General features: G+C 71.4%; 78 protein-coding genes, 1 tRNA gene and 4 pseudogenes (1 of these 83 cut by a window edge). 40 read left to right on the top strand and 43 right to left on the bottom strand.

The annotated features are described in order from the left end of the window. The first annotated feature begins 141 nt into the window (after nucleotides 1-141). From dxs to ACWGKJ_RS17350, 4 genes are all read left to right on the top strand, one after another. The gene (gene dxs / locus ACWGKJ_RS17365) at nucleotides 142-2,022 is read left to right on the top strand and encodes a 1-deoxy-D-xylulose-5-phosphate synthase (protein WP_385018332.1); all 1,881 of its coding nucleotides are present in this window, start codon (nucleotides 142-144) and stop codon (nucleotides 2,020-2,022) included. Next, nucleotides 2,019-3,431, top strand: coding sequence for an aspartate aminotransferase family protein (locus ACWGKJ_RS17360; RefSeq protein WP_385018330.1), 1,413 nt, complete (start codon nucleotides 2,019-2,021; stop codon nucleotides 3,429-3,431). Before dxs ends, ACWGKJ_RS17360 begins: the two co-directional genes overlap by 4 nt. A gap of 75 nt (nucleotides 3,432-3,506) precedes the next feature. Beyond that, nucleotides 3,507-4,073: a helix-turn-helix domain-containing protein gene (locus ACWGKJ_RS17355; RefSeq protein ID WP_385018328.1), complete on the top strand. Its 567-nt coding sequence runs from the start codon at nucleotides 3,507-3,509 to the stop codon at nucleotides 4,071-4,073. Between the two features lie 76 nt (nucleotides 4,074-4,149). Next, nucleotides 4,150-4,305: a DUF6126 family protein gene (locus ACWGKJ_RS17350; RefSeq protein ID WP_385018326.1), complete on the top strand. Its 156-nt coding sequence runs from the start codon at nucleotides 4,150-4,152 to the stop codon at nucleotides 4,303-4,305. Nucleotides 4,306-4,324: 19 nt separating this feature from the next. Here ACWGKJ_RS17350 and ACWGKJ_RS17345 read toward each other — a convergent pair whose 3' ends face one another. Beyond that, nucleotides 4,325-5,140 (bottom strand): tyrosine-protein phosphatase, encoded by an 816-nt coding sequence (locus tag ACWGKJ_RS17345; protein ID WP_385018324.1) that lies wholly within the window; start codon nucleotides 5,138-5,140, stop codon nucleotides 4,325-4,327. Between the two features lie 272 nt (nucleotides 5,141-5,412). On the opposite strand from ACWGKJ_RS17345, the gene ACWGKJ_RS17340 reads away from it, so the two are divergent. Both ACWGKJ_RS17340 and ACWGKJ_RS17335 read left to right on the top strand, forming a co-directional pair. Continuing rightward, nucleotides 5,413-6,204, top strand: a complete 792-nt coding sequence (locus ACWGKJ_RS17340) for an SGNH/GDSL hydrolase family protein (RefSeq protein WP_385018322.1) — start codon at nucleotides 5,413-5,415, stop codon at nucleotides 6,202-6,204. A gap of 139 nt (nucleotides 6,205-6,343) precedes the next feature. Next, the gene (locus tag ACWGKJ_RS17335; protein WP_385018320.1) at nucleotides 6,344-7,540 is read left to right on the top strand and encodes an MBL fold metallo-hydrolase; all 1,197 of its coding nucleotides are present in this window, start codon (nucleotides 6,344-6,346) and stop codon (nucleotides 7,538-7,540) included. Nucleotides 7,541-7,667: 127 nt separating this feature from the next. On the opposite strand, the gene ACWGKJ_RS17330 is transcribed toward ACWGKJ_RS17335, so the two are convergent. The 9 genes from ACWGKJ_RS17330 to ACWGKJ_RS17290 form a co-directional block, all read right to left on the bottom strand. Beyond that, the gene (locus tag ACWGKJ_RS17330) at nucleotides 7,668-8,186 is read right to left on the bottom strand and encodes a DUF1203 domain-containing protein (protein ID WP_385018318.1); all 519 of its coding nucleotides are present in this window, start codon (nucleotides 8,184-8,186) and stop codon (nucleotides 7,668-7,670) included. 95 nt (nucleotides 8,187-8,281) lie between these two features. Next, nucleotides 8,282-8,656 (bottom strand): winged helix-turn-helix domain-containing protein, encoded by a 375-nt coding sequence (locus ACWGKJ_RS17325; RefSeq protein WP_385018316.1) that lies wholly within the window; start codon nucleotides 8,654-8,656, stop codon nucleotides 8,282-8,284. Further along, nucleotides 8,653-9,189, bottom strand: a complete 537-nt coding sequence (locus ACWGKJ_RS17320) for a hypothetical protein (protein WP_385018349.1) — start codon at nucleotides 9,187-9,189, stop codon at nucleotides 8,653-8,655. Before ACWGKJ_RS17320 ends, ACWGKJ_RS17325 begins: the two co-directional genes overlap by 4 nt. Before the next feature lie 107 nt (nucleotides 9,190-9,296). Then, nucleotides 9,297-10,295: a nuclear transport factor 2 family protein gene (locus ACWGKJ_RS17315; RefSeq protein ID WP_385018314.1), complete on the bottom strand. Its 999-nt coding sequence runs from the start codon at nucleotides 10,293-10,295 to the stop codon at nucleotides 9,297-9,299. Between the two features lie 79 nt (nucleotides 10,296-10,374). Next, the gene (locus ACWGKJ_RS17310) at nucleotides 10,375-11,721 is read right to left on the bottom strand and encodes an MFS transporter (RefSeq protein WP_385018312.1); all 1,347 of its coding nucleotides are present in this window, start codon (nucleotides 11,719-11,721) and stop codon (nucleotides 10,375-10,377) included. A 373-nt stretch (nucleotides 11,722-12,094) separates the two neighbouring features. Further along, nucleotides 12,095-12,880: an HpcH/HpaI aldolase family protein gene (locus tag ACWGKJ_RS17305; protein ID WP_385018310.1), complete on the bottom strand. Its 786-nt coding sequence runs from the start codon at nucleotides 12,878-12,880 to the stop codon at nucleotides 12,095-12,097. Beyond that, a complete protein-coding gene (locus ACWGKJ_RS17300) occupies nucleotides 12,877-13,653 on the bottom strand; it encodes an SDR family NAD(P)-dependent oxidoreductase (protein ID WP_385018307.1) in 777 nt (258 codons plus the stop codon). The genes ACWGKJ_RS17305 and ACWGKJ_RS17300 overlap by 4 nt, the downstream gene beginning before the upstream one ends. After that, nucleotides 13,650-15,812: a histidinol dehydrogenase gene (hisD, locus tag ACWGKJ_RS17295; protein ID WP_385018305.1), complete on the bottom strand. Its 2,163-nt coding sequence runs from the start codon at nucleotides 15,810-15,812 to the stop codon at nucleotides 13,650-13,652. The genes ACWGKJ_RS17300 and hisD overlap by 4 nt, the downstream gene beginning before the upstream one ends. Before the next feature lie 8 nt (nucleotides 15,813-15,820). Beyond that, entirely contained in the window at nucleotides 15,821-16,960 is a 1,140-nt protein-coding gene (locus ACWGKJ_RS17290; protein WP_385018303.1) for a cupin domain-containing protein, read from the bottom strand. 321 nt (nucleotides 16,961-17,281) lie between these two features. Between ACWGKJ_RS17290 and ACWGKJ_RS17285 the strand changes: the two genes are divergently transcribed. Further along, nucleotides 17,282-17,584: a hypothetical protein gene (locus ACWGKJ_RS17285; RefSeq protein WP_385018301.1), complete on the top strand. Its 303-nt coding sequence runs from the start codon at nucleotides 17,282-17,284 to the stop codon at nucleotides 17,582-17,584. Between the two features lie 208 nt (nucleotides 17,585-17,792). Continuing rightward, on the top strand, nucleotides 17,793-18,791 hold the full coding sequence (locus ACWGKJ_RS17280) for a LacI family DNA-binding transcriptional regulator (protein WP_385018299.1): 999 nt from the start codon (nucleotides 17,793-17,795) through the stop codon (nucleotides 18,789-18,791). Nucleotides 18,792-18,803: 12 nt separating this feature from the next. On the opposite strand, the gene ACWGKJ_RS17275 is transcribed toward ACWGKJ_RS17280, so the two are convergent. From ACWGKJ_RS17275 to ACWGKJ_RS17255, 5 genes are all read right to left on the bottom strand, one after another. Further along, complete coding sequence (locus tag ACWGKJ_RS17275; RefSeq protein ID WP_385018297.1) at nucleotides 18,804-19,346, bottom strand: 2,4'-dihydroxyacetophenone dioxygenase family protein; 543 nt, start codon at nucleotides 19,344-19,346, stop codon at nucleotides 18,804-18,806. A gap of 83 nt (nucleotides 19,347-19,429) precedes the next feature. Then, nucleotides 19,430-20,698 carry an aspartate aminotransferase family protein gene (locus ACWGKJ_RS17270; RefSeq protein WP_385018295.1) on the bottom strand — a complete coding sequence of 423 codons (1,269 nt, stop codon included), beginning with the start codon at nucleotides 20,696-20,698 and terminating at the stop codon, nucleotides 19,430-19,432. A gap of 195 nt (nucleotides 20,699-20,893) precedes the next feature. Next, nucleotides 20,894-21,814: a LysR family transcriptional regulator gene (locus ACWGKJ_RS17265; protein ID WP_385018293.1), complete on the bottom strand. Its 921-nt coding sequence runs from the start codon at nucleotides 21,812-21,814 to the stop codon at nucleotides 20,894-20,896. Between the two features lie 59 nt (nucleotides 21,815-21,873). Continuing rightward, entirely contained in the window at nucleotides 21,874-22,170 is a 297-nt protein-coding gene (locus ACWGKJ_RS17260) for a hypothetical protein (RefSeq protein ID WP_385018291.1), read from the bottom strand. Then, nucleotides 22,167-22,451, bottom strand: coding sequence for a hypothetical protein (locus ACWGKJ_RS17255; protein WP_385018289.1), 285 nt, complete (start codon nucleotides 22,449-22,451; stop codon nucleotides 22,167-22,169). Before ACWGKJ_RS17255 ends, ACWGKJ_RS17260 begins: the two co-directional genes overlap by 4 nt. Nucleotides 22,452-22,703: 252 nt before the next feature. Here ACWGKJ_RS17255 and ACWGKJ_RS17250 point away from each other — a divergent pair, with 252 nt between their 5' ends. Genes ACWGKJ_RS17250 through ACWGKJ_RS17240 form a run of 3 tightly spaced genes read left to right on the top strand, consistent with a single transcriptional unit; the run spans nucleotide 22,704 to nucleotide 23,954 of the window. Next, nucleotides 22,704-23,546 carry a helix-turn-helix domain-containing protein gene (locus ACWGKJ_RS17250; protein WP_385018287.1) on the top strand — a complete coding sequence of 281 codons (843 nt, stop codon included), beginning with the start codon at nucleotides 22,704-22,706 and terminating at the stop codon, nucleotides 23,544-23,546. Beyond that, a complete protein-coding gene (locus tag ACWGKJ_RS17245) occupies nucleotides 23,528-23,737 on the top strand; it encodes a DUF397 domain-containing protein (protein ID WP_385018285.1) in 210 nt (69 codons plus the stop codon). The genes ACWGKJ_RS17250 and ACWGKJ_RS17245 overlap by 19 nt, the downstream gene beginning before the upstream one ends. A gap of 7 nt (nucleotides 23,738-23,744) precedes the next feature. Then, nucleotides 23,745-23,954 carry a DUF397 domain-containing protein gene (locus tag ACWGKJ_RS17240; RefSeq protein ID WP_385018283.1) on the top strand — a complete coding sequence of 70 codons (210 nt, stop codon included), beginning with the start codon at nucleotides 23,745-23,747 and terminating at the stop codon, nucleotides 23,952-23,954. Between the two features lie 28 nt (nucleotides 23,955-23,982). Here ACWGKJ_RS17240 and ACWGKJ_RS17235 read toward each other — a convergent pair whose 3' ends face one another. Beyond that, complete coding sequence (locus ACWGKJ_RS17235) at nucleotides 23,983-25,815, bottom strand: flavin-containing monooxygenase (protein WP_385018281.1); 1,833 nt, start codon at nucleotides 25,813-25,815, stop codon at nucleotides 23,983-23,985. Nucleotides 25,816-25,946: 131 nt separating this feature from the next. Next, on the bottom strand, nucleotides 25,947-26,591 hold the full coding sequence (locus ACWGKJ_RS17230) for a TetR/AcrR family transcriptional regulator (protein WP_385018279.1): 645 nt from the start codon (nucleotides 26,589-26,591) through the stop codon (nucleotides 25,947-25,949). Between the two features lie 178 nt (nucleotides 26,592-26,769). Here ACWGKJ_RS17230 and ACWGKJ_RS17225 point away from each other — a divergent pair. The 3 genes and pseudogenes from ACWGKJ_RS17225 to ACWGKJ_RS17215 form a co-directional block, all read left to right on the top strand. Then, nucleotides 26,770-27,039 (top strand): annotated as a pseudogene (locus tag ACWGKJ_RS17225) (DUF4158 domain-containing protein); the annotation flags it as partial. Between the two features lie 80 nt (nucleotides 27,040-27,119). Then, a complete protein-coding gene (locus ACWGKJ_RS17220; protein ID WP_385018277.1) occupies nucleotides 27,120-27,320 on the top strand; it encodes a hypothetical protein in 201 nt (66 codons plus the stop codon). A gap of 72 nt (nucleotides 27,321-27,392) precedes the next feature. Beyond that, nucleotides 27,393-27,731, top strand: a pseudogene (locus ACWGKJ_RS17215) (Tn3 family transposase); the annotation flags it as partial. 18 nt (nucleotides 27,732-27,749) lie between these two features. Here ACWGKJ_RS17215 and ACWGKJ_RS17210 read toward each other — a convergent pair. The 4 genes from ACWGKJ_RS17210 to ACWGKJ_RS17195 form a co-directional block, all read right to left on the bottom strand. Further along, nucleotides 27,750-28,277, bottom strand: coding sequence for a flavodoxin (locus tag ACWGKJ_RS17210; protein WP_385018275.1), 528 nt, complete (start codon nucleotides 28,275-28,277; stop codon nucleotides 27,750-27,752). A 277-nt stretch (nucleotides 28,278-28,554) separates the two neighbouring features. Then, on the bottom strand, nucleotides 28,555-29,406 hold the full coding sequence (locus ACWGKJ_RS17205; RefSeq protein WP_385018273.1) for an aldo/keto reductase: 852 nt from the start codon (nucleotides 29,404-29,406) through the stop codon (nucleotides 28,555-28,557). A gap of 35 nt (nucleotides 29,407-29,441) precedes the next feature. Further along, the gene (locus ACWGKJ_RS17200; RefSeq protein WP_385018271.1) at nucleotides 29,442-30,470 is read right to left on the bottom strand and encodes a zinc-binding dehydrogenase; all 1,029 of its coding nucleotides are present in this window, start codon (nucleotides 30,468-30,470) and stop codon (nucleotides 29,442-29,444) included. A gap of 41 nt (nucleotides 30,471-30,511) precedes the next feature. Continuing rightward, nucleotides 30,512-31,489 carry an aldo/keto reductase gene (locus tag ACWGKJ_RS17195; protein ID WP_385018268.1) on the bottom strand — a complete coding sequence of 326 codons (978 nt, stop codon included), beginning with the start codon at nucleotides 31,487-31,489 and terminating at the stop codon, nucleotides 30,512-30,514. A 220-nt stretch (nucleotides 31,490-31,709) separates the two neighbouring features. Between ACWGKJ_RS17195 and ACWGKJ_RS17190 the strand changes: the two are divergent. The 4 genes and pseudogenes from ACWGKJ_RS17190 to ACWGKJ_RS17175 all read left to right on the top strand — a co-directional run. After that, a pseudogene (locus ACWGKJ_RS17190) lies at nucleotides 31,710-32,560 on the top strand (helix-turn-helix transcriptional regulator); the annotation flags it as partial. Beyond that, entirely contained in the window at nucleotides 32,552-34,750 is a 2,199-nt protein-coding gene (locus ACWGKJ_RS17185) for a helix-turn-helix domain-containing protein (protein ID WP_385018347.1), read from the top strand. The pseudogene ACWGKJ_RS17190 and the gene ACWGKJ_RS17185, both read left to right, overlap by 9 nt. Before the next feature lie 224 nt (nucleotides 34,751-34,974). Next, the gene (locus ACWGKJ_RS17180) at nucleotides 34,975-36,384 is read left to right on the top strand and encodes a type III PLP-dependent enzyme domain-containing protein (protein ID WP_385018266.1); all 1,410 of its coding nucleotides are present in this window, start codon (nucleotides 34,975-34,977) and stop codon (nucleotides 36,382-36,384) included. Next, nucleotides 36,381-37,214, top strand: a complete 834-nt coding sequence (locus ACWGKJ_RS17175) for a M55 family metallopeptidase (protein ID WP_385018264.1) — start codon at nucleotides 36,381-36,383, stop codon at nucleotides 37,212-37,214. Before ACWGKJ_RS17180 ends, ACWGKJ_RS17175 begins: the two co-directional genes overlap by 4 nt. Here ACWGKJ_RS17175 and ACWGKJ_RS17170 read toward each other — a convergent pair. Further along, entirely contained in the window at nucleotides 37,171-37,365 is a 195-nt protein-coding gene (locus ACWGKJ_RS17170) for a hypothetical protein (RefSeq protein ID WP_385018262.1), read from the bottom strand. The two genes, ACWGKJ_RS17175 and ACWGKJ_RS17170, sit on opposite strands and share 44 nt — an antisense overlap. Before the next feature lie 130 nt (nucleotides 37,366-37,495). Between ACWGKJ_RS17170 and ACWGKJ_RS17165 the strand changes: the two genes are divergently transcribed. Beyond that, entirely contained in the window at nucleotides 37,496-38,869 is a 1,374-nt protein-coding gene (locus ACWGKJ_RS17165; RefSeq protein ID WP_385018260.1) for an amino acid permease, read from the top strand. Here the strand turns inward: ACWGKJ_RS17165 and ACWGKJ_RS17160 are convergent. Next, nucleotides 38,825-40,081: a cytochrome P450 gene (locus ACWGKJ_RS17160; protein WP_385018258.1), complete on the bottom strand. Its 1,257-nt coding sequence runs from the start codon at nucleotides 40,079-40,081 to the stop codon at nucleotides 38,825-38,827. The two genes, ACWGKJ_RS17165 and ACWGKJ_RS17160, sit on opposite strands and share 45 nt — an antisense overlap. 315 nt (nucleotides 40,082-40,396) lie before the next feature. Between ACWGKJ_RS17160 and ACWGKJ_RS17155 the strand changes: the two genes are divergently transcribed. The 5 genes from ACWGKJ_RS17155 to ACWGKJ_RS17135 are packed head-to-tail and all read left to right on the top strand — an operon-like array spanning nucleotide 40,397 to nucleotide 44,278. Continuing rightward, nucleotides 40,397-42,307, top strand: coding sequence for a sensor histidine kinase (locus ACWGKJ_RS17155; RefSeq protein ID WP_385018256.1), 1,911 nt, complete (start codon nucleotides 40,397-40,399; stop codon nucleotides 42,305-42,307). After that, entirely contained in the window at nucleotides 42,297-42,731 is a 435-nt protein-coding gene (locus tag ACWGKJ_RS17150; protein ID WP_385018254.1) for a roadblock/LC7 domain-containing protein, read from the top strand. Before ACWGKJ_RS17155 ends, ACWGKJ_RS17150 begins: the two co-directional genes overlap by 11 nt. Nucleotides 42,732-42,733: 2 nt before the next feature. Beyond that, nucleotides 42,734-43,105 (top strand): DUF742 domain-containing protein, encoded by a 372-nt coding sequence (locus ACWGKJ_RS17145; protein WP_385018252.1) that lies wholly within the window; start codon nucleotides 42,734-42,736, stop codon nucleotides 43,103-43,105. Continuing rightward, on the top strand, nucleotides 43,083-43,712 hold the full coding sequence (locus ACWGKJ_RS17140) for a GTP-binding protein (protein ID WP_385018250.1): 630 nt from the start codon (nucleotides 43,083-43,085) through the stop codon (nucleotides 43,710-43,712). Before ACWGKJ_RS17145 ends, ACWGKJ_RS17140 begins: the two co-directional genes overlap by 23 nt. Beyond that, nucleotides 43,709-44,278, top strand: coding sequence for a GAF domain-containing protein (locus ACWGKJ_RS17135; protein WP_385018248.1), 570 nt, complete (start codon nucleotides 43,709-43,711; stop codon nucleotides 44,276-44,278). The genes ACWGKJ_RS17140 and ACWGKJ_RS17135 overlap by 4 nt, the downstream gene beginning before the upstream one ends. A gap of 108 nt (nucleotides 44,279-44,386) precedes the next feature. Here ACWGKJ_RS17135 and ACWGKJ_RS17130 read toward each other — a convergent pair whose 3' ends face one another. The 5 genes from ACWGKJ_RS17130 to ACWGKJ_RS17110 all read right to left on the bottom strand — a co-directional run bounded on the left by ACWGKJ_RS17130 (nucleotide 44,387) and on the right by ACWGKJ_RS17110 (nucleotide 52,546). Further along, entirely contained in the window at nucleotides 44,387-46,255 is a 1,869-nt protein-coding gene (locus ACWGKJ_RS17130; RefSeq protein ID WP_385018246.1) for a DUF2264 domain-containing protein, read from the bottom strand. Nucleotides 46,256-46,333: 78 nt separating this feature from the next. Next, a complete protein-coding gene (locus tag ACWGKJ_RS17125; RefSeq protein WP_385018244.1) occupies nucleotides 46,334-48,823 on the bottom strand; it encodes a polysaccharide lyase 8 family protein in 2,490 nt (829 codons plus the stop codon). Between the two features lie 40 nt (nucleotides 48,824-48,863). Further along, nucleotides 48,864-50,261 (bottom strand): M60 family metallopeptidase, encoded by a 1,398-nt coding sequence (locus ACWGKJ_RS17120; RefSeq protein ID WP_385018242.1) that lies wholly within the window; start codon nucleotides 50,259-50,261, stop codon nucleotides 48,864-48,866. A 141-nt stretch (nucleotides 50,262-50,402) separates the two neighbouring features. After that, nucleotides 50,403-51,497, bottom strand: coding sequence for a LacI family DNA-binding transcriptional regulator (locus ACWGKJ_RS17115; protein ID WP_385018345.1), 1,095 nt, complete (start codon nucleotides 51,495-51,497; stop codon nucleotides 50,403-50,405). A gap of 62 nt (nucleotides 51,498-51,559) precedes the next feature. Further along, entirely contained in the window at nucleotides 51,560-52,546 is a 987-nt protein-coding gene (locus ACWGKJ_RS17110) for a hydroxyacid dehydrogenase (RefSeq protein WP_385018343.1), read from the bottom strand. Between the two features lie 340 nt (nucleotides 52,547-52,886). Between ACWGKJ_RS17110 and ACWGKJ_RS17105 the strand changes: the two genes are divergently transcribed. From ACWGKJ_RS17105 to ACWGKJ_RS17080, 6 genes are all read left to right on the top strand, one after another. Beyond that, a complete protein-coding gene (locus ACWGKJ_RS17105) occupies nucleotides 52,887-53,888 on the top strand; it encodes an ABC transporter permease (protein ID WP_385018239.1) in 1,002 nt (333 codons plus the stop codon). An 85-nt stretch (nucleotides 53,889-53,973) separates the two neighbouring features. Then, a complete protein-coding gene (locus ACWGKJ_RS17100; RefSeq protein WP_385018341.1) occupies nucleotides 53,974-54,834 on the top strand; it encodes a carbohydrate ABC transporter permease in 861 nt (286 codons plus the stop codon). A gap of 104 nt (nucleotides 54,835-54,938) precedes the next feature. Further along, nucleotides 54,939-56,612, top strand: coding sequence for an extracellular solute-binding protein (locus ACWGKJ_RS17095; RefSeq protein ID WP_453315760.1), 1,674 nt, complete (start codon nucleotides 54,939-54,941; stop codon nucleotides 56,610-56,612). Next, a complete protein-coding gene (locus tag ACWGKJ_RS17090; RefSeq protein ID WP_385018237.1) occupies nucleotides 56,609-58,069 on the top strand; it encodes a M1 family metallopeptidase in 1,461 nt (486 codons plus the stop codon). The genes ACWGKJ_RS17095 and ACWGKJ_RS17090 overlap by 4 nt, the downstream gene beginning before the upstream one ends. Next, nucleotides 58,066-60,273, top strand: a complete 2,208-nt coding sequence (locus ACWGKJ_RS17085) for a right-handed parallel beta-helix repeat-containing protein (protein ID WP_385018235.1) — start codon at nucleotides 58,066-58,068, stop codon at nucleotides 60,271-60,273. Before ACWGKJ_RS17090 ends, ACWGKJ_RS17085 begins: the two co-directional genes overlap by 4 nt. 175 nt (nucleotides 60,274-60,448) lie before the next feature. After that, nucleotides 60,449-61,639: a Gfo/Idh/MocA family protein gene (locus ACWGKJ_RS17080; RefSeq protein ID WP_385018233.1), complete on the top strand. Its 1,191-nt coding sequence runs from the start codon at nucleotides 60,449-60,451 to the stop codon at nucleotides 61,637-61,639. Nucleotides 61,640-61,788: 149 nt separating this feature from the next. On the opposite strand, the gene ACWGKJ_RS17075 is transcribed toward ACWGKJ_RS17080, so the two are convergent. Together ACWGKJ_RS17075 and ACWGKJ_RS17070 are read right to left on the bottom strand one after the other, a co-directional pair. After that, entirely contained in the window at nucleotides 61,789-62,685 is an 897-nt protein-coding gene (locus ACWGKJ_RS17075) for a transketolase family protein (RefSeq protein ID WP_385018231.1), read from the bottom strand. A gap of 53 nt (nucleotides 62,686-62,738) precedes the next feature. Then, complete coding sequence (locus ACWGKJ_RS17070; protein ID WP_385018229.1) at nucleotides 62,739-63,413, bottom strand: transketolase; 675 nt, start codon at nucleotides 63,411-63,413, stop codon at nucleotides 62,739-62,741. Nucleotides 63,414-63,549: 136 nt separating this feature from the next. Between ACWGKJ_RS17070 and ACWGKJ_RS17065 the strand changes: the two genes are divergently transcribed. Further along, nucleotides 63,550-63,623: transfer RNA gene (locus ACWGKJ_RS17065), tRNA-Pro, on the top strand. Nucleotides 63,624-63,941: 318 nt separating this feature from the next. Here ACWGKJ_RS17065 and ACWGKJ_RS17060 read toward each other — a convergent pair. Next, nucleotides 63,942-64,867, bottom strand: a pseudogene (locus tag ACWGKJ_RS17060) (NADP-dependent oxidoreductase). An 82-nt stretch (nucleotides 64,868-64,949) separates the two neighbouring features. Here ACWGKJ_RS17060 and ACWGKJ_RS17055 point away from each other — a divergent pair. Further along, complete coding sequence (locus tag ACWGKJ_RS17055; protein ID WP_385018227.1) at nucleotides 64,950-65,522, top strand: TetR/AcrR family transcriptional regulator; 573 nt, start codon at nucleotides 64,950-64,952, stop codon at nucleotides 65,520-65,522. Between the two features lie 136 nt (nucleotides 65,523-65,658). Here the strand turns inward: ACWGKJ_RS17055 and ACWGKJ_RS17050 are convergent, their stop codons facing one another. Further along, a complete protein-coding gene (locus tag ACWGKJ_RS17050) occupies nucleotides 65,659-67,113 on the bottom strand; it encodes an MFS transporter (RefSeq protein WP_385018225.1) in 1,455 nt (484 codons plus the stop codon). Between the two features lie 133 nt (nucleotides 67,114-67,246). Here ACWGKJ_RS17050 and ACWGKJ_RS17045 point away from each other — a divergent pair, with 133 nt between their 5' ends. Beyond that, nucleotides 67,247-67,810, top strand: coding sequence for a TetR/AcrR family transcriptional regulator (locus tag ACWGKJ_RS17045; RefSeq protein ID WP_385018222.1), 564 nt, complete (start codon nucleotides 67,247-67,249; stop codon nucleotides 67,808-67,810). Between the two features lie 126 nt (nucleotides 67,811-67,936). Here the strand turns inward: ACWGKJ_RS17045 and ACWGKJ_RS17040 are convergent, their stop codons facing one another. Continuing rightward, complete coding sequence (locus ACWGKJ_RS17040; RefSeq protein WP_385018220.1) at nucleotides 67,937-71,269, bottom strand: AfsR/SARP family transcriptional regulator; 3,333 nt, start codon at nucleotides 71,267-71,269, stop codon at nucleotides 67,937-67,939. Nucleotides 71,270-72,350: 1,081 nt separating this feature from the next. On the opposite strand from ACWGKJ_RS17040, the gene ACWGKJ_RS17035 reads away from it, so the two are divergent. Both ACWGKJ_RS17035 and ACWGKJ_RS17030 read left to right on the top strand, forming a co-directional pair. Next, nucleotides 72,351-73,634 (top strand): ricin-type beta-trefoil lectin domain protein, encoded by a 1,284-nt coding sequence (locus ACWGKJ_RS17035; RefSeq protein ID WP_453315759.1) that lies wholly within the window; start codon nucleotides 72,351-72,353, stop codon nucleotides 73,632-73,634. Nucleotides 73,635-73,901: 267 nt separating this feature from the next. Beyond that, a complete protein-coding gene (locus ACWGKJ_RS17030; RefSeq protein ID WP_385018216.1) occupies nucleotides 73,902-74,540 on the top strand; it encodes a fasciclin domain-containing protein in 639 nt (212 codons plus the stop codon). Between the two features lie 110 nt (nucleotides 74,541-74,650). Here ACWGKJ_RS17030 and ACWGKJ_RS17025 read toward each other — a convergent pair whose 3' ends face one another. The 3 genes from ACWGKJ_RS17025 to ACWGKJ_RS17015 form a co-directional block, all read right to left on the bottom strand. Then, nucleotides 74,651-74,968 carry a hypothetical protein gene (locus tag ACWGKJ_RS17025; RefSeq protein WP_385018214.1) on the bottom strand — a complete coding sequence of 106 codons (318 nt, stop codon included), beginning with the start codon at nucleotides 74,966-74,968 and terminating at the stop codon, nucleotides 74,651-74,653. Between the two features lie 106 nt (nucleotides 74,969-75,074). Beyond that, nucleotides 75,075-75,650: a flavin reductase family protein gene (locus ACWGKJ_RS17020; protein WP_385018212.1), complete on the bottom strand. Its 576-nt coding sequence runs from the start codon at nucleotides 75,648-75,650 to the stop codon at nucleotides 75,075-75,077. A gap of 86 nt (nucleotides 75,651-75,736) precedes the next feature. Then, nucleotides 75,737-76,939 (bottom strand): acyl-CoA dehydrogenase family protein, encoded by a 1,203-nt coding sequence (locus ACWGKJ_RS17015; protein ID WP_385018210.1) that lies wholly within the window; start codon nucleotides 76,937-76,939, stop codon nucleotides 75,737-75,739. A 141-nt stretch (nucleotides 76,940-77,080) separates the two neighbouring features. Here ACWGKJ_RS17015 and ACWGKJ_RS17010 point away from each other — a divergent pair, with 141 nt between their 5' ends. Continuing rightward, complete coding sequence (locus ACWGKJ_RS17010; RefSeq protein WP_385018208.1) at nucleotides 77,081-77,788, top strand: TetR/AcrR family transcriptional regulator; 708 nt, start codon at nucleotides 77,081-77,083, stop codon at nucleotides 77,786-77,788. Here ACWGKJ_RS17010 and ACWGKJ_RS17005 read toward each other — a convergent pair. Beyond that, complete coding sequence (locus ACWGKJ_RS17005; RefSeq protein ID WP_385018206.1) at nucleotides 77,770-78,714, bottom strand: alpha/beta fold hydrolase; 945 nt, start codon at nucleotides 78,712-78,714, stop codon at nucleotides 77,770-77,772. The genes ACWGKJ_RS17010 and ACWGKJ_RS17005 overlap by 19 nt on opposite strands. A gap of 89 nt (nucleotides 78,715-78,803) precedes the next feature. Between ACWGKJ_RS17005 and ACWGKJ_RS17000 the strand changes: the two genes are divergently transcribed. Together ACWGKJ_RS17000 and ACWGKJ_RS16995 are read left to right on the top strand one after the other, a co-directional pair. Next, complete coding sequence (locus ACWGKJ_RS17000; RefSeq protein ID WP_385018204.1) at nucleotides 78,804-79,421, top strand: TetR/AcrR family transcriptional regulator; 618 nt, start codon at nucleotides 78,804-78,806, stop codon at nucleotides 79,419-79,421. 278 nt (nucleotides 79,422-79,699) lie between these two features. Further along, nucleotides 79,700-81,325 carry a class I adenylate-forming enzyme family protein gene (locus ACWGKJ_RS16995; RefSeq protein ID WP_385018202.1) on the top strand — a complete coding sequence of 542 codons (1,626 nt, stop codon included), beginning with the start codon at nucleotides 79,700-79,702 and terminating at the stop codon, nucleotides 81,323-81,325. A 251-nt stretch (nucleotides 81,326-81,576) separates the two neighbouring features. Here the strand turns inward: ACWGKJ_RS16995 and ACWGKJ_RS16990 are convergent, their stop codons facing one another. Then, a complete protein-coding gene (locus ACWGKJ_RS16990) occupies nucleotides 81,577-84,873 on the bottom strand; it encodes an AfsR/SARP family transcriptional regulator (RefSeq protein ID WP_453315758.1) in 3,297 nt (1,098 codons plus the stop codon). 513 nt (nucleotides 84,874-85,386) lie between these two features. Between ACWGKJ_RS16990 and ACWGKJ_RS16985 the strand changes: the two genes are divergently transcribed. Both ACWGKJ_RS16985 and ACWGKJ_RS16980 read left to right on the top strand, forming a co-directional pair. Beyond that, the gene (locus ACWGKJ_RS16985) at nucleotides 85,387-86,598 is read left to right on the top strand and encodes an SGNH/GDSL hydrolase family protein (protein ID WP_385018198.1); all 1,212 of its coding nucleotides are present in this window, start codon (nucleotides 85,387-85,389) and stop codon (nucleotides 86,596-86,598) included. Between the two features lie 52 nt (nucleotides 86,599-86,650). Continuing rightward, the gene (locus ACWGKJ_RS16980) at nucleotides 86,651-88,171 is read left to right on the top strand and encodes an FAD-dependent oxidoreductase (protein WP_385018196.1); all 1,521 of its coding nucleotides are present in this window, start codon (nucleotides 86,651-86,653) and stop codon (nucleotides 88,169-88,171) included. A gap of 57 nt (nucleotides 88,172-88,228) precedes the next feature. Here ACWGKJ_RS16980 and ACWGKJ_RS16975 read toward each other — a convergent pair whose 3' ends face one another. The 5 genes from ACWGKJ_RS16975 to ACWGKJ_RS16955 all read right to left on the bottom strand — a co-directional run. Continuing rightward, a complete protein-coding gene (locus ACWGKJ_RS16975) occupies nucleotides 88,229-89,602 on the bottom strand; it encodes a hypothetical protein (RefSeq protein ID WP_385018194.1) in 1,374 nt (457 codons plus the stop codon). A 226-nt stretch (nucleotides 89,603-89,828) separates the two neighbouring features. Further along, nucleotides 89,829-90,386 carry an MOSC domain-containing protein gene (locus ACWGKJ_RS16970; protein WP_385018192.1) on the bottom strand — a complete coding sequence of 186 codons (558 nt, stop codon included), beginning with the start codon at nucleotides 90,384-90,386 and terminating at the stop codon, nucleotides 89,829-89,831. 7 nt (nucleotides 90,387-90,393) lie between these two features. Then, complete coding sequence (locus ACWGKJ_RS16965; protein WP_385018190.1) at nucleotides 90,394-90,627, bottom strand: acyl carrier protein; 234 nt, start codon at nucleotides 90,625-90,627, stop codon at nucleotides 90,394-90,396. 8 nt (nucleotides 90,628-90,635) lie between these two features. Then, a complete protein-coding gene (locus tag ACWGKJ_RS16960; protein ID WP_385018188.1) occupies nucleotides 90,636-91,688 on the bottom strand; it encodes an NAD(P)H-dependent flavin oxidoreductase in 1,053 nt (350 codons plus the stop codon). Next, nucleotides 91,685-92,055, bottom strand: the final stretch of a protein-coding gene (locus tag ACWGKJ_RS16955; RefSeq protein ID WP_385018186.1) for a class-II aminoacyl-tRNA synthetase family protein. The gene runs 568 nt beyond the window's last position; the window shows 371 of its 939 coding nt (coding positions 569-939); the start codon falls outside the window, past its right edge; its stop codon occupies nucleotides 91,685-91,687. Before ACWGKJ_RS16955 ends, ACWGKJ_RS16960 begins: the two co-directional genes overlap by 4 nt.

Below are 92,055 nucleotides of genomic sequence, written 5' to 3'. Positions count from 1 at the left end.
GGCCCGACCTCCTCAGGTCGGGCCGGCGGCCTTCGGCGCTCACGCGCCGGTCCTGGTGCCCGCGGTGGTCCGGGCGGCGGCCTCTGCCACCGGCCGGTACCGCGTGTGTGACCTGAACGAAATCCGAGAGGGGGCCCGAGCGTGTCGATCTTGGAGAATATCCGGGGACCGCACGACCTGAAGGCGCTCGCCGAGGCGGAACTCGGTGAACTGGCCGTAGAAATAAGGGAGTTCCTGATCCAGGCAGTGGCCAGGACCGGGGGACACCTGGGGCCGAACCTGGGGGTGGTAGAACTCGCCATCGCACTGCACCGCGTCTTCGACTCGCCCGCCGACCGCATCCTCTGGGACACCGGCCACCAGAGCTATGTGCACAAACTGCTGACGGGCCGGCAGGACTTCTCCAAACTGCGCAGCAAGGGCGGCCTCTCCGGCTACCCCGCCCGCGAGGAGTCCGAGCACGACGTCATCGAGAACTCGCACGCCTCGACGGTCCTCGGCTGGGCCGACGGCCTCGCCAAGGCCAACGAGGTGCTCGGCAGGCCCGGCCATGTCGTCGCGGTGACCGGCGACGGAGCGCTCACCGGCGGGATGGCCTGGGAGGCGCTGAACAACATCGCGGCCGCCGCGGACCGCCCCCTGATCATCGTCGTGAACGACAACGGGCGCTCGTACGGCCCGACGACCGGCGGCCTGGCCAACCACTTCGCCACCCTCCGCACGACCGACGGCTATGAGCGCGCGCTCGCCTGGGGCAAGGAGGTACTCCGGTCGACGCCCGTGGTGGGAGAGCCGCTGTACGGATCGCTGCACGGCGCGAAGAAGGGGTTCAAGGACGCCTTCGCACCGCAGGGCATGTTCGAGGACCTGGGGCTCAAGTACATCGGCCCCGTCGACGGCCACGACATCGCCGCCGTGCAGTCGGCGCTGAACCGGGCCAAACGCTTCCACGGTCCGGTGCTCGTGCACTGCCTCACCGAGAAGGGACGCGGCTACCGGCCCGCCCTGGAGGACGAGGCGGACCGCTTCCACACGGTCAGCGTGATGGACCCGCTGACCTGCGCGCCGCTCGCCCCGCCCGGCGGCCCCTCCTGGACCTCGGTGTTCGGCGCCGAGATCGCCGCCATCGGCGCCGAGCGGCCCGATGTCGTCGCGATCACGGCGGCGATGCTGCACCCGGTCGGCCTCACCGAGTTCGCCGAGCGGTTCCCCGACCGGGTCTGGGACGTCGGGATCGCCGAACAGCACGCGACGGTCTCCGCGGCGGGACTCGCCACCGGAGGTCTGCACCCGGTGGTCGCCGTGTACGCGACCTTCCTCAACCGGGCCGTCGACCAGCTGCTGATGGATGTGGCCCTGCACCGCTGCGGGGTGACGTTCGTCCTCGACAGGGCCGGGGTCACCGGCGTCGACGGTCCCTCGCACAACGGCATGTGGGACATGTCCGTCCTCCAGGCCGTACCGGGGCTGCGGATAGCCGCGCCCCGCGACGCCGACCAGCTCCGCGCCCAGCTCCGGGAGGCGGTCGACGTGGACGACGCGCCGACCGTACTGCGCTTCCCCAAGGAGTCGGTGGGCGAGCCGCTCCCGGCGGTCGGCCGGGTCGGCGGTATGGACGTACTGCACCGGGCCGCCCGGCCCGAAGTGCTGCTCGTCGCCGTCGGGGTGCTCGCCCCGGTCTGTCTCCGCGCCGCCGAACTCCTCGAAGGCCGCGGCATCGGCTGCACGGTCGTCGACCCGCGCTGGGTCAAACCGGTGGACCGGGCACTCCCCGGACTCGCCGCCGGGCACCGGCTGGTCGCGGTCGCCGAGGACAACAGCCGCAGCGGCGGGGTGGGTTCGGCGGTCGGCCAGGCGCTGCGCGACGGCGGGGTCGACGTACCGCTGCGGACCTTCGGGATCCCCGAGCAGTTCCTCCCGCACGCCAAACGCGCCGAGGTGCTGGCCGACATCGGGCTCACGCCCATCGAGATCGCAGGACGGATCAGCGCCGCCCTGAAAGCCAAGGAGAAGACGGAATGACGGAAGGCGCACCCAAGGGCCTCGAACCGAAGGCGTTCGATCTGACGGCCCTGCTCGCCGAGCGTGGTGCCGAGCGCTACGAGCTGCACACCCGCCACCTCAACCACCAGCTGCCGAGGATGCTGCACACCATCGGCTTCGACAACGTCTACGAGCGGGCCGATGGCGCCCACTTCTGGGACGCGGACGGCAACGACTACCTCGACATGCTCGCGGGCTTCGGCGTCATGGGACTCGGCCGGCACCACCCGGTCGTCCGTAAGGCGCTGCACGATGTCCTGGACGCCTCACTCGCCGACCTGACCCGCTTCGACTGTCAGCCGCTGCCCGGCCTGCTCGCCGAGAAGCTGCTGGCCCACTCGCCCCATCTGGACCGGGTGTTCTTCGGCAACAGCGGTACGGAGGCGGTCGAGACGGCGCTGAAGTTCGCCAGGTACGCCACCGGGAAGCCCAGGATCCTGTACTGCTCGCACGCCTTCCACGGGCTGACGACCGGTTCGCTCTCGGTCAACGGCGAGGACGGCTTCCGGGACGGATTCGCACCGCTGCTGCCCGACACGGCAATCACTATGGGCGATCTGGCCGCGCTGGAACGCGAGTTGAAGCGTGGCGACGTGGCGGGCTTCGTCGTCGAGCCGATCCAGGGCAAGGGGGTCCTGGAGACTCCGCCCGGCTTCCTGCGCGCCGCCCAGGAGCTGCTGCACCGGCACAAGGCGCTGCTGATCGCCGACGAGGTGCAGACGGGGCTCGGGCGGACCGGCGACTTCTACGCCTACCAGCACGAGGAGGGCGTAGAACCCGATCTGGTCTGTGTGGCCAAGTCGCTCTCGGGCGGGTACGTCCCGGTCAGCGCGACGCTGGGCAAGGACTGGATCTTCAAGAAGGTCTACTCCTCCATGGACCGGGTGCTGGTCCACTCGGCCAGCTTCGGCGCCAACGCCCAGGCGATGGCCGCCGGGCTCGCCGTGCTCTCGGTGATGGAGGACGAGGAGACCGTCGCCCACGCCCGCGCCACCGGTGAACTGCTCAAGTCCCGGCTGGCCGCGCTCATCCCGCGGTACGAGCTGCTGCACGAGGTACGCGGGCGTGGGCTGATGATCGGCATCGAGTTCGGGCGTCCCTCGTCGTTGAAGCTCCGCAGCCGGTGGACCATGCTCCAGGCGGCCCGCAAGGGGCTCTTCGCGCAGATGGTCGTCGTACCGCTGCTCCAGAAGCACCGCATCCTCACACAGGTCTCCGGGGACCATCTGGAAGTGATCAAACTGATCCCGCCACTGGTCATCGGGGAGGCCGATGTGGACCGGTTCGTCGAGGCGTTCACCGCGGTGATGGACGACGCGCACGGCGGCGGCGGGCTCATGTGGGACTTCGGGCGGACCCTGGTGAAACAGGCGGTCGCCAACCGCTGAGAGCCTGACCCGACCGCTTTTTGCCTCAGAGGCAAGAAAATTGCCTCTGAGGCATTTCGCTGTCCCAATGGACGTATGAGCACCCCCGAGGAGGATCTGCCCGACGTCGCTCCGCGTCTGCGCGAACTGCGCCGGCGCGGGCGGCTCACCCTGGAGGCCGCGGCCCGCCGGGCGGGTCTCTCCCCGGCGCACCTCTCCCGCCTGGAGACCGGTGCCCGGCAGCCTTCGCTGCCCATGCTGCTCTCGCTGGCCCGTATCTACGGTACGTCGGTCTCCGAGCTGCTGGGTGAGGTGCCGCCGGAGCGGGACCCCGTCATCAGGGGCGGCCGCCGCGGCTCCGTCGAGGCCGACGGCTGGACGTACCACCCGGCCGGTTCACCGGGCCGGGCGATGCAGGCCCTGCGAGTGCAGGTGCCGTACGGGGCCCAGGGCGATCTCGTACGGGTCCATCCCGGCGAGGAGTGGCTGTACGTCCTCAGCGGGAGGCTGCGGCTGACCCTGGGCGAGGCGGCGCACGACCTCGACCCCGGGGACAGCGCCCACTTCGACTCGCTCACCCCGCACCGGATCGCGGCCGCGACCCGGGGCGGGACCGAGCTGCTCTTCATGCACACCCTGCTGCAGAGCCCTGACCTGCACTGAAGCTTGATCTGCACTGAAGCCTGATCTGCACTGAGCCCGGTCCGACAGGGCGACGAGACGACGAGAGAGGTCCGCCATGCGCGATGACACCCCCGCAGGCACCCCCGCAGACGCCCACGAGGAGAAGCGGTTCCCCAGAGGACTCGTCATCCGGCTGATCGCCTATCTGGTGGCAGGCCACCTCTTCGCCGGTTTCGTCTATCTGCTGTTCACGCTCGGCGGTCAGCAGTAGCAGAGCCCGCGCCGGTGGCTCAGGAGGCTTCTTCGAGCAGTCGGGCGCACAGCTTCTCGCGGGTCTCCTGGCTGACTCCCAGTCCCTCGGCGAGATAGCGGTCGGTGCTGCCCCAGGTCTCGTCGATGGCCCTGAAGGCCGTCTCCAGATAGGCTGCGCGGGCCTCGAAGAGCGGGCTCAGCAGCTGCATCACCTCGTCGTGGTGCGGGTTGGCCGACTCGTCGCTGCGCTTGACCAGATAGCGCCGCCGGGGATCGTTCGACTTCAGGTAGTCCGCCTCGACGGCGTCGCGCTCCACGCCCGCCGCGAGCAGCGTCACCGCTATCGAGAGACCCGCCCGGTCCTTGCCCGCGGCGCAGTGCATCAGGGCCGGCACGCTGTCATCGGCGAGCGCGTGGAGCACCCGGCTGTGCTCGGCCGTCCTGGTCGTGATGATCGTCCGGTACGACTCGGCCATCCGGCCCGCGGCCCGGTCGTCGGAGAGGATCTTCCGCAGCTGGGCCAGGTCGCCGTCGCGGACCATCCGCCAGAACTCGGAGCCGTCCGCCGGGTCCGTCAGCGGGATGTTGACATGGCGGACGCCCGCCAGCTCCACGTCCCGGCCGTCCAGGGCCACATCGGCCGCGTTGCGGAAGTCGAAGATCGTGTGCAGCCCGAGCGAGGACAGAAAGGCGGCGTCGTCGGCGGTGGCGTGCGCGAGGTGGCCGCTGCGGAACAGCCTGCCCCGGCGCACCCGCCGGCCGTCAGCGGTCGGCAGCCCGCCCACGTCACGGAAGTTGCGGACCCCGGCCAGCTCCGGTTCTGCCGACGGGACCTGCGGAAGTTGCTGCGTCACGGGGCTCCTCGGTGTCCTGCCGGTGCGCGGCTGGCCGCCGCCGGCGCGGTGGTGGACCTGACGGTCCGGCCGGGTCGTCACGGCCCGGACTTCTGACGATGGAATTCCGACGATACGACATCGGTGCGTGATGCAGGCATCGTGTCCGGGAGAGGCGGGACGGCGCCCCTTATTCCGTCTTTAGGCAAACTGGCCAGGTGGCTTTTCTCACGGCCCGTCACCCCCTTAATACGGTCGCGTAGGTCACATCGTGAGGTGCAGGATGGGCCGTTGTGGCAGACGATTCGGCAATCAAGAACAGAGACATCATCGGGTCGTACGCGGCGATCGGCGACAGCTTCACCGAGGGAGTCGGGGACCCCGGACCCGACGGGAACTTCGTGGGCTGGGCCGACCGGCTCGCCGTACTCCTGGACGACCGCGTCCCCGAACACACCTTCCGTTACGCGAACCTGGCGGTACGCGGACGCCTCCTCGACCAGATCGTCGACGAGCAGGTCCCGCGGGCCAAGGAACTCGCCCCCGACCTGGTCAGCTTCTCGGCCGGCGGCAACGACATCATCCGGCCGGGCTCCGACCCGGACGACGCGGCCGAGCGCTTCGAGCGGGCACTCGCCGATCTGACCTCCTCGGTCGGCACCGTCATGGTGACCACCGGGTTCGACACCCGGGGTGTTCCGGTCCTGCGCCATCTGCGCGGCAAGATCGCTACGTACAACGAGCATGTACGGGTCATCGCCGCACGGCACGGCGCCCCGGTGCTCGACCTCTGGTCCCTCAAGACCATCCAGGACCGGCGCGCCTGGGACGCCGACCGGCTGCACCTCTCGCCCGAGGGCCATACCCGTGTCGCGCTGCGCGCCGCGCAGGTGCTGGGCCTCGACGTCCCCGCGGACCCGGACCAGCCGTGGCCCCCGGAGCCGCCACGCGGATCGGCCGAGGTGCGGCGCGACAACATCCAGTGGGCCCGGGAGCATCTGGTGCCGTGGATAGGCCGCAGGCTCCGCGGTGAGTCATCGGGCGACCATGTCGCCGCCAAGCGCCCCGACCTGCTGCCGCTCTGACGACAGCGCGTACGCCCCGGCACGGATCCGGCGGGACAGATCCGTGACCCGGTGGCGGCGCGGACCGTTCACGGGGCCGTTCCTCCACCGTCGTGCCCGCCGCACATAATGGATCGACACCGCACACCTGGAGGTCCCCGTGCCCGCTTCCCGTTCTCTGCCGCCCCGGCTCCGCGCGCTGCGGCCCGAGGGCTTCGGCGCGGACCCGGCCGGAGAGCGGATGGCACGTATCCGCCGCTCGCCGAACTTCGCCGACGGCGTCTTCCAGAACCCGGTGGGGGCCAGGACCCGGCCGACCGGCTCCATGGCCGAGTTCGCGAAGGTCTACTTCCGCAAGGAGGAGCGGGCCCGCAGATATCCCGAGGGCACCGTTCCCGTCCATGCCACCACCGTCGCCGACCTCGCGAAGCCGCCGGCCTCGGGGCTGCGGCTCACCTGGATGGGGCACTCCAGCGTGCTGGCCGAGATCGACGGCGCGCGGGTGCTGTTCGACCCCGTCTGGGGGCAGCGCTGCTCACCGTTCTCGTTCGCAGGGCCGAAGCGGCTGCACCCCGCGCCGCTGCCGCTCGCCGCTCTCGGGTCCGTCGATGTCGTGGTGATCTCCCACGACCACTACGACCATCTGGACCTCCCCACCATCAAGGCCCTGGTGGGGACGGGTACGGTCTTCGCGGTGCCGCTCGGCGTGGGTGCCCATCTGGAGCGCTGGGGTGTGCCCGCATCCCGGCTGCGCGAGCTGGACTGGAACGAGACCGCCGAGGTGGCCGGCATCCGGCTCACCGCCACCCCGGCCAGGCACTTCTGCGGGCGCGGGCTGCGCAATCAGCAGCACACCCTCTGGGCGTCCTGGGCCGTCGCCGGGCCCGAGCACCGGATCTACCACAGCGGCGACACCGGATACTTCCCCGGCTTCGCCGAGATCGGCTCCGAGCACGGCCCCTTCGACGCCACGATGATCCAGATCGGGGCGTACTCGGAGTACTGGCCCGACATCCACATGACACCGGCCGAGGGCGTACAGGCGCATCTGGACCTCCAGGGCGGGAAGCCCGGCGGTGCGCTGCTGCCCATCCACTGGGGCACCTTCAACCTCGCCCCCCACCCGTGGGCCGAGCCCGGCGAGTGGACCAGGGACGCCGCGGGGGAGGCCGGGCAGGCGGTGGCGCTGCCCCGGGCCGGTGAGCCCTTCGAGCCGTCGGGCAAGCTCCCGTCCGACCCGTGGTGGCGGGCGGTGTCCCCGCCGGTCGCCCGTCCGTGGCGGGTCTCCACGGCTCCGGCCGCCACCCCGGCGGGCGGCCGGAGCGGTGTCGGTCTCGCGGAGGAGCAGCACTCCTGAGGTGAGGGGCGCCCGGGGGATCGGGCGCCCGGTTCAGGCCGCCGGTACGGGGTCTTACGGCCATCGGTACCGCGTACGGTCGCCGTACGGGCCTACGGTCATCGGACCCCGTCTTACGGACACCCGCCTACGGCCGTGGCACCGCGAACTGGAAGCAGCCGTACTCCAGGGCGCGTACGTGCACCAACGCCACTTCCGGGGCGGCGAACGCCTCATCGAGGGCCGAGTCGAACCCGGCGTCCGCCTCCTCCGGGATCTCGAAGAGACGGCCGCCCACGATGTGCCCGTCGGCGTCATAGCGCCGCAGGGTGCGCAGTGCGCCCGGCCGCGCGAAGGGGTAACCGCCGGTGGTGCGCGGGCCCTCGCACTCCCCGGCGTGGATGAAGACCGGTCCCGCCTCGTCGTACGCGCCGGGGTCCGCGCCGTTCGCGGCCGCCCAGCGGCGCAGCGGTGCGTACGAGACGAGAGCGACCCGCTCACCGGGCTCGATCGCCCGCAGACAGCAGCGCAGCGGGCTGCCCACACAGTCGATGGGGTCACCGTCCTCGCGGGCGATGTACGGGTGCGGGGGCCGCCCGGAGTCGTCGGAGACGCGGAGCTCCCGGAGCGCGTCGGCGGGAATGGGAAGAGGCATGTACGTGGTCATGGCTCCAATCTCGCCGGAGCGCCCCGAAGGTGCTGGCGGGATTCTGACGCCGAGTCCGGTCGCGCCTCAGCCCCCTCCCGGGAGGGGGCCTGGCCTCAGCTGCTGTGAACGGTGTTCTGGCCGGTGCTGTGTCCGGTCTGCTCCCGGGCGCCGGTCTGCCGGGCCGCTGCCACGATGTTCTGGAGTGCGGTCAGATGGTCGTCCAGCGCCTGCCGGCCCTCGGGGGAGAGGGAGAGCCAGGTTCTGGGGCGCTTGCCCACGTGGCCCTTGCGGATGTCCAGGTAACCGGCCGTCTCCAGAGCGGACGCGGTCTTGCTGAGGACCGAGTCGGAGACCCGGCAGCCGTCGCGTACGGCGGCGAACTCGGCCTCGTCACACGCGGAGAGGAAGGCGGCGACGGCCAGCCGGGTCGGATGCTGGATCGTCTCGTCCAGCGTCGGCCCACCCTGTCCCGGTGGCGCCCCGGTCACCCCAGCTCCGCCAGGGTCCGCCTGATCACCGCGTTGCGGGCCAGGCAGGTCAGCCAGACGCCGAGTCCGCCCACGACGAACGCCGTGAGCTGCGCGGTGCCCAGGTCCGTGCCGAAGATCCGGCACAGCCATCCGGCCAGAATGCCCGCCAGGAAGACGGCCGGCAGCGCGACCCGGCTCCGCCACAGCCGGGCCGGCCAGGACCGGTCGATCAGCACCCCGGCCCCCCTGCGCGCCGCCCGCGCGAGTGCGACGACGACGCCCAGCGCCACGAGCGACACCGCGAGCGCCAGCAGCGTGGCCGCACCGCCCTTGTCGTCGCTCCAGGCCCGCACCGCACCCGCCACGATCACGGCCGCGGCCGCGGCCGGTCCGTACCACGCGGGGGAGAGCCCGGCCCGCAGCCGGGCCCGCTCCTGCGCCGTCGCCACGTCCCGCAGGGCGCCCGCGGCGTGCTCCGCCGGTTCTGCGGCTGAGGGGCGTATGCCCTCGTCGGCCGTGGGGCGTACGTACTCGTTCTCCTGCGGCGGCATGGTCACACCGGACCTCCCTGGGGCACACGATCGGGCTGAGGCTTGCCATCGTGTCACGTACTTTCCAGATTGGAAAGTACGTGCTGCCCCGTCACGCTCCCGCCCGCTCAGTAGATGTTGGCCTCCATCTGCGGGCCGTCCCCGCGGGTGCTGTTGATCTGGGCCCGCAGCGCGATCTCGTCGTACACCCGCATCTCGCGTACGATCCGACCCCCCTGGATCAGGAACTGGGAGGCTCCGAGCAGCGTGACGGGCTGGTCGGTCGGCCGGCCGAAGACCGGTGTGCCGCGGTAGCTCCCGTGCATGGTCCACAGGACCGCGACGCGCAGACCCGCGTACCGCTCGGCGTAGTTGGTCTGTACGTCCCGCACCGAGAAGCGGGCGTCGGGGAAGGCGCCGACCATGGCCAGCAGGTCGCTCTGGTACCGCTCGGGGCGGATGACCGTGCGGTCGCCGACCGTGTGCAGGAAGAGGTCCCGCACCATGAAGTCGTCGACCTTCTGGAGCCGCCGCTGCGTCCAGACCTCGTCGATGAACTCCAGGACCATCTCGCACTCGGGCCGGAAGTCGTCCGGGCGCGGGCCACTGACGCCCGCGAGGAGTACATCCTTCGGCGGCTCGTCCGTCATGGAGCCGCTGTAGCCCTGGAACCGGAGTGCGCGTGCGGCCTCGTCCGGGTCGATGCCGCGCTGGAGGCAGGTCGCGAGTTCGTCGCGTACCACCCACTCCTCGACCATGCGGCCCCGGCGATAGAGGCAGTTGGCGACCGTCCGCTTGCGGATGCGGATGTTCCGGCCGTCCACGAGGTGCTCGTCGGCCGAGAAGACCAGATGCGAGCTGAGGAAGGCGTCGTTGCCGCGTGCCTCCCACACCACGTCCTCTGCCTGGCCGATGTGCTGCGGTGTGCTGCCCATCCTCATCGTGCTGCCCTCGATGACTCCGTCGCGGCCGACGACGGTGCCCAGCCCTGTGTGGACGATCGAGTCCGGTTCGTAGTTGTCGACGATGTACGAGATGTCGCGGCCGACCCAGATGCGGTCGGTCACCTCACGGATGAAGTCGTCCGGGTCGGTGTAGGGGTGGTAGGCGACGGGGTCCAACGGCATGGGATTCTCCTTCTCTTGATGGCGCGTCAATGCGTATGCGTATGCGTATGCATGAGATCTTGAGGTGGGCCGGCGGGCGTCACCGGGCGAACTTGTCCGCCCCGAGCTGGCTGCGGTACGTCTCCGTCATGAAGGCGCTGACCACGACCAGGGCCACCACCGCGGCCGCCGCGAGGTAGACCCACACCGCGTAGATCGTGTCGAAGCTGCTCACCAGCAGTTCGGCGACGAACGGTGTGATGCCCATGAAGACCGAGAACGAGCTGTTGTACGCGATGGCGCTCGCGCTGAAGCGGGAGCGCGTGGCGAAGAGTTCCGCCGTGCAGACGGTGACGATGCCGGTGAGGAAGAACTCCGGGACGATGTAGATCAGTTGGCTCACGATGGCGGTGGGGAACGTGCCCACCTCGCCGACCCGGTAGGCCAGCGGGACCATGACGAGGCAGGCGACCGCTCCCGTGATCAGCATCGGCTTGCGGCCGATCCGGTCGGAGAGCATCCCGGCCAGCGGCAGCAGCGGGATGAGGACCGCGACCGAGATCGCGTTCGAGGCCAGTGCCATCCAGCGGGGCAGCCCCAGGGTGCCGGTCAGGTACTGGGGATAGAAGGTGACCCAGCTGTAGGAGAGGATCGCCAGCATCACCGAGACGCCGCAGTAGACCAGGATCGGCCGCCACTGGGTGCGCAGCGCGTTGCGGATCGGCGCCTCGACGGCCTGGGTGCCGTTCTCCGTCGCCCGGATGAACTCGGGGGTCTCGTCGATCCGCCTGCGCAGCCAGATCCCGACCGCGCTCAGCGGGAGCGTGAGCAGGAACGGGATCCGCCAGCCCCAGGAGTCCAGGGCCGGACCGTCGAAGAGCCAGCTGGTCAGAGCCGCCGTACCGGCCCCGGCGAGGATGCCGGCGAAGCAGCTGTTCGAGGCGTACGAGGCGTAGTAGGCGCGCCGTTCGGGCTCCGCCCACTCCACGACGAAGGCCACCGCCCCGACGTACTCGCCACCGGAGACCATGCCCTGGACCACCCGCAGCAGCAGGAGGAGCAGCGGGGCGAGGATACCGATCTGCTGATAGGTCGGCAGTGCGCCGATCAGGGCGGTGGCCACGCCCATGAGCACGATCGTCCACAGCAGTGTCTTCTTGCGGCCCGCCCGGTCTCCCCAGCGGCCGACCAGGGTGCCGCCGAGCGGGCGGAACAGACAGGCGATTCCGATGATCGCGTAGGTGCTCAGCACCGCGGCGGCCGGGCTGCTGTCGGGGAAGAACGTCGGTGCGAGCACCGGCGCCATATAGCCGTAGAGGCCGTAGTCGAACTGCTCCACGAAGTTCCCGATGCTGCCCGCGCCGATGGCCCGGTGAATCGCACTCCGCCTCTCCCGGTCGACTCCCTTGGTGCCGGGGGCGGTTGGGGGCGGCACTACAGCGGACATGGCTTCTCCGTTCGAGCCGGTACTGCGCCGATACTGCGTACGTGCTGCGGGACGTGCAGTGATGCATACGTATGAACTTCCGCCGAACATTAGGGAGCGGTGCGGGGGGCGTCAAGAGGTGGGACGGACCCGCTCGCCCCGGTCCGTGAACCGGTGCGTCAGGGGGGCGTGGGCCGGTGCGCGAGGGGCCGCGAACCGCTGCGTGAGGGTCCGCGAGCCGGGGCATGACGGATCAGCGGACCGGTCCCCGGACCGCCTGCCCGGCCCCTCCGGAGGGCTCAGAGGGGCTCGGACACCCCGGAGGGCTCGGTACGCCGCCGGAGGGGCCTGACGGGTCCGCGGCGGAGGCGCCCGACGGGTCCGCAGGCCGCTGTCAGCAGCCGGTGCCGCCCTCCGCGGGGTGCGGCGGCGCGAGGGTGCGGAAGGTGTCCATCAGGACATGTGCCATGTTGTGGAGCACCAGTTGGGCCCCCGCGTGCTCCGCGGCGCGTGCGCCTTCGGGCCCCGGGACGATCGTCATGACCGCTCGCCCCGCCTCGCGGGCCGCCCGGTGCGCCGTGGCGATGAGTCCGTCGATGACGTCCTGACCGGGGAACGCGCAGTCCACCGTCAGATCGGCCGGGCCGACCAGCACCGCGTCCACGCCTTCGGTGGCGACGATCTCCCCGGCGGCGGCACAGGCCCGTTCGGTCTCGATCATCGCCACGACGAGGGTGTCATCTGCGGCGGCCAGATGCTCGGCCGCCGTGACCGTACCGAAGCGGCCCGCCCTGCTGTACGTCGCGAACCCTCTCCGGCCCAGCGGCGGGTAGCGGTCCGCCGCCACCGCACGCCGTGCGTCCTGCGCGCTGTCGATGTGCGGATGGATGATCCCGGCGGCTCCCAGGTCCAGACAGCGCAGCGCGAGTGCGGGCTCGGACGTGCCGACCCGTACGAGTACGTCGATGCCCTGTGCGGCAGCCGCTGTCAGGTGGTTCTGGAGCGACGTCATGTCGGCGGGGCCGTGCTCGCAGTCGATGACCACGTAGTCCAGGCCCGCGACACCCGCCATCTCCACCAGGGTCTCCGACGGGAGCCGCAGCAGGGCGCCGTAGAGGCGTTCCCCTGAGGCCAGCCGCTGTTTGAGGGACCGGCGCCGGCCCGTGTCCGCCGCCGTCATCGCGCCACCATCCCCGCCGACAGGTCGATGTCCGCCCCGCACAGCCCGGACATCCGGAGCATGGCGGTCACGGCGGCGCCGACCTCATCCGCTGTGACCATCCGGCCCAGCGCCGCACGTGAGACGAAGGCGTCCTCCGCCTCCGCGCGGCTGCTGCCGGTCCGTTCGGCCTCCAGGCGGAAGTTCCGCTCCATCCGAGGGCCCGCGACCGGCCCGGGGGAGAGGGAGTTCACCGTGACCCCCGAGGGCCCGGCCTCGCCCGCCAGTGTCGTGGTCAGACCGATGACGGCCATCTTGGACGCGCAGTACGGCGTACGCCGCAGCAGCGGGCGCTTCCCGGACACGGAGGCGATGTTGATGATGTCCCCCGTGCCCCGTGCGGCCATGGCGGGCAGGAAGGCGCGGCACATCAGGAAGACACCCCGGACATTGACGGCGAAGACCTCGTCCCACTCCTCCGCCGAGATGTCGGCCAGCGGGGCCACCGGTCCCGCGATCCCCGCGTTGTTGACGAGCACCGAGATCTCCTCACCGGCCAGGCTCCCGGCAAGCTCCTCGACGGCGGAAGGCTCGGAGACGTCACAGACCCGGTGGACCACGCCCGGTCCGAGCGCCGACGCCGTCTCCTTGAGCCTGCGCTCGTCGCGACCGGTGATCACCACGCGGGCGCCTTCGGAGAGCAGCGCCCGGGTGATGGCGCTGCCGAGGCCGCTGCCGCCGCCGCTGACCAGTGCGGTGCGCCCGGCCAGCGGGGCAGCGGTCGTGGCGCTCATGCGCCGCTCTCGTTCCACGGCAGCGTGCCGTTGCCGTACTTGGCCGCCCGTACGTCTCCGGACCGGGCGTGTCCCTCGAACAGCTCGACGCGTGCGGCCCGCCCGCACACCTCGCCGAGCCGCGCCGACGAGGAGGTGTCCGTCACCTCCTGATAGGTCACCGTCTTGAGGTACTTGCCGACCCACAGGCCGCCGGTGTAGCGGGCGGCGCCCCGGGTGGGCAGCACATGGTTGGTGCCGATGACCTTGTCGCCGTAACTGACGCAGGTACCCTCGCCGAGGAAGAGCGCCCCGTAGTCGCGCATCCGGTCGAGGGCCAGGCGCGGTTCCGCGGTGAGGACCTCGACGTGTTCGGACGCGTAGCTGTCCGCGATCTCGTAGGCCTCGTCCAGGGAGCCCGCCACGACGATCTCGCCGTGGTCCCGCCAGGCGGGCTCGGCGTAGTCCTTGGTCGGCATGGAGGGCAGCAGCCGGTCGATGTGGCGGCGCACCGTGTGCCCCAGCTCCTCCGACGTGGTGACCAGTACGGCGGGCGAGTCCGGGCCGTGCTCGGCCTGCGAGAGCAGGTCGACGGCGACCACGAACGGGTCGGCGTGCTCGTCGGCGATCACCAGGATCTCGGTCGGCCCCGCGAACAGATCGATGCCGACCTCGCCGAACAACTGGCGCTTGGCCTCGGCGACATAGGCGTTGCCGGGCCCGGCGATCAGCGGCACCCGGCCGATGGTCTCGGTGCCGATGGCGAGCGCGGCGACGGCCTGGACGCCGCCGAGGAGATGGATCTCGTCCGCGCCGGCGAGGTGCATCGCCGCGACCGTGGCCGCGGGGATCTCACCGCGGATCGGCGGAGTGCAGGCGGCGACCCGCTCCACCCCGGCGACCTTCGCGGTCACGATGGTCATGTGCGCCGAGGCGGTCAGCGGGTAGCGGCCACCGGGGACGTACGCGCCGGCCCCGGCCACCGGTACGTGCCGGTGGCCCAGGCGCACACCGGGCAGCGTCTCGATCTCGATGTCCCGCATCGAGTCACGCTGCGCCTGCGCGAAGGTACGCACCTGGCGCTGGACGAACCGGATGTCGTCGAGCACGGTCTCCGGCACTCCGGCGACGATCCGGCTGATCTCGTCCGGGCCGAGACGGAACGACCCGGGGCTCCAGTTGTCGAACTTCTCGGAGTACTGGCGGACCGCTTCGTCCCCCCGCGCCCGGATGTCTTCGAGGATGGCGCCGACACGGTCGGCCACGTCCGCGTGGGCCGCGCGGACCTCGCCTGCGGGCACGGGGGACTTGAGGAAATGGGGCATGGACCGGCTCTCTTCTGATGAGGGTGAGGGGGCGGGTGTGACGGCAGATGCGGGTGAGGGTGCGGGTGTGACGGCGGATGCGGGAAAGTGGCGGGAGTGGCGGGAGTGGCGAGCTGTGGGCGTACGGACGGCCGGCCGCTGAGCCCGGTCGGCGGCCGTGAGCAGTTCCCGCAGGGCGGCCGAGACCGCGTGCGGCCTTTGCCACGGCACCAGATGACCCGCCCCGGCCAGTTCGTGCAGCCGGGCACCGGGCAGGGCGCCGGCGATCGCGCGGTGGAAGTCCGGCGGGCACAGCGCGTCCCGGGTGCCGTACAGCACGACGGCGGGACAGCGTGCGGTGCGCAGCGCGTCGAACGCGTCGGTACGGGTGGCCTGCGCGGCGAGCTGGGCGCGGGCGGCGTCCGGGCCGACCGCGTACGCCATGTCCCGGTAGCGCCGCGCGGACCCGGGCGGCGGGCAGGGCACGTCGAACATGCCGGGCAGGGTCCGTTCCACCACATCGGCGAACCGGCCCGCGCCGATCAGCTCGTCCATCGCCCGCCAGGAGCTGTACTGGTCGGGGCGCGGCGCAGCCGCGTTGGCCGACATGGCGCAGAAGCCCGCGACCCGCTCCGGCGCCCGGCGCAGCACCTCGAAGCCGACGATGGCCCCGAGGCTGAGCCCGGCGAGGACGAAGGGTCCGGAGACCGTGGACAGCACCCGCTCGGCCAGCGCCCCGATGTCCGGTTCCGCCAGGGCCACTTGACGGACCTCGCGGTCTTGGGGCAGCGCCACACCGGACCAGAGACTCCCGTCGCACAGCATGCCGGGGACCAGTACCAGCGGCAGCGGTCCGTGCGTACGGTTCCCGGGCACGGTGGCGGTCACCAGGGGCGCGCGGAGCGCGGCAGCAGCGCGTACGGGGCGATGTAGCCGTTGTGGTCGATGCCGATCCCGGCATCGGCCGCGCTCTTGACGACCTCGTCGTCCCACTCCAGACGGACCCGGCCGTCGCCGGAGTTGACCACCAGCAGATCGCCTTCGGTCTCACCCACGTTGCGCAGGGTGCGCCAGGCGTCCTGCGGTACGGAGAGGATGTCGCGCGGCCCCAGGCGCACCGTCACCGGGTCGGTGCGGTTCAGCGTGACCTCCCACTCGCCGTCCTTGACGATCAGCGTCTGGGTCTCGCTCTGCCGGTGCAGCGATACGCCACGGCCGGGTTCGGCGCGCAGCCAGGCGGCGTTGTGGCCGTGCGGGTTGAAGATCCGGGGTTCCTGGTGCGGGTCCTCGGTCATGCCGTACCCGATGACGCAGCTCAGCCGGACGCCTCCGCCCGGCAGGGTGCTGTCCAGGAAGGGGTGCTCGGACCAGACCAGTTCGTCCCCGGCCGCGACGCGGCGCTTCATCTCCTCGGGGCTGTACCGCCGCAGCTGGTCGATGTACTCCTGGGCCATGGGGCGGGTCAGCTCGGCACCGGCCGGGATTTCGTCCCCGGCGACCGTGTCGATCAGTTCGTTGTCGGCGCTGAGGTGGAGACCGTGGCCTTCCGCCTCGCGCAGCACGGAGGGGCCCCAGATGATGCCCCCGGTGTCGTCCATGCCGAGCACGGTGAACATCCAGCCGTCGTCCGGGCCGGTGTTGGTGAAGCCGCGGAAGATCCAGGTGGGGACGGAGGCGATGTCGCCCGCCTTGAGCAGCAGCTCGCCCTCGGTGCCTTCGGCGCCCCAGCGCAGCAGGTACTCGCCCGCCGTGCAGACGAACACCTCGGCCGTGTAGTGCAGATGGAGGTTGTTGGTGATGCCGTGCGGCATGGCCGCCGCGCCGATGTTGAACCCGTGCGGGAGACGCAGATTGACGTGCTGGCCGGAGGCCTGCGAGACGCCGGGGCCGATCATCGCGTAGTTCTCCTTCCGGTCGGAGCCCGGCGTACGGCAGTCGATGAACGCCTGGTTGCAGGAGACGAAGTCGCTGCGGCGGACCGTCCGGCGGCCGAGCTCCGCGGTGGATACGACGACATCGGGCATGACTGACCCCTCTCTCGAACACGTGTTCCAGGAACACGGCTCGCGGAAAAATCGCTCTTGGAATACGTATGCATTCCCATGACAGACCCTGGGCCGGGCGCTGTCAAGGGTCAGGGGGCGTCTCGTTCTTGCGCGGTGGGGGCGCCGGGCGGGCGCAACTCGCCCTGGATGGGCTGGGGCGCTCACCTCTCCCGGGCGGCGGTGCGCGCCAGGTGTTGCACAGGACGCAACGGCTGTTGCAGGGTCAGGAGCCGCCCTTTAAATTCCTTTGCGTGCGGCGTAACTACCGTGCGCCGTAGGGCTATTGATGGGGAGGACCCCTTGAACGGAAAGCTCGCGACGACCAGACTCGCCGCGGTCGCGGCGGCCCTGCTCGCCGGGGTGGCGCTGGCCGTCCCGGCGTCGGCCGCCGCTGCCGCGCCGGCGCGGAAAGTGGTGCTGGCGGACTCGTCCACCTACTACGTCTATGTCACCGGGGTCAGCAGTTCGCTGGACGGTGCCCGGGCGAACGCGGACTACAGGCTTCCGCCCGGCTGTTACTCCGGCGGGGTGGTGGCCAGTGGTACCACCCCCGACAGCAATATCTGGGTGACCGTCCAGGGTGTCTGCTCCGGGGCGCAGTGACCAGGTCAGCACCCGCACAGTGCTGACCGCCTACCCGCGCGGCGCTGACCCGGTATCTGCACGGAAGTGACCGAGGGGCGCCGGTCGGACCGGCGTCCCTCGGTCCCGTGGACCGGGGAAGGAGTCGTGTGCGTGACACCGCTACGGGTTACATACGTATACTGAATAGGGCGCCGGACCGGCGTGACGGTGCGAGGGAAGAGGGCCGATGGCGATCACGAGTCACGACGTGGCGAGACTGGCCGGTGTCTCGCAGCCCACCGTGTCCCGGGCCCTGCGGGACGACCACCGGGTGTCGGCCGCCACGCGGGAGAAGGTCAGACGCGCCGCGCAGGCACTGAACTACGTGCCGAGCGAGGCGGGCCGGACCCTGTCGACCCGCTCCACCCGCCGGGTCGGGGTGATCGTGACCGATCTGACCAACCCCTTCTACCCGCATGTCATCGCCCCGCTCCACGACGAACTGCAGCGCCTGGGCTACCGGATGATGCTGATCACGGAGCGCTCCGACGAGGCGGTGGCCGAGGAGAACCTCCTCGACCAGTCCCTGGACGGTGTGGTGCTCGCGACCGCCACCACCGAGTCCCGGCTGCCGGCCCAGCTGGACCGCCGGGGCATGCCGTACGTCTTCCTCAACCGTGACACGGGCGCCCGGGGCGACTACGCGTCGGTCGTCGACAACGAGGGCGGTGGCCGCCTGGTGGCCGACGTGCTCACCGGGCTGGGGCACCGCAGGGTCGCGGGCATCTTCGGTTCGGCCAATACGACGACCGGGCGCGAGCGTGAACTCGGCTTCCGGCTGGCCCTGGCGGACGCCGGGATCGGGCTGCCGGAGAGCCGCGTGGTGCGCGGGGCCTTCGAGTACGACACCGGCTACCGGGCGCTGCCCCGCCTCCTCGACGCGGGTGAGGCGCCCACGGCGGTCTTCTGCGGTAACGACGTGGTCGCCATCGGTGTGCTGAACGCGGCCATCGCGGCCGGGCTCAGGGTGCCGGACGACCTCACCGTGATCGGCTTCGACGATCTGCCGATGGCGGACTGGGAGGTCTTCCGGCTGACCACGGTCCGGCACGATCTGCGTGAACTCTCGTGCCAGGCCGCGCGTCTGCTGGTGCGCAGGATCAACGGTGAGGCGGACCCCTCGGGTGAACGGCTCGTCCTGCCCACCGAGTTCGTACCCCGGGCCACCCACGCCCCGGTGCTGTGAGCGCTGTGGGCGTCAGCGGACGAAGCGTTCCACGAAGTCCTTGCCGAGGCCGTTCCTCTCGTAGTGCTCGCGCGCCTGGGCCAGTTTGGTGAAGGTGTCCTCGACGCCGACCGGGTTGCCCTGGGTGTCGCAGTAGACATAACCGCCGGTCACATGGAAGAGCGTCACCATCTCGCTGACACCCTCCGGGACTTCCAGGGTGTGGATGTCGCCCGGCGGCTCGAAGACGTAACTCCCCTGCTCCGCCCACCAGTCGTACTCCAGGTAGTGCCAGCGGCCCCGCAGTACGGTCGCGTGCACGGGGCCCTGGTGGCGGTGGCGGGAGAGGATGCCGGACCTGCGGACCCGGAGCAGATTGACGAAGTAGTTCTGGCTCACCGACAGCAGCAGCGGGCGGAACGACACGTCGTCGGACTGCGGGACCCAGAGGCGTTCGTCGCCGTCGAGGTCCAGGGCGCCCGGGACGATCACGTCGTCCAGCATGCTGTCGGGGCGTTCGCCCTCGTAGGGCAGCGCCTTCTCGGGGTCACGCTTCTCGTCGGTGGTGAGGGCCATGCGTGGTCTCCTTCTCTCAGGCAGGTGCACAGGCCGGAGCTCCGGCTCGTACACGGGGGTGGGTGAGGCGGTGCGCCGGGCCGTCAGTGGAGCGCATGTACGGCGCCGGCGACCCGGTCGACCGTCAGGGCCACGTCCTGCTCGGTGTGCGCGGCCGACACGTACCAGATGCCGCGTGAGGCGACCCAGACGCCGTGGCCGACAAGGGCCCGGCTGAACCGCAGATAGCGGGCGCTGTCCGCGTTCTGTACGTCCTGGTAGCGGGTCGCGGGTGTGGGCGGGTCGGCGAACCGCGCGTGGAAGGCCATCGGCGGGCCCTGGAGCACAAGCCCCAGGCCGTGTTCGGCGGAGAGCGCGGCCAGGGACGACATCAGCTGCCCGCCGACCCGCTCGGTCCGCCGGTGCACCTCGCCGTCGGCGATGTGTTCCAGACAGGCCAGGGTCGCCGCCGTCGCGGGTACGTTGCCGTTGAAGGTACCGGCGTGCACCACGGCGCCCGTCGCGATCCCTTCGAACAGCTCGCCCCGGCCGACGACCGCCGCGCACGGCCAGCCGCCCGCCATCGCCTTGCCGTACACGGCGAGGTCCGGGTACACGCCGTACCGCTCCGCCGCCCCGCCGACGGCCAGCCGGAAACCGGTGATGGTCTCGTCGAAGACCAGGACGGTCCCGTTGGCGGTGCAGGCATCGCGCACCGCCCGGAGATAGCCAGGGCCCGGCTCGATGGCACCGGAGTTGAGCATGACCGGTTCCATGATCACGGCGGCCAGCTCGTCCCCGTACGCGGCGAGTGCCTCGTCGAACGCGGACCGGTCGTTCCACTGGACCGTGACGACCTCGTCCAGCGCCTGCGGGAGCTGGCCCCCGCCGGCCGGGAGGGCGGTGTCCCCATCGGAGCGGATATGGATGTTGTCGAACCAGCCGTGGTACTGCCCGTGGAAGCGCAGCACGCGGCTGCGGCCGGTCGCGTGCCGGGCCATCCGCAGGGCCGCCTGGACCATCTCGCTGCTCGAACTGCCGAACCGCACCCGGTCCGGCCAGCCGAGCACCTCGATGACCTTCTCGGCGGCCTCGATCTCGGTGCGGTGCGTCGCCGCGTAGATGACGCCCCGGCGCTGGGCCGCCTCCACCTTCTCCAGGATCTGCCGGGGCGCGTTCCCCAGGAAGTTGGGGCCCTGCCCCAGGACGTAGTCGATGTACTCCCGGCCGTCCACGTCCCACATCCGCGCCCCCTCGGCGCGGTCGGCGATGACATGCGGGTTGAGCATCCGGACATTGCTGCTCACCCCGCCCGCCAGCGCCTTCGTCGCACGGGCCCGCCAGGCGCCGTGCAGCGCGGTCTCCTCTGCCATGTGTGTGCTCGTCTCCGTCGCGCGGGGTCGCCGTGGGGGCGCGCACGGGCAGTTGTCCCGCCCGGCTGAACCCCCTGATCGGCTGGTCAACGCAACGTTAGGAGCGGCCTGGCCCGCCGGGTACCCGGTGCGAACCTGTCCGGGCCATCGGACAACCCTGTACCTCCCGGCGCGCCCCCGAGGACGGCCCTGCCGTCAGGCGTCCTTCACCGAACGGATCATCTCCTCGGCCAGCAGCAGCAGTTCGAGACTGGCGGGCGAGAGGGTGCGCGCATCGCGGCTGACCGAGGCGACGACGTCGTAGAACGGCTCCGCGAACGGGACGATCCGCAGACCGGCCGGGAAGTCGTCGCTGCGGGTGACCGCCCGCGCCACGAAGGTGTCGCCCGTCCCGCCGCTCACCAGACGCAGCGCGGACGTCACGGACTCCACCTCGACGACCGGCCTGAGCTCATGCCCCTCGGCGGTCACCCAGTCCCGGATCTGGCGCCGCGTCGGCTCGTCCCAGCCGAAGTGCGCGTCGTAGAGCACCAGCGGCGCCGCCGCGAGACCGGCCGCGGTCACCGCCGCGCCGTACCGGGAGGGGTCCGAGGTCACCATGACGACCTCGTCCCGCAGCAGCGGACGGACGTCAAGACCGGTGACGTCCACCGGCAGCACCACGATGCCCGCCTCCAGATCGCCCCGGGCGACCGCCGCCGCCACCTCCACCGAGTTCTGCCCGACCAGCCGGACCCGTACGTCCGGGTGCCGCTCGTGGAAGGTCCGGGCGAGATGCGTGAGCCGGTAGTACTCGGCGTTGCGCAGCACGCCGAAGCTCGCGGTCCCGCCGGTGAGCCCGCCGTAGGCGCGCAGCGTCCCGTCAGCGGCGTCGAATCCGGCCACCGCGCGCTCGGCCGCCGGCAGCAGCGCACGCCCCGCGCCGGTCAGGGTCAGCCTGCGGGCGCCCCGGGCGAAGAGGACCAGCCGGTACTCCTGTTCCAGGCGCCGGATCAGCTCCGAGACCGACGCCTGCGCGAGATTCAGCTCGGCCCCGGCCGCGGTGAAGGAACCGGTGCGCGCCGCCGCGAGGAAGGCGCGGAGCTGGGCCATCGTCATCGTTCCCGCACTGGCCATCGCCCATCCGATCTCGCACTGGGCGCGCGCCCGGACCACCGCCGCGCCCTCCGGGGAGGCTACCCGGCACCGGCATCGGTCCGGCCGTTCGGTGGCGGCTCCGGTACGGCGCCGAGGGGGGACCGGCTGCGGGCATTGGCCTCGGCGACCCGGGCCTGGAGCAGTTCGGCCGGGCCGACCGGCCGTACGCGGGCCGGATCGGCGTCCCACTCGCGTCCGCCGCCCAGCGGCCGGAGCTGGAGCCAGGGCCCCTCCTGGCCCATGACGATGCCGACGCGGTGGCTCGCGATGTCGCGCACGGCCGTCCCCGGGCGGGGGAGTGAGGCTTCCTGCCCCGGTTCCCCGGTGGCGCTCACCGGCCCGCGCCCTTCGCGATGACGGCGGCCAGCGCGAGCGCGACCGGCGCGGAGCACACCCCGAGGTAGACGAGCGCGTAGCGGGTACTGGCCGGGGCCTCGTCGTGTTCCCCGCCGGCCTCGAACCACGGGGTGCGTACGTCCATGGCGGGGAGCTGGATACCGGCGCTGGTCAGCGCCTCGGCGAGGGTGTCGCGTGCGTCGAGCGCCTCCTGCACCTTCGGGCTGCCGGTGGCGGGGGCGGGCGGGGTACGGCGGGGGAGCGGGGGAGGCGTCGACATGGTGGATCTCCTCGCGGATTGTTGGTGATTTCGCTGCCGGGCCCACCAGCCGTGAATTACGGTGCGTAGTGGGGGTGTTACGAGAATGGCGCCCGGCGGGCCGGACTGCCCCGATGGCGCGTTCTCGTTCTCTCGCGGTCCGCTACGTTCCACACGTTCCACAGTGAATGCGCGGGACGGGCGGGTGCGCGTGTATGTGTACCGGTACGGGGGCGAATTCCGGGCGGGCCGGAGCGCCCTGGAAGGAGCGCCATGCCGCAACGACGCCTTGTCACCAGCCGCAGCCAGGAACCGCGTCAGCGGTTCGCGGAGGAGTTACGGAAACTGCGCGCCGAGCGGGGCCTGAGCCTGCGGCAGGTCGGTGAACGGCTCGGCTGGGACTACTCGCTCTTCGGCAAGATGGAGAAGGGCGAGACGCTGGGCGGGCCTGAGGTGATCCAGGCCCTGGACCATTTCTTCGGCACGCAGGGGCTGTTGCTGGTGCTGTGGGAACTGGCGATGAAGGACCGGACGCAGTTTCGCGAGCGGTACCGGCAGTACATGGCTCTGGAGTCGGATGCGACCAGCCTGTGGCATTTTGCGGTGAGCGTGTTGCCGGGGTTGTTGCAGACGCCGGGTTACGCGCGAGAAGTGCTGGCTGCCGGTGGGCTCCGGGAGCCGGAGCTGACACAGCAAGTGGAAGCTCGGATGGGGCGGCGGGAGTTGCTGGAAGGCGCGGATGCGCCTCCGTTCCGGACGATTCTTTCGGAGGCTGTCCTGCGGACGCCCTTGCGCGATCTCGGCCAGTGGCGGAAGCAGTTGGAATACCTGCTGGAGATGAGCGAGCGCGACGATGTGACTGTGCAGGTGCTGCCATTCCGGGTGGGGCCCTATGGGCTGGACAGCACCGATGTCTGGTTTCTGCGTCTGCCTGGTGGGCGTACCGTGGCCTATACGGAAAACGCCTACCGGGGCGAACTCATCGAGGATGACGGGCCGGTTGAGCGGCTGCAACGTGCTTACGATGCGGTACGTGACTTGGCCTTGTCCCCGACCGAGTCACGGAAGTTCATCCTGCGTATGTTGGAGGAAGTACCGTGCGATCCCTCGACCTGAGCGTTACGAACTGGCGTAAAAGCTCCTACAGCAACTCGGACGGTGGCGCGTGCCTGGAGGTCTCCGACGACTTCGCCGCCGTAATCCCCGTACGCGACAGCAAGTACCCCGCCGGGCCCGTGGTCACCTTCGCCGCGGACCGCTGGTCATCGTTCGTTTCCGCTCTGCGGGACGGTGAATTGAGGAGCTGAGAGTCTCATGCGGAACATGGACCTGAGCACGGTGGCGTGGCGTAAGAGCAGCTACAGCAATCAGGACGGTGGGGCGTGCGTCGAGGTCTCCGACGACTTCGCCGCCGTCGTTCCCGTACGCGACAGCAAGAACCCGGACGGCCCCGTGCTCGCCTTCGCCGCGCACGGCTGGTCGTCGTTCGTCTCCGCTCTGCGGGACGACGCGCTGGGCGCCTGACCGGCGGGCCCCGCCGACCGGTGAACGGTCAGCGGGGCCCGTGCTGTTCAGTGCCGACCAGAACCTCGTCCATGCCGCCGTTCGCGCGCCACTCCCGGAGCAGCGAGTGGAAGGCGATCGGTCCGTCGGCGAACGACTCGCGGCGCTGCCTGGGCATGCCCTCGTTGTTGTAATAGCCGGGGGTGCACTCGGCATGGAAGGCGTACAGGTCGACGGCCTTCTCCCGGATCGTCGTGACCCAGGCTTCCTCGGCCTCCGCCGTGGGTTCGACGTACCGGGCCCCGCGCCTGTGTGCTTCGGCGACGACTTCGGCGACGTGGATGGTCTGCTCGTCCAGGATGTGGACGTAGTTGACGGCGCTGGCGTTCTGCAGCGGGCCCAGCTGGAAGAGGTTGGGGAACCCGTGGCTGTAGAAGCCGTGGAGCGTCCGGGGGCCCTGCCGCCATGCCTCGGTGAGGGGGACACCGTCGCGGCCGTGTACGGGAAGACGTCCCGAGGTGATACCCGAGACGCCGACCTCGAAGCCGGTGCTGAAGATAATGCAGTCGGCCTCGTAGAGGGTGCCGTTGACCACGAGACCGTTCTCGGTGATCTTCTCCACGCCGTGGCTGTCGGCGGTGTCGACCAGGGTGACGTGGGGCCTGTTGAAGGTCTGGAGGTAGCTGTCGCTGAAGGTGGGCCGTTTGCACATGTAGCGGTACCAGGGCTTGAGCAGCTCGGCGACCTCCGGGTCCGTGACGACGGTGTCGATCCGCTCGCGGATCTCGGTCATCTTCTGGAAGTCCGCCAGCTCCTCGGTGCGTTCGCGTTCCTCGGGCGGCAGATCCGCGTAGCTGTCGGTCGGGATCATCTTCTGCTGGAGGCGGGCGCTGCTGGTCCAGCCGTCGTCTATGAGGTCCTCGTCCGCCCGGCCGCCCGTGACGAGGGTCAGGAAGTTGTCCCTGCGCCGCCGCTGCCAGCCGGGGGCGAGGGACGCGGCCCAGCCGGGGTCGGTGGGGCGGTTGCCGCGCACGTCGACCGATGAGGGCGTGCGCTGGAAGACAAGCAACTCCTTGGCGTCGGCGCCCAGATGGGGCACGCACTGGACGGCGGTCGCACCGGTGCCGATCAGGGCGACGCGTTTGTCGGAGAGCTTGTGCAGATTCCCGTCCGCGCTTCCGCCGGTGTAGCCGTAGTCCCAGCGACTGGTGTGGAACATGTGGCCCCGGAAGGTGTCGATGCCGGGGATGCCGGGGAGCTTGGTCTGGCTCAGGGTGCCGGTCGCCGTCACCACGTACCGCGCCCGTATCCGGTCGTCCCGGTCGGTGCTCACCAGCCACTCGGACGCGCTCTCGTCCCAGCGCAGTCCGGTGGCCTGTGTCTGGAAGCAGGCGTCCCGGTAGAGGTCGAAGGTGCGGGCGATCGCCCGCGCGTGCTGCCGGATCTCCTCGCCCGGCGCGTACTTCCACTTCGGGACGTAGCCGACCTCTTCCAGCAGGGGCAGGTAGATGTGCGACTCGATGTCGCAGTGGATGCCGGGGTACCGGTTCCAGTACCAGGTGCCGCCGAAGTCGCCGCCCTTCTCGATCAGCCGGATCGAGCCCAGGCCCGCCTGCCGTAACCGCGCGCCTGCGAGAAGGCCGCCGAACCCGCCTCCGATGACGACGGCGTCGACCCGGTCGCGGAGCGGCTCGCGGGAGGGCAGCGGTTCGGCGTACGGGTCTTCGTCGAAGGATCCGAACCGGCCGGTGGGGCGCTGGTACTGGGCGTTTCCCTCGGGGCGGATCCTGCGTTCCCGCTCGGCCCGGTAACGAGCCCGCAGGGCGTCCGGATCGAACGGCAGGTCCTGTACGGCGTCGGGCGTGCTGCGGGGAGAGGACATGGCCACGCACTTTCTTTCGGGGGATCTCGGGGACCTCGGGGATCTCGGGAACCGTGCCGGGTCTGGTCCCGGACGTGGGGCGGCGGCGGTGCGGCTTCGGCAGCCGCCCCGTGATGCCCGGCGCGGCCGGGTCACTGCGAGACGGGCGCGAGCCACATCCCCGCGATCGCGTCGCTCAGACCGGTCGCGGTCTGCTGCCAGTCGTCGCGCGGGGTGGGGCTGCCCTCGGCGAGCGCGCGTTCCCGTTCGGCGACGACGAGCACCACGAGGTGCCGGGTCATCGCACCGCGTTCCAGACGTACTTCGGGCGGCAGGCCGGGGAGGCAGCTGTTGAGCCCGTCGACGGCCCGGACCAGCGCGGGCGAATGGAGGGACTCGTCCGTCATGATCTCCCGGTAGACGGGGTCGGTGCCGATCTGTGCGTAGAAGCGGCCGAACCAGGAGGGCACACCGAGGCCGGCGACATGGAGCACGAAGGGGTCCACCAGGCAGGCCACCCAGGCGCGCACGTCGGTGGAGCCGGTGGCCTGCTCGACCTTCTCCGCGCGTGCCTGCTCGATCTGGTCGTTGTGCTTGTGCACGATCGCCCTGATCAGGTCGGCCTTGGAGCCGAAGTGGTAGCCGACAGCGGCGTTGTTGCCCTGGCCCGCGGCCTCGCTGACCTGGCGGTTGGAGACAGCCACCACTCCATGCTCGGCGAACAGCCGCTCCGCCGCCGAGACCAGCAGCTCCCGTGTGGCGGCGACCCGCGCGTGCCGCGCCGTGGCGGGCGTCACCGCCGCCACCCCACCGGTGTGCCGCGGCCCTCGGTGGGTGCCTGCGGGGCTGTGTCACTTACTGCACGGCTTACTGAACGGCTCATGGCCTGGCTCACTGCATGGCTTCCGTAGACGCGAACTCCGACGTCACCCAGTTAAGCGCCGCCACCGATCACCGGTCAAGCAACTGACTTAACTGTCTGATGAGCAGGCCGAGGCGTACGGAACGTTCACCGAGGTGCCCACGCGCCCGGAGCTGGAGCGGTTCTTCTTCCTCGACGATGACGACCGCGATCTGATCGCGCTGCGCCGTACGGACGTGCACCGGCTGGGCATGGCGGTGCAGATCTGCACGGTCCGCTACGTCGGCCGGTTTCTGGGAGAGGACCCGATCGCGGTGCCGTGGGAGGCCGTGGAGTACCTGGCCGGGCAGCTCGGCATCGCCGACGCCTCGTCCGTGAAGCGGCGTGATGTGTTCGCCGCCCCGTCGAACCGGTGGGCGGAGCCGCGCGCCCGGCTGCTGGACGGTCCGCGGTGGGGGAGGCGATGCGCTCGGACGTGTTCGCGGGCGTGCCCCTGACCGAGGACGCCGAGGAGCACCTGGCCCGGCTCGTGAGAGGGCTGGACGCGACGTGGCGGCAGATGGCCGACCGCCCGGAGGAGGCCGGCGCCGATGCGAAGGTGGAGATCGTCGTCCCCGAGGGCGGCGGACGCGCCCGCCTGTCGGTGGACAAGCTCGCGGGGTGAAGCCGGAGACGGTCGCGACCGACAACGCCTCTTACTCCGACATGGCCTTCGGCCTGTACAAGATGCCCGGCTTCCGCTTCGCGCCGCGCTTCCGCGACCTGCCACGGCGGACGGGGCCAGATCGGCCAGGCGTACCGGGAGGGCCAGCTCGCCGCCCTCGGGCTGGTCCTCAACGCCGTCGTCCTGTGGAACACCCGTTACCTGGATGCCGCCGTGGCTCGGCTCCGTGCCGAGGGACGCGACATCAAGGACGAGGACGTCGCCCGCCTGTCCCCGCTCAAGGACCGCCATATCAACTTCCTGGGCCGCTACCTGTTCAACATCAAGGCCAGCAGCCCCGGCCAGGGCCTGCGTCCCTTTCGCGACCCGGATGCGTCCGAGGACGGTGATGAGGACGGCGAGCAGCCGTGACGTGCCCGGCAGGAACCGTCACCGGGTGGGCAGCCCGATGCGTCGCAGCCATGCCTCGACTTCCGTGTCGGCGTCCTTGACCTCTTCGCCACGTACCGCGAGGCCCTCGGCGAGGGTCACGCCGGGGCAGGAGGCGGCGTAGTCGCGTTCGGTGGTGCCCAGTCCGCTCATGGCGTAGGTGGTGACCGGATGGATGGTCTTGCCGCGGAAGTCGAGGGCTTCGGTGAACGTCGTCATGATCATGGGTGCTCGGACGTTCCAGATGGGGCTGGCCAGGAGGATGGTGTCGTAGCCATCGAGGGAGGGCAGGCGGCCCTCGATGGCCGGGCGGGCGTCGGTGTCCTGCTCGCGGACGTTGCGCTTCACGGTGGCGTCGTAGTCGTGGGGGTAGGGGTCGGCGGCCTGGATGCGGTAGGTGTCGCAGGCGGTGCGGTCGGCGATCTTGCTGGCGAGCACCTCGGTGTTGCCAACCTTCAGGTCGGTACGGCCGCCGTAGGAGTAGTTCCCGCCCGGGCGGGAGAAGTAGGCCAGCAGGACTCGTCTCACGTTGCTTCCGTTGGTCGTGGCGGACGGGGAGGCGGTGGGGGTGCCGGACCGCGGTGAGGGCGGTGAGCAGCCCGCCAAGGGGGGCGCGCTCAAGGCGGCGGTTGCGGTCAGCAGCGCGCCGCGCAGAACGGTGCGCCGGCCCGGCAGGGCGCCGTGGTGCTGTGGGGTGATCACGGTGGACGGCCCCCGGTGAACCGTTGGAGTGTGTGGCGGGCCGGGCGTGTGCCCCGGTCGGCCCGCTGCGGGGCACACGCTTTGCTGCGGCGGGGGCGGCCGCTCAGCTGTCCAGACGGCGCTTGGCGAGCCAGGCGACCATTTCGGGGTCGTGGTGGTCGAAGAACAGGGTCGTGCCGGTGTCGAGGGTGGTGATCTGGGCCATCTGGTCGTCGGTGAGCTGGAAGTCGAAGACGTCGAGGTTCTGGGCCATCCGCTCGGGGCGTACCGACTTGGGGATGGTGATGATGCTGCGCTGGATCAGCCAGCGCAGGACGACCTGGGCGGCGGACTTGTCGTACGCCTTGCCGACCTCGGTGAGGACGGGGTGGGTGAACAGGTCGTTCTTGCCTTCGGCGAAGCCGCCCCATGCCTGGTGCTGCACTCCGTGCTCGCGCATGAGGTCGTGGTCGGCGGTGCGCTGGAAGAAGGGGTGGGTCTCGATCTGGTTGACCTGCGGGGTGATCTCGTTGTTGAGGATCAGGTCCAAGAGCCGGTCGGGGTAGAAGTTGGCCACGCCGATCGCCCGGGTCAGGCCCTCGCGGTGGGCGGCCTCCATGGCGCGCCACTGGCCGTAGACGTCGCCGTAGGGCTGGTGCATCAGGTACAGGTCGACGTGGTCGAGGCCCAGCTTGGTCAGGGACGTCTCCAGCGCGCGGCGGGTGTTGTCCTCGGCGGGGGCGTCCTGGACCCACAGCTTGGTGGTGACGAACAGCTCCTCACGGGGAATGCCGCTGGAGGTGATGGCGCGGCCGACGGCTTCTTCGTTGCCGTAGGCGGCTGCGGTGTCCAGCAGCCGGTAGCCGGCGGCCAGCGCGTCGGAGGCGGCGCGCTCGGTGTCCTCGGCGGGGATCTGGTAGACGCCGAAGCCCAGGAGCGGCATCTCGACACCGTTGTTCAGGGTTACGTGCTGCATGAGGGGATTCCTTCGCTGTGCGGGCGGGGGCGGGGTCAGGGGCGGATGAGGGCCTTGAGGACCTGGCGGTCGGCCATGGCCCGGTAGGCGTCCGGAGCCTGGTCGAGGGGGAAGGTCTCGTCGAAGACGCGGCCGGGGGCGATGGTGCCGTCCAGGACGTCGGGCAGCAGCTGCTCGATGTAGGCGCGGGCGGGGCTGGCGCCGCCGGTCAGGGTGATGTTGCGCATGAACCCGGCCGGGCCGATCGGGCCCTGTTCGTACTGGGGGACGCCGAGCCGGCTGACGGTGCCGCCGTCCAGGACCGCGCCGAGCGCGGTGTCCAGGGCGGGGCGGGTGCCGACGGCCTCGATCACCTTGTCCACGCCGCCGGTCAGCTCGCGGATACGGGCGATGCCTTCATCGCCGCGCTCGGCGACCACATCGGTGGCACCGAACTCGCGGCCCAGGCCGGTACGGGACGCGTGGCGGCCGGCGAGCACGATCCGCTCGGCACCCAGCCGCTTGGCGGCGATCACCGCGCACAGGCCGACCGCGCCGTCCCCGACCACCAGCACGGTGTCGCCGCGGCCGACACCTGCGGTGACCGCGCCGTGGTGGCCGGTGGTCATGACGTCCGACAGCGCAAGCAGTGAAGGCAGCAGCGCGGAGTCGGCGGCCACCGGCAGCTTCACCAGGGTGCCCTCGGCGTGCGGGACGCGGACGGCTTCGCCCTGACCACCGTCCACGCCGTCGAAGCCGTACCGGCCGCCGTTGCGGCAGGAGATGTGCAGGCCCTTGGCGCAGTAGTCACAGGTGTTGTCGCTGTACGTGAAGGGCGCGACGACCAAGTCGCCCGTCCGCAGTCCGGTCACGTCCGAACCGGTCTCCTCCACGACGCCGAGGAACTCGTGCCCCATGGGGCGGCCGATGCCGGTAGCGGGCATCGAGGCGTAGGGCCACAGGTCGCTGCCGCACACGCAGGAGGCGATGACGCGCACCACAGCGTCGGCGGGCTGAACGATCTTGGGGTCGGGCCGGTCTTCGACGCGGACGTCTCCGGCTCCGTACATCACTGCTGCACGCATCAGGGGTACTGCTCCAAACGGGGATCGTTGCGGGGCCGGGGTCAGCGTTCGAGCATCCGGGCCTGGGCCTCGGTGTGGGTGTCGCCGGCGGCGGGCGGCAGGCTGGAGAGCCGCTCCAGCTGCTCGGCCGTCAGCGTGACCGTGTCGGCGGCGGCGTTCTCCTCGACCCGGGCCACGCGCTTGGTGCCGGGGATGGGGGCGATGTCGTCGCCCTGGGCGAGCAGCCAGGCCAGCGCCACCTGCCCGGGCGTGGCACCGACCTCGTCGGCCAGCGCCTTGACCTCGTCGGCCAGCGCCAGATTGCGCCGGAAGTTCTCGCCCGTGAAGCGCGGGTTGTCACGGCGGAAGTCGTTCTCGTCGAACTGGTCGGTGGAGCGCACCGTGCCCGTCAGCATCCCGCGGCCCAGCGGGGAGAACGGCACCAGGCCGATGTTCAGCTCCCGCAGGACGGGCAGGACGCGCTCCTCGATGCCCCGGGTGAAGAGCGAGTATTCGGACTGGACCGCTGTGACCGGCTGGACGGCGTGGGCCCGGCGGATGGTGTCTGGCCCGGCCTCGGAGAGCCCGAAGGCGCGGACCTTGCCCTGGGCGATCAGTTCGCCCACGGCGCCGGCGGTCTCCTCGATCGGCGTGTTCGGATCGACGCGGTGCTGGTAGTACAGGTCGATATGGTCGGTGCCCAGCCGCTTCAGGGAGCCCTCGACGGCGGTGCGGATATTGGCCGGGCTGGAGTCCAGGTTCCACGCGCCGTTGCCGGCGTGCGAGACCAGGCCGAACTTGGTGGCCAGCACCACCTGGTCACGGCGGCCCTTCAGCGCCTTCCCGAGCAGCTCCTCGTTCGTGTACGGGCCGTAGATCTCGGCGGTGTCGATGAGGGTGACTCCCAGCTCCAGCGCACGGTGCACCGTCCTGATCGACTCCGCGTCGTCCGTGCCCGAGCCGGTGTAACCATGGGACATCCCCATCGCTCCCAGGCCGATCCGGGAAACCTCCAGGTCACGCAGTTTGATGTACCGCATCTCGCCCTCTTCCGATCAAGGTGTCGCCTGGTCTTCTTTCACTCTTGCCCGGCCCGGCAGGCCGTGCCCGTCGAAGTCCGGGTGGGAGCGAGGAGGTCGGCGTCTTCCTCATTCACCTTCGCCCGGATTGCTCGGGTGTGGCAGGGCGGGCTCTTCGGGGGTAATGGCAGGTCCCCCCTCCCATCTGCGGCGCAGCTGTCTGCCGGGTGAAACTGGAGTCATGGCATCCCAGAGCGCAAACAGCGAGGGCGCCGAGCTGGGCCGCTTCCTGCGCGCCCGCCGCACCCAGACCAGTCCAGGACACGTCGGCCTCACCGTCGGCGCCGGCATCCGCCGCACCCCCGGCCTGCGCCGCGAGGAACTGGCCACCTTCGCCGGCATCAGCATCGACTACTACGTACGCCTGGAACGCGGCAAGGAGACCCGCCCCAGCCCCGCCGTTCTCGACTCCCTCGCCCGCGCCCTGCACATGGACGACCAGGAACACCAGCACCTGCGCGAACTCGCCGCACGAGCCGCCCGCTACGCCCCCGGACCCCCACCGGCCCCGAGCCGCGCCGTCCGCCCCACCTGAAGCTGCTCCTGGAGTCGCTCCGACCGAACCCGGCCTATGTCATCAGCCGCAGCATGGACATGCTCGCCTGGAACCCCGGCGGCCTCGCCCTGTACGCGGGCCTGGACGACTGGCCCGTCAAACACCGCAACCTCGCCCGCTACCTCTTCCTCCACCCGGCTGCGCGAGACCTGTTCCCGGACTGGGACCGCCAGATCACCGCCTGCGTCGCCCGCCTGCGCGCCGTCGCGGGCACCGCTCCCGACGCCCCGGACCTGACCAACCTTGTCGGCGAGCTCCTCCTCAAGAGCCCCGACTTCGCCCGGTTGTGGGAACGCTACGAGGTCACCGGCCGCAAGCCCGTACAGAAGACCTTCCACCACCCCCGCGTCGGCACCCTCACGCTCACCTCCCAGTCCCTGCAGGTGGAAGGCACTCCCGGCCAGCACATCGGCGTCTGCACCGCCGAACCCGGCACACCCGACCACGACGCCCTGCTCCTGCTCGACATGACCGCGCTCGCCGACCACCTCACCACCCACGGCCTCATCCTGGAGATGCTCGCCGGTCCGCTGCCCGGCATCTACGACCCGACCGGGCCGGGGAAGCTGCTGTTCGCGTTCTTCGCCGCGATGGCGGAGACCGAGCGGGAGAACATACGCGAGTCCACGCTCGAAGGGCTCGACACTGCCGCCCGCAAGGGCAAGCACGGCGGCCGGCCGCCGGTCATCACCGACGGCATGCTCCACAGCGTGCTCCGGCGCCGCGCGGGCGGCGAGTCCGTCGAGCAGATCCAGATCGACCTGATCGTCCCCACCGGCAAGCGCAAAGGACAGAGACCCTCTGTCGCCAGCATCTACCGGGCGCTCGCAGAACACGCCAAGCGGGAGGCGTACCCCGAAGCCACCGAACAGACCCACACCGACTTCGCCGCCCTCCAGACCCGGCGACGTTCCCCGGCCCCGCCCGGACACCGCAGCGCTCAGCTCGTAACCATGATTGTTCTCACCGGGATTCCTGTACGCCGACTACTCACACCCGGACACCATGGGCAGATGCACATCTCCGTAACGGACCGCCCCGACCATGGCCATGGCCCCACGCTGGGGCAGCTGCTCGCGCTGATCGCGGCCGGGACGCTCGATGTTGTCGTGGCGCCGCGCGGTACCGGTGTGCCCGTGTCCGATGTGGTGCTGCACGATCCGGGCGAGGAGCGGGACGGAGAGGTGTGGGTGGCCGCCGGGCTTGTGCTGCTCGCGGTCGGCGTGGAGGTCGCGTCGCCCGACGCGGTCGACGTACTGCGGGCCGCGGACCGCGCGGGTGCGGCGGCCGTGGTGATGCGGCGTGGCCGCCGGGGGCCCGGCGCGGCTCTCCTGGAGGCGGCAGAGCTGGGGCGTACGGCGTTGCTGACCCGCCTTCCCGGTCCTGGCTGGACCGAGGTCCTCGGTCAGTTGCGGACGGCCCTGGTGCACAGCGCGCCGGACCGGTCCGCGGGCGCGGCCGGGGTGGACGGCCTGCGGCTGGGCGATCTGCCGGGGCTGGCCAACACCGTGGCGGACCTCGTCGGGGGAGCGATCACGATCGAGGACCCGCAGTCCCGGGTCCTGGCGTACTCGCGTATGGACCACGAGCCCGACCCCATGCGCCGGCTCACGATCCTCGGCCAGGAGGTCCCCCGGTGGCGGGTGGTCGAACTGCGGAAGAGCGGCTTCTTCCAGACCCTCTGGAACACCGACGACGTGGTGCGGCGCCCCGCCGACGACCGGTACGCCGAACGGCTCGCCGTCGCGGTGCGGCACGGTTCCGACGTGCTCGGCTCGATCTGGGCCGCGGCCGACGGGCGCCCGCTCGCCGATGACGCCGTGGCGGCGCTGCGGACGGCGGGCCGCGCCGCGGTCCCGCACCTCGCGCACCACCGGACCTGGGGCCGGGCGGCGGCCTCGGCCCGGGAGGGTGCGGTGCACGCACTCCTGGCGGGCAGCACACAGGCCGCGCACGACGTCGGGATCGTACGGGGGCGGCCGTACGCCGTGCTGGTGGCGGAAGCGTACGACGGCCGGGAGCCCGCGCCGGGCGACGTCGGGCAGCGGGTGCTCGACGTCTTGGCGCTCCAGGCCGCCGCCTACCGCCCCGGGTGTGTGACCGCGCGGTCGGGGCAGCGGCTGTACGCCCTGGTGCCGGCCCTGGACGGGGAGACCGATCCCGCGCGCACCCTGCTGGCCGCGGCCCGTTCGATACCGCGCGGTGTGGTCCTCGCCGGTGCCGGGCCCGTGGTCGCGGACCTGGCGGAGCTGCCCGCCTCGCGTGAGGCCGCCGAGCTGGTCGTACGGGTGCTGGCGGACCGGGCGGCGCGCCTGCCGGGAGCCGGGGCCGGGTCGGCGGTGGCCTCGTACCCGGAGGTGGCGTCCGACGCGGCCGTGCTGCGGCTCCTCGACCGGGTGGAGCCGCTGTGGGAGGCGCTGTCGGGGCCGGTGCACGCCATGCTGGAGCACGACCGGGCGCACGGCTCGCGGTACGGCGAATCGGTCGCATCCCACCTCGACGCCTTCGGCGACACGGCCACGGCCGCCCGGCGCCTCAATGTGCACCCCAACACCCTGCGCTACCGGCTGCGCCGGGCCAGGGAGCTGTTCGGCGTGGACCTGGCAGACCCGGCTGTGCGGCTCCTGGCCGATGTGGGGCTGCGTCTCGGCCGCCGTACGGGGTGAGGGTGCGGACCGGGTCGGGCCATCGCATGATCGTTTACCTGTGGAGCTGGACAAGTGAATCCGGCAGGCATGGTCCTGGATGACGAAGACATGCCGGGCTCCGTACACCGAAGCTGGGCACGACGGCCCGTGGTCCGACGAGCGCGGCGCACGGCCCGCCCGGCGCGCGCCCGACTCCGTACGCACGTCCGGCTCAGTACGTATGACCGATCCAGCACGTAGGAGTGTTTCGAGTGAATTCCGGTCCGGCCCCGCAGCGCCAGCCCGCCTCCCCGGCGGCCCGGCGCGAGCGCGCCCGTGAGGCGGCGCTTGCCCGCGCCGTCGACGAGGGGCTGCTCGGCCCCGGCTCGCCCCTGGTCGGCCTCCTCGACGTCGACGGGGTACTGGCAGCGGTGGACGCGCTGAAGGAGGCGTTCGACGGGCCGGCCACGGTCCACCACACGTTCGCGGCCAAGGCGTGCGGTCTTGTGCCCGTGCTGCGGCTGCTCGCCGAGGCCGGAATGGGGTGCGAAGTGGCATCGCCCGGCGAACTGGAACAGGCGCTGGCCGCCGGTTTCAGCCCTGACCGGCTGGTCTTCGACAGCCCCGCGAAGACGGTCGGGGAGCTGGAGTTCGCGCTGGCCCACGGCATCGCGATCAACCTGGACAACTTCCAGGAGCTGGAGCGCGTCGACCGTCTGCTGGCCGGCCGCGAGCCGTCCGGACCCATCGGGCTGCGGGTGAACCCCCAGGTCGGCGCCGGGGCCATCGGGGCCATGAGCACCGCGACCGCGACCTCCAAGTTCGGCGTCGCGCTGCGCGACCCGGGGGCCGTCGACGCGGTGGCCGACGCCTTCGTACGGCGCCCCTGGCTCAACCGCCTGCACGCGCATGTCGGCTCCCAGGGCTGTCCGTTGCCGCTCATCGCCGAGGGGATCCGTACCGCGTACGACCTCGCGGAGCGGATCAACGCCCGGCTGGGCCACGCCCAGATCACCGGCCTGGACATCGGCGGCGGCCTGCCCGTCAACTTCGACGGCGAGGACGACCGCCCCACCTACGCCGAGTACGTCGACCAACTGCGCGAGGCGGTCCCCGGACTCCTCGACGGCCGCTACACCCTGGTCACCGAGTTCGGCCGCTCGCTGCTGGCGAAGAGCGGCACCATCGGCTCGCTCGTCGAGTACACCAAGTCGGCGGGCGGCAGACGGATCGCGGTCACCCACGCCGGAGCCCAGGTGGCCACCCGTACCGTCTTCATGCCGGACGCCTGGCCGCTGCGTGTCGGGGTGTTCGACGCCGCGGGGCGCCCCAAGCAGGGGCCGTTCCAGACCGTGGACATCGCCGGACCGTGCTGCTTCGCCGGGGACCTGACCGCCACCGCCCGGGAACTCCCGGCGGTCGAACCCGGGGACGTGGTGGCGCTGTACGACACCGGCGCTTACTACTTCTCCTCGCACTTCTCGTACAACTCCCTGCCCAGACCGGCCGTGTTCGGCTACCGGACGGATGACGCGGGACAGGTGCGCCTCGCGACGGTCCGCGAGGCGCAGAGCGTGCGCCAGGTCGTGGAGGAGAGCGGTCTCGCGCAGGTGGACGCCCTGGTGGAGCTGTGCGGTTCCGAGTGGGGACCGGAGCAGGGGGTGGCGGAGTGAGGAGCGTCCTGATATCCGCCGACATGGAGGGAGCGACGGGCACCGTCTCCCCGGCGGACGTGGCGGCGGGGACACCGCGCTACGAGCGCTTCCGGAGGCTGCTCACCCAGGATGTCAACGCCGCGGTCGCCGGGTTCGCCGACGCGGGCGCGGAGGAGATCGTCGTCAACGACGCGCACTGCGGCATGGACAACGTACTCATCGAGGAACTCGACCCGCGCGCGGTCCTGATCACCGGGCGGCACAAGCCGCTCGGCATGATGGAGGGGCTGGAGGACGGCGCCGAAGCGGTGGCCTTCGTCGGCTATCACACCGGCGCGGGCGAACAGGGAGTCCTTGCCCACACCTATCTCTCGCACAGCATCCTCGGCGTCCGCATCGACGGAGAGCCGGTCGGCGAAGGCCACTTCAACGCCCTGGTGGCCGCCGAGGCAGGCGTCCCCGTCGTCCTCGTCACCGGGGACGACCTGACCTGCCGCGCGGCCACCGGGTACGCACCCGGCTGCCGGACCGTCACCGTGAAGAAGGCGATCTCCCGGCACGCGGCCGTCTGCCGCACCCCGGCCGTCACCACCGCCGACATCCGCCGTGCGGCGGCGGCAGCCCTCTCGGCGCCCCCGCCACGCCCCGCCCGGCGGCCCGCGCCGCACGTGGTGGAGGTGGACGTGGACAGCCCGCACCTCGCGGACCGGGCGAGCGCGCTGTCCGGAGCCGCACTCTCCGGGCCCAGGACCGTACGGATGGAGACCCCCGACGCCAGGACGGCGCTGCGGCGCTTCCGGGCGCTCAGCTGGGTGATCGGCGGCGGTCGCGAGGGCGACTGGACCTGACCCGGCCCCCCGGCGCCCCGCGCGGATTCCCGCGCCCCCGAACGACGTTGCCCATGACTGGAGTTGCCATGACCTCCCCCGCACCACGGAGAAAACCGCAGACAGCACCGCAGACAGCACCGCGCACAGCACCGCGCACAGCACCGCGCACAGCACCGCGCACAGCACCGCGCACAGCACCGCGCACAGCACCGCGCACAGCACCGCGCACAGAGCAGCAGACAGCACCGCGGAGCCCGCAGCCGGAACTCAGCCGCTCGCTGCGCAACCGCCATATGTCGATGATCGCGATCGGCGGAGCGATCGGCGCCGGACTGTTCGTCGGCAGCGGCTCGGTGATCAAGACCGCGGGGCCCGCCGCGATCGTGTCGTACTGCCTGGCCGGCGCGCTCGTGCTGTGCACCATGCGGATGCTCGGCGAGATGGTCGTGGCGAAGCCCTCGTCGGGGTCGTTCGCCGACTACGCCCGGACCGCCATCGGGCCCTGGGCGGGCTTCACCATCGGCTGGCTGTACTGGTACTACTACGTCATCATCGTCGCCGTGGAGGCCGTCGCGGGCGCCGCGATCCTGCACGAGTGGATCGGGCTGCCGCTCTGGGCGCTGGCCATGGGCCTGATGGTCCTGATGACCGCGACCAACCTGCTCTCCGTGAAGTCCTTCGGCGAGTTCGAGTTCTGGTTCTCCTCCGTCAAGGTGGCCGCGATCGTGGCCTTCCTGATCGTCGGCGGACTCTACGTCTTCGGCGGCTGGCCCGGCTCGTCCTTCGACTTCTCCAACCTGACCGCGCACGGCGGCTTCGCGCCGAACGGCGTCACCGCGGTCTTCTCCGCGATCGTCGTGGTCATCTTCGCGTTCGGCGGAGCCGAGATCGTCACCATCGCCGCCGCCGAGAGCAAGGAGCCCGAACGTTCGGTGGCCCGTGCCACCACCGGGATCATCTGGCGGATCATCCTCTTCTACGTCGGTTCCATCGTCCTGGTGGTCGCCCTCGTACCGTGGGACAGCGCCAAGGTCCTGGCCAGCCCGTATGTCGCGGCCTGGAAGATCATCGGGCTGCCCGGGGCGGGTGTCGTGATGGACGTCGTGATCCTCACGGCCGTACTGAGCGTGCTCAACTCCTCGGTCTATGTGTCCTCGCGCATGCTGCGGTCGCTCGCCACCCACGGGGACGCCCCCACCTGGCTGGTGGCGACCGGCAAACGCCAGGTCCCCACCCGTGCGATCCTGGCCGGCACCGTGGTCGGCTGGATCTCGGTGCTCCTGGCCTATCTGTCCCCGGACACCGTCTTCAGCTACCTGGTGAACTCCTCGGGCGCCGTCGCCATCTTCATGTACCTCATGATCGGCGCCTCCCAGCTGCGGATGCGGCGCCGTCTTGAGCGTACGGAGCCCGAGCGGCTGACCCTGCGGATGTGGCTCTTCCCGTACCTCACCTGGGTGGTGATGGCCGGCTTCGCCGCCGTGCTGGTGGCCATGGCCGTCATCGCCGACCAGCGCACCCAGCTGCTCACCAGCCTCGGCAGTCTGGCCGTCGTACTCGTCGCGTACACGGTGCGCAGGGCGCGCGGCGGGAGCCCGGTGCGCACCGGCCGCGCGCCGTACGGCCCGTCAGTCGAGGTGCACGGGGAGCGAGTCGACGCCGAACACGGCTGAGTACTTGCGGAATGCGAGTTCCTCCTCCGGTACGGCCAGTGACATGCCGGGGAAGCGCCGCAGCAGGGCCGGGTAGGCCGCGCACAGCTCCATCCGGGCCAGTTCGGCGCCGATGCAGCGGTGGATCCCGTAGCCGAAGGCGACATGCGAGGAGGACGGCCGGGACGGGTCGAAGGTGTCCATGCGCGGGCCCAGGGACGCGTCCCGGCCGGCGCCGCTGAGTGAGCAGAGCACGACATCGCCGGCGGATATGTGCGTACCGGCGATCTCCATGTCCTCGCGGGCGAAGCGCGGGAAGGCGACCTGGACCACCGTGAGATAGCGCAGCAGCTCCTCCACGTACGGGCCCACGGCCGCGTCGTCGTCGCGGAGAGCCGCGAAGTGGTCCGGGTCCCGGAGGAGGACCAGGGTGCCGAGCGCGAGCATGCTGGCGGTGGTCTCCAGTCCGCCGGTCAGCACCCCGTCGGCGAGCCCGGTCAGCTCCTCGTCGTCGATGGCGTCGCCGTGCTGCTTGATCAGCATGCCGAGGAGGCCGTCGCCGGGCTCCGCGCGCTGCTTCTTGACGATGTCCCGGAGGTAGGAGAGCGACTCGGATATCGCGCCGAACGAGGCGTCGGCGCCGGCGAACAGGTCGAAGCGGGTGGTGCCCAGACGCTGGAAGTCCTCCCGGTCCTCGTAGGGGACGCCCAGGAGTTCACAGATGACGAGTGAGGGGATCGGCAGCGCGAAGGACTGCACGAGGTCGACCGGGCCCGGGGTACGCGCCATCTCGTCCAGCCGCTCGCCGACTATCTCGTGGATGCGCGGGGTGAGCCTGGCGAGCCTGCGCATGGTGAACTCCGGTGTGAGCAGCCTGCGCAGCCGGGTGTGGACGGGCGGGTCAGAGAAGCCGAGGCCGCCGGGGTGCTGCTGGCTCTCGGTGACGGCGGAGCTGCCTATCAGGTTGGTGAAGTCGTTGCTGAAGCCCCTGGTACGGCCCAGGACCGCCTTGGTCTCCTCGTAGCCGCTGACCAGCCACACATTCATCCCGAACGGTACGGACAGCTTGCTGACCGGTTCCCTGTCCCGCAGTTCACCGAGGTCGGCCACCGGATCAAGACCGGTACGCCGCAGTGGCATCAGGGTCGACTCCGGGAGCAGCGCCGCACTCGACAGGTCGAAGCCCTTCTTGCGGATGTTCGCCAGATACCGGCGGCCCAGCCATGTGGTCATGCGTGAACGGATATTCGTCATGCGCGCCATACTGCCCGGACCATATGCCCGGCCGCTCCGCAGCCCCGCCACCGTCCCTGCCGTCGCCCCGCGGCCCCGGCGCCCGGCCCGGCCGTCGCTCAGCCGCAATAATTTCGGCCGCGCGTACGAACTCTCATACCAGAGCGGGACGATCGGCGCGCAAGTTCGGCAACAAGACATCGAGCGCCACGGCGTGGCGACTACTGTGAGTGGCTGCTGATCAACAGGGAGACGCGTCAGGCGAGTTGCATCCCCTGTCGGTGAGCCCTGGTATCCCACGTACCGAGGACGCAGATGTCTCAAGTTCGCGCACCCGAAGCGCGGAGCGACCGGCCGGAAGGCGGTCGGCACGGCCGGCCCGGCAACCGTCCGGCCCCACGGCCGGGCCCTTCCCCGGCCCCGTCCGCCCGCCGCTCCCGGTCCGTACCACCGGCGCCCGAGGCCCGTATACGGCCTCAGCTGCTGCGGACCGCCATTCTTCCCACCGTCGTCGCCGCGCTCAGCGGCACCGCGGCCGTCGTCTACACGATCCACTCCGCCGGGGTGCACCCCTCGGTGGCGCTGCGCGGTGTGCTGGCCGCATGCGCCGCGCTCGCCGCGGCCGCCATGGCCGCCGCCGCACTGGGCGCCGACCGGGTCACCAGGACGGTGCTCGACCGGTGCAACGCGCTGCGCCGCTCCAGCGCGCGCGGCCAGGCCGACCTGCGGGCGGTCGTCGACCGGCTGGGCAGAGGGGAGGCGCCGCCCGCCGGACGGGGCGGCGACGCCGTGCCGCCCCGGGGCGATGCCTTCGACCTGCTCGCCCTGGAGCTGAGCCGGGCCCAGGAGGCCGCCGTCGACTCCGTGGTCAGGGCCGCGCGCATCACCCCGCCCGCCGTGACCACGGTGGACGAACAGAAGGTCGAGGTCTTCGTCAATCTCGCCCGCCGCCTCCAGTCGCTGGTGCACCGGGAGATCCAGCTGCTCGACGAGCTGGAGAACCAGGTCGAGGACCCCGAACTGCTCAAGGGGCTCTTCCAGGTCGACCATCTGACCACCCGGATCCGCAGGCACGCGGAGAACCTCGCGGTGCTCGGCGGCGCCATCTCCCGGCGTCAGTGGTCCAACCCGGTCTCCCTCACCGAGGTGATGCGCTCCGCGATCGCCGAGGTCGAGCAGTACCCGCGCGTCAAACTGGTGCCGCCGGTCGACGGGACACTGCGCGGCCACGCCGTCGCCGACGTCATCCATCTGCTGGCCGAACTGGTCGAGAACGCCACGGTGTTCTCCGCCCCGCACACCCAGGTGCTGCTGCGCGCCCAGCATGTCACCGCCGGGCTCGCCGTCGAGGTCGAGGACCGGGGCCTCGGGATGTCCGTCACCGAGACGGACCGGATGAACGCCCTGCTCGCCCAGCCCGACCAGATCAATGTGGGGCATCTGCTCCAGGACGGCCGGATCGGTCTGTACGTCGTCGCGGCCCTGGCCCGCAGACACGGGGTCTCGGTCCGGCTCCAGGCCAACATCTACGGCGGGGTCCAGGCCGTGCTCGTCCTGCCCGCCGCTCTGCTGGGCGCCGACGAGAACGGCCTCGGGGCCGCGACTCCCGGGCTCGCGCCCCAGGACCCGCAGTCCGCCCGGGCCTTCGGGGGCCCAGTCGTACCGGGACCGCAGACGACGGATGCGCTGCTGCGGCAGTTCCCCCAGCAGCCCTCCGCGCCGGCCTCCCCGGCGGCCGTGCCGCCGGCCCCCCGGGAGCCCCTCCGGCCGTTGCCCGTACGGGAACCGGAGGCCGAGCGGCCCAATCCGGCCGCCGCTCTGCCGGGCGCCCACTACGGTGCGGCGCCGGATACCGGGGCGTTCGAGGGCGGCGCGCGGTACGACACCGGGTCCGTACCGCTGCTGTCGCCCGCGGACCGGCCCGATCTGCCCCGCCGCCGCAGCCAGCAGCACCTGGTCCCGCAGCTCAAGGAAGGGCCCGCCCCGCGCACGGACGAGGAGCACCCCGCCGTCCACGACCCGGGTCTGATGGCGGCCTTCCAGCGCGGCTTCAGCCTCGCCGAGGCCGCGCCCGAGGCCGGGCCCGGGAGCGCACCTGAGCCCGGGACCGGGACCGTCTCCGGAGCCGGGCCTGAATCCCGCCCGCTCCCGCACGACTTACCCCACGCCCTTCCCCACAACTTCTCCCACGACCTCTCCAAGGAGGAGATGCACCATGGCGAGTGAAGCGCCGACCGCGCACGTGTCCGATCTCGACTGGCTGCTCAGCGGCCTGGTCCAGCGCGTCCCATTCACCCGCAACGCCGTCCTGCTCTCCGCCGACGGACTGGTGAAGTCCGTGCACGGCCTGGACGCCGACAGCGCCGACCACATGGCGGCCCTGGCCTCCGGTCTCTACTCGCTCGGCCGCAGCGCCGGGGTGCGCTTCGGGGACAACGGCGAGGTCCGGCAGGTGGTGGTCGAGCTCGACTCCACCCTGCTGTTCGTCTCCACCGCGGGCTCCGGCACCTGTCTCGCCGTACTCGCAGGGCGCGAGACCGACGCGGCGGTGCTCGGTTACGAGATGGCCATGCTGGTCAAGAGCGTGCGGCCCTATCTGGTGACACCGGCCCGCAGCCGGGTCGGCGCATCGAGCGCCACGGGGCGCTGAACGTGCCGTTCCAGCAGGACAGCCCCTGGCTGGACGAGGCGGCCGGCCGGCTGATCCGCCCGTACGCCGTGAGCAACGGCCGCACCCGCCCCACCGCCCAACTCGACCTGCTCTCCCAGGTGATGGCGACCGGGATACCGCTCCCGGCCCATCTCGGTCCGGAACACGCCCAGACGCTCGGGCTGAGCGAGCGGCCCACATCGGTGGCGGAGATCGCGGCCCATCTGCGGCTGCCCGTCGTCATCGCCAAAGTGCTGCTCTCGGACCTGATGGACAGCGGGGCGGTCACCACACGCGCGCCACGCCCCGACGAAGACCCCACCGACCTTTCCTTGCTGGAGGCAGTGCTCGATGGCCTACGACGACGGCTCTGATCCCTTCCCCACCGCGCTGAAGATCCTGGTCGCGGGCGGTTTCGGGGTCGGCAAGACGACCTTCGTGGGAGCGGTCAGCGAGATCTCACCGCTGAGTACGGAGGAGATGCTCACCCAAGCGGGCGAGCACACGGACAGCCTGGAAGGCGTCGAGTCCAAGTCCACGACCACCGTCGCCATGGACTTCGGCAGGATCACCCTCGACCCGCAGCACGTGCTCTACCTCTTCGGCACCCCCGGGCAGGAACGCTTCTGGTTCATGTGGGACGAACTCTCCGCCGGCGCACTCGGCGCCGTGGTGCTCGCCGACACCCGCCGTCTCGCCGAGTGCTTCGGCGCGATCGACTTCTTCGAGCAGCGGGGCATCGGATTCGTCGTCGCGGTCAACGAGTTCGACGGCGCCTACCGCTACGAGGCGGACGAGGTACGGGCGGCCCTCGACCTCCGGGCGGAGATCCCGGTGGTGCTGTGCGACGCCCGTATCGCCAGTTCCGGGATCCGCACCCTGGTCACCCTCGTAGGACATCTGCTCGACACCGCACCGGATGCCGGACCCGCGCCGGGCCCGGCCCCGGATCCGGTCACCACCCAGGGAGTCCACCCATGACGTACGACCCGACAGGGCGGCTGCTGCTGACCCCCGTCGACCGGGAAGCGCCCGTCCGGGCCCGGCGGCTGCGCAGACTCGGCCTGGGGCAGCACCCCGACCCGGTCTTCGACGCGTTCGCCCGGCGGCTCGCCGAGGCCACCGGGGCGCCCTACGCGCTGGTCAACTTCATCGACGAGAACCGGCAGTTCTTCGCAGGACTGCACACCCCGGCCGGTACGCACTCGGGCAGCGATCTGAGTGCGGTGGCCGCGGCCTGCGGGATCAACCGTGTCATGGCCCGCGACCACGGCTACTGCCCGCATGTCGTCGCCCGGCGCAAGGCGCTCGTTCTGGAGGACGTCTGCGACTACCCGCGGTTCGCCGGGAATCCGGTGGTGGACGAGATCGGCATCCGCTCGTATCTGGGCGCGCCCCTGATCGACCGTACGGAGACCGCACTCGGCGCGGTGTGCGTCGTGGACACCGTGCCGAGGCAGTGGGGGCTCGCCGGTCTGGAGACCATCAAGGCGGCGGCGGCCGAACTGGTCGCGCAGATCCACCACCGGGAGGACGGCGGGATCTGACCGGTCCCGGCCCGGTCTGCCCCGGCCCGGTCTGCCCCGGCCCGGTCGGCTGCGGCACGGTCCGCCCGGCCCGGGGGTTCAAGGGCCGGTCGGTCAGGCTCCGGGCGGTCAGGCGATCACGGTCGTGCCGTCCGGGAAGGACAGTTCGACCGCGCCGTCGGTGACCGTGACCGCGATCGACTCCTGGAGCGCCGCGGGGTGCACCGCGTCCCGCGAGAGCGCGACCAGGCTGACGTGCACGCTCCGGCCGCCGGTGTGCCCGGCGCGGCTCAGACACGGGGTGGCGGAGTGCGGGCCGTAGGCGTTGGCCTGCACATCGCGCGCGACCGCCGCCTCCGCCCCGTCCCAGCCGTACAGCCCCACCATGGCACTGGTCAGACCGTCCGCGGTACGGGTCAGCGCCCAGCCGGGCCCGGTGTCCGACCAGGGGCGCTCCCCGTCAGCCACCGGATGACCCCCCTCGCGTACGGTCACGCCCTGCGCGGCGTCCACCCGGTGCACCCGGATCTCCCAGGGGCCGTACAGCACGCTGGTGGTCTCGACCCGGACCCCGGCGTCCTCGTACCAGGAGGAGGCGGTCCGCCCCGCGCAGGACAGCCGGTTGATCCGCCGCCGCCGCGACGGCACACCGTCCGGGCCGATCACCGCGAGATGGTTGTCCACGGCCCGCTCCCGGGCGTGCGGCGCCGACTCGGGCGCGGTCGCTGTGGAGTAGCCGAAGGTGGCGTAGTGCGGATCGTCCTCGGCCTCTCCCTGCGGCGGGTTGTGGTCGCTGCCGTGGTTGACGAGCCGGACGATGCCGTCGTGCCGGGTCGCGTGCAGCAGCCAGCCGGGTGCGGGCAGCGCGGTGTACTGGTCCGACTCCTCGATGGGCAGGGCCTGTTCGCGCGCGGTCCAGGTGGGGTGGTCGGCCGGGAGCAGCAGCCCCAGGAAGCCCTTGGACGCCCAGTACGGGGAGGCCGGCCCGGAGTACGGCTGGGTGGCGGGCAGGAAGGTGTCGTACCAGCCCAGGGTGAGCAGCCCGCGCTCGTCGGGCACCCCGCGCTCCGCGAAGTGCCGCATGGTGCCCGACGCGAGACGGCGGGTCCGGCCGGGGGAGAGCGGCGTGCAGTCGGCGAGCGCGCCCATCCAGACCGGGGCGAGCGCCGCGTACCGGTAGGTGAGGGAGCGGCCCTGGTGCACGGGCGCGCCGTCGGTACCGAAGAAGTGCTGGTAGCCGTCGAGGAACTGGCCGAGCCGCTCCCGGTAGACCTTGGTCCGGCCGGTCTCCGCATCCTCACCGGCGATCCGGGACCAGAGCAGCGGGTAGAGATGGAGCGCCCAGCCGATGTAGTAGTCGAAGTTCTGCCCGTCGCCGTCCGTGTACCAGCCGTCGCCGACGTACCAGTCCTCGATCCGGTCGAGCCCCCCGTCGATGTCGGACTGGCTGTACGGGGCGCCCACCGAGGCGAGGAACTGCTCGGACACCACCTGGAAGAGCCGCCAGTTGTTGTCCCAGGTGCGGTTGGAGACAAAGCCGGAGAACCAGTCCACCACCCGCTCCTGCACCCGGGGGTCCAGCTTCTCCCAGATCCAGGGGCGGGTCTCGTGCAGCGCCACCGCCACCGAGGCGGCCTCCACCATCTGCTGGGAGCACTCGGTCAGCCTCGGCCACGCCTCCCGCGAGTCCGGATCGGTGCCGGTGGCCAGGCCCTGCGCGTACCGCTCCACCAGCCGGGGGTCCGCCGCCTCGCCCGCCCCCGCGATCCGGAAGGCGGCCAGCAGGAAGGAGCGGGCGAAGCCTTCGAGGCCGTCCGACACCACCCCCGACCAACTGCCGCGCCCCGGAAGACGGTACTGCGCGAAACCGGGGGTCGCGTAGGGCACGAGCGCGTCGAGCAGCCGGTCGGCGAGCGCCTCCCAGTGGACGCGGGTCCAGCCGGTGCGCGAGGAGAGGAGCCGGTCGGTCGGGGGCAGCTGGAGGAAGGGCGGGGTCATCGGGGTGGTGCTCCTGGGCTGTGGGAAGGGGGCCGGCGGGCCGCGGCGGGCCCGCCGGCCCCTCGGACGGGGCGGGTGTCAGCGGAGTTCGGCGGTGTGGGTGTGGCCGCGTGAGCCTGTCACGTCGACCGTCAGGACCGGGTGGCGCCCGGTGGTGACGCTCACCGTGCTGTCGGCCCGGACCACCTCCCGTACCCGGAAGGGCAGTTCGAGCGTCAGCGTCCGCTGCTCGTGGCCGGGGTCCGCGACCGCGACCGAGACACCGTCGCCGTGCCGGCGCAGCAGCACCGACGCCGGGCCGCTCGATGTGAGCCCGGCGGCGGACCCCGGCTGCCAGAAGGTGGCGGCGGTCAGTCCGGTCCTGGCCACCTCCACCAGGTGCACGGCGGAGTCGTTGGCCACGATCCGCACCGGCCGGGAGAGCGCCTGGACCGCGGTGGCGGCCGGGGACGCGCCGGGCAGCAGGATGTAGGCGTACGAGGCATCGGTGGGGGAGACCCCGTGGTCGAGCCAGAGCGTGGCGTACCGGCGGGTGACCGGGGTGTCCGAACCGGCGGTGTCCGCCCCCGTGTCCAGATCGCTCCACCGCCCGGTGCGCTCCTCGCGCAGCGCGTGCAGCGAGGTGTGCGGCGATGGGAACACATAGCCGCCCACCCCGTCCAGATGGGCCCAGCGCGCCCCGTGGAACGTACCGCCCCAGCCCTGGCGGGACGGCTGGCGACGGCCGTCGACGGTCAGCCGCCGGTCGCCGGACGTGTGCAGATTCCGGTTCTCCACGACGGTCTCGATGGTGCGGCCGTCGCTCGCGGTGATACCGGATCCGAGCGCGATCACCGCGTTGTCCACCAGGAACCAGGACTTCCGGGCCTTCAGGGTGCTGCCCTGCGCCGCCAGCTCCATGGCGGTGGCGCCGTACCGCCCGTCGAGCACCGCGCCGCCCGCGACGGTGTTCCCCGGCAGATAGGGCTCGGTCCCCGCGGCGCCGGTGAGGTCCGCGCGCCGCCGGGTGTCCACGGTGGTGCCGGGCAGCCGGTAGGGGTCGACGGTCGGCCAGAAGCCGTCGCCGAACTGCCCCAGGTCGTCCCCGGTGTAGAGGTACGCCATCCCGTCACCGGTGTACCAGCCGTGCAGATTCTCGCCGTTGCCCGCCTCGTACGCGGCGATCCGCTTCGAGGAGAGCGAGAGCGCCAGGGACCAGGTGGGCCGCCGGTGCACCACCCGGTCCATGTCGGCGAAGACATGGTGACCCGTCTCCCGGTCCGCGGCGGCGACGCTCCGGTCGGCCAGCAGCTTCTTGGCGAGGGCGACCTGCGGAATTCCGACGAGACCGAGGTACGGGTCGGTGCGGTTGCGCTCGATCCAGCCCTTGACCGTCGCCCGCCAGCCGTCCGCGACGGATGCGGGCGCGGCGCTCGCGAGGAGCAGAATGGCCGAGACGGCCGCCGCTCCGTCGTTGTGGTCGGTGGCCCGTTCCCGGGAGATGGCCCGGCCGCGCACGGCGTCCATCATCAGCCCGTCGAAGATCACCGGCGAGAAGGTCCCGGTGACCGCCTCGTACATCACGGAGATCTGCGGATCGCTGACCGCCCAGGGGGAACCGGCGAGCAGCGCGCTCATATACGCGGCCCCGGCCAGCAGCACTGTGCCGTACGAGCCGGTGTACGCGACCGTGTCGTGCTGGATGAACGAGCCGTCCGGGTAGAAGCCGTCGCCCGAAGTGACGTTCTGGAAAAGGCTGTTGAGTCCCTTGTCGCGTACGTCGGAGAGCCCGTCGCGGGCCAGCGCCACCTTGTCCGGGTCCTGGGCGAGCAGCCCGTGCAGCGCCACGATGACGCACTTGTCGGCCCGGTTGGCGCCGGTCTCGGCGAGGGTGGGGGAGTTGGTGCGGCGGTCCGGGTCCGGCGCGAACCTCTCCACGCTCGCCAGATGGGCCGCCAGGTCGGCAGCGGGGATCCGCGCCCTGAGGAGCACACAGCAGTCGAGCAGGGCGCGCGGCGCCCCGATCTCCCAGAACCACCAGTTGCCGGTCTCCTTCCGGTCCGGGTTGTAGGCCGTGTCGTGCAGGAAGCGCAGGGCGGACACCAGCGCGTCCGCCACCTCGTCGCTCCCGCTCAGCGCCGCGCCCGGGGTGGCCCAGGCGGTGGCGAGGGTCCGCAGCCGGGTGTAGCTCTGGCTGAACATCCCCGGCTCGGTCACCGGCACATAGTCCGGCCAGAGGGCGGTGCGTCCGGCGCCGCGGTCCAGCCGCTTCCAGAAGTCGGCCGCCGACGCGTCCAGCGTGGCCAGCGCTGCCGCGAAGTCGGGGTCGGACGCGTCGAACGCGCCCCCGGTGATGAGCTGTTCGGCGCGGGTGAGCGCGCTTTCGTAGGCGTCGGCCGTACTGGTGCCGGCGGCTGCGCCGGCCCCGGTGGGCGCGACGGTGGTGCGGTCCGCGGCCCGCGCCGTCCCGGCGCCCGCGGCCCCGGTGACGGCCGGGACGACGACCGACGCGGCCCCCGCGGCCAGGAGCGATCTCCTGCTGAGGGCGGAACGGGGCCGATCCGGCTGATCCTGATCCGGCTGATCCATGGCGGTTCCCTTCGGTTCCGGAGTCGTGAGTCGGCGGGCGTCAGTCGCTCAGCGAGCTGGGGTCGACGGGCGGGCTTGGCAGCCGCAGTGCGGCGATCTCGGCGATCCCGGTGGCATCGACGGGGAAGGCCCACTTCCGTACGAAGAAGTCCGTCAGGTCGTACCCCGAGACCCGGCTGGCATAGGTGGACAGCGCCCGGTACTGCCTGGCCTCCACCGCCGGATCGTGGTCGTAGTCCTCGACCGGCGCGTCGTGCTGGTGCTCGGTGCGGACCAACTGGTGCAGCCTCGGCCAGAAGTCGTCGCCGAAGGCCAGCTCCAGCTGGCGCAGCGGGACCAGCTGCTCGTACGGGCCGAACGTCGTCTCGTACGCGATACCGGGCGTGCCGACCTTGGGCGCCGCCGACTGGAACCAGTTGAGCCCGGTCGTCGCGTCCTTGGTGAGCAGGTTGGACGGCTGGCCGAGAGTGCGCTGGGCGGCCAGCGAGTAGATGTTCACGGTGACCTCGGTGAGGCCGCCCGCCTGGTAGGCCGCCTGCTGGTTGAGGTGGCCCAGCTCGTGGTAGAGCCCCCAGCCCCGGGTGCGCAGCCCCTCGACGGTGCAGAGGCGGTCCATATAGGCGCGGGGGAAGCCGTTGAACCCGTGCCAGGCGTAGGCGCCGACGCCCTTCGGGACGACGCTCACCTCGTTGAAGTGGTAGCGGCCGGCCTTGGGGCGGTTGAGCGGCTTCGGGCCCACCAGGCCGCTGATCCTGTTGTGCGAGTCGATGATGGTGTCGAAGAGCCGCAGCAGCGCCGCGTGGTCCTCACCGCGGTAGAGCAGTGCGCCCTCGCGGGTCAGCGTCAGGATGGTGTGCCCGGTGGTCAGCTCCACCCACGGCACATCGGTGATGTTGTCCAGCTGCCGCTGGAACTCCGCCTCGGTGGTGCGCCCCAGCTCGAAACCGGCCATCCGTGCCGTACCGGAGACGAAGGTGACCGCCGCCCGCTCGCCATGACCGGCGAAGCTCAGATAGAGGGGGCCGCCGTAGACATCGGAGACGGTGTTGCGCCCGGCCCGCAGCGGGAAGACCCGGGGCGCCTTGAGATCCGGGTTGGTGTTGTAGTCGTCGAACGTCCCGATGTGCAGGACCGGCAGTCTGCCGTGCCCGGCACGGATCTCGACCGTGACCCGGGCGCCGGGTGCCGCGTAGTGGCCGGTGGGGATGAACTCGCTGGCCCGCAGCGACCGGTCGAGCCGCAGCCGCTCGGTCTCCGCGTCCGGGAACGCCTCGATCAGCAGGGAGGACGCCGGGTGACGTCCGCCGGTGCGGCCGGCGCCGTCCGCCGATGCGCTGCCGGCGCCGAGCAGGGTGACGGCTCCGGCGCCCGCCAGCGCGGCGAGCGCGGAACGGCGGCTGACCGCGGAGGCGGTGAGGGGCAGGTGAGCAGGGCGCATCCGGACTCCCAGGGGCAGAGGTGGTGGAGTGGCGTACGAACTGCGCGTCAGCATGTAAGCGGTTGCTATCAACCCGCAAGAGGATCGGGGAAGTTACTGTCTTTTACTATGGCCAACTGCGGACAGGCCGTAAGCAAGCGGTCACACCCGGCGGGAGCGCGCGGACGGCGGGGCCACGGAATCGCGTACCACCAGATGGGTGCCGAGCCGTACGGTCCCGGTGGCCGGCTCCCGCCACTCGTCCTCGTCGCCGCCGGACACCGCGAGCCGTACGGCCTGACGCCCCATCTCCTCCAGCGGGATGTGCACCGTCGTCAGCCTCGGCCGCAGCTCCTGCGCCACCGGGATGTCGTCGTATCCGGCGAGTGACATGTCCTGCGGTACCCGGACCCCGGCCTCCTCCAGCGCCTGGGCCGCCCCGGCCGCGACATTGTCGTTCGCCGCGAAGACCGCCGTGAAGTCCGGCCCGTCCCGCAGGAGTTCGGCCAGCCTCCGGCGCCCGAAGGCGCGGCTGAACGAGCCCAGCTGCTCCAGTGCGGGATCCCGGGGCACCCCGCGCAGCTCCAGCGCGCGGCGGTGCCCGGCGAGCCGGTCGAGGGTGGTCGAGAGGTCCGGCGGGCCGCCGAGGTAGAGGATCCGGGTGTGGCCCTGGGTCAGCAGATGGTCGGTGATGGCGAAGGCGCCGCCCTCGTTGTCGTACTCGACGGCCGCGCCGCGCGAGTCCTGGCCGAGCGAGGGCCGCCCGCAGAGCACCAGCTTCGATCCGCCGGACTCCAGGTCGCGGGCCCTGCGGCCCAGTTCGGCGGAGTGCGACCGGTTGGCGACGCTGCCGCCGACGACGACCACGGCGTCGGCGCGCCGCTCGTGCATCAGCTCGATGAAGGCCAGCTCACGGGTCGGGTCGCCCTGGGTGCAGCAGACCAGGCAGAGCCGTCCGCCGAGGCTTGCCTCACGCTCCACACCGCGGGCGATATAGGCGTAGAACGGGTCGATCAGCTCGTTGACGATGATGCCGACCGTGCGTCCCGACACCCCGGCCAGCGCGCGGGCGTGCGCGTTGACGACGTAGCCCAGCTCGCGCATCGCCTCCTCGACCCGCTCCCGGGTCGCGGCGGCCACCGGGTAGTTGCGGTTGAGCACGCGGGAGACGGTCGCGGTCGAGACCCCCGCCAGCCGTGCCACGTCCGTGACGGTCGCGCGTCGTCGGCTGTCGGCTGCCGAGGTCTGGCGGCGCATCCGTCCCACCCCCTGGTTGTCGTCCTGTGCCGCTGAGCTTATGGCCTGCGAGACGGGGACGTTCATGCGATCCGCTCCAAGTCGGCCAGGCGGACCGGGTGGTTGAACGGCAGCCCGTCCGCGTAACGGCAGAGTTCGTCCACGGCGAGCGCCCCGAGCCTGCCGACCTCGTTGCCCTGGGCGCCCGCCATGTGCGGGGTGATGAACACGTTCGGCAGGTCCCACAGCGGGTGCCCCGGCGGCAGCGGTTCGGGGTCGGTCACATCGAGTACGGCGTCGAGCCGGCCGCTGACCAGATGGCCGGTGAGCGCCTCGGTGTCGACCAGGCGCCCGCGCGCCGTGTTGACCAGCAGTGTGCCGGGGCGCATCAGCCCGATCCGCCGTGCGTCGAGCAGATGCCGGGTCGCCGGGGTGTCGGGCGCGTGCACGGTCACCACGTCACTGGTGGCCATCAGCGTGTCGAGATCGGTCGAGACGGCGCCCAGCAACTCGGCCTCGGCCGGGCCGACGTACGGGTCGTAAAGGAGGATGTCCGCGTCGAGCACCCGGAGCAGTTCGATCACCCGGCGGCCGATCCGGGAGGCGCCGATGACACCGATGGTCAGGCCGTGGGTGCCGATCCAGTGCTGTCTGTTGAGATCGGCGGCGGTGCGGTGGGTGCGGCGGTAGCGGAAGAGCCGGGCGAACGGGAAGGCACGCTTGGCGCCCATGATGATCGCCGCCAGGGTGAACTCCGCCACCGGTACGGCGTTGGCGTCGGCCGCCGACGACACGGCGACGCCCCGTTCGTACGCCTCCGGGGCGAGGAAGGTCTTGACGGTGCCGGCGGCGTGGATGACGGCCCGCAGCTTCGGCGCCCGCTCCAGCAGCCCGGCGTCGATGGGCGGACAGCCCCAGCCGGTGAGCAGCACCTCGGCGCCCGCCAGCGCGGCGGTGGCTTCGGGGGAGCCGAACTCCCTGATGACATAGGGCGGATGGAGATCGGCCGACTCCTCAAGACGGGTCCGCACCCGTGGCGGGAAGATGTCGTCGATCAGTCCGGGGTCCATGGCCAGCACGGTGCGAGGGCGCCGCGGGGGCGGGTCCGGCTCGTCCGTACCGGTCTGGGCCGGTGCCTCGTCGGTGGTTCGCACCCTGCCTCCGGACAGTAAACGCGTTCTATTGATGGGCGGCACGCTAGGGAGCCCAGACATCAAACGTCAAGCGATCCGTGCGGCCATCTGCCCTGTTTAAGCCAGTATTTGGGGACCTTTCCGGGCGACTCCGATGACAGAAACATCGAGTAACACAGACGTTTCCCCGGATCTCTTGACGGTGGGGTTAACCGCTTACTACGTTGCGGCGGCAGAAGGCTCGCTCTGCGCCACCCCAGCCGAACAGGACCGCACCATGGCTGAAACAGCACATCCGATGCCGCTGGACAAGCGGCGCAGGAAGTCCCCAGCACCCTCCCCACCCGCCGTCGCCCAGCACCGGCTGTCCCTGTGGCAGCGGATCAAGCGCGACAAGGTGATGCTGCTGCTGACCCTGCCCGGACTGCTGTACTTCGTGGTGTTCCACTACATTCCGCTGCTCGGGTACATGGTCGCCTTCCAGGACTACCAGCCGTACCTCGGCTATATGCACAGCGCGTGGACGGGCTTCGCCAACTTCTCCAGCGCCTTCGCCGACCCGGCCTTCTGGTCGGCCACCGGCAACACGGTGGAGATCGCCTTCGTCCAGCTGGTCTTCTTCTTCCCCGTGCCGATCGCGCTCGCCCTGCTGCTCAACAGCATCGTCAGCGACAAGCTCCGCCGGTTCATCCAGAGCGTGGTCTATCTGCCGCACTTCATCGGCTGGGTGATCATCGTCTCGATCTTCCAGCAGGTCCTGGGCGGCGCCGGGCTCCTGCCCGATCTGCTCGGGGACCTGGGGCTGCCGCGCTACGACATGATGAGCGACCCCAACGCCTTCCCCTGGCTGATCGCCCTCCAGTCCATCTGGAAGGACGCGGGCTGGGGGACGATCATCATCCTCGCCGCCCTCCTCGGCATCGACAAGCAGCAGTACGAGGCGGCGGCCATCGACGGGGCCAACCGCTGGCGCCGGCTCTGGCACGTCACGCTCCCCGGTATCGCCCCGGTGATCATCCTGCTGCTGATCCTGAACCTCGGCCAGATCCTCTCCGTCGGCTTCGAGCAGATCCTGCTCCAGCGCGACGCGGTCGGCCCCGGCTCCGGTGAGGTGCTCGACACCTACGTCTACTACCACGGCATCAAGGACAACCAGTGGGGCATCTCGGCGGCTGTCGGCCTGGTGAAGGCAGTCGTGGGAACCGTACTCGTCCTGGGCGCGAACAAGTTCGCCCACCGTCTCGGCCATGAAGGGGTGTACCGCGGTGCGGACAGCTGAGAAGTCACCGGCGAAAGCCCCCGTCACCGCGGCGCCGCTCGCGGCGGCGCCCGTGATCAGGCCGTCGGACGGCCGCCCGCCGTGGATGGAGCGGCCGACCCGCATCGGCCTCACCGGCAAGGCTGTCGTCCTGGTCCTCGTCGTGCTCGCCGTGGCCTATCCGCTGCTCGGCGTGATCGGCACGAGCTTCGCCTCGCAGACCGACATCATCAAGTCCACCGGCCTCGTCCTGTGGCCCGACCACCCCACGCTCGACGCGTACCGCACCATCTTCACCGGCGGTGTGGTCACCCGGGCGCTCCTGGTGAGCGTGGGCATCACGGTCTTCGGTACCGCGGCCAGCCTGCTCGCCACCATCGGCATGGCGTACGGGCTCTCCCGCCGCAATGTCACAGGCTCCCGTTTCATCCTCATGACGGCCCTGTTCACGATGCTCTTCAACGCCGGCATCATCCCGAACTTCCTGCTGGTCAACCAGCTGGGCCTCTACAACACCTACGCCGCCCTCGTCATCCCGACCCTGATGAGCGCCTTCAACCTGGTCGTGCTGCGGGCCTTCTTCATGAACCTGCCCGAGGAGCTGTACGACGCCGCGCGGGTCGACGGCGCCGGGGACTTCCGCATCCTGCTCCAGGTCGTCCTGCCGCTCTCCAAGGCGGTCATCGCGGTCGTCGGCCTCTTCTACGCCGTCGCGTACTGGAACGCCTTCTTCAACTCGCTGCTCTACCTCCAGGACTCGGACAAGTGGCCGCTGCCGATGGTGCTGCGCACCTTCGTCCTGCAGGGCCAGAGTCTGAGCGGCGCCGCGGCGGGCGAGAGCGTCGCCCCGCAGGAGGCCGTGCAGATGGGCGTCCTGGTCGTCGCCGTCGTACCGATCCTGCTCGTCTATCCGTTCGTCCAGCGCTACTTCACCAAGGGCGTGCTCACCGGCGCCATCAAGGGCTGAGCGGCCTCCGTCTGCCGACCAGCGCCGTCGGCTGACCAGCCCCCATCGGCTGAGCAGCCCCGCCACCCCCCCGGCCTTCCCTCCCTTCTCTCAAGGAGATGTCCGTGCCGAGCTCCACCCCGATCAACCGCAGAGCCCTCTTCCGGATGGGCGCCGGTCTGGGCCTCGGCCTCGCCGCGACCCCGCTGCTCGCCGCCTGCGGCGACGGCGGTACCGCGGCCAAGGCCGAGACCAAGAGCGCGAGCCTGCTGCCGGCCACCACGGTGCGCAATGTCGGCCTCAAGCCCGATCTGCCGGGCACGGCGGCGGGCGTCCCGCAGGCCTTCTACACGTATCCGAAGACCACGCCGCGCGCCACCAAGGGGCAGATCCTCAAGGGCGCGAAGCCGGTGTCGGCGGCGATGGAGACCTTCTCGCCGCCTCCTCCGGCACGCGGCAAGAACGCCGCCTGGCAGGCGATCGAGAAGCTGCTCGGCGGGAAGGTCGACGTCACCGCCGTCCCGACCGACGACTACTCGACCAAGTTCACCACGATGGTCGCCAGCGACACCCTGCCGGACATCTTCATGTATCCGGAGACCGGCGGCGTCGACAACAAGGCGGCGTTCTGCGCCGCCAAGTGCGCCGATCTGACGCCCTTCCTCGCCGGGGAGAAGGTCAAGGAGTACCCCAACCTGGCGGCCATCCCGCAGGCGGCCTGGCAGGGCGCCATCTTCGGCGGGAAGCTCTACGGCATTCCGATCTCCCGGATGGGCACGGGCGGCGCCGGCTTCTACCGCCACGACCTCTTCGCGGAGGTCGGGATCGACAGCCTCGACGAGATCACCAGCCTCGACAAGTTCGTGGAGGTCTGCAAAGAGCTGACCCGGCCGAAGAAGGACCAGTACGCCATCATCGCGGGTGCCAACAACCTGCTCGCCATGTCGGCGGGGGCGCCGATGTACTGGCGGATGGACGCGAAGACCGGCAAGTTCGTGACGGACCTGGAGACGGACGAGTTCCGCCTGGCGATCGAGACGGCGCGCAAGCTCTACAAGGCGGGCTGCTACTACCCGGGCACCATCGGTATGTCCGGCGCGCAGAAGTCCCAGTACACCGACATGTTCAAGAACGGCAAGGGCGCCTATGTGTACGACGGGATCCCGTCGTACTACACGCCCAGCACCGGGTACGTGGCGGCGATGGCGGCCGTCAACAAGGAGTTCGACCCCCGGCCCATCACCCCGTTCAGCGACAAGGCCATCGCCTGGATGGACAACGTCTCGCTCCAGAACACGCACGTGAAGAAGGCGTCCCCCGAGCGCGTCAAGCAGCTCCTGGCACTCGCCGACTTCGCCGCTTCGCCCTTCGGCAGTGAGGAGTACACCCTCATCAACTACGGCGTCGAGGGCACCGACTTCACCCGTGACGCCAAGGGCAACCCGATCCTCACCAAGAAGGGCAGCCAGGACGTCACCGTCCCCTGGAAGATGCTCGCCTCGGCCGTGCCCGCCGTGTTCAGCACGGACACCGAGAAGGGTGTGCGGTACGTCCACGAGGCGTACGCCAAGATGATCCCGATCATGGAGCAGGACCCGACCCTCAAGGTGTCATCGCCCACCTGGGACTCCAAGGGCTTCGGCAGCCTCTACACCCTCAAGCTCGACGGCCTCAAGGACATCGTCTCCGGCCGCAGGCCCATGTCGTACTACTCCGAGCTGACGAAGCAGTATCTGGCGAAGGGCGCCGAGCAGGCACGCCACGAGTTCGAAGAGGCCGTCCAGAAGGGGAAGAAGTGACCACTCGGCGCACCGTCCTCCAGCTCGGCGGCGCGGCGGTGGCCGCCGCCGCTGCCGTATCCGTCACCGGCACCCCCGCCCTGGCCCGCTCCTTCGACCCGCAGCCCGGCTCCAGCGGGGTCGGCGACCCGCTCTTCCCGACGCTCGGCAACGGCGGCTACCAGGTCACCCACTACGACCTGACCTTCGACTTCACCCCGGTCACCTACGACTTCACCGCGGCCGTACGGATATCGGCGCGGGCCACCCAGGACCTGTCCGCCTTCAACCTGGACACCGACGGGCACACCATCGACGCCGTCACCGTCGACGGCCGCGCCGCCCGCTGGGAGTTGTCGGCCGGCAGCAGTGGCCAGGAGCTGACGCTCACCCCGGCCCGGCCCCTGCACGACGGCCGGCCCTTCACCGTCGAGATCCGCTACCACGGCAACGGCAAGGACAAGCGGCTCGGCCTGAACGGCTGGGTCTTCGGCAGCGAGGGCGGCTTCGCCTCCGCGGTGCAGTCCTCCCGCGCCGACACCTTCCTGCCCTGCAACGACACCCCGTCCTCCAAGGCGACGTGGGCCTTCCACATCAGCGCCCCGAAGGGCTATGTGGCCGCCGCCAACGGCGAACTGCTGCACCGCACCCCGCGCGCGGACGGCTCCGCGGTCTGGCACTTCGCGCTCCGCGAGCGGATGCCCACCGAACTGCTCGGCATCGCCGTCGTCAAGGGCACCTATCTGTACGGCCACAGCCACACAGGCCTGCCGCTGCGCCACATCGTGCCGCAGGGCCACGAGGACACCTACGCGCCGGTCGTGGCGCGCACCGCCGACCATCTGGCCTGGCTGGAGGCGAAGTTCGGGCGGTTCCCGTTCTCCACGTACGGGCTCCACATCTACGACGGCTACACCGACGCACTGGAGAACCAGACTCTCACGCTGATGGGCACCAACTGGTTCAAGCCCGACGCCGACGGCAACCCGACGTACGAGAACACCATGGTCCACGAGCTGACCCACCAGTGGTTCGGCGACTCCGTCACCCCGCACGACTGGCAGCAGGCCTGGCTCAACGAGGGCCCCGCCACCTACTACGCCGCCGTGTACAGCGAGGAGCGCGGCTGGTCGGTCGTCGCGGACAAGATGAAGGCCACCTACGGGACGCTCGACGCGGTCCGCGCCAAGGACGGCCCGCCCGGACTGCCCAAGGCGCTCGGCGGCGCCAACATCTACGACGGCGGGGCGCTCGTCCTGTACGCGCTCAACCAGCAGGTCGGGCAGCGCACGTTCGACCGGATCATGCGTGAGTGGGTCCGGCGCTTCAAGGACTCGACGTACACCAGCGAGAAGTTCATCCGCCACACGGTCGACGTCACGGGCGACCGCACCCTGGACCGATTCCTGCGCGACTGGCTGTTCGGCGCCACCAACCCGCCGATGCCCGGCCACCCCGACTGGAAGGCTGCCGCATGACCCGCCGCACCACCCACCGCCCGGCTGCCCGGCGGATCGGCACGGCGCTCGCCGCCGTCGCCGCGCTGCTCGCCACCGCACCGGTCGCCCAGGCCGCCCGCCCCACGCACACCGACACCCTGTACGCGGCCCCGCACGGCGCCGGATCGTCCTGCACCCACAGCCGCCCCTGCTCGCTCGACGGCGCCCGGGACAAGGCCCGCACCCTGCACGGCCATGCGGTGACCGTGCAGCTCGCCGGGGGTACGTACACCCGCACCGCGCCCCTGGCGCTCACCGTGGCTGACTCCGGCACCACCTGGACCGCGGCGCCCGGCGCCCGCCCCGTCCTCTCCGGCGGACGCACCCTCACCGGCTGGACGAAGACCTCGGGCGGGGCCTGGACCACGCGGGTGCCCGACGGCATCACACCGCGCCAGCTCTTCGTCGACGGAGTCCGGGCCACCCCCGCACGCGGCGCTGCCTGCGCCGCCAGTGTCTGCGACGCCACCAAGACCGGCATGACCGGCGCGAAGGCCACCGGGATAGCCAAGTGGAAGCGGCCCACCGACGCCGAAGCCGTCATCAAGGTCCGCTGGCGCAACTACCACTGCCGGATCGCCGGGGTCAGCGGCGACACCCTGACCTTCGCCCGGCCCTGCTGGACCAACTCGGCGAGCGGCACCGACCGCACCGGACCCTCCTGGGACTCCACGACCGTCGACTCCGCGCGCTACACAGGCGTCGCCTTCTTCGAGAACGCCCCCGAACTCCTGGACCAGCCAGGCGAGTTCGTCCATGACTCGGCGGCGCACACCGTCACCTACCTGCCGCGCAGGGGCGAGGACATGCGGCGCGCCACCGCCGTCACACCGGCGACAGAGCAGCTGATGACGGTCAACGGCGCCCACAACGTCCGTATCAAGGGGGTCGGCTTCGCCTATGCCGCCTACCACCAGCCGGACACCGACGAGGGGTACGCCGGAATGCAGGCCGGACTCACCCTCACCGGCGCCACCGGCCCGGTCGACCACTCCGGCCGCTACTACACCAAGCCGTCGGCCGCGCTTACTGTGCACGGCGGACGCCATGTCACCGTCGAAGGGGCGCGCTTCACCCACCTCGGCGGCGCGGGCGCCGTCCTCGAAGCGGGCACCAAGGACTCCGGCATCACCCGCTCCGACTTCACCGACCTGTCGTCGGGCGCCGCGTACATCGGCGACACGGATCCGACGCCCGCACCCGAACTGACCGGTGAGCGCAACACGTTCGCCTACAACACGGTCACCCGCGCAGGTGTCGAGTACACCGACGCGGCCGCCGTCTGGGCGGGGTACGAAGCCGGGCTGACGGTCGATCACAACACCCTCGACCAGCTTCCCTACTCCGGCATCTCGGTCGGCTGGGGCTGGAACCAGCCCGGTGCGCAGAAGTCGGTGCTGCGCGACAACCGGATCACCGACAACCGCATCACGCACGTCATGCAGGTCAAGGACGCCCAGCACGACGGCGGCGCGATCTACACCCAGGGCGCCCAGCCCGGCACGGTGATCTCCGGGAACTACATCAACCGCTCCGCGTACGGCAACACCGAGCGCGACGGCAACGGCATCTACCTCGACGAGCAGTCCTCGTACATCACCGTCGAGAACAACGTCCTGACCCGGCTCGGCTACAAGTGGGTCTCCAACTGGGCCGACTACGGCATCCAGAACACCGCCCGCGGAAACTGGGTGGACACCGACGCGCCCGCCATCGCGGGGACCGGCTCGACCATGAGCGACAACCACACCCGCCTGGACCGGCTCCCGGCCGCCGCGCTTCGGATCGCCTCCGCGGCCGGTGCGCACCGCGGCCCCGTCGAGCAGCTCAGCCCGGACCTGGCCCGTACCGGCACCGCTTCCCAGTCGTCCACCGACGGGGCCGCCGCCGCGCTCGCCATCGACGGGGACACCTCCACCGACACCCGCACCCTCTCCGAGCAGGGGTCCTGGTGGCAGGTGGACCTGGGATCCGTACGCCATGTCGGGCAGGTCGAGATCTGGAACGACGCCTCGACCACCACGGCCGGCTTCGACGTCCGTACGGACCACAGGACCGTCCATGTCGACGGCAAGGCGCTGCGGCCCACGGTGCTGGACCTGAACACCGACACCCGGTACGTGAGGATCCAGCTCACCGGCACCGGACGGGTCGGCCTCGCCCAGGTCGCCGTACACCCGTAGGGCCTCGCGCCCATAGGCCCCGGACTGCCGTAGGGGGCCGGTCCCGTAAGGCCGGCAGGACCCGTAGAACCCGACGTGACCCGCGGGCCGTAGCCTGCGGGTCACGTGCCCGCACCACCCGTACCGCCGGCCCTACCCGCACCGCCCGCACCACCAGCCCCAGCGAAGGAACCCCATGTCCGACCTCCGTATCGGCATCCTCGGCTACGGCCTGCGCGGCAGCATTGCCCGCACCGCCCACCGCCCCGGAGCCGGCTCGCGCGTCACCGCACTCGCCGACCCCGACCCGGCAGCCCGTACGGAGGCGGCCGCGGCCTTCCCCGGCGCACGGCTCACCTCCGACCACCGCCAGGTCGTCGAGGACCCCGACATCGACGCCGTCCTCGTCCTCACCCCCGACCACACCCACGCCGATCTGGCCTGCGAAGCGCTGCGCGCGGGCAAGCCGGTGTTCGTGGAGAAGCCCCTCGACATCACGGTCGAGCGGTGCGACGAGATCCTGCGTACCGCGTACGAGACCGGCACCCGTCTCTACATCGGCCACAACATGCGCCATATGCCGGTCGTCCGGCTGATGCGCGAACTGATCGCGGCCGGCACGATCGGCGAGGTCAAGACCGTCTGGGTCCGGCACTTCGTCGGATACGGCGGCGACTGGTACTTCAAGGACTGGCACGCCGAGCGGAAGTACACCACCGGGCTCCTTCTCCAGAAGGCCGCCCACGACATCGACGTACTGCACTGGCTCGCGGGCGGTTACGCGCACGACGTCCAGGCCATGGGCGACCTGATGGTCTACGGCGACAACCCGCACCGCCGTGCGCCCGGTGAGCCCAAGGCCGCCGACTGGTACACCAAGGACGGGCACTGGCCGCCGCACACCCAGCGCGCCCTCAACCCCGTGATCGACATCGAGGACGTCTCGCTGCTGAACATGCGCCTGGACAACGGGGTGCTGGCCTCCTATCAGCAGTGCCACTTCACCCCCGACTACTGGCGCAACTACACCGTCATCGGTGACGCGGGCCGTTTGGAGAACTTCGGCGACGGGCCTGGCAGCACGGTGAAGGTCTGGAACACCCGCCGTTCCGTCTACCGCGATGACGCCGACGAGATCCACTCCGTCCCGGAGGCGCAGGACGAGGCGGGCCACGGCGGCGCCGACCCGCTGCTGATGGACGAGTTCCTGCGGTTCGTACGCGAGGGCGGGCGCACCGACACCTCCCCGGTCGCCGCCCGGATGGCGGTCGCCGCCGGGGTACGGGCGACGGACTCGCTGCGGGACGGCGGCACCCCGCGCCAGGTTCCGCCGCTCGACCCGGAGCTCATCGGCTACTTCGAGCGGGGGCAGCGGCGCACGGGGTGAGTGCGCGGGGGAGAGGGCCAGGAGGGGGGGGCGGCCGGGGAACGGTGCCGCCGGGGGACCGAGCTACTGGCCCCGGCCGCCGCACCGCCGGGGAACGGAGCCGCCGTCCCGGCCCGCCGGAGAAGGGAGCCGCCGTTCCGTCCGGCCCCTCAGGCCAGGAACTCGCTGATGGTCCGGTGCAGCGAGGCGGCGTCCAGCCCGTGCGCGGCGACATGCTCCTCGATCTGCCCGTACCGCCGCAGCTCCTTCCTGCCGACCCCGAGGCCGAGCACCCGGTGCGGCCGGTCGGACAGCGCGTCGTTCGCCGCCGCCGTCGAGGTACCGGCCAGATACGGCTCGACCAGCACCACATCGGCCCGGTCGGGGGCCTCGGCGGCCCAGCGCAGGGCCGCGCCGTCGAAGGGGCGCACAGTCGTCGCGTACAGCACGGTCACGTCCATCCCCTCCGTCGCCGCCAGGACCGCGTCCAGCATCGGCCCGACCGCGACCACCACCCCGCCGTGGCCCTCCCGCACGGTGCGGAACCCGCCCGCGGTGACCGGCTGCGGACGCCGGTTGGCCTGGAGCGACAGCCGTACGTACACCCGGTCGTCCCCCCGTACGGCGTCCCGCAGCAGGGCCTCCGCCTCGTCGGGATGGCCCGGTACGTGCACGGTCCAGCCGTCCAGCGTGTCGAGGAGCGCCACATCGCCCGGCGACATATGGGTGAAACCACCGGCGGGCCAGTCGTACGAACCCCCGGCGCTCACCAGCACGGCGCCGACGCCCTGGTGGCCCAGGTCCAGCTTGAGCTGTTCGAAGGGGCGCTCGACCAGGAAACTGGCGAAGGTGTGCACGACCGGGCGCATCCCGGTCAGCGCCATCCCGGCGCCCGCGCCGATCAGCAGCTGTTCACGGATGCCCACATTGACCACCCGCCCGGGGTGGGCCCCGGCCGCTTCGGCGAAACCGTCGCGGGTGATCTCGGCCAGTACGACGGCGATCCTGGGGTCCTCGTCCAGCAGCCGTGACGTGGTGGCGGCGAAGCGTTCGCGCATGTTGTCCATGACAATTCCCTCTCAGATGGTCCTGTCGGCTCTGCTGGTTCCGCCGGTCCCGCTCAGACGTTCTTGGGCTCGACCCGGGCGACGACGGCGTGCGGCCGGCCCGGATGCGGTGCGGTGAAGGCGGCGTACAGCTGCTCGTGGTCCCGCCCGTCGACGGTCAGGACCGACCACCCGGCGGCTTCGAACCGGGCGGCGATCCCACCGGGGGCGCCGTAGCTGGCGGAGGCGTTGTCGATCACCACGGTGTGCAGCTGGTCGAGCCCGGCGGGCCCGGCATACGCGACGGCCTCGTGCACCGAGCCCTCGTCCAGCTCGGCGTCACCGATCAGCACCCACACGCGTGGGTCGGTGAGCCGCTGCGCCCGTAGCCCGAGCACGGTGCCCACCCCCAGCGGCAGCCCGTGCCCGAGCGACCCGCTGCCGATCTCCGCACCGGGCACCAGCAGCCGGTCGGGGTGGTGGCCGAGCGGCGAGTCGTACGCCCCGAAGCCCGCGAGCAGTTCCTCGGGAAAGAACCCCTTCGCCGCGAGGACCGCGTAGTACGCCATGGGGCCGTGCCCCTTCGACAGCAGGAAGCGGTCCCGGCCGGGCGCCGAGACGGTCTGCGGTGTGACCCGCAGTACCCGGTCGTACAGGACCCAGAGGGCGTCCAGGGTGGAGGTCGCCGCAGGCCCGTGCTTCTCGTCGCCCGTCATGAGGGCCATCAGCCGGTTCAGGTCTGTGTTCATGCGGCCGACGATCCAACATCAAGCGCACTTGAGGTCAACTGGGCGGAGCGGGGGAAACGGGTTCGTGAGCACCGGCTGGAGTGCGGTATTGTTTCGGTGCGCGTTCGGCCGGGGAATCCCGGCTCTGACCGGGCATCGGGACGTGGCGCAGCTTGGTAGCGCACTTGACTGGGGGTCAAGGGGTCGCAGGTTCAAATCCTGTCGTCCCGACTCGTGAGAGTCGTTTGATGAGGGCCGGTTTCGGAGAAATCCGAAACCGGCCCTTGGTCATTCCTGGGGACAGTGGGGGGACCAGCCTCCTTGACGGGCCTACTGGGTGGGCGAGGCCCAGCCCGGCACCGACTACCAGGACCTCGGGCGGCGCCCCCGCCGACTCGGCAGCCCGAACGCCACTACCGTCCGCCCGGACAGGGCCTGGTACTCCCGTGTGACTTCGCGATCCTGTGGGGGACTCCGGTCGGGAACGAGTACGGTCACCGCGTGATCACCGGGGTTGCGTGGACTCCTGCCGCCCGACCGGCAACGCGCTCACAGGACGAGCATGAGCTTGCCGCCTGGGCGCCGGGACTGGCTGAGCCTGGCCGCTTCCTGAATCCGGTCGAGGGTGTAGGTGCGGGCGACCGGTACGACCAGGATGCCTTCGCCGGCGAGCCTGGCGAACTCGTTCATCTGGTCGTAGCGGATCTCGGTGGAGACCCGGACGCCCAGTTCGGCTGCGGCAGCGAAGTCCGAGACGGTGAGGACACGGTCGGGATCCCCGGTCAGCTCGATCAAGGTCGGTAGCGAGCCGCCGGCCGGACTGGGCCGGTCGGCGCGGTGTCCAGGGCGCGGTCCACGGGGCCTTGGGCCAGTGCGCTGACGCGTTCGGCCATGCCCTTGCCGTACGTGGTCACCTCGGCGCCGATCTCCTCCAGGGCGGCGGCCCGTGTCGGCCCGGCGGTGGCGATCACCCGAACACCCCGGTGCAGCGCGAAGCGCACCGCTGCCTCACCCACGGTGGAGCCCGCGCCGTGGACGACCAACAGCTCTCCCGGCTGGACGCCGAGGCCGTCGAGCGCGCGCCACGCCGTCTCGGCCGCCATCGGCAACGCGGCGGCCTGCTCGGCGGTTACGCCCTCGGGAATGTGCGCCCAGGCCGGCATCAGCGCGTACTCGGCGGCGCCGGCCGTCGGGCCGTCGAAGGCGGCCGGGCCGAACACGCGGTCGCCGACCTGGACGCCGATGACGCCCTCGCCGAGCGCGTCGACGGTGCCCGCGACCTCAAGGCCGAGCCCGCGCGGCAGCGGCGGCAGGCGGTCGGCGAGGAGACCGTCGACGACGTGCCAGTCGGCCGGTGTCAGGCCGCACGCCTGCACGGCAATTCGGATCTGGCCGGGTCCCGGCTCGGGCAGTGGGACGTCGCGGAGCACGATCACATCCGGAGAACCGAACCGGTCGAATTGCAGAGCCTTCATGACGATCTCCTGGTGATAACAGCATCTGTTGTCATCGACCGTACCAGCAGATAACAGCTCCTGTTGTCGTACCCTGGTAGGTATGCCTCGATGGGAATCAGACGCACAGGGGCGGCTCGAACGCGCGGCGCTTCAGCTGTTCGAGACGCAGGGGTTCGAGCGCACCTCGGTCGCGCAGATCGCTGGTGCCGCCGGTCTGAAGGAGCGCTCCTTTTACCGGTACTTCCCCGACAAGCGAGAAGTCCTCTTCGCCGGCAACGAACTTGAGGCCCACCTCGTCGCCCAGGTCGAGGCGGCCGGTCCGGGCCTCACCCCGATCGAGGCGCTGCTGACCGCGCTGGGAACAGCCGAGGAGATCTTCCGCCCACGCGAGTTCCTGCTGCGCCGGGGAAGAGTGATCGCCGCCAACCCGGCACTGGCCGAGCGCGATCTGATCAAGCTCGCCGACATCGCCGACGCGCTGGCATCGGCGCTTGAGCGCCGCGGCGTCGAGCCCGGCAAAGCGCGCTTCATCATCGACGTGGTGCTGGCGATCCACCGCCGCGCCATGCCCCGCTGGCTCGCCGAGCCGGACACCACCCTCGCTCAGCTCATGGCCCAGGCCGCCGCCGAGCTGCGTGAAGTGGTCGCGCCGCCGGCTCCGACGGTCCGCTGAGCCGGCAGCAGAAGAGGGGCAGCGCCCACTGCGCCGACCGCGACCCACTCCAGCGGGGCGGTGATGTCGAGCAGGGCGGTTGCGGCCTGGTCGTCGAGGATCATGAACCCCTCAGGAGGGGCAGGTGGGGGATGGCTCACCGGGGGGGCTTGAGGCGCAGGGCCAGGGCGGCCGTGGCGAGGCTGAGGGCGGCGATGGCGCAGAAGGCGATGCGGTAGCCGTCGACGACCGCCGTGCTGCCGTCGGCACTGCTGTGACCGGTGACGGTGGCGGCGATGGTGACCAGGACGGCCAGGCCGAGGGCGGCACCCAGCTGGCGGCACATGTTGATCAGGCCGGAGGCGACGCCGGCGTCGCGCGGGTCGATGCCGCTGGTCGATGCGACGATCGCGGGCATCATCGTCAGGCTGGTGCCCGCACCCACGACCACGGTGGGCAGCAGCAGGTGGGCGACGTAGTCGGAGTGGACGGGAAGCTGCCCCACCCAGACCAGGCCCGCCGCGGCGATGACGCCACCGATCATCACCAGGCGGCGTGCGCCGATGACGGGGATCAGCTTCTGCGAAAGGAGCACTCCGATGCTGATGACCGCGACCATGGGCAGCAGGGACAGCCCGGTGCGCACGGCGCTCTGGCCCAGGACCTGCTGCAGATACAGCGACAGGAAGAACAGCGGTGCGGTGATGACGGCGCCCATGCACAGCGTGAGCATGTTGCCCATGCGCACGTTGGCGATGGAGAAGATCCCCAGCGGGACGAGCGGGTCGCTGCTGCGGCGCTCGATGGCCACGAACGCCGCGAGCAGCAGCACACCGGCCACCAGGGAGACGATGACGCGGGCCGTTCCCCACCCCGCGTCGGGTGCGGCCGAGACGCCGTAGACGAGTGCCGCGGCCGCCAGTGTCACGGTGATCGCGCCGGGAAGATCGATACGAGAACGGCGCTGCCCGGTTGCGGTGGGTGCCAGGAACACCATGCCGGCGACCAGTAGGCCGACACCGATGGGGACGTTGACCAGCATCACCCATCGCCAGCTCAGCTGCGCCAGCACTCCGCCGACCACGATGCCCGCGGCCCCGGCGCTGGAGGCGGCAACACCCCACCACGTCATGGCCCGGGTGCGCCGGGAGGGGTCGGTGTGACTTGCGGTGATCAGGCTGAGGCTGGACGGCGCCAGCGCCGCTGCTCCCGCGCCCTGCACCGCCCGGGCCGCCAGCAGCATCCAGCCGTCCTGCGCCAGCCCGCCGGCCAGCGAGGCGAGCGAGAAGACGACCAGTCCGATCTGGAAGACGCGGCGGCGTCCGAACAGGTCACTGGCGCGCGCGGCGAACAGCAGCAGACCACCGAAGGCGACCAGGTAGCCGTTGACCACCCACTGCTGCGCGGAGGCCGACAGGCCGAGGCCCGCCTTCATGGACGGCAGCGCCACGTTCACGATGGAAGAGTCCAGTACCACCATGAACTGTGCCACGCACGCCACAGCTGCCACAGCTGCGAGTACGACACCGCGCTTGGCCACCCCGTGCGAAGGGTCGGCATCGGGCGGTGCGGGCGCGCCGACGCTCGGAGTGCAGTGTGGTCGAGTGGGCATGGCTGTGCTCCTCACAGTTTCCGGATAGCCTGTCCGCCAAGCGTAGAGCGATGGCGGATAGGCTGTCCACTTTGCGGGACCGGGCCCGGTCGGCGGGCGCACCAGAGCACGAACGGCACGCGTGGAGGCGTTGATGGAGGCAGACAGGACGGCGTTCCCGAAGAGGCGTGCAGCCGCCGAACGCAATCGCGACAAGATCCTCGACGCGGCCCGCGCGGCATTCGCCGACCCCACCCCGGACATCTCCATGGCGGAGATCGCCCGCCGCGCCGGAGTGGGCATGGCCACCCTGTACCGCAACTTCCCCGGCCGCCAAGAACTCCTCGAAGCTCTCTACGCCGACGAAGTCGACCAGATCTGCGCCGCCGCCACCACCGAACCCGGCCAGAGCCCCGCAGCAGCCCTCACCGCCTGGCTGCGTCTCCAGATCGCCTTCATTCCGCACAAGCGGCTCATCATCTCCGAGCTGCTGGAGCACACCGACCGGGACGACATCACCAGCCATCGCGCCCGCGCCGTGGACGCGGGCCGTCCCCTGCTGGCCGCAGCCCAGGAATCGGGCCAGATTCGTGACGACCTCACCCTGGAGCAGATCTTCGATCTGATCGTCGCCATCGCCAAGATCAATGAAACCCCCGACTATCTGCGCCCCCTCTTCGCCACCGTTCTCGACGGCCTGCACCGGACGACGGCATGACGGGGCTTGGCCAGGGCGGCGAAGTCAAGGAGTAGAACCGGTCCGCCGACTGGGTTCCTGTCCGAGGGCGCGAAGGCCGGGCCCGGTGGACGGGTGCCCCCCTCCCGGCCCGGTACACCGCAGGGCTCACTCCCGTACGGCGCAGCCCAGTCCGGAGAGCAGCGCCGTGGCCTCGGCGAGGGCTGTCGCCGCGCCCGGGGCGTCGGCAGCCGCCCGGACCTGGGCGAGGAGGAGCATCGACCGGGCGTGGCCGACCCGCAGGCCCGCGGCCTCGTGGGCGTTCGCAGCGCAGCCCGCGAGTTCTTCGGCGGCCGCGAGGTCCCGTTGCAGGAGACGGACCCGGCCCAGCGCCAGCTGCGCCTCGGCCGTGCGGTCCGCGAAGCCGTGCTCCTGGGCGAGAGCCACCGCTGCGGTGGCGTGTCCGGCCGCTTCCGCCGTCCGGCCCGCGGCGGCCGCTGCGGAGCCGAGGCCCGTCCTGGCGCCGGCCTCCACATGGAGCAGGCCGTTCTCCCGGGCGATGGAGAGAGCGCGCAGAAAGAACGGTTCAGCGTCGGCGTGACGTGCGAAGTGCAGCCGTACCGCGCCGACGGTGACCAGCGACTCGGCTTGGACCAGCGGGTCCTGCGTGGTCTCCGCGAACCGCAGCGCGGCCTGCGCCTCGGCCTCCGCCAGGTCCTGTTCGCCGCGGTCGCGGTGGATCGCCGCGAGGTAGCAGTGGCAGTCGGCCTGCCAGGTGGTGTCGTTGGTCCCGCGCAAGGCCGGCAGTGCTTGGTGCGCATACCGCAGGGCTTCGTCGAGACGGCCCACGGCATGCGTCGTACGCGCGAGGTTGATCATGACGCGGGCACGCTCCTGCTGGCCGTCCGCCAGCGCGAGGCTCCTCATCAGGTGGTCGTGCGCCTCCTGTGTGCGGCCGATCGGCATGCAGACCGAGGCGAGATTGAGATGGGCGCTGAACTCACCGTGCGCCCGACCGAGACGGCGGTTGATCTCCAGGACCTCGGTCAGGCACGCCGCGCTCTCGACCAGCCGGCCGAATCGCCACAGAGTCCCGGCGAGGTTGTTGAGCACGGTCGCCGCGAGGTCGGGTCGGCCGGCCTCCCGCGCGAGCCGCCCGGCCCGCCGGTACAGCAGGACAGCGTCGTCGGGCCTGCTCGTGTGACCGTGCAGGTCGGCGGCGGTGAGCGCGGCGGCGGCGCGCGCGCTCACGTCGCCGTGTGCGTCGGCCGCTGCGAGGGCCGCGTCGGCCGTGGCCTGCCACTCGGCCACGCGGAGGCTGCGCCAGAAGTACCCGCGCAGCCGGTCCGCGAGCAGCCACGCGTAGAGGTACGGGCCCTGCCGCGCGGTGTATTCGACAGCGGCGACCAGGGCGCTGCAGTGGCAGTCCAGCCAGTCGGGGGCGTCGGAGGGGCTGCCGTCGAACTCCGGGAGCGGCGCCGCGGGGATGCCGGCCGGCAGGGGGAGGCCGTTCCAGCGTGGGGCGAGGATGCCGACGGCCGCGTCCACGGAGTGCACGTACCAGGTGAGCAGCCGTTCCAGAGCGGCTTCGCGCTCGTCGGCCGAGTCCTCGGCGGTGGTGCGCTCGGCCGCGTACTCGCGGAGCAGGTCGTGTGCGCGGTAGCGGCCGGGGCCGTCCTCCTCCAGCAGGTGCAGCCCGGCGAGTCCGGCCAGAACCGCGCGGACCTCGGCGGCCGGCCGGTCGGCGAGCGCCGCGGCGGCCCCGGTGTCGACGGCGTCCCCCGGTACCAGACTGAGCAGGCGGAACAACCGGGCCGCGCCGGGGTCCAGTTGCTCGTAGGACCAGGAGAAGACGGTCCGTACGTCGCAGACCGGGTCGTCGGCGACGGCCAGTACGTCGAGGCTGCCGAGCCGCCCGGATCCGTCTCCCGGGGATGCGGCCTGCTCGAAGTCAGCGGCGAAATCGGCCAGCTTTGCGACGGGGTGGCGGGAGAGCTGTTCCGCGATGATCCGCAGGGCCAGCGGAAGCCGCCCGCACGCGCGGGCGAGCCGGGCGACGGCATCCGGTTCCGCGGTCGTACGGGCGCCGCCGATGACCTCCGCGAGCACGCGCGCGGCCTCCGCGTCGGTCAGTTCGCCCAGCGGCACGGACCGGGCGCCGTCGCGGATCGTGAGCCCGCTGAGCCGGCTCCGGCTGGTCACGAGGGCGCAGCCGTCCGCGCCGGGGAGCAGCGGCCGGACCTGCTGGGCGCTGTGAGCGTTGTCCAGGACGACAAGGGCGCGTCGGGCGGCCAGCGAGGTCCGCCACAGCGCCCGTCGTTCGTCGGTGTGGGCGGGGACGCGCTCCGGGTCGATACCGAGCTGAGCCAGCAGCAGGCCGAGCGCGTGGTGCGGGGTGACCGGGGTGCCGAGACCGTAGCCGTGCAGATCGATGTAGAAACGGCCGCCGGGGAAGTGCCGGCCTGCGGCGTGCGCCCAGTGCAGGGCCAGTGCGGTCTTGCCGACGCCGCCGATGCCGTGCACGACGGCGACGGCGGCCGGTCCGCTGTCCTCATAGGCCGAGCCGGGCAGTTCGTCGAACAGGGCCAGTTCGACGGTGCGGCCCACAAAGCCGTCGGGGCGGGCCGGGAGCAGGGAGGAAGCCAAGGAGGAGGTGGGCGGCTCGGGCGATGCTGCCTGCCCGGGGTCCGGGGCAGGCGGGGCTGCGGCTGCGGGCGGCGGAGTTTCTGGCGCGGCCGTGGGCGGGACGGGAGCGGTGCGCAGCAACTCGGCGTACAGGGAGCGCAGTTCCGCGGACGGCGGGGTGCCGAGCTGGTCGTCGAGGGTCCGCCGGACCGTCTCGTACGCCTCCAGCGCCTCCGCCAGTCGGCCGGACGCGCCGAGAGCTGCCAGCAGCCGCTGCCACAAGGACTCGCGCAGTGGGTGCCTGTTCGTCAACCGCAGCAGTTCAGCCACGAGTTCAGCTGACGGGAGGGCTCCTGCCCGCAGTTGGAGGTCGGCGTTGCGCTCCACCGCGCCGAGGTACTGCTCGGTCAGGGCGACGGCGTACGCGTTCTCGACGGGGGAGCCGGCGTCCGCCAGCGGGGTGCCGCGCCACAGTGCGAGCGCGTCGGCCACCAGCCGGTGCGCTGTCCCGGCGTCCGCTTCTACGGACATGTCGAGGGAGCCGTCCAGGGACGCTTCGAGCAACTGCTGGAACCTGAGCGCGTCGACCCGTTCGGGCGGGACGTCGAGCCGGTAGCCGCCGGGCGCCGTACGCACCAACTCGTCCCCGAGCAGCGAACGCAGCCGGCTCACCAGGGTGTAGAGGCTGGACGCGATGTGTTGCGGAGGACTCTCCCCCCAGACCAGCTCGGTCAGCGCGCCCTTCGCCACGGTCTGTCCGGCGTGCAGGGCCAGCGTGGCGAGGAGCGCGCGCTGGCGCATGCTGGGCAGTTCCACCGGTCGGCCGTCCAGCCGCAGGAGAAAAGGGCCGAGTACGGCAATGTCCAGCGTGGCCATGTCTCTCCTGCTGTGCCCCGGTCCGCAGTGCGCTGCCCTGACCTGCTGATGCGCCGAGCCGGCGGCGTCCGCAGGGGACGACCACCTTACGCGGACAGGCGTGGGCACCGGGCCCGAAGGGGAGCAGGCAGGCTCACGTGGGGCCCTCTTCCTCCTCAGCCGTAATGGAGGAGAGGAGAGGAGAGGCGGCGGGGCCGGGGCCGCGGCGTCCCGGGGGCTCGGCAGCCGGGACCCGGGCCAGTGGTCGGGCGCTGCCTTCGGAAAGGACGACGCACGCTCGTCCGGGTGCCGTCTCGGTCCGGTACGTACTCACCAACCACGGATGCTGCTCGCGAGACGTGTGACCACGTCATCAGGTGACCACGTCATCAGCGGCCACGGAACGCGTCCTGAAGCCGCTGATCGGCCCCGCGGAGCGGGACGAGGATGAGCATGCCCGGCGGCTCGGAACGCTCCGCGACCGTGGCTCACGATCGCTGTCCCCCGTCCGCCTGCTTGCCGCCGGGCACGTCCCTATACGAACACGGGGCCCTTTCAACGACCTTTCAGCAAACTCTCCGGGCCAGTACCCGCCGAGCAGGGGGCCAGGGGGAGGAGCTGACGTCCCGCCGGGGAGGACAGCGCGGTGGTGCCGACTCTTGGCCGGTCTGGGGGCCTGCGGGGAGGCCGGCGGTCACGGATACCGCCGGGAGGGCGTTCCGGCCGAGTGGCCGACGGGGAGCAGCCGCAGGAGGATTTCTCTCGGACTAGTGGGGCTCGTGGGCTTGCGGGAATCGTAGGGCTCGGGCGGGAGACCGGCGCGCCCGGAGCCGCAGGGCCTGAAGCGGGATCGATGCCGCCCCGGCACACGAGGGCGCAGTGGGAGCTGGAAGAGGGGAGTCGTCCTGTGGGCCGCAGGAGTGCTGTCGGCGGGAAGTTACGCGGAGTGTGCCGGACGGCTCCCGTCGCGGTGGCGGTGCTGTGTGCCCTCGCCGGGGCGTCGTGTTCCCCCGGCGGCGCTTCTGGCACCGGAGTGGATACGGGCCCCGGGGCGGCGAGGGCACACACCGCCGCCCCGGGGTGTGCGGGCACCCTGGCGGGTGTGGCGCACCCCGACGACGACCTCTTCTTCATCGATCCGGAGATCCGCCGGACCATCCGGGCCGGGTGCCCGGTCACCACCGTCTACCTCACCGCGGGCGATGACGGCATGACCCCACGGCGGGCGGCCCTGGACTATGTGGCGGACAGGGAGAGGGGGGTGCGTGCGGCCTACGCGGATCTGGCCGGGGTGCCCGACCGGTGGACGGAGAGGACGGTACGGGCCGACGGGCGCGGTATCCGGTCCCTGACGCTCGACGGCGCCCCGGCCGCCTCCGTGCGCCTGGTGTTCTTCGAACTCCACGACGGGCTTCCCGAGGGGTCGGACAGGGACAGTCTGCTCAAACTGTTCCTGGGCACCCGGCACAGCATCCCGCTCTTCCAGGGCGAGGGCACCTTCACCGGCGGTCAGCTCGTGCGGACCCTGTCCGCCCTGGCCCGGAAGCTGGGCGCGCGGCGGATCCTCACGCTCGACTACGACAACGCCTCGTTCGCCTTCGGCCTGAGCGGCAGGGTCGACCACAGCGACCACGGCATCGGCGCCCGCTACTTCAGGGATGCGGGATACGCCGCCGGGATCCCCGTGTTCCCCTACCTCGGGTACACGATGTCATCGCTCAGCCCCAACCTCTCGCAGAGCCAGGTAGCGCCGAAGGAGTCGGCGGTCAGGCGCTATTTGGCCCGGGCCGGCTGCCGCTTCCGGGACTGCGCCGCATCCGGTGTCCACAAGGGGCCGCTCGCGCCCGACGCGTCCCACTGGGTGCATCGCCAGTACCGGCAGATCCACCGTGCTCCTCGTCCGGGTGAGATCCTCGCGGACGTCGGCAGGACCACCGCCTTCACCAGCAGAAGGCCCGAGCAGTGCCTGGAAGCGGTAAGCGCGGAACCGAAGAGTGGTGCGGTCAGGCTCGACAGCTGTGCGGGAACCCCCGCGCAGAAGTGGGATGTCAGGGGTGACGGCACGATCAGGTCGCGGTTCCGCCGGGGCTACTGCCTCACCCAACTGGCAGAAGGCACGGGCCTTGACCGATGTGCCCCCTCCCGCCCGGAACAAAGGTGGACTCACAAGCCGTGGCGGAGCATGAGCTGGAAACGCACGGCATGGCGTCTCGTGGGCCGGGGGAACAAGTGCCTCTACCAGGACGACCGGAACCTCCCCCCGCGATGGGACTCAAGGACCGATCTCCACCCCGTACTTCGTCTGGTCGGCTGTGACGGGCAGACCCGGCCCGGACTCTATTGGAGCTGGCGCGGTGGCGCCCGTCCGGCACCGGGCGGTGGCTGACCCTCCCCGTCGGACCGGCGGCGGGGCGTCTCTCACCGGGCGTCCGCGCACCTGGACGCGGCTCGGGAGGCTCTCGGGATGCCGAATGGAGTACATGCCGTTTCACTGGTCCTTGGTGGCCGTACCGATCACGGGATCGAACGGCTGACCGGACGGTGGGTGTGCCGATCCGGTGGCCGGCTCACCGTGGAGCGGTTCGACCTGCTGCTCCCGCCGAGGCCCCCCGGCCCGGACCATGACACTTCCCCTCTCAGGAAGAGGAAAGGCATGAAGCTCACCCACCTTCGGACCACCGCCGTAGCCGCTTCCGCCGCACTCGCGCTGCCACTGTCGCTGGCGGCGCTGACGCCCCAGGCGTTCGCCGACACGTCGACTCCGAGTCCGTCCGCGAGCCACAGCTCCTCGCCGTCGGCGTCGCCGAGTACGTCCAAGCCCTTCGGACCGCAGTGCTCGTCGCTCCCGAAGAGCGGTGCCGGCAGCGTCGACAGCATGGCCAAGGAGACACTGGCGACGGCAGCGTCCCACGATCCGAACCTCTCCATGCTGGTGAGCGCGGTGAAGAAGGCGGGCCTCACCAACACCTTGAACGACGCGAAGAACACCACCCTGTTCGCACCCACCAACGCGGCGTTCAACAAGATGGGCAAGGCGAAGACCGACGCTCTGCTCAAGAACAGGACCGAGCTGAAGAAGCTTCTGCAGTACCACGTGGTCCCCAAGGAGATCACCCCGTCCCAGCTCTCCCAGGGGACGTTCACCACGCTGGAGGGCGGCACACTCACCACGGCGGGCTCCGGCACCTCGTTCAAGGTCAACAAGACGGCTGCCATCACCTGTGGTGACATCACCACGGCCAACGGCAAGGTCTACGTGATCGACGGGGTGCTGACTCCGCCCAGCTCGTAGCAGCCCCTCGTAGGGGACAGGACGGAGATCAGTGGCCGGTTTCGGAGAGATCCGAGACCGGCCACTGGTCGTTCCGGGGACACCGGCTCAACGCGGCCCCGGGCGGCCGTTCATGCCAGCGGCTCGTGGTTGGCCCAGATCGCCTTGTACGGGTGGCGGGCCTGCCAGCGCTTGATGAGGTCGACGGCCCCGGGCAGGGCATAGACCGCGTTCAGGGCATCGAGACCGGTCAGGCGCATCTGCACCACAGCGCTCGCGACGGCCACCGGGGCGTGGTCGTCCCCCGGGACACGAATGTGGTGCCGGGTCGTGACGGACTCGACCACTCCTGAGCCCCTCACCAGTTCCTCGAACTCGGTCAGATACTCGTCCAGATCGCTCGTGGGAATCGGATTGTCGAAGGCAACGATCGTGGTGTGGTGAATCATGCCTCCAGTGAACTGTCACGACTCCCGCGTGTCCAAGATCTATCCGTTCTCGATCCATGCCTGGAAGGAATCAATGCTTGCCCAGGTCCCCAGGTCCCCGGGCCTCTCAGGAACTCCCGTGGGATGTGCCCGCCGTTACGTGGGTGCCGAACCGGTGGCGGTGGTAGGTGAGCGGCGCGGCTTCCTCGCTGACGTGCGTCCCGGTGACGCGGCCCGCGGCGATGACGTGATCACCGCCGGGCAGGAAGTGGTCCACGGCGCAGGCGAGCCAGACGCCGGCACCGGCGAGCCGCGGCAGTCCGGCCTCCTGGTGCCAGCGGATGCCCGCGAATCTGTCGGGGTCCTTGCGGGCGAAGGTGGTGGCGAGGCTTTCCTGTCCGGCGCTGAGTACGTTGAGCGCGAAGCGCCGGGTGCGGCGCAGGACGTCCAGCAGACCGGAGTTCTCGTCGAGCGCGACCAGGACCTGCGGCGGGTCCATGGACAGGGAGGCGAAGGCGCTCACCGTGGTGCCGTACGGCGTGCCTTCCTCGGCGGTGGTGACGACGGATACGGGTGTGGCCACCGAGGCCATGGCGTGCCGGAAGAGAGCCCCGGAGACGGGGTGCGGACCGGAGGCGCCGGAGGGTGTCGTGGCGGAGCGCGGACCGGCGGCGCCCGGGGGTGTCGTGGCGTGGTGCGGCATGAGTCGGTCGCTTTCGGGGTGTCTGGCGGGGGAGGGCGCGAGGCCGGCAGCGGAGCGGGCGCCGTGACCGGTTCCGCGCCCGGCGCTCAGAGGCGGATGATGGTGGACAGCGGCGGCAGACGGTTGCCCAGCTCGTATCCGCCGATGTAGACGTTCTTGGCGTCGATGGGGTCGTGGGAGGCGAAGGTACGGGCATTGCGCCAGTAGCGGTCGTATCCGTAGGCGTGGGACGTGCTGCGTGCGCCGGTGATCTCGTGGATCCCGGCGGCCGCTTCGAGGGAGGCTTCGACGGCGGCGACCTTGGCCCGGAAACAGTCGACGACGGTGGCGTCCAGGTCCTCGTCCTCGTCCTGTCGGTCCGACTCCAGTTGGCCGGCAGCGCTGTGCAACAGGGCGCGGGAGGCGGCCAGTCGGCTGGAGAGGGCGCCGATACGGCGCAGGATCAGGGGGTCTTCGGCCGGGGTGGCGAACTGGGGCAGCGAGCCGCGCTTCATGGTGCGGGTGTGCTGGACGAGTGCGTCCAGGGCGCCTTCGCCGATTCCCTGCATCAGAGCGGCGTGCAGCAGCATGGCCGCCCCCAGGAAGACCGTGCCCGGCTGTCCGCCCGCGGGCTGGTGGCGGCCGTCGGGTACGAAGACGTCCTGGTAGGTGATCGTCTGGCTGCGGGTGCCGCGCTGGCCCATGTTGTCCCAGTCGCCGTGCAACCGGACCCCGGGGCCCTTCAGGTCCACCAGCACCTGGTGGCGCGTGGGATGCTCGCCCTCCAGCAGACAGGTGACCAGGGCTGTTCCCAGTCCGCCGCTGTTGGAGTTGAAGGACTTCGTACCGCTCAGCACCACCCCGCCGTCGGTGCGCCGAGCGGTCGTCCTGCCCGTCGTCCCGGTCTCCGCCGCGGAGGAGACGAGCCTCAGGCCGTCGTCGAGTATCCGGCGGGCCAGCTCGGCGCGGGCCGGCTCCGAGAGGCCGCTGTCCCGGCCGAGCAGCTCGCGGGCCACCAGGAGCGTGGTGAGCCAGTTCTGCCCGGTGGGGCCGTCGCCCGCGCTGATCTCCCGTACGGCCCGGATGACCGCGCCCCACCCGCCGCGTTCGGTGCCGTCCCACAACCCCCCGTACCGGGTGGGTACGGCCAGCCGTGAGACGCCGGCCCCGGCCAGCAGTGTCAGGTTGGCGGTGGGATCCGCGTGGTCACGGTCGGCGGCGAAACCTCCTTCGGTCAACTCCCCGCGATGCTCACGGATTACGGTGATCAGGGCGCGGGTCTCCGCCGCGTCCTCCAGCCGTGTGGGCATGGGTGGCTCCTCGTCCTGGAATGCGTCGTCCTGGAATGCGTTGCCTAGAATGCGAATGAGAACTCGCATTCGCATTCTAGGCGCGGGCGCGAGCCCGCTGTCAAGAACATCTGCCGCGGTCACCGCCGATACGATCGGAACATGACTGACGAGCCTGACCGCCGAGCGCACTACCGGGAACCGCGTCAGGCGCGCAGCGCCGCGACCTTGGCCCGCGTGCTGCGGGCGGCGGAGGAGCTCGTCTCATCGGTCGGCCTGGAGGACGTGACGATCACCGGTGTCGCCGAACGCGCCGGCGTCTCGGTCGGCTCCATCTACCGCCGTTTCGACGGCAAGGAGCAGTTGATCGCCGCCCTGACGGAGCGGATGCTGGAGCGCCGCGAGGAGCACCTGGCCGAGCAGCTGCGCCTGGCCGAGCCGTCACTCTCCGGCGTCCTCGACGCCTATACGCACACGCTGGTGCGGTCGTTCGCCGACACCAGTGGCCTCTTCCCCGACCTGCTGCGCGTGCGGGAGGCCCAGGTGATGGACCGCGGCTCGCGCACCATGACCGAGGTCCACCGCCTCCTGCTCACGGCGGCCGCCCCGTACACCGGCCAGATCCGGCGCCCCGACCCGGGAGCGGCGCTGGACACGGTGGCCCGCGCCCTCCTCGGCGCCTGCTTCCACAACTCGATCCGCCCCGACCGCCCGGTGGACGAGGAGTCCCGGAGCCTGTACGCGGACGAGCTCACCGAGATGGCGCTCGCCTATCTGCTCAGCCCCGGCCGCCGCAGCGCGGGGACCCCGAAGGCCCATTACGGGGGCCGGGGAGCCGGGTCGGACGCCGGCTACCCGGCACGCTCCTGATCGATGAACGCGGTCAGCGCGTCCACCACCGCGCCGGGCTGCTCGTCCGGGATGAAGTGTCCGGCGCCCTGGATGACGGTGCCGGTCGTGTTCTCCGCCCAGGGGGCGAGGGAGGCGGCCATGTCCGGGATCGAGCCGTGCGAGCTGGAGATCCCCAGGACCGGGACGGTCACCTGCCTCCGGCCGAGCGCGTCATGGTTCCTGCGGGCTGATTCCGCGGCGTCGCGGTAGTAGGCGAGAGAGGCCCGAAGGCCGCCCTCCGCCGCGACGGATGCGGCGTAGTGGTCGATCTCGGCGCTGTCGTACGTGTCCGGGGAGAGCGCCTTGGTCTTCAGGAACCAGCCGACGTAGTCGCGTTCGCGACCGGCGAGCAGTGTCTCGGGAAGGTCGGGCACCAGGTGGAACGCGAAGTGCCAGGTCTTCCAGGCGAGTCCGGGATCCGTGGGAATGGCCTCGGGGAGGCTGACGCCGGGAATGCCGGCGTCGAGCAGGGCGACACCGTGCAGGTGCTCTTCGTACGTCAGGGCCAGCGAGAAGGCGACCCAGGCCCCGATGTCGTGGGCGACGAGCCAGTACTTCTCCACATCGAGGGCGGTGACCGCGGCCTGGACGCGCGAAGCGACCGTATGGGTGTCGTAGCTGCCGTGAGGGCGCTCGGAGTGGCCCTGCCCCGGCAGGTCGATCGCGATCACGCGGTACCGCCGGGCCAGCTCCGGCATCGCGCTGCGCCAGGCCCACCAGGTCTGCGGGAATCCGGCGAGCAGGACGACGGCGGGCCCGCTCGGGTGGCCGCCCTCCACGGCATGGAGCCGGACGCCTTCGGCGTCGACCCAGCGGTGGGTGAAACCCGGGAGGTCGTGCAGGGGCAGTCCGGGGACCGGGTTCTGGCCGGAAGCGCCGTTCTCTGTGGTCGCGGTATCAGTCATGGCTGAAGGCTAACGCATCTTGAACCATTCAGTTCAAGATATGATGAGCGGGGCGGCGACTGCGGGCCCAGGAACGAGGTGTACGTGTGATGGCCGGGAAGAAGCAGTTCGATGTGGACATCGCGCTCGACGCGGCGATGGTCCAGTTCTGGCGGGCCGGATACGCCGACACCTCGCTCGACGACCTCTCCAGGGCGACCGGACTGAACCGCAGTTCCATCTACTCCTCGCTCGGCGACAAGGACGCGCTCTATCTGCGCTGCCTGGACCGCTATGCCACGCGGTACGGAGGGAGGTATGACGATGCCCTCTCCGGCGCGTCCGGTGAGCCGTTGCGTGCGGTGCGGGCGTTCTTCGATGTCACGCTGGAGCGCATCGCCGACCCCGCCCTGCCGGACGGCTGTCTGGTCGCCCAGAGCGCGATGGCGACACCGGTGCTGAGCCCCGGGATCGCCGCGCGCGCCACCGAGGCCCTGGGTGTCCAGCGTGCGCGGCTGCGGGCGGCACTGACGGGTTCCGGTCTGGCCGACGGCGACGCGGACGACTTCGCCGTTCACCTCGCGGCGGTCAACCAGTCGCTGGCCGTGGTGAGCCGGGCAGGGGCGGACCGGGCGCAACTCCACACGATCATCGACATCAGTGTGAGCGCGCTCGCGCAGGCCCTGCGTGCTCCGGGACACCGACGCCGTGACCGGCCGGCCTCATGAACCGAGCGTGATCGGAGGGCATCATGTGCCCAAGGGCCAGGCGGCTGCCGGCCGCGCCGCCGGGGCGACGGTCGGGAGGGGGAGCGCTTTCGCGCTTCCAGGGGCAAAGAGGGGGGACAGTGTTCCTTGTCTCCCCTGAGAACCCGCACTGTCGGGGAGTACTGGCTGTGGATGGCCAATTGTCCGCCCTGGAAAGGGACATGATACTCCACCACCAGATGGCCGAGAACGCACCCCTTTGGGGTCGCGGTTCCTGAGCGGCATGTTTGCATATGTGCATGATCGTTAACGCACACGCAATATCCGAGCCCCGGACCTACCTGGACCACATCCTGGAGCAGTGGCACAAGGACGAGGACGCCGAGGCGCTCGTCCAGGGTGCGCAGCGGTTGACCCGGAAGGATGCCCGGGAGCGGCTGTTCCGTCTGGGTCACGCGCTGCGCAGTCAGGGGCTCGCACCCGGCGACGGAGTGGGGCTGTTCCTGGCCAACCGCGTGGACTCCGTCCTGGTGCAGCTCGCGGTCCACCTCATCGGCTGCCGCGTCGTGTTCCTGCCGCCCGAGCCTGGGCCCGGTGAACTCGCCGCGCTGGTCGAGCAGTCCCGGGCGCGCGCCGTGGTCACCGACCCGCTCTTCGCGCAGCGGGCGGCTGCCGCGGCCGACCGCAGCGTCCACGCCCCCGTACTGCTCAGCCTCGGGCCCTGCGAGCAGCGCTGCACGGACCTTCTGGCGCTGGCGGCCGAGTGCCCGGCCGTCCGTCCCGACGGGGTGCCCGCGCCGGGAGCGGACGAGGCCGTCACCGTCCTCTACACCGGCGGCACTCTGGGCCGCCCCAAGCTCGCCGCGCACAGCCATCGGCTCTACAACGCGCTGGTGGACCTGATGGAGGGTGTCTCGCAGGACTCCCGGCCTGCGGCCTTCCCGGCCATGGACCCGGGCACGGACCGCGTGCTCGCCGCGACACTTCTCACTCATGGCAGCGGCCATCTCACCTCGATCCAGGCGCTGGTGACAGGGTCCGCCCTCGTCGTGCTGCCCGAGTTCGAAGCGGGCGCGGCGCTGGCGGTGCTGCGCGAGGAGCAGATCACCGCCACCATGTTCGTACCGCCGATGCTGTACGCGCTTCTCGACCACCCGCAGTGCGAACCCGGGGCTCTCCCCGCACTGCGGCGGATCGTGGTCGGAGGCGCGGCCTCGTCGCCCAGCCGGCTGCAGCAGGCGGTCGAGGTCTTCGGGCCCGTGCTCAGCCAGGGATACGGGCAGTCGGAGGCGCTCGGTATCGCCGCGTTCCGCGCCGATGAGCTCGCGTCGGAGGGAGCCCGGCGGCCCGAACTCTGGCGCAGCTGCGGTCGCACGATGCCCGGCACCGAGATCGAGATCCGTGGTGAAGGGAGCACGGCGGCGCTCCCCGCCAGGCAGGTGGGCGAGGTGTGTGTCCGGGGCGAGACGGTGATGCTCGGCTACTACGAGGACCCGGAGCGCACCGCTGAGGCGCTGCGCGACGGCTGGCTGCGCACGGGGGACGTCGGATACCTCGACGCCGAGGGGTACCTCTATCTCGTCGACCGGGCCAAGGACATCATCGTCACCGGCAGCACCAGCGACAACGTCTACTCCCGGGTTCTGGAGGACTTCCTGCTCACGCTGCCCGGTGTGCGCAACGCGGCGGCGCTGGGCGTACCCGACGAAGACTACGGGGAGGCCGTACAGATCTTCCTGGCCGTGGCCGCGGGCGCCGGCATCGACCCGGACACGGTCGGCGCGGCGGTGACCGCCGAGTTGGGGGAGTTGTACACGCCGCGGAAGACGGTCCTGCTGGACCAACTGCCGGTGACCAAGGTCGGCAAGGTGGACAAGAAGGCGCTCCGCGCCGCGTGGACGAGGACGCCCTTGAGCACCCCGTAGGAGCCGCCGCCCGGAAGGCGCGGACCGCCTGCCGGGAATGCGCCCCTCCTCCGTCGTCGACGACGGCGACGGCGCGGCAACCGAGTTGCCTCGCCGTCGTCCGACTACGCGGAATCAAGCCATCCGCGAGCAGGTGGCAGGAACCCTGGCACGGTCCGGCTGTGCGCCGAAGACGGTGTGCTTCTCGTCCGGACCGGAAGGGTACTCGGGCCACAGGAGCCGATGTCCGGGGCACCCTCGGAGGACACGGTCTAAAGCTCCGACGGCGCCGCGTCGCCAGGCCGGGCGCCGGACAGGAGGGCCGGGTCGGCGCGTTCGATGGCGGCCGGTTCGTCCAGCTGCCGGCCCGCCGCATATGCCTCGGCGAAGCCGGCGTCGCCGATTCCGGCTCGCGCGCGGGTGCTCAGGGCCCGGATCTGCGGTTCCGTGCTGTCGTCGGCGCCCCGCAGGCGGGCGGCCGCGCCGAGTGTGACGGCCACGTCGTGGTGCCGCTCGTACAGCGCTGCCAGACCGGCCACTGTCACCGCCACGGTTGCCACGATCGGCAGGTCCTGACTGGTGACCGCGGCCGCGTACGCCTGGCTCAACGCCCTTGCCGCTGCCGGGCCGTCCCCGAGTCCGAGGCAGAGTTCGGCCCGCACCGTGCCGACCAGGGCCCGGCCGTGGTCGCCGCCGGCCGGGCTCCGGCCCAGCAGTCCGGCCTCAGCCGATTCGATCAGCCGCCTCGCGTGGTCGAGTTCGCCCGTCTGTACGCACAGCCGCGCCTCACGTGCGTCGAGCAGGACCACCATGTCCGGCGACGCCGAACGCAGTACGCGTTCCCGGGTCGCGGTGATCATCTCGCTCGCCTCGGTGGTCCGGCCGAGCCGGGCGTGGAGGTCGATCCGGCGCAGGTCGATGAAGACCTCGTCGCTGAGGCTGAGCGTTCCGAACTCGTGCGCCGTCCGCTTCGCCGTCCGCAAATCCTCCACGGCGCCGTCGAGTTCGCCGTCGTACTGACGGAGAAGCGCGCGCAGCGGCAGCGCTGTGGCCACCGCCCACCGGTCGCCGGCCCGGATGAAGCATTCCAGGGCCGCGGCCGTGTCGCTGCGGGCCCGGTCGATGTCGCCCTCGTTCTCGGCGGCGTGCGCCCGGGAGATGAGTGCGTGCCCGGCCAGCCACACATCGGGTCCGTCGATGAAGCGCTGGACGACGGCCTCACCTGCCCCGGTCCGTTGGAGGCCGGCCAGAGTGAGGGTCGTCAGCGCGGCGCCGAAGCCGGGTGGTGCCGGGGAGTCCAGCAGCCGGTCGGTGAGTGCCTGCAGCACTTCGCTTCCGCCCCGGGTCGAGTCGTTGAAGAGCGCGCTCCGGGGGGCGAGCGAGTGGAGCAGCAGCATCGCTTCGGCGATGTCGCGCCCCACGCCCGGTCGCCCGGCCGGTACCGCGACCGCCCGGCCGAGCCAGTGGGCGGCGTCGTCGTGCAGGCCGAGCATCTGCCAGTACCAGGTCAGGTTCACCGCGAGGCCGATCGCACCGTCGGCGTCTCCGGTGTCGCAGAGGTGGCGCAGTGCGGCCATGACGTTGTCGTGCTCGTCGCGCAGGGCGTGGAGGGCGCGGAGCTGGTCGGGGCCGCGGGTCAACGGGTCGTAGTGGGCCACCAGTTCGGCGCAGTAACGGGCGGCCGATTCCCGTACCGCGGTGAGGGTTCCCTGCTCCGCCAGCTGTTCACGGCCGTACTCCCGGATCGTTTCCAGCATCCGGTAGCGGCCGGTCTCCGGCGCGAGTTGCAGGAGCGAGCGGTCGGCCAGGCCGGCGAGCAGCTCCGCGATCTCCTGACGGCGCACCGTGGTTCCGGCGCAGACCGCGGCGGCCGACCCCGCGGTGACTCCGCCGGGAAGGACCGAGACCCGCTCGGCGACCGTACGGGCGTCCGTGCCGAGCAGGTCCCAGCTCCACGCGATGACCCCGCGCAGTGTGCGGTGCCGGGGGAAGGCGGTCCGGCTGCCTGTGGTGAGCAGCCGGAACCGGTCGGACAGTCCGCCCGCGAGGTCGGTCAGCGAGAGCGTACGCAGGCGTGCCGCGGCGAGTTCGAGTGCGAGTGGCAGGCCGTCCAGGCTGCGTACGATACGCAGCACCTCGCCCAGATTCTGCCCGTCGACCTCGAACCCCGGCCGTACGGCGGCAGCTCGTTCGGCGAAGAGGCGCACGGAGGGTGAGCGGCGGGCCTGCCGGACGTCCGCGTCCGGGGCGGGCAGGGGGAGCGGGCCGAGCGGAACCAGGGCCTCACCATCGGTCGCCAGCGGTTCCCTGCTGGTCGCCAGCGCGCTCAGCCCGGCGCAGCGGGTCAGCAGCGCGGAGAGCAGATGAGCCACGGCGTCGATCAGATGCTCGCAGTTGTCGACGACGAGCAGGCTCTCGCGGCCGTCCAACTGCTCGACGAGCACGTCGAGTTCGTCGACGGGATCGCTGCGCAGTCTCGCCGATGCGTCGAAGAGCGCCGAACCGCGCAGGCCGATCGCGACCAGCAGGGCCCCGCCGATCTTGCCCGGTTCGGTGACCGAGGCGAGGTCGATCAGCCATGCGCCGTCGCGGTACGCGTGGCGGTGGCGGCGGGCCGCCTCGACGGCGAGGCGGGTCTTGCCCGCGCCGCCAGGACCGAGCACGGTGACCAGCCGCCCGGATGCGAGCAGGGCGTCGATCCGGGCGAGGGCGTCGTCGCGGCCGATGAAGCTGGTCATCGGTGCGGGCAGATTGCCCGGCGCGGCTCCCCGGCCGGCGGCGGCTGCGGCGGGGACGGCGGCAGCGGCCGGTGCGGTTCGCTCATCGCGCAGGAGACGCAGATGGCGTTCGCGCAGAGCGGCACCCGGGCCGGTGCCGAGTTCCTCGGCCAGCGTTTCGCGGAACCGCTCGTACCGTACGAGAGCTTCGGCCTGGCGGCCCTGGGCGGCCAGCGAGTCCATGAGCAGCGCGAAGGCGCGTTCATGGACGGGGTGGTCGGCGAGGAGGGCGGTCAGGCGGGTCGCGGCCTCCGCGGGCCTTCCCAGGGCGAGTTCCGCTTCGGCGAGGTCGGTGACGGCCTCGGTCGAGAGGTGAGCCAGCCGGGTCGCTGCGGCGGGCTCCACCGCCGCGATGACGGCGGGCCCGGCTCCGGGACGGCTTCCCCAGAGGGTCACCGCTTCGCCGAGCGGGGCCACCGCGCCCTGCGGGTCGCCGGCGCGCAGGCGGTCCCGGCCGGCCCCGGCGAGCTGCTCGAAGCGCAGCGCGTCCACATCGGCGGGGGCCACATCCAGGCGGTAGCCGCCCGGGGCCTGGGTGACCGCGCCGGGGGAGCCGAGCGCCCTGCGCAGGCGCGAGACGAGTGCCTGCAACGCGTGCGCGGGTCCGGCCGGAGGGTCTTCGGGCCAGAGGGTGTCGATCAGGGTGGCCTGCCCGACCGGGCGCCCACCGGCGAGCGCCAGCCGTACGACCAGCTGTCTCAGCCGGAGCCCGGGAACGGGCAGGTCACTGTCACCACGGGACACCTGTAGTTCACCGAGCAACGTGATGCAGAGCCGCGCATCCCCATCCATGGGCCGATCTTCGCGCGGGCGCACTCGGATGGCCAAATCGGTCGCGGCTGCGGGGGCGCGCCGGTTACTGCGCCGCGCCGCGTCCCGTGCGTCCCGTGCGTCCCGCGTCCCGCGTCCCGCGTCCCGTGTGCCCCGCCCCCCGCGCGCACCACACCACACCGCACCCCCCCCCGCCCCACGCCGCCGTGCGCCCCGGCCCCGCACCGCGCCCCGCATCGCGCGCCCCGCACCACGCCGCGCGCCCCCGTAAGCCCTGCGCCACACCGCGCGCCCGTAAGTCCTGCGCCAAACCGCCCCTGCTCCCGCCCGCGCCACACCGCGCCCCGCGCCCCGCCTCCCGCGCCGACCCCGGCGAGGACCGCTCCCCGGCCCGTGGGAGACCCGTATCAGCGCGATGTGCGCGCCGTGTGAGCGGTCCGCGCCAGTCTTCGGATGTGTGCCGCGGTGAACACGCAGCGGCACCCCACGGCCAGGACTCCTCGTACCTCGTGAACCTCAGAACGGAGACGCCCGATGACCCGGACCCTCAGTACCACGACCACCGGCCCCACGGATGACGCCTGGGTACGGACGTGGGGCGCAGCGCCCCACGCACCGATCGACGCCTTCGGGCCCCTGCCCTCGTTCGCCGACACGACCCTGCGACAGGTCGTGCGTATCAGCGGTGGCGGGCGGCAGGTCAGGCTCCGGATCACCAATGAGTACGGGACGGAGCCCCTCACCGTAGGCGCGGCGCAGCTGGCCCTCGCTTCGGCGGGCGGTGGGATCCGGCCGGGCAGCGGGCGTGTGCTGACCTTCGCCGGCAGGCCGGCCGTCACCGTCCCGGCCGGCGCACCGGTGCTCAGTGATCCCGTCGATCTGCCCGTGCCCGCCCTCTCGGAGCTGTCCGTCAGCCTCTATCTGCCGGACCCGGTGCAGACCGCCACCTGCCACGCCATGGGGGTACAGACCTGCCGGACCGTCCCGGGCAACGCCGTCGACGCCCCCGAACTCCCCGACGAGGCGACTTCCCTGCCGCTGCAGGCCCTCATCGCGGCCGTCGATGTGCTCCCCACCGGCCCCGCCACGACCGTCGCGATCATCGGCGACTCCAACACCGACTGCTCCGGCACGACCCCGGACACCAACCGCCGCTGGACGGACCGCCTCGCCGAGCGCCTGGCCGAGCAGGACGGCCCCGCCGTCTGCGTCTCCAACCAGGGCATCAGCGGAAACCGGATGCTGAACGGCGGCCTGGGTGACTCGGCGCTGGCCCGTTTCGACCGCGATGTGCTGGCGACGCCGGGCCTCGGCCATGTGGTGCTCGCCATCGGTACCGGTGACATCGGCATCTCCTGCGCGCCGCGGGACGGCAGCGGCCCGCCGGCGGACTTCCTCGCGATGTTCCCCGGCGCACCGGTGACGGCGGACGACCTCATCGCCGGCTACGGCCAGCTGACCGCACGGGCGCGCGCACGCGGGGTGCGGGTCCACGCCGTCACGCTCACGCCGTACGAGGGCGACGAGATCTTCACACCGGAGGGCGACCGGGTCCGCCGGACGGTCAATGACTGGATCCGCTCCAGCGGCGCCTTCGACGCGGTGTGGGATTTCGACGCCGTCTGGCGCGATCCCGCCCACCCCAGCCGGATCCGGGACGGATTCCACGCGGGCGACCACCTGCACGGCAACGACGCGGGCTGCCGGGCCCTGGGCGACTCCATCGACCTGTCGCTGTTCCGCTGACGCTTCCGTGACCACGGAGCGCATCGGTGATCATTCGAGAAGGGAAAGTCTTGTGCATGACGTAGTGATCGTGGGCGCCGGCCCGGTCGGACTGCTCCTCGCCTGTGAGTTGGGCCTCGCGGGGTGTGACGTCCTGGTGCTGGAGCAGGAGCCCGGAACCGGGACCCCGTGGAAGGCGATGCCGCTCGGAATGCGGGGCCTGTCCGCCACATCGGTCGAGGTGTTCCACCGCCGCGGGATGCTGCAGCCGCTGCTGACGGCGTCCGGTGTCAGCGACTACCCCGATGTCTCTCCCGAACAGGAGAGCGCGCCGGCGCCGCGCAGCGTGAGCCACTTCGCGGGCATGATGCTCGATCCGGCCAATATCGATGTCGACGCCCTGCCGTACCGGCTTCCCAGCCCCGTGCCGGAGGGCGTGATGACGAGCCTCGAAGCGGTCGAGTCGGTGCTGGCCGAGCGGGCGGCCAAGCTCGGGGTGGAGATCCGCCGCGGCATCAGGGTCTCGGCCCTCAGGCAGGACGCACAGACCGTTGTCGCGCAGGCCGGCGAGCACGAGTACGAGGCACGCTGGCTGGTGGGCTGCGACGGCGGGCGCAGCACCGTACGCCGCCTCGCGGGCTTCGAATTCACCGGAACCGAACCGCAGTTCACCGGCTACACCATGCTCGTCACCCTCGCCGACCCCGAGAAGCTGGAGCCGGGCTTCACCCTCACCCCGACCGGCATGTACCTGCAGATGCCCACACCCGGGCACATAGGCATGACGGACTTCGACGGCGGCGCGTTCGACCGGTCGCAGCGGCCGACCCTCCAGCATCTGCAGAAGGTGCTGCGTCATGTGTCCGGCACCGATGTCACCCTCAGCGACGTCGAGCTGGTTTCCACCTTCACCGACCGGGCCAAGCAGACAACCACCTACCGCCAGGGCCGGGTTCTGCTCGCCGGGGACGCCGCACACATCCACTCGCCGCTCGGCGCCCAGGGACTCAACACCGGTATCGGCGACGCCCTCAACCTCGGATGGAAACTCGCCGCGACGGTGCACGGACACGCCCAGGACGGCCTGCTCGACTCCTACACCCGGGAACGGCATCCGGTCGGCGCCCGGACACTCGACTGGACACGCGCCCAGACCGCGGTCATGAAGCCGGACGCACACGCGCAGGCCGTTCAGGCCCTGGTACGCGATCTGCTCGGCACCCGCGACGGAACGACGTACGTGCACAACAGGACGTCGGGCTCGTCGAACCGCTACGACCTCGGCAGCACGCACCCGCTGGTCGGCCGGGACGCCCCCGATTTCCGCCTCCTCGACGGGACACGTCTCAGCGATCTCCTGCACGACGGGCAGGGCATCGCGCTCGATTTCAGCACCGGCAGGCGGCTGCACGGGGCGACGGACGGCTGGGAGGGCCTGATCCGCTACAGGGCCGGGCAGCCGAGGGACGGCCTCGGGTGCCACGCCGTCCTCGTCCGCCCCGACGGCGTCGTCGCCTGGGCGGCCGGACCCGAGACCGACCGTGAGGGGTTCGAGCGGGCGGCCGCCCAGTGGTTCGGCGACCCGACGCCCTGAACCGGCCCGTACGGGCGGCGCTGCCGCCGTGCCCCTCCGGCTGTCGTGAGGCCGGTCTCAGCCGGCTGCGGACTCCGGGTCGTCGAGTTCGTGCAGCCCCGCCGGGTTCTCGTCGGTCAGTACGTCCCCTGCCGCGGTGACGAAGCGCTGGGCGTGGCCCCGGTGGACGCAGAGGAGCTGATCGCGGGTGCCGGCCGGGTCCCGGTGCACCGCCAGCGCAGGACCGTACTTGCTGTTGTGCCCCCGCATCCCGGTGTCCGTGCTCCACTCGGCACCGTCGAAGGCGGACCACCACAACTGCTGGCGCGCGGGGTCGCGGTGGACGCACATCAGCCTGTCGTCGAAGACCGCGAGGCCGATGTTGCTCCGCGTACGCTGTCCCGGCAGCGCGCCCTCGAAGGCCCAGCCCGTACCGCGCAGCCGGCTCCAGTGGACGGCCCCGTCCTTGGGGTTGCTGTACAGCAGGTGGAGGGCGTCGCCGTACACGGCCAGTGCCGGTGACCTCGTGGTGGCGCAGCCGGGGACGGGCTCGGGAGGTGTCCAACTGCGGCCGTCCCGGCTGGTGGTGACCATGATCCGCTGGGCGGCGTCGGCGTACGCGAGGTGGAGGGTGTCGCGGAAGACGGCCAGCCCCGGACCGTAGACGCTCCCAGCATCCGCCACCGGCTGGTCCGGCGTCCAGGTGCTGCCGTCCCAGGAGGTCAGTGCGATGCTCCAGTCACCCGAGCCACCGCGGTGCGCGCAGTACAACCGGTCCCGGAACACGGCCAGCGCCGGGCTGCCCAGGGTGTGGTGGGCGGGAAACGGCCGGTCGTCGGACCAGCTGCCGTCCGAGCGGTGCGCGGTCCACCACAGGTTGGGATTGTCACCCTGGCCCTGGTAGACGCAGTACAGATCATCGCGGAAGACGGCCAGGGCAGGGGTTTCGGAGGCGTAGCGGGCCGTGAACGGCGCTTCGGTTCCCCAGCCCGCGCCCGGCGTGAACACGCTGAACCACAGGCCGGTCCCGTGTGGCGGCGCGTCAAGCGGCCTGGGGGAGAGCAGAGTCGGCATGGACCACGGCGAGAGGAGATCGCAGCCCGCGCCCCCGGCGGCCGACCGGATCCGTTCGGCGCGGCCGGTCAGCGCCGAGGCGACGGCTACCGCGACCTCCGCGGGCAGGGATCCGGCGAGCACCTCCGCCACCAGACCGTGGATGCCGTCTCCCGGCCCGGTGCCTTCGGGGTCCGCGAGGCGTTCGGCGGCCTGTTGGCCGAGGCGCAGGGCGAAGCCCGACTCCAGCAGACGGACGGACACCGCCGCCCCGGACGCGGCGAGTTCCTTGGCCGCTCCTTCCGCACGCTCCTCGGCCTCGGCCGATGGGGCGTCCGCGCCGCCGAACATCGGCGCTGTGCCGCTTTCCCGCCCGGGGGCGGCGCCTTCGATCGCCATGCTGTCTTCCTGTCTGCAGGGCCAGGGCCGGACGGCTCGCCCGCGCGGCGCGCAGGGCAGCCCTCCGGATCCTTGGGCAGGGGTACTTACGGATGGGTTACGGGGCTACGGGCGTACTCGGAGGTGATCGGGCGTACTCGGGCGTACTCGGGGTGCTCGAATCGGTGAACGGGCGAATGGTGCGCGGGCCGTGCCCCGGGATGTCCGGGCGGCCGTCCGCGTGGCCTCAGGGAAGGGCGGCGGGGGCGGGATCACTTTGCGGGAGCGGCTTCGCGCCGTGCGTCGGAGGCACGATTTCGTCGCCCACCCCGATCGTCCCGCCGCGGATCACCTCGGCCCGCAGCCCGCCCCGGTGCAGCAGTCCGTGGATCAGCCCGGGGCGTACCAGTTGTTCGAGGCGGGCGCAGGGCTCGCTGAGTCTGAGACCGCGCAGGACCACCGTCCCGACCTGGAACTCCTCGTCCACCAGCGGGTTGAGCCGGATGTCGCGGCAGACGAGGTTGCGGCGGCATTCGGCGGGGGTGAGCGTGATGCCGCATTCGCGGGCCAGGGCGTCGAGGGCCTCGGCCTCGATGAGGGTGACATCGCAGATCCCGGACGCCCGGCCGGCGCCCCGGCGCCGGGGCCGGGGGCCCTCGCCCGCCCAGTAGTTGCGGTCCCCGGCCAGACCACGGCCCGTCACCGCGCGGACCTGCGCGACACGGAAGGTGGGCTCGCCGGGGTGCACCGCGAGGTGCAGGGAGGTGACATGTCCGGGTCCGGACGGCGGCGGGTTCTGCGCCATGGCTGGTTCACCCCTTCGGGAAGTGCTCTCTGAGGGAACGGAGCGTGCGGAACTGGTCCACGTTGATCTGGTCGAGCTGCAGTTCCCGCCCGATCAGGTCTTCGAGCAGCAGGATGAACTCCATGAAGCCGAGCGAGTCGATCAGCCGGTTGTCGATCAGGTCGAGGTCCTCCGGTATCTCCTCGACGGTGGGGTTGCGTTCACGCAGCCAGTCCACGACCGGCTTGATGTCGTCGTCCATGAGTCGGATCACCTCTCCTGGGTCAGGTCCGGCCGGCGGGAGCCGCTCGTACGCACGGTGGTGGCGCTCGTGGGGCGCGGGGAGACGGGCTGGGGGCCGCGGGCGCTCTCGTACTCCTGACCGATCCGGGCGACGGTGACCGCGGCCGGATGCCGGGCGGTGACGCGGGTGCAGGACCGGCCGCAGTACATGGCCATCTCCCCGATGAGACCCGTGGTGCCGGCGCCCGGAGCCGCCGCGCTGTAGCGCGGTACCGGGTGGTCCCGTCCCTCCACCCGGGTGGTGGCGATGAAGGAGGCCGGGGCGCGTCCGGGGGTGGCGGTGAGCGGATTGCGCAGCACGCGGTGCGGGCGGTGCGGCCAGCCGATGTCGAACAGGGTCGTGATGATGGTGTCGTCGGCCCCGGCCTCGGTCACCCGCCGTTTGAACTCCGGGTGTGCGGTGGACTCGGCGGCCGGTACGAAGAGGGTTCCGGCCATGGCCCCGTCCGCGCCTCGGGCCACGGCTTCCGCGAGGTCGCGTCCGGTGGCGATGCCGCCCGCGACGGCCAGTACCGCCTGCGGATACCGGGCCCGGACGGCGGCCAGCAGCAGATCCACGGAGAGCCGGCCGAGCAGATGGCCGCCGGCTTCGGAGCCCTGGAGGACCAGCACGTCCGCACCCAGCCCGAGGGCGGTGCCCGCGTCCGCGAGGGTGCCGACCTGGACCACCAGCGGATGCCCGGCGGCCAGGACCGCCCCGGCCGCGTCGGCGTCGGGCAGCCCGAAGGAGGTGACGAACGCGTCCCGGGGCAGTTCGGGCAGCACGGCCCGGAGCTGCTCAAGACAGCCGGCCGGGCCGGTGACCTCGGGGACCACGTTCACCCCGAACGGGCGGCCGGTGGCAGCCGTCACCTCACGGACCAGCCGGGCGGCCCGCGCGGGCGGTTCCCTGTACAGCGCGAGGGTGCCGCCAGCTCCGGCCCGGGACACCGCCGCGCACAGCGCGGGCCCGGCGACGGCGCCCATCCCGGCCTGCAGCAGCGGCAGTACGAGGCCGAGCCGGGCCGCCAGCCTGGTCACGAGCGTTCCCCTGCCCGCAGGACCGCGCTGTGCGCGGCGGCCAGGTCCCCGTCGAAGAGGCCGCCCAGGGCGTGCACCCACCGTTCCAGGCCGAAGGCGACGCAGCCGGTGAAGGCCGGGCGGCCCGCATGGCGGATGTCACGGCGCTCACCGAAGAAGTTGCGGTGGTTGTTGGTGGAGGCGATGGCGGTGCCGTCGGTGTGCAGATACTCGTGTTTCACGGGGGCGAGCAACTGCATGACGGTACGGGAGCCGTCCTTCTCGAAGAACGGGTCGGTGGCGGGCTGCCGGTCCAGGGTGAGACCGAGGGCCGCGCCGAAGGCGGCGATCCGCTCATGGTGCAGGGCGAGGTGGGCCCGTACGTCTT

The organism is Streptomyces sp. NPDC054757, assembly GCF_053612185.1.
The sequence above is the reverse complement of the archived record's forward strand: the minus strand, read 5'-3'. Positions and strand labels throughout refer to the sequence as shown.

Bases quoted from the DNA above. Each gene is read 5' to 3' on its own strand.
- ACWGKJ_RS17355 (WP_385018328.1), top strand. From the start codon at position 3,507: ATGAGCACCCCCGAGGAGGATCTGCCCGACGTCGCTCCGCGTCTGCGC.
- ACWGKJ_RS17265 (WP_385018293.1), bottom strand. From the start codon at position 21,814: ATGGCCAGTGCGGGAACGATGACGATGGCCCAGCTCCGCGCCTTCCTC.
- ACWGKJ_RS17250 (WP_385018287.1), top strand. From the start codon at position 22,704: ATGCCGCAACGACGCCTTGTCACCAGCCGCAGCCAGGAACCGCGTCAG.
- ACWGKJ_RS17105 (WP_385018239.1), top strand. From the start codon at position 52,887: ATGGCTGAAACAGCACATCCGATGCCGCTGGACAAGCGGCGCAGGAAG.
- ACWGKJ_RS17185 (WP_385018347.1), top strand. From the start codon at position 32,552: ATGACCGCGCTCGCCGACCACCTCACCACCCACGGCCTCATCCTGGAG.
- ACWGKJ_RS16995 (WP_385018202.1), top strand. From the start codon at position 79,700: ATGATCGTTAACGCACACGCAATATCCGAGCCCCGGACCTACCTGGAC.
- ACWGKJ_RS17025 (WP_385018214.1), bottom strand. From the start codon at position 74,968: ATGATTCACCACACCACGATCGTTGCCTTCGACAATCCGATTCCCACG.
- ACWGKJ_RS17125 (WP_385018244.1), bottom strand. From the start codon at position 48,823: ATGGATCAGCCGGATCAGGATCAGCCGGATCGGCCCCGTTCCGCCCTC.
- ACWGKJ_RS17310 (WP_385018312.1), bottom strand. From the start codon at position 11,721: ATGTCCGCTGTAGTGCCGCCCCCAACCGCCCCCGGCACCAAGGGAGTC.
- ACWGKJ_RS16985 (WP_385018198.1), top strand. From the start codon at position 85,387: ATGACCCGGACCCTCAGTACCACGACCACCGGCCCCACGGATGACGCC.
- ACWGKJ_RS17120 (WP_385018242.1), bottom strand. From the start codon at position 50,261: ATGCGCCCTGCTCACCTGCCCCTCACCGCCTCCGCGGTCAGCCGCCGT.
- ACWGKJ_RS17080 (WP_385018233.1), top strand. From the start codon at position 60,449: ATGTCCGACCTCCGTATCGGCATCCTCGGCTACGGCCTGCGCGGCAGC.
- ACWGKJ_RS16965 (WP_385018190.1), bottom strand. From the start codon at position 90,627: ATGGACGACGACATCAAGCCGGTCGTGGACTGGCTGCGTGAACGCAAC.
- ACWGKJ_RS17005 (WP_385018206.1), bottom strand. From the start codon at position 78,714: ATGACTGATACCGCGACCACAGAGAACGGCGCTTCCGGCCAGAACCCG.
- ACWGKJ_RS17130 (WP_385018246.1), bottom strand. From the start codon at position 46,255: ATGACCCCGCCCTTCCTCCAGCTGCCCCCGACCGACCGGCTCCTCTCC.
- ACWGKJ_RS17300 (WP_385018307.1), bottom strand. From the start codon at position 13,653: ATGAGCGCCACGACCGCTGCCCCGCTGGCCGGGCGCACCGCACTGGTC.
- ACWGKJ_RS17270 (WP_385018295.1), bottom strand. From the start codon at position 20,698: ATGGCAGAGGAGACCGCGCTGCACGGCGCCTGGCGGGCCCGTGCGACG.
- ACWGKJ_RS16970 (WP_385018192.1), bottom strand. From the start codon at position 90,386: ATGGCGCAGAACCCGCCGCCGTCCGGACCCGGACATGTCACCTCCCTG.
- ACWGKJ_RS17305 (WP_385018310.1), bottom strand. From the start codon at position 12,880: ATGACGGCGGCGGACACGGGCCGGCGCCGGTCCCTCAAACAGCGGCTG.
- ACWGKJ_RS17150 (WP_385018254.1), top strand. From the start codon at position 42,297: ATGGCGAGTGAAGCGCCGACCGCGCACGTGTCCGATCTCGACTGGCTG.
- ACWGKJ_RS17280 (WP_385018299.1), top strand. From the start codon at position 17,793: ATGGCGATCACGAGTCACGACGTGGCGAGACTGGCCGGTGTCTCGCAG.
- ACWGKJ_RS17070 (WP_385018229.1), bottom strand. From the start codon at position 63,413: ATGAACACAGACCTGAACCGGCTGATGGCCCTCATGACGGGCGACGAG.
- ACWGKJ_RS17330 (WP_385018318.1), bottom strand. From the start codon at position 8,186: ATGACCACGTACATGCCTCTTCCCATTCCCGCCGACGCGCTCCGGGAG.
- ACWGKJ_RS17200 (WP_385018271.1), bottom strand. From the start codon at position 30,470: ATGCGTGCAGCAGTGATGTACGGAGCCGGAGACGTCCGCGTCGAAGAC.
- ACWGKJ_RS17075 (WP_385018231.1), bottom strand. From the start codon at position 62,685: ATGGACAACATGCGCGAACGCTTCGCCGCCACCACGTCACGGCTGCTG.
- ACWGKJ_RS17165 (WP_385018260.1), top strand. From the start codon at position 37,496: ATGATCGCGATCGGCGGAGCGATCGGCGCCGGACTGTTCGTCGGCAGC.
- ACWGKJ_RS17155 (WP_385018256.1), top strand. From the start codon at position 40,397: ATGTCTCAAGTTCGCGCACCCGAAGCGCGGAGCGACCGGCCGGAAGGC.
- ACWGKJ_RS17115 (WP_385018345.1), bottom strand. From the start codon at position 51,497: ATGCGCCGCCAGACCTCGGCAGCCGACAGCCGACGACGCGCGACCGTC.
- ACWGKJ_RS17100 (WP_385018341.1), top strand. From the start codon at position 53,974: ATGGAGCGGCCGACCCGCATCGGCCTCACCGGCAAGGCTGTCGTCCTG.
- ACWGKJ_RS17240 (WP_385018283.1), top strand. From the start codon at position 23,745: ATGCGGAACATGGACCTGAGCACGGTGGCGTGGCGTAAGAGCAGCTAC.
- ACWGKJ_RS17135 (WP_385018248.1), top strand. From the start codon at position 43,709: ATGACGTACGACCCGACAGGGCGGCTGCTGCTGACCCCCGTCGACCGG.
- ACWGKJ_RS17055 (WP_385018227.1), top strand. From the start codon at position 64,950: ATGCCTCGATGGGAATCAGACGCACAGGGGCGGCTCGAACGCGCGGCG.
- ACWGKJ_RS17205 (WP_385018273.1), bottom strand. From the start codon at position 29,406: ATGCAGCACGTAACCCTGAACAACGGTGTCGAGATGCCGCTCCTGGGC.
- ACWGKJ_RS17350 (WP_385018326.1), top strand. From the start codon at position 4,150: ATGCGCGATGACACCCCCGCAGGCACCCCCGCAGACGCCCACGAGGAG.
- ACWGKJ_RS17275 (WP_385018297.1), bottom strand. From the start codon at position 19,346: ATGGCCCTCACCACCGACGAGAAGCGTGACCCCGAGAAGGCGCTGCCC.
- ACWGKJ_RS17110 (WP_385018343.1), bottom strand. From the start codon at position 52,546: ATGGACCCCGGACTGATCGACGACATCTTCCCGCCACGGGTGCGGACC.
- ACWGKJ_RS17290 (WP_385018303.1), bottom strand. From the start codon at position 16,960: ATGCCCGATGTCGTCGTATCCACCGCGGAGCTCGGCCGCCGGACGGTC.
- ACWGKJ_RS17320 (WP_385018349.1), bottom strand. From the start codon at position 9,189: ATGCCGCCGCAGGAGAACGAGTACGTACGCCCCACGGCCGACGAGGGC.
- ACWGKJ_RS17030 (WP_385018216.1), top strand. From the start codon at position 73,902: ATGAAGCTCACCCACCTTCGGACCACCGCCGTAGCCGCTTCCGCCGCA.
- ACWGKJ_RS16975 (WP_385018194.1), bottom strand. From the start codon at position 89,602: ATGGCGATCGAAGGCGCCGCCCCCGGGCGGGAAAGCGGCACAGCGCCG.
- ACWGKJ_RS17085 (WP_385018235.1), top strand. From the start codon at position 58,066: ATGACCCGCCGCACCACCCACCGCCCGGCTGCCCGGCGGATCGGCACG.
- ACWGKJ_RS17140 (WP_385018250.1), top strand. From the start codon at position 43,083: ATGGCCTACGACGACGGCTCTGATCCCTTCCCCACCGCGCTGAAGATC.
- ACWGKJ_RS17000 (WP_385018204.1), top strand. From the start codon at position 78,804: ATGGCCGGGAAGAAGCAGTTCGATGTGGACATCGCGCTCGACGCGGCG.
- ACWGKJ_RS17160 (WP_385018258.1), bottom strand. From the start codon at position 40,081: ATGACCACATGGCTGGGCCGCCGGTATCTGGCGAACATCCGCAAGAAG.
- ACWGKJ_RS17010 (WP_385018208.1), top strand. From the start codon at position 77,081: ATGACTGACGAGCCTGACCGCCGAGCGCACTACCGGGAACCGCGTCAG.
- ACWGKJ_RS17315 (WP_385018314.1), bottom strand. From the start codon at position 10,295: ATGCCGTTGGACCCCGTCGCCTACCACCCCTACACCGACCCGGACGAC.
- ACWGKJ_RS16990 (WP_453315758.1), bottom strand. From the start codon at position 84,873: ATGGATGGGGATGCGCGGCTCTGCATCACGTTGCTCGGTGAACTACAG.
- ACWGKJ_RS17255 (WP_385018289.1), bottom strand. From the start codon at position 22,451: ATGTCGACGCCTCCCCCGCTCCCCCGCCGTACCCCGCCCGCCCCCGCC.
- ACWGKJ_RS17235 (WP_385018281.1), bottom strand. From the start codon at position 25,815: ATGTCCTCTCCCCGCAGCACGCCCGACGCCGTACAGGACCTGCCGTTC.
- ACWGKJ_RS17020 (WP_385018212.1), bottom strand. From the start codon at position 75,650: ATGCCGCACCACGCCACGACACCCCCGGGCGCCGCCGGTCCGCGCTCC.
- ACWGKJ_RS17220 (WP_385018277.1), top strand. From the start codon at position 27,120: ATGCGCTCGGACGTGTTCGCGGGCGTGCCCCTGACCGAGGACGCCGAG.
- ACWGKJ_RS17195 (WP_385018268.1), bottom strand. From the start codon at position 31,489: ATGCGGTACATCAAACTGCGTGACCTGGAGGTTTCCCGGATCGGCCTG.
- ACWGKJ_RS17360 (WP_385018330.1), top strand. From the start codon at position 2,019: ATGACGGAAGGCGCACCCAAGGGCCTCGAACCGAAGGCGTTCGATCTG.
- ACWGKJ_RS17045 (WP_385018222.1), top strand. From the start codon at position 67,247: ATGGAGGCAGACAGGACGGCGTTCCCGAAGAGGCGTGCAGCCGCCGAA.
- ACWGKJ_RS17015 (WP_385018210.1), bottom strand. From the start codon at position 76,939: ATGCCCACACGGCTGGAGGACGCGGCGGAGACCCGCGCCCTGATCACC.
- ACWGKJ_RS17040 (WP_385018220.1), bottom strand. From the start codon at position 71,269: ATGGCCACGCTGGACATTGCCGTACTCGGCCCTTTTCTCCTGCGGCTG.
- ACWGKJ_RS17050 (WP_385018225.1), bottom strand. From the start codon at position 67,113: ATGCCCACTCGACCACACTGCACTCCGAGCGTCGGCGCGCCCGCACCG.